This is a genomic window from Candidatus Chlorohelix sp. (assembly GCF_037138995.1).
In the GTDB taxonomy this organism is placed as follows: Bacteria; Chloroflexota; Chloroflexia; order Chloroheliales; family Chloroheliaceae; genus Chlorohelix.
The window spans coordinates 1-115343 of record NZ_JBAXHI010000006.1 but is presented as its reverse complement, the minus strand read 5'-3'; the positions used below and the strand labels follow the sequence as shown (position 1 = coordinate 115343).

The 115343-nt window shown below is 47.0% G+C and carries 84 protein-coding genes (1 of these 84 running past the window's edge); 57 read left to right on the top strand and 27 right to left on the bottom strand.

Annotation, left to right across the window (positions count from 1 at the left end; translation table 11 throughout):
* Positions 1–427, top strand: the 3' end of a protein-coding gene (gene carB / locus WCK19_RS04745) for a carbamoyl-phosphate synthase large subunit (RefSeq protein ID WP_342396216.1). The gene continues 2834 nt to the left of window position 1, outside the view; the window shows 427 of its 3261 coding nt (coding positions 2835–3261); its start codon lies off the left edge, out of view; its stop codon occupies positions 425–427.
* A 224-nt stretch (positions 428–651) separates the two neighbouring features.
* Positions 652–2082: a hypothetical protein gene (locus tag WCK19_RS04740; RefSeq protein WP_342396215.1), complete on the top strand. Its 1431-nt coding sequence runs from the start codon at positions 652–654 to the stop codon at positions 2080–2082.
* A 1-nt stretch (position 2083) separates the two neighbouring features.
* Here WCK19_RS04740 and WCK19_RS04735 read toward each other — a convergent pair whose 3' ends face one another.
* Together WCK19_RS04735 and ppc are read right to left on the bottom strand one after the other, a co-directional pair.
* Positions 2084–2590 carry a DUF1648 domain-containing protein gene (locus WCK19_RS04735; protein ID WP_342396214.1) on the bottom strand — a complete coding sequence of 169 codons (507 nt, stop codon included), beginning with the start codon at positions 2588–2590 and terminating at the stop codon, positions 2084–2086.
* A gap of 71 nt (positions 2591–2661) precedes the next feature.
* Positions 2662–5577 carry a phosphoenolpyruvate carboxylase gene (gene ppc / locus WCK19_RS04730; RefSeq protein WP_342396213.1) on the bottom strand — a complete coding sequence of 972 codons (2916 nt, stop codon included), beginning with the start codon at positions 5575–5577 and terminating at the stop codon, positions 2662–2664.
* A 318-nt stretch (positions 5578–5895) separates the two neighbouring features.
* Between ppc and WCK19_RS04725 the strand changes: the two genes are divergently transcribed.
* The 3 genes from WCK19_RS04725 (at position 5896) to WCK19_RS04715 (ending at position 9338) form a co-directional block, all read left to right on the top strand.
* Positions 5896–6666: a hypothetical protein gene (locus tag WCK19_RS04725; RefSeq protein WP_342396212.1), complete on the top strand. Its 771-nt coding sequence runs from the start codon at positions 5896–5898 to the stop codon at positions 6664–6666.
* A gap of 96 nt (positions 6667–6762) precedes the next feature.
* The gene (locus WCK19_RS04720) at positions 6763–7122 is read left to right on the top strand and encodes a hypothetical protein (protein WP_342396211.1); all 360 of its coding nucleotides are present in this window, start codon (positions 6763–6765) and stop codon (positions 7120–7122) included.
* 149 nt (positions 7123–7271) lie between these two features.
* Positions 7272–9338, top strand: a complete 2067-nt coding sequence (locus tag WCK19_RS04715) for a hypothetical protein (protein ID WP_342396210.1) — start codon at positions 7272–7274, stop codon at positions 9336–9338.
* A gap of 99 nt (positions 9339–9437) precedes the next feature.
* On the opposite strand, the gene WCK19_RS04710 is transcribed toward WCK19_RS04715, so the two are convergent.
* Entirely contained in the window at positions 9438–10397 is a 960-nt protein-coding gene (locus WCK19_RS04710; RefSeq protein WP_342396209.1) for a universal stress protein, read from the bottom strand.
* A gap of 238 nt (positions 10398–10635) precedes the next feature.
* On the opposite strand from WCK19_RS04710, the gene WCK19_RS04705 reads away from it, so the two are divergent.
* The 3 genes from WCK19_RS04705 (at position 10636) to WCK19_RS04695 (ending at position 16086) form a co-directional block, all read left to right on the top strand.
* Entirely contained in the window at positions 10636–13047 is a 2412-nt protein-coding gene (locus tag WCK19_RS04705; protein ID WP_342396208.1) for a phospholipid carrier-dependent glycosyltransferase, read from the top strand.
* A gap of 157 nt (positions 13048–13204) precedes the next feature.
* Positions 13205–15592, top strand: coding sequence for a cysteine--tRNA ligase (cysS, locus tag WCK19_RS04700; RefSeq protein ID WP_342396207.1), 2388 nt, complete (start codon positions 13205–13207; stop codon positions 15590–15592).
* Between the two features lie 38 nt (positions 15593–15630).
* Positions 15631–16086, top strand: coding sequence for a Fur family transcriptional regulator (locus WCK19_RS04695; protein ID WP_342396206.1), 456 nt, complete (start codon positions 15631–15633; stop codon positions 16084–16086).
* On the opposite strand, the gene WCK19_RS04690 is transcribed toward WCK19_RS04695, so the two are convergent.
* The 5 genes from WCK19_RS04690 to WCK19_RS04670 all read right to left on the bottom strand — a co-directional run bounded on the left by WCK19_RS04690 (position 16083) and on the right by WCK19_RS04670 (position 20137).
* A complete protein-coding gene (locus WCK19_RS04690) occupies positions 16083–16769 on the bottom strand; it encodes a Type 1 glutamine amidotransferase-like domain-containing protein (protein WP_342396205.1) in 687 nt (228 codons plus the stop codon). The genes WCK19_RS04695 and WCK19_RS04690 overlap by 4 nt on opposite strands.
* Before the next feature lie 27 nt (positions 16770–16796).
* On the bottom strand, positions 16797–17594 hold the full coding sequence (locus WCK19_RS04685) for an ABC transporter ATP-binding protein (protein WP_342396204.1): 798 nt from the start codon (positions 17592–17594) through the stop codon (positions 16797–16799).
* 16 nt (positions 17595–17610) lie between these two features.
* Entirely contained in the window at positions 17611–18480 is an 870-nt protein-coding gene (gene cbiQ, locus WCK19_RS04680) for a cobalt ECF transporter T component CbiQ (RefSeq protein WP_342396203.1), read from the bottom strand.
* Entirely contained in the window at positions 18477–19781 is a 1305-nt protein-coding gene (gene cbiM / locus WCK19_RS04675; RefSeq protein WP_342396202.1) for a cobalt transporter CbiM, read from the bottom strand. The genes cbiQ and cbiM overlap by 4 nt, the downstream gene beginning before the upstream one ends.
* Before the next feature lie 164 nt (positions 19782–19945).
* A complete protein-coding gene (locus WCK19_RS04670; RefSeq protein WP_342396201.1) occupies positions 19946–20137 on the bottom strand; it encodes a hypothetical protein in 192 nt (63 codons plus the stop codon).
* Between the two features lie 178 nt (positions 20138–20315).
* Between WCK19_RS04670 and WCK19_RS04665 the strand changes: the two genes are divergently transcribed.
* Positions 20316–20789 carry a thioesterase family protein gene (locus tag WCK19_RS04665; protein WP_342396200.1) on the top strand — a complete coding sequence of 158 codons (474 nt, stop codon included), beginning with the start codon at positions 20316–20318 and terminating at the stop codon, positions 20787–20789.
* A gap of 100 nt (positions 20790–20889) precedes the next feature.
* The gene (locus WCK19_RS04660) at positions 20890–22308 is read left to right on the top strand and encodes an ATP-binding protein (RefSeq protein WP_342396199.1); all 1419 of its coding nucleotides are present in this window, start codon (positions 20890–20892) and stop codon (positions 22306–22308) included.
* On the opposite strand, the gene WCK19_RS04655 is transcribed toward WCK19_RS04660, so the two are convergent.
* From WCK19_RS04655 to WCK19_RS04635, 5 genes are all read right to left on the bottom strand, one after another.
* On the bottom strand, positions 22305–23912 hold the full coding sequence (locus WCK19_RS04655) for an alpha/beta fold hydrolase (protein ID WP_342396198.1): 1608 nt from the start codon (positions 23910–23912) through the stop codon (positions 22305–22307). The genes WCK19_RS04660 and WCK19_RS04655 overlap by 4 nt on opposite strands.
* 427 nt (positions 23913–24339) lie before the next feature.
* Entirely contained in the window at positions 24340–25248 is a 909-nt protein-coding gene (locus WCK19_RS04650) for a helix-turn-helix domain-containing protein (protein WP_342396197.1), read from the bottom strand.
* Between the two features lie 462 nt (positions 25249–25710).
* Positions 25711–27282 carry a helix-turn-helix transcriptional regulator gene (locus WCK19_RS04645; RefSeq protein ID WP_342396196.1) on the bottom strand — a complete coding sequence of 524 codons (1572 nt, stop codon included), beginning with the start codon at positions 27280–27282 and terminating at the stop codon, positions 25711–25713.
* A gap of 11 nt (positions 27283–27293) precedes the next feature.
* Positions 27294–28262, bottom strand: coding sequence for a ParB/RepB/Spo0J family partition protein (locus WCK19_RS04640; RefSeq protein ID WP_342396195.1), 969 nt, complete (start codon positions 28260–28262; stop codon positions 27294–27296).
* A gap of 5 nt (positions 28263–28267) precedes the next feature.
* A complete protein-coding gene (locus WCK19_RS04635) occupies positions 28268–29101 on the bottom strand; it encodes a ParA family protein (RefSeq protein WP_342396194.1) in 834 nt (277 codons plus the stop codon).
* Positions 29102–29500: 399 nt separating this feature from the next.
* On the opposite strand from WCK19_RS04635, the gene WCK19_RS04630 reads away from it, so the two are divergent.
* The 5 genes from WCK19_RS04630 (at position 29501) to WCK19_RS04610 (ending at position 41665) form a co-directional block, all read left to right on the top strand.
* The gene (locus WCK19_RS04630; RefSeq protein WP_342396193.1) at positions 29501–30526 is read left to right on the top strand and encodes a peptidoglycan recognition family protein; all 1026 of its coding nucleotides are present in this window, start codon (positions 29501–29503) and stop codon (positions 30524–30526) included.
* A gap of 313 nt (positions 30527–30839) precedes the next feature.
* On the top strand, positions 30840–31145 hold the full coding sequence (locus WCK19_RS04625) for a hypothetical protein (RefSeq protein ID WP_342396192.1): 306 nt from the start codon (positions 30840–30842) through the stop codon (positions 31143–31145).
* Between the two features lie 10 nt (positions 31146–31155).
* On the top strand, positions 31156–37632 hold the full coding sequence (locus tag WCK19_RS04620; RefSeq protein ID WP_342396191.1) for a tetratricopeptide repeat protein: 6477 nt from the start codon (positions 31156–31158) through the stop codon (positions 37630–37632).
* Between the two features lie 199 nt (positions 37633–37831).
* Positions 37832–38560, top strand: coding sequence for a hypothetical protein (locus tag WCK19_RS04615; RefSeq protein WP_342396190.1), 729 nt, complete (start codon positions 37832–37834; stop codon positions 38558–38560).
* Positions 38561–38578: 18 nt separating this feature from the next.
* Positions 38579–41665 (top strand): C25 family cysteine peptidase, encoded by a 3087-nt coding sequence (locus tag WCK19_RS04610; protein ID WP_342396189.1) that lies wholly within the window; start codon positions 38579–38581, stop codon positions 41663–41665.
* Positions 41666–41688: 23 nt separating this feature from the next.
* Here the strand turns inward: WCK19_RS04610 and WCK19_RS04605 are convergent, their stop codons facing one another.
* The 3 genes from WCK19_RS04605 to WCK19_RS04595 all read right to left on the bottom strand — a co-directional run bounded on the left by WCK19_RS04605 (position 41689) and on the right by WCK19_RS04595 (position 45663).
* On the bottom strand, positions 41689–42105 hold the full coding sequence (locus WCK19_RS04605) for a hypothetical protein (protein WP_342396188.1): 417 nt from the start codon (positions 42103–42105) through the stop codon (positions 41689–41691).
* A gap of 3 nt (positions 42106–42108) precedes the next feature.
* Positions 42109–44754 (bottom strand): ATP-dependent chaperone ClpB, encoded by a 2646-nt coding sequence (clpB, locus tag WCK19_RS04600; RefSeq protein WP_342396187.1) that lies wholly within the window; start codon positions 44752–44754, stop codon positions 42109–42111.
* A gap of 231 nt (positions 44755–44985) precedes the next feature.
* A complete protein-coding gene (locus WCK19_RS04595; protein WP_342396186.1) occupies positions 44986–45663 on the bottom strand; it encodes a hypothetical protein in 678 nt (225 codons plus the stop codon).
* A gap of 199 nt (positions 45664–45862) precedes the next feature.
* Between WCK19_RS04595 and WCK19_RS04590 the strand changes: the two genes are divergently transcribed.
* From WCK19_RS04590 to WCK19_RS04515, 16 genes are all read left to right on the top strand, one after another.
* Positions 45863–46774, top strand: coding sequence for an NAD(P)-dependent oxidoreductase (locus WCK19_RS04590; RefSeq protein ID WP_342396185.1), 912 nt, complete (start codon positions 45863–45865; stop codon positions 46772–46774).
* Between the two features lie 3 nt (positions 46775–46777).
* Positions 46778–47722, top strand: a complete 945-nt coding sequence (gene lipA / locus WCK19_RS04585; RefSeq protein ID WP_342396184.1) for a lipoyl synthase — start codon at positions 46778–46780, stop codon at positions 47720–47722.
* A gap of 9 nt (positions 47723–47731) precedes the next feature.
* Complete coding sequence (locus WCK19_RS04580; protein ID WP_342396183.1) at positions 47732–48286, top strand: hypothetical protein; 555 nt, start codon at positions 47732–47734, stop codon at positions 48284–48286.
* On the top strand, positions 48283–48858 hold the full coding sequence (locus tag WCK19_RS04575; protein ID WP_342396182.1) for a hypothetical protein: 576 nt from the start codon (positions 48283–48285) through the stop codon (positions 48856–48858). Before WCK19_RS04580 ends, WCK19_RS04575 begins: the two co-directional genes overlap by 4 nt.
* A 626-nt stretch (positions 48859–49484) precedes the next feature.
* Positions 49485–51329, top strand: a complete 1845-nt coding sequence (locus WCK19_RS04570) for an FAD-dependent oxidoreductase (protein WP_342396181.1) — start codon at positions 49485–49487, stop codon at positions 51327–51329.
* A 79-nt stretch (positions 51330–51408) separates the two neighbouring features.
* A complete protein-coding gene (locus tag WCK19_RS04565; protein WP_342396180.1) occupies positions 51409–52161 on the top strand; it encodes a cytochrome b N-terminal domain-containing protein in 753 nt (250 codons plus the stop codon).
* A gap of 292 nt (positions 52162–52453) precedes the next feature.
* The gene (locus WCK19_RS04560; RefSeq protein ID WP_342396179.1) at positions 52454–53155 is read left to right on the top strand and encodes a response regulator transcription factor; all 702 of its coding nucleotides are present in this window, start codon (positions 52454–52456) and stop codon (positions 53153–53155) included.
* A gap of 480 nt (positions 53156–53635) precedes the next feature.
* Positions 53636–53962: a zinc-ribbon domain containing protein gene (locus WCK19_RS04555; protein WP_342396178.1), complete on the top strand. Its 327-nt coding sequence runs from the start codon at positions 53636–53638 to the stop codon at positions 53960–53962.
* 163 nt (positions 53963–54125) lie between these two features.
* Positions 54126–55085, top strand: coding sequence for a ribose-phosphate pyrophosphokinase (locus WCK19_RS04550; protein ID WP_342396177.1), 960 nt, complete (start codon positions 54126–54128; stop codon positions 55083–55085).
* Between the two features lie 12 nt (positions 55086–55097).
* Entirely contained in the window at positions 55098–56297 is a 1200-nt protein-coding gene (locus WCK19_RS04545) for a PLP-dependent aspartate aminotransferase family protein (RefSeq protein ID WP_342396176.1), read from the top strand.
* A gap of 36 nt (positions 56298–56333) precedes the next feature.
* Positions 56334–57194 carry an MBL fold metallo-hydrolase gene (locus tag WCK19_RS04540; RefSeq protein WP_342396175.1) on the top strand — a complete coding sequence of 287 codons (861 nt, stop codon included), beginning with the start codon at positions 56334–56336 and terminating at the stop codon, positions 57192–57194.
* A gap of 5 nt (positions 57195–57199) precedes the next feature.
* Positions 57200–57715 (top strand): GNAT family N-acetyltransferase, encoded by a 516-nt coding sequence (locus tag WCK19_RS04535; protein ID WP_342396174.1) that lies wholly within the window; start codon positions 57200–57202, stop codon positions 57713–57715.
* 82 nt (positions 57716–57797) lie between these two features.
* On the top strand, positions 57798–58496 hold the full coding sequence (locus tag WCK19_RS04530; protein ID WP_342396173.1) for a hypothetical protein: 699 nt from the start codon (positions 57798–57800) through the stop codon (positions 58494–58496).
* Between the two features lie 40 nt (positions 58497–58536).
* On the top strand, positions 58537–60087 hold the full coding sequence (locus tag WCK19_RS04525; protein ID WP_342396172.1) for an SPFH domain-containing protein: 1551 nt from the start codon (positions 58537–58539) through the stop codon (positions 60085–60087).
* 612 nt (positions 60088–60699) lie between these two features.
* Positions 60700–62385 carry an SUMF1/EgtB/PvdO family nonheme iron enzyme gene (locus WCK19_RS04520; RefSeq protein WP_342396171.1) on the top strand — a complete coding sequence of 562 codons (1686 nt, stop codon included), beginning with the start codon at positions 60700–60702 and terminating at the stop codon, positions 62383–62385.
* 184 nt (positions 62386–62569) lie between these two features.
* On the top strand, positions 62570–63103 hold the full coding sequence (locus WCK19_RS04515) for an NUDIX hydrolase (RefSeq protein WP_342396170.1): 534 nt from the start codon (positions 62570–62572) through the stop codon (positions 63101–63103).
* A gap of 55 nt (positions 63104–63158) precedes the next feature.
* On the opposite strand, the gene WCK19_RS04510 is transcribed toward WCK19_RS04515, so the two are convergent.
* Positions 63159–64337: a metallophosphoesterase gene (locus WCK19_RS04510; RefSeq protein ID WP_342396169.1), complete on the bottom strand. Its 1179-nt coding sequence runs from the start codon at positions 64335–64337 to the stop codon at positions 63159–63161.
* 466 nt (positions 64338–64803) lie between these two features.
* On the opposite strand from WCK19_RS04510, the gene WCK19_RS04505 reads away from it, so the two are divergent.
* From WCK19_RS04505 to WCK19_RS04495, 3 genes are all read left to right on the top strand, one after another.
* On the top strand, positions 64804–66294 hold the full coding sequence (locus WCK19_RS04505) for an FTR1 family protein (protein ID WP_342396168.1): 1491 nt from the start codon (positions 64804–64806) through the stop codon (positions 66292–66294).
* 218 nt (positions 66295–66512) lie between these two features.
* Positions 66513–67271: a hypothetical protein gene (locus WCK19_RS04500; RefSeq protein ID WP_342396167.1), complete on the top strand. Its 759-nt coding sequence runs from the start codon at positions 66513–66515 to the stop codon at positions 67269–67271.
* A gap of 17 nt (positions 67272–67288) precedes the next feature.
* The gene (locus WCK19_RS04495; protein WP_342396166.1) at positions 67289–68452 is read left to right on the top strand and encodes a hypothetical protein; all 1164 of its coding nucleotides are present in this window, start codon (positions 67289–67291) and stop codon (positions 68450–68452) included.
* Between the two features lie 45 nt (positions 68453–68497).
* Here the strand turns inward: WCK19_RS04495 and thrB are convergent, their stop codons facing one another.
* Entirely contained in the window at positions 68498–69532 is a 1035-nt protein-coding gene (gene thrB / locus WCK19_RS04490; protein WP_342396165.1) for a homoserine kinase, read from the bottom strand.
* Positions 69533–69638: 106 nt separating this feature from the next.
* On the opposite strand from thrB, the gene WCK19_RS04485 reads away from it, so the two are divergent.
* From WCK19_RS04485 to WCK19_RS04440, 10 genes are all read left to right on the top strand, one after another.
* Positions 69639–70691 (top strand): NAD-dependent epimerase/dehydratase family protein, encoded by a 1053-nt coding sequence (locus WCK19_RS04485; protein WP_342396164.1) that lies wholly within the window; start codon positions 69639–69641, stop codon positions 70689–70691.
* Between the two features lie 23 nt (positions 70692–70714).
* Positions 70715–71839 carry a DegT/DnrJ/EryC1/StrS family aminotransferase gene (locus WCK19_RS04480; protein WP_342396163.1) on the top strand — a complete coding sequence of 375 codons (1125 nt, stop codon included), beginning with the start codon at positions 70715–70717 and terminating at the stop codon, positions 71837–71839.
* A gap of 237 nt (positions 71840–72076) precedes the next feature.
* Entirely contained in the window at positions 72077–73117 is a 1041-nt protein-coding gene (locus WCK19_RS04475) for a GNAT family N-acetyltransferase (protein ID WP_342396162.1), read from the top strand.
* A gap of 132 nt (positions 73118–73249) precedes the next feature.
* The gene (locus tag WCK19_RS04470; RefSeq protein WP_342396161.1) at positions 73250–74305 is read left to right on the top strand and encodes a GNAT family N-acetyltransferase; all 1056 of its coding nucleotides are present in this window, start codon (positions 73250–73252) and stop codon (positions 74303–74305) included.
* A gap of 73 nt (positions 74306–74378) precedes the next feature.
* Positions 74379–75074, top strand: a complete 696-nt coding sequence (locus tag WCK19_RS04465; RefSeq protein WP_342396160.1) for a GNAT family N-acetyltransferase — start codon at positions 74379–74381, stop codon at positions 75072–75074.
* Positions 75075–75133: 59 nt separating this feature from the next.
* Positions 75134–76231 (top strand): GNAT family N-acetyltransferase, encoded by a 1098-nt coding sequence (locus WCK19_RS04460; protein ID WP_342396159.1) that lies wholly within the window; start codon positions 75134–75136, stop codon positions 76229–76231.
* 45 nt (positions 76232–76276) lie between these two features.
* Complete coding sequence (glmS, locus tag WCK19_RS04455; protein WP_342396158.1) at positions 76277–78145, top strand: glutamine--fructose-6-phosphate transaminase (isomerizing); 1869 nt, start codon at positions 76277–76279, stop codon at positions 78143–78145.
* Positions 78146–78374: 229 nt separating this feature from the next.
* On the top strand, positions 78375–79604 hold the full coding sequence (locus WCK19_RS04450; protein ID WP_342396265.1) for a TIGR04053 family radical SAM/SPASM domain-containing protein: 1230 nt from the start codon (positions 78375–78377) through the stop codon (positions 79602–79604).
* Between the two features lie 312 nt (positions 79605–79916).
* Entirely contained in the window at positions 79917–81293 is a 1377-nt protein-coding gene (gene hemG, locus WCK19_RS04445) for a protoporphyrinogen oxidase (protein WP_342396157.1), read from the top strand.
* A gap of 94 nt (positions 81294–81387) precedes the next feature.
* On the top strand, positions 81388–83217 hold the full coding sequence (locus tag WCK19_RS04440; RefSeq protein WP_342396156.1) for a peptide ABC transporter substrate-binding protein: 1830 nt from the start codon (positions 81388–81390) through the stop codon (positions 83215–83217).
* 163 nt (positions 83218–83380) lie between these two features.
* On the opposite strand, the gene WCK19_RS04435 is transcribed toward WCK19_RS04440, so the two are convergent.
* The 3 genes from WCK19_RS04435 to glgB all read right to left on the bottom strand — a co-directional run bounded on the left by WCK19_RS04435 (position 83381) and on the right by glgB (position 87064).
* Complete coding sequence (locus WCK19_RS04435; protein WP_342396155.1) at positions 83381–83857, bottom strand: cupin domain-containing protein; 477 nt, start codon at positions 83855–83857, stop codon at positions 83381–83383.
* Entirely contained in the window at positions 83847–85022 is a 1176-nt protein-coding gene (locus WCK19_RS04430; protein ID WP_342396154.1) for a RuBisCO large subunit C-terminal-like domain-containing protein, read from the bottom strand. The genes WCK19_RS04435 and WCK19_RS04430 overlap by 11 nt, the downstream gene beginning before the upstream one ends.
* A gap of 92 nt (positions 85023–85114) precedes the next feature.
* On the bottom strand, positions 85115–87064 hold the full coding sequence (gene glgB / locus WCK19_RS04425) for a 1,4-alpha-glucan branching protein GlgB (protein ID WP_342396153.1): 1950 nt from the start codon (positions 87062–87064) through the stop codon (positions 85115–85117).
* A 444-nt stretch (positions 87065–87508) separates the two neighbouring features.
* Between glgB and WCK19_RS04420 the strand changes: the two genes are divergently transcribed.
* From WCK19_RS04420 to WCK19_RS04395, 6 genes are all read left to right on the top strand, one after another.
* The gene (locus WCK19_RS04420) at positions 87509–88039 is read left to right on the top strand and encodes a hypothetical protein (RefSeq protein WP_342396152.1); all 531 of its coding nucleotides are present in this window, start codon (positions 87509–87511) and stop codon (positions 88037–88039) included.
* A gap of 228 nt (positions 88040–88267) precedes the next feature.
* On the top strand, positions 88268–89257 hold the full coding sequence (locus WCK19_RS04415) for a lysylphosphatidylglycerol synthase transmembrane domain-containing protein (RefSeq protein ID WP_342396151.1): 990 nt from the start codon (positions 88268–88270) through the stop codon (positions 89255–89257).
* A gap of 361 nt (positions 89258–89618) precedes the next feature.
* A complete protein-coding gene (locus WCK19_RS04410) occupies positions 89619–90140 on the top strand; it encodes a PadR family transcriptional regulator (protein WP_342396150.1) in 522 nt (173 codons plus the stop codon).
* Positions 90141–90233: 93 nt separating this feature from the next.
* Positions 90234–91469, top strand: coding sequence for a glutamine-hydrolyzing carbamoyl-phosphate synthase small subunit (carA, locus tag WCK19_RS04405; RefSeq protein WP_342396149.1), 1236 nt, complete (start codon positions 90234–90236; stop codon positions 91467–91469).
* Positions 91470–91535: 66 nt separating this feature from the next.
* Positions 91536–92282 (top strand): hypothetical protein, encoded by a 747-nt coding sequence (locus WCK19_RS04400; protein WP_342396148.1) that lies wholly within the window; start codon positions 91536–91538, stop codon positions 92280–92282.
* A gap of 183 nt (positions 92283–92465) precedes the next feature.
* Positions 92466–96512 carry a magnesium chelatase subunit H gene (locus WCK19_RS04395; RefSeq protein ID WP_342396264.1) on the top strand — a complete coding sequence of 1349 codons (4047 nt, stop codon included), beginning with the start codon at positions 92466–92468 and terminating at the stop codon, positions 96510–96512.
* Between the two features lie 158 nt (positions 96513–96670).
* Here WCK19_RS04395 and cysK read toward each other — a convergent pair whose 3' ends face one another.
* The 4 genes from cysK to WCK19_RS04375 all read right to left on the bottom strand — a co-directional run bounded on the left by cysK (position 96671) and on the right by WCK19_RS04375 (position 103479).
* Positions 96671–97666 carry a cysteine synthase A gene (gene cysK / locus WCK19_RS04390; RefSeq protein ID WP_342396147.1) on the bottom strand — a complete coding sequence of 332 codons (996 nt, stop codon included), beginning with the start codon at positions 97664–97666 and terminating at the stop codon, positions 96671–96673.
* A 164-nt stretch (positions 97667–97830) separates the two neighbouring features.
* Positions 97831–98643, bottom strand: a complete 813-nt coding sequence (locus tag WCK19_RS04385) for a PIG-L family deacetylase (RefSeq protein WP_342396146.1) — start codon at positions 98641–98643, stop codon at positions 97831–97833.
* A 214-nt stretch (positions 98644–98857) separates the two neighbouring features.
* On the bottom strand, positions 98858–101371 hold the full coding sequence (locus WCK19_RS04380; protein WP_342396145.1) for a DNA topoisomerase (ATP-hydrolyzing) subunit A: 2514 nt from the start codon (positions 101369–101371) through the stop codon (positions 98858–98860).
* A gap of 2 nt (positions 101372–101373) precedes the next feature.
* Positions 101374–103479, bottom strand: coding sequence for a type IIA DNA topoisomerase subunit B (locus WCK19_RS04375; RefSeq protein ID WP_342396144.1), 2106 nt, complete (start codon positions 103477–103479; stop codon positions 101374–101376).
* Positions 103480–103831: 352 nt separating this feature from the next.
* Between WCK19_RS04375 and WCK19_RS04370 the strand changes: the two genes are divergently transcribed.
* The 4 genes from WCK19_RS04370 to WCK19_RS04355 are packed head-to-tail and all read left to right on the top strand — an operon-like array spanning position 103832 to position 108459.
* Positions 103832–104779, top strand: a complete 948-nt coding sequence (locus WCK19_RS04370; protein ID WP_342396143.1) for a glycosyltransferase family 2 protein — start codon at positions 103832–103834, stop codon at positions 104777–104779.
* Positions 104772–105800, top strand: a complete 1029-nt coding sequence (locus WCK19_RS04365; RefSeq protein ID WP_342396142.1) for a lysylphosphatidylglycerol synthase transmembrane domain-containing protein — start codon at positions 104772–104774, stop codon at positions 105798–105800. The genes WCK19_RS04370 and WCK19_RS04365 overlap by 8 nt, the downstream gene beginning before the upstream one ends.
* On the top strand, positions 105790–106779 hold the full coding sequence (locus WCK19_RS04360) for a D-2-hydroxyacid dehydrogenase (protein WP_342396141.1): 990 nt from the start codon (positions 105790–105792) through the stop codon (positions 106777–106779). The genes WCK19_RS04365 and WCK19_RS04360 overlap by 11 nt, the downstream gene beginning before the upstream one ends.
* A 39-nt stretch (positions 106780–106818) precedes the next feature.
* Positions 106819–108459 (top strand): aspartate:alanine exchanger family transporter, encoded by a 1641-nt coding sequence (locus WCK19_RS04355; RefSeq protein WP_342396140.1) that lies wholly within the window; start codon positions 106819–106821, stop codon positions 108457–108459.
* A 1-nt stretch (position 108460) separates the two neighbouring features.
* Here WCK19_RS04355 and WCK19_RS04350 read toward each other — a convergent pair whose 3' ends face one another.
* Complete coding sequence (locus WCK19_RS04350; protein WP_342396139.1) at positions 108461–108628, bottom strand: hypothetical protein; 168 nt, start codon at positions 108626–108628, stop codon at positions 108461–108463.
* 60 nt (positions 108629–108688) lie between these two features.
* Positions 108689–112192 carry a protein phosphatase 2C domain-containing protein gene (locus tag WCK19_RS04345; RefSeq protein ID WP_342396138.1) on the bottom strand — a complete coding sequence of 1168 codons (3504 nt, stop codon included), beginning with the start codon at positions 112190–112192 and terminating at the stop codon, positions 108689–108691.
* A 276-nt stretch (positions 112193–112468) separates the two neighbouring features.
* On the opposite strand from WCK19_RS04345, the gene WCK19_RS04340 reads away from it, so the two are divergent.
* From WCK19_RS04340 to WCK19_RS04330, 3 genes are read left to right on the top strand one after another with little or no spacing between them, the layout of a single operon-like run.
* Positions 112469–112933, top strand: a complete 465-nt coding sequence (locus WCK19_RS04340; RefSeq protein WP_342396137.1) for a hypothetical protein — start codon at positions 112469–112471, stop codon at positions 112931–112933.
* Between the two features lie 43 nt (positions 112934–112976).
* The gene (locus WCK19_RS04335) at positions 112977–113483 is read left to right on the top strand and encodes an NTF2-like N-terminal transpeptidase domain-containing protein (protein WP_342396136.1); all 507 of its coding nucleotides are present in this window, start codon (positions 112977–112979) and stop codon (positions 113481–113483) included.
* A 13-nt stretch (positions 113484–113496) separates the two neighbouring features.
* On the top strand, positions 113497–115218 hold the full coding sequence (locus WCK19_RS04330) for a DUF5671 domain-containing protein (protein WP_342396135.1): 1722 nt from the start codon (positions 113497–113499) through the stop codon (positions 115216–115218).
* Positions 115219–115343: the final 125 nt, after the last annotated feature.

The window sequence follows — 115343 nt, the reverse complement described above, 5'->3', positions numbered from 1 at the left end:
GCCCAAACCGGGCGCAGCAATATTATTCAGTATCGCAGACCGCGACAAAACTGAAGCCATCGAACTTATTCGCGATTTAGCCGAGATTGGTTATCACATCTACGCTACCGCCGGAACCGCTGCAATGCTCGAAAATGCCGATTTAACCGTGGATGTAATCGCCAGCAAACTCGGCACAGGGCATCCCGATACGGTTGAACTTATCAAAGGCGGGCAAGTAAAAGCGGTGGTCAACACTATTAGCGGGCGGAGACGACCATTGCTGGATGGCTTTGAAATTAGGCGAGCCGCAGTTGAAAATGGTATTCCCTGCTATACCTCGCTGGATACTTTCCGCGCTGCCGTTGCTGCGGTCGCTGCCGCACACAACGAGGGTGCAGACTATAATATCAAACCGCTCTCTTGGTATCGCCAGAAAGAGCATTGAGCAGATTCGCTCAAAATAAAACATGACGAGGCAATTCAATCAAAGATTTCGGGTGAAACATTAAAATGAGCCTAGATTAGAACAAGGGGCTTAAGCCCCTTCCTGAAATCACCCCTAATCGAAGCTAAAAAGTGTCCTATTGCAAACTTATGTATAGTGGGCTAAAATGCGATAGGATGCTTATAATCAACCAGATTGTAGTTTTGTAAAGTTATGACCGCCTAATGCCCGACAATTTGAGCGGCAGAGACACCATAGAAAATGATAAAACCTCGCCCGAACAGTCTGAGGAGTTTTTGTATTTCTACGACAGTTCCGCCGATAGCGGAGACCCACCGCCAGAAGCGCGTAAATCTCGCTCGAAAATCCGCGAAGCAATTCGCTCTGTTTACGGAACTCACCCTTTACCGACTCCAGAACCGGAACCTGAATATACGCCACCCCCTGAACCAATTCTGACACCTGACCGAAATGAATTGGCGCGTCTCATCCATGCACAAGTGGATGCAATGGTAGAGGAAGCGCGGGAACTGGCACATAATAGCCAGAAAGAACAGGCGCTTAGAATCCTAAGCCATGCTGTTCGCATTGACCCTGAGCATTCGATGGCATGGACATGGTTTGGCGGGTTGCTAATAGACCGCAACCCCGAACGCGCTTTATACTGTCTGGAACGCGCCTACACCCTTGACCCGGATAACATCCGCGCTGAGAAAGGGCTGGAATACATTCGCGAGATTATGTACCCGCCCGAACCTGAGCTTGAACCAGAATTACAAGAACAACCTGAATATACACCTGTACCCGAAGAAATGGCGTTGGTCAAGGTTGAGGAAGAACAGGCGTTGTTAGTAGAACAACCCGACCCTTCCAACATCAAAATCGGGATGAGCGAGGCATTGGAAATCTGGCGTGAAAAATACCCAGATTTACATGCAGATGACCTCCCAGTTGGAGGCGCACGGGTCACTAAACCACGTTGGAGACGTTCCCGCAAGAAAAAAACGCCTCAACTTCATTACCGATTAAAACTATCTATCGGATTGCTGCTAGGTTTAATGGCTTTCTCAATACTCAGCATGTGGATTTTAGTAGCGCGTCCCAATTTTGAAGCGCAGCCTAAACCCATTCCTACTCTTGCACCTATACCTACTCTTACGCCAATTCCCACTCTCGCACCCACCGCCACGCCACTTCCCAACGCAGAAGAAACCTATGCCTTGCGATTGCGTGGTCAATTGGAACGCTATAATTCATTCCTCGAAAGGTCAAAAGAACTTTATCGCCAATTTGACTCAGGTAAATTGCGTTGGGAAGAGCTTAAAAAGGGCTATCACGATTTACAAGGAGAAATAAAGGAGCAGAAAAAGCGAGTTGATGAACTTGCCGGACCGACTACACCACAGCTTTTAACAGTGTACAAGAACTTGCAAGAAATCTCGCTAGTCTCTATAACCGCCATAAATTATACAGTTAGCGGTACCGACAATATCTCTGATGAAGACCTGAACGAAGGTACGCGACAGCTAAAACGGGTAAACGGTTTGCTGGTAAGTTTGGCACAACAACTCGATACAGTTGCGCCATTGCCCACACCAGCCGTTACACCTACCCCCGATATAACACTCACATCAAACCCAACACCCGCTAACTAAATTACCCGCGCACTTTTGCCATCCTGATTATATAGATTAGCAAAGTGCCAAACACCATCACCAGAAAAATCGGCAAGAACCATACACCTAACCCGGACGAACGCCCGAAAGATACTTCCAATCCTTGCCAATGGATATAAAAAAATATGGCGGCAATTTCTACCCTTAGCAGTAAAAGCATTTGCCGTGCCAACCGATACTGACCAGCAGCGTTTTGCGGTGTAATATTCCATGGATAATTGAAATAATGCGGAATGCGGCTTACCAGCATCAAACTCAAGTAGAGTATAGTTAGGATAATCGGCACTATTAAGAAAGTGCCTTTTTCTCCATAACCGTCAGGCTGCCCCACTGCATTAAAATGAGTCGGCACACGCTCAGGCAAACTTCCCCAAGAGTTGATAGTCAAGCCAATTGTCAACCCAACCAACCCAAGCCCTGCTACTTCCAGAATTTTTTCGCCGGAATTGTAGTTCAATCGCAAAACCGGACGTTTACTGGTTGCCATCTTCTCATCTTCCTTGTCTTATCAAGGGCAATATCAATCTTTTAAAGTTACGTGCCATACCGGGCAAAGTTTCAACCGGTGGTCTGTACCCCCGCCGCTATCCCATTAATACTGTGCAAAATTATATCAAGTATCTTTTCAAATTCTTCGCGATCCTGATCAATGGCAAAATTATCTAGCGATTTCTGCCGAAGCCTTTTCAGCAAAGCCACCTGCACAAAACTAATCGGGTCAATATAGGGATTGCGCAACCTGATGCTGCGTTGCAAGACCGGGATATTATCCAGTAGGGTTGTCTGCCCTGTTATGAGCATCACCGCATCGCAAGTTCGCTTATACTCGGTTTCGATTAATTCCCAAATTTCCTCACGCACCTTCTCATCCGTCACCAGCGTAGAATAGAGCCGGGCAATTTCTAGGTCAGCAGCGCCCAAACTGCGTTCCGAATTCAACAGAATGGTCTGGAAAAAGGGCCAACCATTGTACATTTCCTGCAACAAAGCTAACCGGTGTTCGTCCGGTGTATCACTACCATCAGGATATAAATAGTTATGTAAAGCTGAACCCACGCCATACCATCCCGGCAAATAATGGCGATTCTGTGTCCAACTAAAAACCCAAGGGATTGCTCGCAAATCCTGGATGCGTCCGGTAGCACGCCGACTGACAGGACGTGAAGCAATATTCAAACGCCCGATTTCGTTTATAGGAGAGGCTTCAAAAAAGTAGCGGGCAAAATTTGGATTTTCAAAAACCAAACCGCGATACGCTTTGAAAGCCGTTTCAGACATCGCTTCAAGAGACGCAAACCACTCCTCTTCTGCGCCCGTTCGTAATGCGCGGGTTTGCGGACTGAGAGTAGCTTTGAAAACCGCATTGGTAACTTGCTCAAGATGGCGATGTGCAATTTCAGGATTGGAATACCGCGCAAAGATTACTTCGCCCTGCTCAGTCATCTTGAGTTTGCCGCCCAAGCTATGCCTTGGTTGCGCCATAATCGCCCGGTTTGCCGGACCTCCACCGCGTCCGATTGCGCCACCACGCCCGTGGAACAACCTCAGATCTATGCCCTCCTCTTGGCATACCTTCGCCAATTGTCGTTGAGCTTTATACAACTCCCAGTTAGCAGTAAAGAAACCGCCGTCCTTGTTACTGTCGCTGTAACCAATCATAATTTCTTGCAAGTAATTGTAACCAGCGAGAGAGCTACGATAAAGTGATGTTTTGAAAAGCTGCTGCATAATATCCGGGGCGCGGCGCAAATCCTCGATGCTTTCAAAAAGCGGCACAATATGCAAATCGCAGTCAATAGTGGCGGAAGTAGGGTCGAGACGCGCCAATCCTCCCTCCTTTGCCAGCAGCAACAAAGTTAAAACATCGCTAGGTTGGTTAGTAAAACTGATTACGTAGTTTTCGCAAACCTCGCGGTTAACTTCAAGCTGCATCCGGCGCATTACCCGCAAAGTTTCCAACACTTCCTGAGTATCCGGGCTATAATCGGCATCAGAGATAACCAACGGGCGAGGGTCTCCTAATTCCCGCTCCAACAAGCCATATTTTTCGTCTTCAGACAAATCAGCATAATGGTCACAAACACCCGCCAACCGTAGAATCTCAGCTAACGCAGTAGTATGGCGTAAACTATGCTGCCGAACTTCCAGACCGGCAAGATGGAAGCCAAAAACCTGCACCTGCGTAATCAAATCAGCCAACGCGCCGTCCGCGATACGACCACCCCGATTCTCACGAAGACTCTCATCCAGTAAGGCAAGGTCGGTCAGAAACTCGACTGGAGAGAAGTAGCGGTAATCATGTTGTCGAGTAATTGCTAGACCTGTTCCCGCCTGAGAGGGTGGAATGCCAGCTTTTATAGCCTCCAACTCAGTATCATAGGCAGCCTGATTGAGTTCTATAGTGCGCTCTAGGCGTGCCAGCATAAAATTGATTTTTTGGCGATAAACCTCAAAAATACTTTGTTTCTCGAATTTTATAGCTAGGTCGGGCATCAGGCGGCGATCACACACCAACGAATCGAGTAACGCCTGATTAACCTTAATAAGGCGTAGGCTAGGCGACAATTCTTCAGCAAGACGCTCTAAGCTGCCACGATATAGTTTGAGAATCGTTTTTTTCTGCCAGCGGGAAGTCATCGCAGTGATTGTAGCAGTAATATGCGGGTTACCGTCACGGTCTGCCCCAGTCCAATTATTAAAGCGTAGGAAAGTGGGAATTATAAAAGACTCATTCGGGTAATAGCGTAGCAGAGCTTTCTCAAGGTCGCGATACAGGCGCGGAACCATAGGATAAAGCGTACTCTCGAAATAGTAGAGAGTATTGGCAACTTCATGGAGCGGAGTAGGGCGAGAAGCACGAATTTCGTCAGTTTGCCACATCGAGGTTACAACCCGACGTAATTCTTCCTCAAGAGGCTCCCTCTCAGCGTGGGGAGTTTCGTTAGAGGCAAGACTAGCTACAAGACGATTAATATTGCGAAGGTGGTAGAGGTTGGCGCGACGCCTACTTTCTGTAGGATGGGCAGTAAAAACTGGCTCAACAAGCATGCGACTCAACAAGCGGCGAATCGATTGCGCTCCCACACCCTCCAGCTTTAACTCTTTCAGTGCCATTGCTATACTCTCGCTAGGCGGTTCAGGGTAATCAGAACGCTCACGCTGTGTTAGAGCAATCAAACGCGCCCGTTCTTCTGCCAGATTTAACAAGTGGAAATAAAGCGTAAATGAGCGCACCAGCGCAAAAGCCATAGCAGGGTTGAGATTTTCCATCTTCTCCATGATACGGTTTTGTTTCTCCTCGCTCCAATGAGAGCGCAATTCAATGCTGTACTTGCGTACTTCTTCGACTTCTTCTAGAAGCGTATCGCCTACCTGTTCGCGCAAAACATCACCCAGAATCGAGGCAAGGCTACTTACCAGCGCTCTCAGCCTTTCATCTAGGCTCTGAATATCTCGTTCTCTCTCACCACTCATAAAACTGCTCCCCAAAAAAAAATAAAAAAAGACGCGACATCTCGCGTCCTCGCTGAGAAAAATAATTTTACTGATTTTACCGCATAAATTGGGCTTTGGTAAAGAAACAGAGTAAGTTGTTCTAACCCTTTATTGCGCTCGATTACAAAATCTATAACTTTAGGTTTATACTTCCCAAGGTTTTACATCAGGATTTTACCAGCCAGTAAGGCTACCATGCCCACCGCGCCAGAACCTTCCACAATATAGCATTGCTAATATAAGTTTGTAATATTGTAGCACATGCTATAATAAAACAGTTAAAAGGAGGTAACGGGCATGGCAGAAAAACCTAACCAATCGGATAGCAAGCCATTTAGCCCCACCGATGGGCAGAGCGAGTCGGTGGAAGCAAAAATACTGCCCCTATACACCAGTACCGGAGAACGCGGTGAGACGGTACTTGCCTGCGCTATGTGCAAAACTCCTACGCCTGTAGAAGAATTAACCGTTACCTCTAAAAGTCGGTGGAGTTACGACACATCACTAGTAGTATGCCCTGATTGCCTAGAGCGGATGCAGATAGAGGTTAATAAACAAACCTCCGGCGGAGACTTGATTATGGCATCAGTTTGGGGCTTGATTGCCTTTATTATAACTACCGCCGCGCTTGGTACGCTTATCTGGTTAAACCGCTCCGAAACATTTGAGGCAGTCTGGGGTTACATCGGGGCATATTTACTGGTTATACCCGGCTTTGTAATCGGTAAAGCTATCTATTTCGGTTCAGACCGTCACGACAGCACGGCACAGCTTTGGATAGCTATGGGTTACACTGCCTTAAGCCTGTTGATAACCAACTATATCAATCAAATCAGCTTTGTAAACCTCGCGCTGGATATTGCTCGACCTGATGGACATGCGCTGGCATATATAGACCCGTTACCCTATTTCACCAATTATATTATTCAACCGTTGTTTGATTTGTTAGTCAATGAACCGCTGGTACTTCTTTTCGTTCTGACCGGTACAACGCTAGGTCTTACAGTTGCATATCTTAGCAGTGGCGGACCTCGCCTTTATACTCGACCTTTCAAAAGTGAGCGGTAGCTTACTTGAATAGAAAGTTTACACACCTGAACACATATGCCTATACTCGTTAAATAATAGTCTTTAGTGGCAAAACCATCATTTTGGAGGGGGAAAATGGAACTTACTGAGGAACAAATAACGACTGGATTAGGTATAGCAGCGGTAGGTCTCGGTGGTATGTTCGCGCTATTGCCCGGCTTTATGAACAAAATGGCGGGTCTTAATCTTTCTGAGAGCATGGAAAGCCGCTTGATTATCAGGTTGCTGGGTATGCGCGATATTTCGATGGGTGCAGGCATATTGCTGAATCGTGCCAAACCAGAAGCATCGCAGCAATGGAGGCAAATTCTAGCGTTCAATGCACTTACCGATGTAGCTCTATTTGGATTATCCTTCCCACGTTCCAAATCTAAGCTCAAAACCCTTATGGCAGTTACAACCTCTGGGGTGGTGGCTTTCTTCTCACTACGTTAAACCCGCAGAAAATCCAATTCATTAGAAACTCCGGCGTGTTTCCTAGTATGCGCCGGATTTGTTCAGCTACACAGCAACATTAGGCTAATTGCTTCGTTAAATCTATATAGGGCAGGAAATGTGGATAGCAGAAAGCGAGAAAACTTAATATGTTGAGCAGAACAAAATCAAAAACGGTAGTTCCAGCCATTATTTTAATAATTCCCCTAATACTAGAAAGCTTGTTTCTAACGAGCTTCACAGCGCAAGCAGCAGACTACAACGCAGTTGCCCCTTTTGTAAAGCTTGGAAACGGTCACGATTCGGTAGCAGTGACGGATGCCAATGGCGCAATTCATATAATCTGGATAAATCTAAATTCAAAACTGGAAGAGGTGGTATATGCCAACGGCAAAGTACAAACCGCCAAAGCAACGCCGCTAGATTATGAATTTGTGCAACAGATAAACGGACGGCTTGCTGCTACTACGGGCAATAATCGGCTGCATCTTTTTTATACTCAGTTGCAAACTCTTTGTTATGCCAGTCGTTCATTGAGCAACTTTGACTGGACTCAACCCGATTGCACTTTTGTACCCGGTACAACTCCACTAAGTAGCCCGAATATAGCAGCGTTGCCCGATGGCAGATTGGCATTTGCTTGGCAAGCGGGCGGACAAATGAAAATCGCGGTGCGTGGGCTGGATAATCGCATAACCTACCTTCCCGATCCGGGAGATGAAAGATACGGGCGTTTCAGACCGTATCTGCTGGCTACCGGAATCCAGAATTTAACCATCATATGGGAACAAGGGCATGAACCGGGACCCGGTGGTAGCTACCGCAGCGAATTGCTAGGGAGTGAGTGGCTAGGCAATAACTGGAGTACACCTATCAGTATATCCGGCTATACCAACGACACCTTTAATCCGTGGACTGTGGGCGGGCTAACAGCGATAGTAACAGCCGATGGAACTTTGCATCTGGCTTATGTATTGTTTGCGCCCGACCCGCAGTATATTGGCATACCCTACCGCCTTTATTACAAACAGGGAAAATTGAACAGCTTGAGCGCAGCAGAAATGGTAGCCGGAAATGTTAGTTCACCGTCGCTGGCAGTAAGCGACAACCGGATTGAACTGGTATGGAATAGCGGAATTGGCACAAGAATATTTAATTTCAGAATTGAAAATCAGGAGATTTTGTGGAGTAGGCGCGGAGATAACGGCTGGAGTTCTCCAGTTAATATCTCTTATACGGCGGGTAGTTCTTATAATCCCCTTTTATTCATTGCGCCGGATGGAGAAAGCAGAGCGCTTTGGTCAGAATGCAATGGAAATCTATGCTATGGGGAAACACTACTGGCGCAAACTGTATCTAAGGGAAAGGCTTGGGGGCATCGCGCCGAAACAGACAGTGCCGCGCTTTACGACTACACACGCCGAGCGGATGGTCCTTTAATGGATGGCTTAACCAATCGGTCATGGTTATGGGGACCTAAAAATTGGTTCACCACCTCCGAAGAGTATATCGAAGCACCCGAAGGTAAGCGCATGGTAAGTTATTACGACAAGGCGCGTATTGAGGTAAACGACCCAAACAAATTATCATCAGACCTCTATTACTTTACAGGCGGATTGCTGGTAACCGAAATGGTTTCGGGAAGAATACAGTACGGGGATGGCTTTTTTCTAGGTAGCTATCCCAATACCGTACAGGTGGCAGGCGATTATTATAACAATGCGGATGCCCCTACTTATGAATCTTTCAAAAAACTAATTTATGTGCCGGAAAGCGGACAGTCTGAAAAACATCCCAACCTTACCGCGAGAATTATCCACGATTGCCTCAACAACGACGGCATGGTAGTCAGATGTTCTAGCCCTTCAGCCGCATACGCTGCATATATTACTGAAACCGGGCGTAACATTGCCGCGCCTTTCTGGAACTACCTGAATCAGAGCGGAATTGTTTACCGGAATGGTCAGGCGGTACAGGAAAAGTTATTTGATTGGGTTGCCGCGATGGGATTTCCCATAAGCGAACCGCTATGGGTTAAAACTAAAGTAAGTGGGGTTGAGCAATTAGTATTGGTACAGCTTTTTCAACGTCGCACTTTAACCTACACCCCTTCTAATCCGGCTGCATTTCAGGTTGAAATGGGCAATGTGGGACAACATTATTATTACTGGCGTTACGGTGGTCAGAATATACCTTGGCTGAATAACAAAAGCTGAGTAATTTCATTAAGTTAAGTCAATACCACAAAAAAGACTCTCGCCTCTAAATAAAGACGAGGGTCTTTTTGAGTCATTCAAAGACATGTGTGCTTTATGTTATACCGGAGTTGCCGCTTCCTCTGTAGATTTGAGGTTATGCGAATGCGCTGCAACATGTACCAACATCACCGGCACATCGCAATGCTGGAATACTTCATCGGCAACACTGCCAAGCAAAAACATATATATATCACCGTGACCTTGAGTAGCAATGACCAGTAACTTTGCCTCTACTGCCCGCACATAATTGGTAATTTCTTCAGAAGGGTCGCCTACCACCAGCGCAGTATCACATTGCGTCAGTCTAGCTCTTAGCGGTTCGGCGATTTTTTCCAAATAATTTGTGGCTTTGAGGCGATAATACTCAAAGGCATTAGAATCTAGGTAATCCTGACCCTTATCCTCATTCTCGGTGAACCATTCCTCCATTTCATCTGTCGGAACAAAAGGCTTTAGCACCCGCAATAGCAACAGAGGACAACCATATTGTTGGGCTAACTCTACAGCCGGCTCAAGCGAGGACTCAGCGTTAGGAGTACCATCCAGCGTTACTACAATAGGCGTTATCGAAGGATTTCCCGCAAACTCTTCTTGTAGGCGAGAATGGCGGATAATCACCGGCACAGGGGCTTTTCTTATCACCTCTGCTGCAACACTATCCATGATTAAACGCGACAGACCGCTGCGCCCATGAGAAGCCATCACAATCAAGTCGCATTTCTCGGTATGGGATAGCAGGGTTATTTCTTCAGCGGGTTCACCTGAAACCATTTTCGACTTCACCAACTCCGAATCAAATCCGAAATCGTTAACCAGACGTTGCTTAATAAGCTCAAGGTATTCACGAGTTTCGGTTTCAAAGGCTGAGTCGTGAGTATCTCTTTCCAACAACCCCCGTTCCAACACTCTAAATAACAACAATTGGGCATTTAGTCTGGAAGCAAGAGTAGCGGCAAACGGGATTACATCTTCCGAAAGCGGTGAGCCATCCAACGGAACCAAGATTTTCTTGAACATTTCATCCACCTCCCGGTTTAACGGTGCAAGAGAAAATCAAAAAATTGGTACGTCACTGCACCTTCTTTCCTTTTAAATATTAATACGTAGAAGTTAATACGAAGGTTGCAGAGAGTGAAAAATCGGCTAATATAACCGTTGTTATAGGAAATAAGGTGCAAAAGAAGTTTACAGAAGCCCAAAGCGGGTATATAATCCCCTTGCTTTTAACGAAGATTAGTTAGGGATAAAAGAATTGGTGCTTGAAGAAAAAAAGAGTCTGAGACAGAAAAATGCTTTACGTCTGCGCCCATCCGCGATATTACGTGGTATTGGCATAGTGCTGATAAGTTTTGCCACATTAGGCTGGCTTAGTATTTTCCCCTTTGTACAACTTATTAAGGGAAGTCTGAACGGCAAACTCTTAATTCCTGCCGAAGATAGGATTCTCTCCGGGTTTAGCAACTTCCTCATCAGCAATCCTCAATCCCTTTGGTTCAGCTTTATAATCGGAATAATTCTACTGTTCATACTTACTCCCTACCAAATAGCCGAATCTAACGATAAGCAAGATTCGACATTACGGATTGCCGGGTTGGAATTCCGGTTGCCACAGTGGCTCTATTTTAGCTGGCGGTTGGTAGGGATAGCCGCGCTGGTGGCTATTCTGGCGGTAGCAGCAGTTTACCGAATCGGTGACGCTCGTGATATTGGGGCAACCGACCTAGTACGCACCGATTATGACGAAGGGGTACATGCCGAAACCGCTTTGTTGTTGGCACACGGCAAGCAACTTTATCATGATTTCTTCTTTGGACATCCCGTTGGGGGGGCGCTGCTATGGTCTTTGCCGCTACGCCTAGAAGGGGCAGAATGGGGCAGCCTATATGACTTCCTGCGGGTGCGTCTTTTTACTTCGCTGGTTTCGTTGCTCACTATCGCACTAGTATATCTAACGGGGCGGCGAATTGGCGGCAAGTGGGCAGGACCCGTTGCCGGGGCGATAGCAGCCTTAGCCTTGGCAATTGACGGAGGCGCAATACGGGCAGAGCAACAGATATTGCTCGAACCTCTGGTAAATTTCTTCAGCGTACTAGCGCTTTGTTTGTTTGTCCATTTTGATTTCAACCGAAACGGACGCTCGCGACTCTACGCCTTTGGCGCACCCGCGTTGGTTGGGTTCGTTGCCGGACTGGCTTTCTCGGTTAAAGTCCCCGCGTTAACGCTCATAGTAGCGTTAGGTCTGACGCTGGTCATTTGGCGGCGCTGGCAAGCGTTGGGCTTCTACGCATTGGGTGGAGTAGTAGCTTTTTTGCTGGTAAACGGCTATTATCTACTTACTAGCGGAAGCGATTTTATCAAGCAAGTATATCTATGGCAACTGCTACGACCTGCCAATGATATAGCCGTTACAAGTGGGTTTACCTCCCTCACTACTACCAGCGCAATAGATTATATGTATGGGCGACCTTACCTTGCTTTTACGTTGTTAGGAGCATGTTTGGGATTAGTTGCCATCGTGATTCGCTGGGTATCGGGGAAAGGCGGACAAGGCTGGATTCCAGTGGTATTACTGGCAATTTTTACAACTTATCTTTACACCGGGAAAGCCTTCTTCTTTCCTCACTATTACGATCAAATGGCACTACCATTGGCATTGCTGGCAGGGGGTATCATCAATTTTTGGCGGGTTGAATGGTGGCGAAGTAGGCTTAGCGCACTAATGAGCGGAGCTATTGGTCTTGCGTTGCTGGTTGTATTAGCGCCATCGCTGTTACAGTCAAACGCAGAGCCAAGCAAACCGGAATGGAATTTGCAAAGAGCGGTGGCAGACAACTTTCAGAAGTTGCAATTGCCTAACGGAGCGGTTATGGCACTGGATACCCGCTACAATTTCATTTTGGGGAAACCTTTACAATTAGACGGTTACAACCGATATGCGGTTGATGGCGTGGGATATGTCGAACATATAGGGCTAGGATTGGATAAATTGAGCTTGGGCGAGGCTCTCCGAAAAACTTTTTTCGAGTCTAAACAATCCCGTAGCGAACTTCAGAAAATACGAGGTAGCGATGAGGCACAGGAAAATTGGTATAAAAATGCCGCCAACTCTGATTTTATCGTGCTTGGTGATTTTGCCAAAAGTCTGATAACTCCCGATACCCTCAGCCGAATAGGTAGTATCTTCATTAACCGAGTTCATAGTAACGAGATTGACGTTCTTAACAGCATCCGTTTTATTGGTTACCAATCCGGCGCGCTCTTTGGGGATAAAATCAGGTTATTGGGCTTTGATACTGTGGCTGAAATCAAACTAAAAGCGGGTGAAAACAAAATCCCGTTAACGGTTTTCTGGCGAGGTGAAACGCCGATTAGTGAAAATTATACCGTTTTTATTCATCTACTCGACCAAAATGGGCAGAAAGTAGCCCAACGCGATACCGAACCGCGTTACGGCGCAACCCACACTTCTAACTGGAAACCCGGCGAAATTCTGGATGACGACCAGAGTGTGCCAATTTCCGCAGATTTGCCACCCGGCAAGTATCGAATCAAAATCGGGCTATATCGTCCTTCCGATTTCAAAGGATTAGAGGTTACGGAAGTACCAACCACCGAGAGAATCGAGGAAGGTAACCTGATTCTGCTAGATGTGACCATCAGCAAGTAAAAACTGTGCAGCAATAGCCTAAACCAGCCTAATATTCGGCAAGGGGATAAGCTTCGTGATTAATTGACAAAGCTCGACCTGACGCATATCATACCTGTTGTTGAATAGTTGTTCAATTACCCGATTTGACGGTGCGGAGGTCATTTTCCGGCAAACCATGAAACTTTATAATACACTTACCCGACAAAAAGAAGATTTAGTTCCGCTTGAAGCTGGACATTTCAAAATATATAGTTGTGGTCCCACAGTTTATCGGTTTATTCATATCGGCAACCTGCGTACCTTTACGATGGCGGACTGGCTGAAACGCGCCCTCATAATGGAGAGCTATAAAGTTACCCATGTAAAGAATATTACCGATGTAGGGCATATGCGTGTCGAAATGCTAGATCGGGGTGAGGATAAGCTGATTGCACAAGCACGCAAGGAAGGCAAATCCAGCGCCCAGATTGCCGCTTTTTACACCGAAGCGTTTATGCAGGATGAACGCAAGCTGAATATCATCCCCGCCGATATTTTCCCCCGCGCCACCCAACATGTGCCGGAAATGCTTGAAATTGTGCAAGGTCTGGTAAACCGCGGCTATGCCTATGAAGTGGACGGGAATGTCTTTTTTGACATCAAGAGTTATCATTCCTACGGCAAACTGAGCGGTAACTTGTTGGAAGGATTGCTAGAAGGCGCAAAGGATTTAACCGATAAGTTGCGCCGCAACCCAGAGGATTTCCCGCTCTGGAAGAAAGCCGAACCGGGTCGTGAGATGGCATGGGATAGCCCATGGGGGCAAGGCTTCCCCGGTTGGCATATCGAATGTAGCGCAATGGCAATGCGTTACTTGGGAAAACGCTTCGACATCCATACTGGAGGAGTGGATAATATCTTCCCACATCATGAGGACGAGTTGGCGCAAAGCGAGGCTTTCACTGGAGCTACCTTCGTGAATTATTGGGCGCATTCGCAACACCTACTCGCAGACGGGCAGAAAATGGCTAAATCCACCGGCAACTCTTACACCCTGTCTGAAATTGAGGCGCGTGGTTTTGAACCGTTGGCGTTGCGCTACTTTTTCACCACCGCGCATTACCGCGCCCGCATTAACTTTACTTTTTCCGCCTTGCGAGCCGCCCAAACCTCTTTAAATCGCTTGCGTGGGCTTGCCGTTCGCCTTGCGGAACAAGCAGAGGGGTTAAGCAACCACGAAGCGGGAAACAATTGGAACGAGGCTTTCCGCGCCACATTAAGAAACGACCTGAATATGCCACGCGCTATGGCGGTGGTATGGCAAATGTTGCGCGATTCGAGTCTTAGTTCTGCCAACCGCTTAGGGCTGTTACTGGAATGGGACAAAACGCTGGGCTTTGGGCTGGCACAATATTTAAAGAGCGGTATTTGGAAAGAGCAATTTAATAGGGCGTTAAGCCTGTCCAATCTTGAACCCACATTAGCGAATCTAGTAAAAGAGCGCGAAACTTTGCGGCAAGCGCATGATTATAAACGCGCCGACTCCATTCGTAATCACCTCAAAGAAGCGGGCTACACTTTAGGGGATATTCCGAAGGGAACTTTGGTTTTTCCTCGTCGCGCCGAAGAGGACTTTAAAACTATCAGCCGCGCTGGTGATGCGCCGGATTATGGCAATCAGCTTGACCTGTACGAGTTCTCAATTAACCTGATTTCGCATAACAGCCGGGCAGACCTTGAGCGTTGCATCAATAGTATTGTAAACCACAGCTATGGGCGCAACCTCGAATTGGTGATTCTCGATAATGGCTCTACCGATGACACCCTTGAATATCTCCGTAAACTCGCGGCAGATACGAAAAGCATCCATGAGTGCGACCTAGCAGTACAAGTTATTTTTGCCGACCACAATCTCGGCTTTGCCACCGGGCGCAATGCTACATTTAAAGCCAGTCGTGGACATTTCATATTGATGCTGGATACCTCAATCGAACTTAATGGGGATATTTGGACTGAGCTTGAGAAAACGCTTTCTATTGATGAGGTGGGCGCAGTGGGACCATTCGGTCTGGTAACTTGCGATTTGCGCGAATTTATGGAAGAAGAAGGCGAAGTGGACGCGATTGAAGGCTATTTGTTGGCATTCCGCCGTGAATGTCTGCCAGAAATCGGCTTGATTGATGGAAAGTTTCGTTTTTACCGAATGATGGACGTTTACATGAGTTTCTTTTTCAAGGCAGCAGGCTATCGCGTGGTAACAACGCCACAAGTTAAAGCCAGAGTCATTAAACACCCTCATCTGGAATGGTATAGCCTGACCGCCGAAGAACAGCAAACCCGCAGCAAGAAAAATTATGATTTGTTCCGGGCGCGTTGGCATCACGGCGAAAGTTTATTGGTACACAATTTCAAGGTTGGGAGTCGCTGGTTTGGGCATGACCACGCCGGGCATGTGGGGGGAGAGCATTATCATACCTCCGAAGAATTACCGCCGCCGGGCGTGCCTCATCATCACCGCCATCAGCATTGGGCTGAACACGACCACGACCACCCGCATTATCACAACGCGATGAACCCGGTTTGATTTACCCTGTCGCACCGCGAGAAAGGATTTCTGTTCAAATGTCACGGCATTTTCCCGATTTAACCGAACTTGCCACTTTTTTTGAAAAACGCGGCTTGCGATGGACGGTTCAGCGACAGCTTATATTAGATACGGTGCAGCGCCATTCCGGGCATCTCTCGGTGGAAGAAATTTACGCAGAGGTTGCCAGAGCTTTTCCCTCGGTCAACCGCTCTACCGTTTACCGTACTCTCGAATTACTCAGCGAAATAGGGATAATAGTGGAAATACATGGGCGGGACAACCTGCGCCGTTACGAAATTGTTTCGGCAAGTCCACATTATCACGCCCTATGTGAAAGTTGCGGAAGCGAAATAGAGTTAGAGAACGGCATGGTTAAGAAACTTATACATCAAGTTTGGGAACAATATAAAGTCAAACTAAATATCGGGCATTTCGTAGGGATGGGAATTTGCCCACATTGCCAAGAATTAGTTGGTTTGCCAACAGCCTAAAGTGAGAAATTGCTACCAGCTAAATAAACCGTACTTTTCTCGCCCTGCTGAACCGTAACCGTACCGCCGCCATACACTTGCCAGCGATTCGGTGCTTCTGAAAGCATACCCGTGACTTCATCAATACCGAGCAAAGTAGTCTGAGGAATTAGTTGAGCAAGGCTTTGAGTCCACTCGCGCCGAAAATTGTTGTAATGTGGCAGCACGCAACAGCCCTTCACCAGCCCAAGCCCATTTACAACCTGCTTTTTGGAATAGTCATACCAATACTCGCATAGCGTCATCGCTCCGGCGCTACTGCCCGCTATTACCGCGCCCTTTCGATAAGCCTCAACACAGGCTTGCCAGCACAAGCTATCCATTAGCGTGTCATTCAGATAGCCCGTGAAGCCGCCTAGTAGGTAAATCAGACGCGCTTGAGCCAGTTGTTGCGCCAGCGCAGGGTCATTAGCAGAGCTTTTATCTATAACCGGGAGGCTTTCGACCTGCTTTGCGCCAAGTTTGCGAAACCAATTAACGCCGTTTTGTCCGGCACGCCGATGATTATTATCAGGGGCAGCAGCAGCAGGAATAATCGCTACCGTAGCATCGAATCCACCCGCCAATGCAAGGGCGCGTTTGTCCGGCTCTGCCATTTTGCCGCCGAATTCTGCGCCCCCTTCTAACAATATATAACCGCTCATATAAGATTCCCTATGTAGCGAAATTGCTCAGGATTTAACCGAATAGTTAATTGCGCCGAACTCGTGAAGTTGCGGATGTATCAGATTGGCTTTAATCAGCAAATCTCTATCCCCTAGAATTTGCTCTGGAGTACCATCCGCCAAAATGCGCCGCTCTTCCCCTATAACCACTACCCGGTTAGAGATAATCGGCACAATCTCAAGCTCGTGCGTGGTAGTAATTATAGTCTTGCCGGATTGACCCAACCGGGTTATCAAATTTACCAACACCCACTTGGTGCGAGGGTCAAGCGAGGCAGTCGGCTCATCCAATAAAATAATGTCGGGTTGCAAGGATAGCACCGAAGCAATCGCCGCTCTTTTTTTCTCCCCACCGGAGAGTTCAAAAGGAGCGCGTTTCGCTAGATGATTAATCTCCATTTGCTCCATTGCTTGTTCGCAACGACTACGCACTTCGTCTTTAGACAAACCTAACTGGAGCGGACCAAAAGCCACATCATCAAAAACTGTCGCGCTGAATAGCTGGATGTCAGGGTCTTGAAAAACCAAGCCCACCTCACGATGAAATTTGAATGATTCTTCACCCGCCGCTACCGCCGCCACATCCTGCCCAAGCACCCGCATAGTACCTCTGGAAGGAGCGACAATTCCATCAAGCATTTTTAGCAGGGTAGATTTGCCGCTACCGTTCGCGCCTAGCAAAACTACCTGCTCGCCCCGATGTATATCAAGGTCAATTCCGCTTAACGCTTCTTGCCGCCCATTATATAGATAACGCACGTCACGCAAATGGAATACAGGCTCTAAATCTTTATTTATATACATTTTCAGCTTTCCGTAATTATTTAACAAGTTGTCCTAACGTCAGAGCAACTGCTGCAATTATAACGGTAACAGCCAAAGCAAGCCAATCCCCGCCCTTCATCCGGTAGGAATTATAGGAACGCACCTGTCCACTAAAGCCTCGCGCCAGCATCGCCGTATAAACCTCGTTGCTCATTTTGAAAGAACGGTGCATCAAGCCTCCCATCGAGGCTGTAATCCAACCACGCTGTTCTCCACCGCTGGTACGCCCTACCGTGCGACTCTTACGCGCTTCAAACAGCCCAGTAGCCGAACGCAAGAAAAGGAAGATATAGCGATAGGTCATAGATAGAAGCAAGATAAATATTGACGGCGCTTTAAGGGCTTGCAAGCTTTTCAGCACATCCGCCCAAGGCGTAACCAGCACCAGCAACACCGCTAGAGAAACACTTACCCCCACCCGCGCCACAAAAATAACCGCGCTGATTAGCCCCGGTATCGAGAAAACCAAAAAACGGTCGCCCGGAATAAAGAACAGCGAGGGTATTACCACGATTCCGGCGAATAGCGGAATACCAACCCAGACTCTCTTTACAAAAAAATCGAAGGGAACTTGACTAGCGCGAGCCGCCACCAAAGTAACGGTGTAGAGCAAAGCTAAAGCCAGAATTGAGCCAGTGATACTAGAAGCCAATACCAACGCCAAAAACATTATCAGCTTGGCGCGGGGGTCAACTTTCTGCAACCAGCCATCCTTGCGAGCGTGTTCCTCGGTAAACACCGCACGTTGGATAGACTCGGCGATACCCGCCACGGTTTTCTCAAGCCAACTCGGTTTTTCCTTTTTGGCAGGGGCTTTGACAACCGGATGACTCAAAACACTTCTTTCTTCAGTAGTTGCTGTCATCGGTTTGGAGCCTCTCCGGGTTTATTTATAACCCCTATGGTTTCTTCAACCGTACCGCGTTTCTTGAGAAGCATCGCCAGCCCGAACATCAAGCCACCCAACAACAAGATTCCCACTATTCCGGCGATTTCGTAACCGATAGCCTGTTGCCATAGCTGCGAGTTTTCTCCATCAAAAGGCGGGAAGGGCAGCTTGTAATCTGCCAGCGGGGCTTTGAAAAAATCAGAGAAGTCTTTAAGACCCTGCGGCACATAGCCAAAGGCTTTATCCACATCTTCGACGCTACCTTCGCCATAGGCAAAACCGGGCGCAATCAAGCCGATTGGAGCCAAAACTGCAAGGGCAGTAAAGTATGCGCCTACCTTCTTCATACTGCGCGGTAATACAAACCATGCCAGCGGCACCAACACCGCACAGATAATTCCTACTATTAATAGCATCACCGCTACGTCCGCCCAATTGACCTGCGACCAATCGGTGCCGAAGAGCTTGCCGAAATCCCAGTTTCCGGCAATTAACCCGGCAAACACTATAATCGCCAGCCCAACTACTCCGCCGATTACTGCAACGGGCAAGAAAGGTTGTTTGCCTGTTGTACCATCGCTTATGTCTGCGCCGGCTATGATTTTTCGCAAAGAGGTAAGATATACCGGATAATTTTTCTGGAGATATGCCACGCCCAACGCTGTTACCAGCCCTTCTACAATCGAAGCCGCAAAAATATGCGCTATCAGCATGGTTGGTATCGCTGCTTCAAGCCCGTAAGGACTGTACAGGGGGCGACCATTTTCAGTGAACAATAGCGGCTGAATTCCTAGCTCAATTCCTACCGCCAAACCGGATAAGGTAATGCCAATGTATGCGCCTATACCCGCCGCCCATACCCGCCGAACCGACAAAACAGGTGAGCGTCCAGCAAGCAAGCGATAGCTGAAGTATCCGGCGAAAGGAAGCAGCACTCCCATATTCAAACAATTGATGAAAATCGCCAGAATGCCGCCATCTCCAAAGAAAAGTGCCTGCAATATCAGTGCCATGCTGATTCCCAACGCAGCCGCCCATGGGCCTAACACTACAGCAATTAATGTGCCGCCTACTGCATGCGCCGTAGTACCACCCGGCACCGGTATATTAAACATCATTATCGTAAAGGCAAAAGCCGAAAATATCGCCAGCAAAGGCACAGTTCGCTGATTTAGTACATTGCGAACTTTCTGAACTGCAATCCCCCACACCGGAACAGTAACTACCGCTGCGCCCAGCGAAACAACCGGACTCAGATAGCCATCTGGTATGTGCATTTATTGTATCTCCTCGTTTTTAATAATATTCGTTACGGCAAACGTTTGCATTTAGTAATAGTTGTAACAGATTATAGCAACTTTTTCAATAGAACTGTTTGTATAATATCTGTTTAATCTAGATTTGGGGGGAAGAATTAGAGGATAATTAATTTACAAAGCTGCTACTCATCAGAACGATGTTTTGTTACCAACCATGCTAGGTACACCGCACCCGCTACAAACAGCAAGCCATACAACAAGATTACCATTGGACCATCTGTCTGAAAGTCGAGAAAAATGACTAGTGCCACCCCTGCCAGAATCACTATTTCTACCAGCCGGGCAAATTTTTTTTTCGGTTCAGGTTCTTTCATAGGTTTGCATTTTAACAGACCATGAGTGTTATAGCGACTCAAATACTTTGTGGGATATAATATTTATATTATGTAAACTTGGGTTTTTGCTATTCAGGTTGAGCGCACGACCAAAAAATGCTATCCTTCCGCCTTGTAGCAATTTAATTTAATTTAGCTTAGCAGCAGGGGTGTAAGTGTGAGCGATATTTTCAAAATCCAGCATGACGGGATTGAAGGCTATAACTTCGTGATTTTCATTCCGGTGCAATTTGGTAATGTTGATGGGATGGGGCATCTCAACAATGTTTCTTATTTCACCTTTCTTGAAACGGCGCGTATTGAATACTTTATACATGTGATGGAAATTAAAGAGCAATCGCCTGCACTTCAGGATATGCCCTTTATCCTTGCAGCGCAAAGCATCAACTACCGCTTACCGGCTTTCTATCGGGAAATGCTGATGGTGGGCTTACGCACCAGTTGGGTACGGCGCAGCAGTTTCGGGTTTGATTTCCAAATGGTTGATGTTGCCTCTAAACGATTGGTGGCGGAAGGCAACGGCACGCACGTAACTTTTGATTACCGAGCAAACCGCACTATTCCAGTCCCAGATGAATGGGTCGCACGCTTTGAAGCCTACGAAGGACGCAGTTTACGACAGCCGCAATGAGGGTTATATCCTTCAGTTTTTCAAGCATGAGCGATATATTTGCTTCGTGATGGATATATTTCCCTCACGAGCGATAATTGAGCGATAAAAGAAGACTATTTTGGAGCGCGAATTTCTCAGTGAATTGATAAGGCGCGGTGAGAGCCAAACCACCGAGTTCAAAATCGCGGCGCCTCGCCTCCCCGAACTGGCAGAGCGTATTTGCGGTTTGGCAAACGGGCAGGGTGGTTACTTAGTCATCGGGGTGGAAGATGGTACATGGCGGGTGGAAGGGGTTAAAAACCCGGCGCAAGCAATAGATTTACTGCTCAAAGCCGCTCGTAGTTGCAAGCCAATCCTTAAGTTTGAGCCTGCCACCCCGGAAGTAGTGGAACTAGAAGGCAAGGCATTAATAGTTGCCACTATCTCCCCATATCGTGGACAGCTTTTTCAAGCAGGGGGGATTTTCTGGATTAGGCGCGGCACCTACACCATCCCGCTCGACTTGCATGAAATAGGCGAATATCTAGGCAGTGCAGGGGCGCTGGATTGGGAAACGCGCCCCGCCGACCTTGCCAGCCTTGATGACCTTGATTTGGAACTGGTACAGAGCTTTCTAAGTCAGCGAGTCGGAAGACGCACCCGCGAGAGCCGAATTATCGATATTGAGAGCTTCTTGCTCAAAAGTCGCTGCGTGGCACTTGTGGAAGGCGCTTTGCGCCCTACCCATGCGGGTTTATTGCTGTTCGGCAAAGAACCTCAAGAGTTTTTACCACAAACAGAGGTAGTTTGCGTGCTGTATCCTGATACGCTAGGACTGGAACGCTACCAAGACCGTCAGAACCTTAAGGGGGCGCTTGCTCATCAAATTGATCAGGCAGAGCAATTCTTCCTACGCAACACCCGCCAAGCCGCTATAATAGAAGGATTCCACCGCAAAGACCGTTTTGAATATCCTATGGAAGCCCTACGCGAAGCGGTGGTGAATGCAGTAGTACATCGTGATTATTCGCTCAAAAGCGAGAAAGTGCGCGTCTTTTATTATCCCGACCACATTGAGATACATAGCCCCGGCTTGCTAATGCCCGGCATAACATTGGAAGATTTGCAGCAGGGGCGCGAACGCTCCAAACCACGCAACCCACTGTTGGCAAACCTGCTTTCCGAATTTCCGGGCGGCTATATGGAATATCTTGGTACGGGCATCAGCTTTATGATTAACAGCATGCGCCAGCAAGGTAGCCCCGCCCCAGAGTTCAAGCTACAAAACGAGTTTATTGTAACCTTTCGTAAAGCCATTGCCGCAACACCGAAAGAAACAGAAGCGCATACTATACCAAAAGAAAATCTAACGCTAGAAGAAAGGCTGAAAAAAGCACTGGAATACGTTCACGCTCATGGTTCAATCACCAATAGAGAATACCGCAAACTCACAGGCGTATCCGAGGCAACTGCCCTGCGCGATTTTGAAATATTGGTAGCACAAGGCAGCTTGAAAATAGAGGGTAGTAAAAAAGGCAGACGTTATACCCTGAATTAATCCTCCAGTGGGAATAATGAGCTTACCAGCCATGCCAGTACCAGCGCATCATACGCCCCGGTGGTTACAAAGTCGCGGTTCTGGCGATACTGCCATAGGGCGTAACCATCCATCAGTAGGTAGGCAATTGACATAGGCATTGCCAAAATCGCCAGAAAATTCTGCTCATCCTTCAAACGTGCCGCCACCATCATAGAAGCGGTCAGACTGAACTTGGTAAGGTTACTTGAAGCATAGCCGGAGAAACCGGGCATACGCCGAAAAGTCGCTTCACTGGCAAGGAAGTATGGCAAGGCGCACGCCGTCAGTACCGACATGGTGCGAGCGCGTTTCCCGTTCAGTGCAAAGCTGAACCATGAGCGGCGACTAAAGCGACCAAGAGTAGCATAGCTATAAGCCCACAATGCCAGCGGTAGCCCCACCCAATTGAGCAATTTAGTGCGTGCAGAACCGTTTACTCCGGCGCTAATATCGGACAGGTTCAGTTTGCCACGCCGTACCACTGCTAACCCCGTCCAACTAAGCAACCCACTCAGTACAAAGAAAGATGCAAGATAGTCGCCCAGTACCAGCGATACCAGATGAGGCTTTTTGAGCTTGTGCAGCAGCAGCACACTGGCAAAAGGAGCTACGCCAAGCACACCCATTGCCGCAAGGTTGTTTTTGAAAGTCAGTTGAGGAGATTTAGCGGGTGCCGCTTTCAAGCCCCACATGCGCGTCAGCAAAGCCGAAAAAGGCAGATAAGAAGCGATAGAGGCTACCAAACCTGCGCTCGTCCAGCGCAATCTACTCACCATCGCTTTATTATCGCCGGATGGCAGCCCGAAAGTATGCCCTAGCCATTCCCTAATTTCCTGAGCAGTTTGGGGCGCAAGCATAATGGAAATATGGTCGAGACGAGGTAAAACTTTGTGGACGCGGGCAGTACCATTTTCAAATGCGCCAAATAGAGTCGATTGCGGTTCCGGCAAACCAGTTGCCGCATCGTAAAGTTGCTTTGCGCTGGAAAGACAGATTGGAATATCACGTTCGCCTACCAACATCAACATGTTTTTGGGATTCTCAGGAGTAGCCGGTTGCCGACCCGCTACCGACACAGGAATCGCTACCGCTAGTTCGGGCTTAGTTACTGCAAAATTCAGAATTGCGCCACTACCCATCGAGTGTCCCAACACCCCTACCGGAGCTTGAGGAAACTTTTCGCGCACATAGCGATATAGTCGCTCTAATTGTGCCACATTGCCCCCCACTACATTGGAGAAATCTTGAACCGGAGTAGCGAAAGAGGCATTACTAGCACCGTGTCCCGGCAAATCGGGCATAAAAACCCGCAAACCCATACGAGCAATTTCCGAACCGATGAGTTGCATATACTCTTTATTGGAAATGACCCCATGCACCGCCAGCAGAATGGGAGAATCGAGCTGAGCCGTTTTTGATTCGAGAACAAGCGCCGGAACAGGCGTTTCACTCGCGCTGCCCGGTATTGAAAGATAGCGACGTTTCAAGCCCTTCTCACTACGCCGAATACCCTCATACGCTGCTGCCAGCGTTACCACTGAACCACCAAGCGTTACTGTCCATCGCTTCCATCCTTTATCCATCTTTGCATTTGCCTTTTCATTGTGGATTATTGCTCGTTACAAATCCGATTAAAATAATTGTAACAAGGAAGATTCAGGCTGTAGGTGACAAAAGTTACTTCATGAAAAAAATAAAGGCTACTGCTGCTCATCAGTAGCCTTCTGATTTATTAGGAGGAGTTTAAGAGAAGATTTAACTTGTAAGCTTATTACTTACATTATCATTCTAAGGCTCTTGCTGATAATCAGGTATGCAGTTCATCACAAAAGAAATGTGATTCACATCACACTTTCGCTAAATTGTTCATCTATAATGCTGCTACCTTCGCTCCAGCATACAATTCATTTGCTCGTTGTAATTCTCCACGTCAAATCATTACAGTACCCTGAACCAGCCAAGCCTAACCGCTTGATAGAACAAGGTTATTTGCCGCCATCCCAGTTTTAATCAAAGACTCGCCTGACTATCCGAAGGTGCAAGTTCTTTAGCGCAATTGGCAACTAGATACCAATATTTACCGCCGGGGGCGTATTTACTAAAATCAGCAGGCTTTTCAGGTTTTGTATTACTGTAAGGTAAGCCAGAACTGTTATTTCTGTTTGCTGAAAAACGTTGGTTCGCGCCAGAATTATAACAGTTCAGTTCGACCAAACGTGTAATATAAGCTGGAATATTTTCAACTCTCTCATTTCCACGCACCGTTTGAATCAGTTCTTCAATTTCTTTTGCGCTACGCTTGTTTTGCAATGCTATCTTGGCAAGTTTTTTAGCGCTGTGAATAGTAATTCCACATTGAAACAATAGCGAACAAATCTCTCGTTGAACTTGATTCTCCGAATCGGAGCTAATTTCTGATAAGCTTTCGACTTTTGTTTCGGTAACTTTTAACGCAACAACGGTTGTTGTTGTATTTAATTCATGTGAATTAGATTCATGTATATTGGATGCAGAATCTTGCAGACTATCATGTGTTTTTTTCTGCATAGCCCCTTCGCAAGATTTAACATAGGTTTGGGCAGTTTTAGACTTAGCCGCACGTCTTTGCAAGCGGTAGATATTGGTCTGACCTTCCTTAGCACGGCTCTCAACGCTGATAAGGGCGGCAGTTTCAAGTTCTTTAATCAGGTCAATAACACGGCGTGGTTGTAAACCCATTTCTTCGGCTAGGCGGCGATGGCTCGCCCAGCAGCTAACGGATTGGCGGGCAAAACTGAGCATTACCATATACAGCTTTAGCGCAGCAGGGCTGATGTCGGCTTTCAATACATCAAGCGGTACTTGTACGAATTGTTCAGATTCGGGCAGTGAATATGAAAACTGCTCACTATGGGTACTTGAAAATTGGGTAGAAGGCATAGTAAAATCTCCTTAGAATATAAGGTTAGAACATACGCACCTAGAGCAAGACGAGTTAGCCGCTCAATATCTCTCAGGAATGCGCAAACATATTGAATTATTTAATCGAGTTATGTGACAGCATAGCCCGATTTTTTTTAACCAATTAGTCGGCTATTTTTAAGTGCCGAATATTTTTTACTCCTGCGATACTTACTTAATAAGTACTCAATGCCAGAATAGTAATGTGTGAATAACGAAACTATGCAACGAAACTATAAAGTGATAGACGTGCTATCCCTAGTTTTGAGTCGCATGATACAACATATCTTTTTTTATTACTGGGAAATTATTGAGAGAAATAGGAGTAAAATGGGAATATTTATAACGGATTTGAACTTAAATACTATAATGCATGTGATAGATAACCCCGACTCAAGTCATAAAAATATGAATCACTGTGAAGGATAACCCCGACTCAAGTCATAATTTCTGGTCATAATTCTTACCGGAGAGCCATTCTTCCAGCCGTTTTCTGAAAGCGTTAGATAACTCTACTTGATTTGTCTCAAGCTTTGACAGGTAGCTTTGCGTAACACCAAGCTCCCGCGCGGCTTGTGCTTGCGATAATTTTCTATCCTTACGAGTTTTTCTTACTATTTCTGCCATCCCCCCGCCATCGTTAAATGCCTGATCGAGACCCGCGTTTTCATCCCCATGCCGTTTCAAGAAGCGATAAGTATCCCGGATAGCTTGCGGTGGTATTATTAATATAGTAGCTTCTTGCCATATTTCTGCCCAGCCACGTTGCTCGACTATCTGTTCTTCCCACTTTTCGTATTCCCACCCGGCTATTACTCCGTCTTCCTTAAGCGTTTCCAACGCCTTTTCCAGCCGTTCTCTGGTTTTAGCAGGATACCGGATATTTAATTCTTCACCTACGGCTTCTAAAAGCGCTTGCACTTGGTAAGGTTTATTATAGTCGCCCAACCGCGCCCGAACTCGCCATTGCCAGCTAAAATAGCGGGCGAGTCTCTTTTCCCACTTTTGGCGATATGGGTCATATTGTACTGCTTTGGCAGAAAGCAACGCGGTTTGGCGACCGGGACCGAACAAAAAGCGGGCGAACAAAATACCAGGTCTAAATGCAAAGCGTTGCACATCCATATGACCATCGAGTCGCGTTTGTCCCATACGATCGGTAATCACAAAGGCGCGGCTCTGTACTGCCTGTTTGGAACTCCGGTTCATTTTTTTCTTTTTGCCGGTTTCCTCATTTACTTCAACTTCACCCATATTCAGCCACAGGTTTTGAATATGAGCAAGGGCTTTAAGCATATCGGTGCGCTGCTCCGGTTCATAACCACCGCGCCTGCCTCCTCCCCCCCGTTTTGGTTTTAATCCTCGCATTTGCAGAAAATCATCTACACTTGCGACTGCATAATTATCTGCCGAGTTAGCTTGCTGTAGCCAGACATGGCTTAACATATCCAGAGTATCGGCATCAAGGTCACTCAATTCTTCGCGTTGCTTCCACATCAAAGCAGACCATTTTTCAACTTCTTCTGGTGGCATCAAAGGTTGCTCATCCAGCATGGCGGGTTTTAACTGCGCCTGTCCTTTAGCTTCGCCTTCTTGCAAAACGGCGGTGGGCCAAGGAGTATTATCAAGTTGCATGAAGGTATTTTTTGCCAGCGCATCCCGGATTGCTTCGTAAGGCGAAATGCCCGGTACAGTTATATTATTACGGGCTAGTTTTTCTGCCAGCAATGCTATATCTTTTTCCAGTCCGGGAACATCGCGAGTAAGATTCGCCAGAATTGGCAAGATTGCTTCAATTAATTCAGCCGCGCTTTCTTGGTCAGAAGAGTAGTGAATTAATTGTTCGATCTGTTTAACGCCACCCGAACCTTGTACCACTTCCAGCACAAATGGAACTAAACCCGCCATTCTTTTTGGCAAATCTGGTTCTTCTTTTCTGAGTCGCTCAAAACGAGTCAGAAGTGTTTCAAATGACTCGCTTATGTCTTCCTTCTCACGTTTGGTTTTGGGCATAAGGGGAAATCCTAATCACCGCTATCCTGAATTTGTTTCACGGTGAACATAATATCTTTGGCTGCATCCACAATTCGCCTACGTTCAAAATCGTTTAAGCGTGGCATCGCAATTTGCCAGCGAGCTAAGGTTGCCAATATCAGGTTAAGATCGCGACCTATCTTGCGGCTGTTTAATTCCCGCTCGCTTGGTTTGGGAGGGTGTTGTACGTCCAGACGTACAGGCTTTTCATTCGTATCCTCAGAAGTCCCACTGTCTTCATCAAATCCGGTGCGTACTGCTTGGACGATAGTACGGATTTCTTCTTTACTCAGCTTACCCATTAGCAGCGCTTCAATCAACAAACGCCTTTCTTCAGGGTCGTTTAACTGTGCAATGCGCCGGGCAGCGGTTACGGCATCCGGTTTTTGCTCTACCAGTTTTTGTACATCTTCAGGCGCTTCCAATAAACGCAATCGTCCGGCTACATAATCTTTGTTCTTGCCGATTCGGTTTGCAAGTTCGCGAATAGTTAGGCTACCAAAGTTCATAAATGAGCGAAAGGCACGCGCCTCTTCCATTGGGTTTAAGTCTTGCCTTTGGATATTTTCAGCCAACCCGATTTCCATCATTTCGGGGTCGCTATAGTTGGCTACGTCACATGGCACTTCTTTTAGATTAGCCAACCGTGCCGCTCGAAGCCGTCGCTCACCGTAGGTAAGCTGGAAATATCCTTCTTTTAATGGATGGGGGCGTACTCTGAGACGAGTGGTAAAACCTTGCGCTTTTATGGTTTCCGCCAGTTCATCAATTCCGTCGAAGTTGCGACGTGCCTGAAATGGGCTGGCTTCGATTCGTTCTACCGGAACATTTTGACTGAACACGGGGCGGCTGGCTATACCGGGACTGATAACGCCTACTACTAGCTCGAAATCTTCGTCCGAAGCGGAACTGGGTGAAGTTTCACGGTTTCGCAAAAAGCTTTTGGGCTTGCTTGCCATCTGGCTTATACCTCGCTTTGTCCGCTGTCGTCAATCAGTGCTTCCTCGACCGCATCTGGACCATACACTAATTCCCGCGCCACATTGCGGTAGGCAATTGCACCTTTATCACGGGGTTTGTAACTTAGGATAGAGCGGCGCAACGCTTGCGATTCCGCAAACTGAACTGAACGCTCAATAATAGTTTTAAACACCGGAACCTGCTTTCCGAATTCTTCGCGGGTGAAATCTATAACTTCGCGATGTAATTTTGAGCGGGTGGTTTTGGTTAGAAGAATACCGGCTACCCTCAGTTCTGGGTTAAGCTCGGAGCGGCGTATAATATCAATTTGTTTGAGCATCATAGCTACTGCTTCAGCGGAAAGAGGTTCCGACTCGTGCGGAATAATTACTTCTTGAGCCGCCACTAGAGCATTTTTGACCAATACTCCCAAAGAGGGGAGGGTATCAATCATAATAAAATCATAGCTTTCACGAACCGGACGCAGTAATTTTTGAAGAATGAAAACCCCTTGCGAATTAATTAAAAGTTCGTCTGCAATACCGGCTAATCGAATATTGCTTGGCACAATATCCAACCCAGCAGGTGATTTTATTATTGTATTAACCAGTACGGAATCGTAGGTTGCCAGATAATGCTTTATAGCGGTATCAAGACCATTTTTTATATTGCTGGCTTCCACACCCGCGCTGAGTGTTAGATTTCCTTGAGGGTCACAATCCACCAGCAACACTTTGTAGCCCATCTCAGTCAAAGCCGCGCCAAGATTCAAGGTAGTGGTGGTTTTGCCGGTTCCGCCTTTTGGGGCAGCAACCGCTATAACACGCGCAGAACCCATTTTATCTCCAGAAAACACACTTATTTTAAAAATTTAGCTCAAAATACCACCTAATCATAACACATTTTCGCATATATGAGAACATCAAATCTACTGATTTATATTGTACGTCTGGACGTACAAGTTAAAAAAAGACATATCCCCTAAAATATTAGTTTTAATATTTGCAGGGTTTACAGATTATAATTAGTATGGTTAAATTGGTTTGAGAATACTATAGCTTGAACCTCTGAATTTTTTGGGTCTATTTCTCCGGGTCATTACTGAAATTAGGGTTGACTATGTATGTGCTATCAGGCATTTTATTTGCACAATGAAATTATTTTACCCTAACGGAAATATAAAATAAGGATAAAAAGTGCAAATAAATTTTGGTGATATTCTCAGGAGGAGAAATAAATGGTCGCTTATTTGATTGATTACAAAGTTGAGTGGAGAGGTTGTTCCAATTTCTGGAGTGGTCGTGATGGCAATAAACTTGTAGCTATTGTTGACCATATTATGCAAGGTACAATGGAATCAACCGACAGTTGGTTTAAAAATCGGCGCAGTGATGCCAGTAGTCACTTCGGGGTAGCTCTGGACGGGCGCATCTGGCAATGGGTAAAAGAAGAAGATGCTGCATGGGGCAATGGTATTCCCGGAAGCCCGGATACATCAATACCTTGGATTGCCGATTGTACCACGAAAAATATTAACTATAATAATGTTACCATCTCGATTGAACATGAGGGCTTCAGCGGCAAAGCCATGCCGGATGCTCAGTATTATGCCTCGCTCTGGTTGCACCGTTACCTATGCAGTAAATACAATATACAGTCCACTCGCCAATATATTATTGGTCATTACCAAATAGATAAAATCAATCGAGCGGGTTGCCCCGGTAACACTTTCCCATGGAATAAGCTAATGAATGATTTGGCAGGCTCGATACCTCTAGTCTCAACACCAGTGGTTATTACTCCCGTTAATACGCCTCCAGCCACTCCTGCCGACACCACTCCGGTAATAACGCCTCCAACCACTCCTACTGATACCCCTCCAGTGACACCGCCTCCAACCATTCCTACTGATACCCCTTCGGTAATAGCGCCTCCAACCACTCCTACCGATACCCCCCCAGTAACACCGCCTCCAACCACTCCACCTGCTGGGGTTGATTATAGCCGCTGGATAGAAGGCGTGACGGGTGTGGTTTATGAAAAAAGCGGTCCGCATACGGTACTGTACAACAACACCTATATAAGGCTACGCCCCTCGATTTCTTCTTATGACGGCACATTGTTGCGTACTCTTTCGCGTGGCGCTACGCTGAATTTTGTTGCTTATACCGACCTAGGACCGGTCTATCAAAATAGCTCGCGCTGGTATCTGATTTCTGATAATAATGGCGGTGGTTGGGTAAACTCCCGAATGGTGAGTTAATTCAGGTAAAATAGGTCGAAATATATATTGACAAGCGTGATAGAGTCGGATTATACTCTCGGTTAAGCATCTGCTATCGGTCTTGTATTATCGTTTCCAAATCGGGTCCTCTTTTCGCAGTACCGGGTCCTCTCTTAAACGGGTCTTCATTGTTTTATTAAATAAATTTCGGGTCAGGCTCTTTCCATTTCTTTTTAACCATCGAAGGTTTGTTGGTTGGTTTAGTGCATTTTGCGCTTTTCTCTACCACATGTTTTATACCTCACATGGTTATATTTTAATTGAGTCTGTCCGATTCAGGGTGGGGTTTGCTATGCAAGCGGTAAAGATAGTAATGGGCTGCTTAATTTTCATGTTGGGAGTAATTGCATCCCTATGTGGACTTTACATAATCTTAAGGAAAGAATATCAAGAAGCTGTTCGTACCCTTTCCTCACAAAGCCCCAAACTGGCGATTAAATCGCCGATGGAAGAATTGGTCAAGCCACTTGCCGATACATCGGTGCAACTAATGGAAACACTCAATAAGCTTATCCAAACTGCGGTTGGGGTAGGTGCATTTTTGTGTTTACTTGGTTCCGGTCTGTGCATACTGGGTTACTGGATGATTTCAAATTAGGTGTAACAATATGGCATCTCCGGATAATAAAGAGCAAAAGAGCGAAATGGATATAGCCGGTTGGCTGGAAAGCTATTACCGGGCGGTTGAAGGAACTGGCGCGAGTGGCAATCAACAAACTGGCGCGAGCTACGAACTATTTGCCTTCAATCTGAACCCAGAAGAGAGTGGCGATTTCGTTGCCCAGTTTGATCGCTTGCTGGCTTCGGTTGTCGCTAAACCCGGCTTGTCGTTGGAAGAAATTGCCCGGAATAATCGCCGCGTAGTTTTGCTTGGTCGTCCCGGTAGCGGTAAATCTACTATGCTTCGCGATTTCTGGGTAAAACAGGTACAGCTTGCGAGGGCTACTTCACCCAACCCTGCTCCGCTTCTCCCAATTTATTTGGAGTTGGAAAAAGGCGCTAAACAACAAGATGTTTTCCAGAACTCCTTGCAGTCTGCTTTGGCGCGTGCCGGTTCTGCCGGTGTTCCGGCAAACCTGTTCAAGCAAACTACCCCCTTATTGTTGATTGATAGCCTCGACTTATTGGAACCGGCAGTTGCTCCAGCTTTTATGTATGCGCTTAACCGCTGGTGTCGCGATGAAGCCCCCGATGCAAGAGTAATTATTACTTGCCGCTATCTCAGTTTTGCTTTATACCACCCTTGGTTTCGCGAAGAACAGCAATGGAACTTTTTCGGCGTTATTGGGTTAGCGCTGGAACAAGTTCGCAAAGTGTTGGTTCCACGCCTGAGTGACACGGATGCAAAAACCCTTGAGCAATCCGGGCTGATGTCGCTATTCACCAATCCGGCGTTGTTGCGTTCCACTCTTGAATCGATTCCGGCTTTCGCAAATTTAAGGACGTTGCTTCAATCACTCCTGAACACAATTTTTGACGGGAAAAGCGAATGGGCTTCCGGTTTGTTGCGCTGGCTTGGTTTTGCCGATGGTCATAGCAAAGAGATAGAACCGGAATGGCTGGATAGAATGCTGAACCTCGGCATTTTCGAGAAACACCCGGTTGCTGGTTGGACTCGTTTACTTGAACCATCCCTTAAAATTGCGTTGGGCGCATGGTATAGCCTTGCTGCTAGCCCCGAAACTTTGCCCGCTACCCTTGAAAGAGTTTTGTCTGGACTCGACAAAAACGAAGCCGCAAAGTTGACCCGTTTGCTTTACAGTCTTACCAAAGCCGATGAACGGCATCATTTGTTCAATGCCATTTTGGGACATAAGCCCGATTCTGAACGCCTCAATATGGCGCTCAACGCGGGTCAATCAGACCCAGACATATTGGAGCGTTTTGGCGAGTATCTTTCCCGTAAAAGCACCGAAGCTCCCGAATTATTGCGCTCTTTTGCTACCATAAACGAAGCTAACTCTTCTCCTCAACGTTTGCGTATTGCCGAAAAAGTGCTTGAATTACTGCTTCAAGACGGGCATGCCGATGATACCTTGCACCTGAATCTTGCCCGTGTTAAGGAACAATTGGGCAAAGGTGAGGAAGCGCTGGATACCTTTATGAAGCTGTCTCGCCACGGTAGCGTACCTGCGCTTGAAGGCGAATTAGGCGCGGTGCGATTGTTATCCAAAGGCGGTTGTACCGAGCAGGCTACCAGTCGCCTAGAGGAAATGCGGCGTAATCTTCAGGAATATCAGGCTGAAATTGACCATCAAACTGCCTTGATTTATCGAGATCAGGGCAATCATGAAGAAGCGTTAGTTTATGCCAAACGCGCCGGATTTAAGGGAAATCGCCCGCAACGCGCCGCTGTTTACCGTCACAATATGGCGCAAATCTTGGCGAAACTTGGCAAAAATGAGCGAGCAGAGCAAGAACTCACTGAGCTTATAACAGAATACCCCGATTTTGCAGAAGCTTATTACGATTTAGGCAAGCTTCAACTGGAACGTGGCGATACTACCAGCGCCCTCAACCACTTCAAACGCGCAGTCGAGTTGAACGGCACTTCCTCGCGTTATCTCTATGAGATGGGTCGGGCATGGTTGGCGGAAGGTCGTTATGAAGAAGCCTTTCAATATTTGCAAGCAGCCGTAGATAAAGAGGATGTTGCGCCGGAATATTTCACCTTGCTAGGTTTGGCTGCATTGAAATTGGGAAAAGCGGCTGAAGCGCGTGAAGCTTGTAGTAAAGGATTGAGCGAGCTTAAATCCGAGATGGGACGGCTTAATCCAGAAACCCTAATCTATTTGGCGGCGGCTGAATACAATCTTGGTAACTATACCGAAGCCTCGTCTGCTTTATTCCGGGCTATCGAGCTTGAACCATCTAACCCCTTGTTGCACCTGATTTCTGGAGTTGTGATGGAAGCGGGTGGCTACGTGCTACCTGCGGCAGAAAGTTATCGCAAAAGCATTAACTTAGCTTTAACTGATGAACATGCACCTGTGGCATATGAGGCAATTCTGCATCTGTCACGCCGTTTACGTCAGGAAGGACAGCATCTTGAGGCTCAGGAAGTGCTGGCAGATGTAAAATCTAGTACGCCTGAAATCTTGCATGAAAAAGGGATGTTGGCATTAGAGCAAAAACGCTACCGTGATGCTGCCGATTACTTTGGGCAAGGGATAGCGCAATTGGATAAAGCTGCTTCGCCTTTATCACTGCTCACCCTATTTTTCCAGCCTCAAGAGCTTGTTTTTGAATTACCTTTCCGGCAAGCACTTGCTTTGCGTGAACAGGGGCAACATTCGCAGGCACAGAAGATGCTACGCGCTTTGCTGTCGGAGAAAGAGAAGAATAATAGTGCGGATTTACCGCAACGCCGCGCTGCAATTCACCACCAGCTTGGTAAGAGTATGCTGGAACAACAGAATTTGAGGGAAGCTTTGCCCTTCTTGAGGGTAGCAGCGGCGGACGTTCCGAATAATGCCGAATATCGTCTCTCGTTGGCGAAGGGCTGGCTTATCGGCGGCGATTTTGAACGCGCTCAGAATGAGTTGAACGCTGCCCACGACCTTGAGCCTGATATGCCCGAAATTTACGCCGAGATGGCAGAATTGCAATTGGCGAGTCGGAAGCTCGATACACCTGCGTTATTAACTACGCTGAATCTGTACCAGAAGGCATTGAAGTACGCGCCTAACAATTCTGCTTATTTGGCGCGTGCTGCCTTGCTTGCTTATCGCCTTGAATATCGCAACCAATCCGCCGAGATGGTACAACGCTTACTGAAATTTGCGTCGGAAATGGCGCAAGCGCATTTGTTGGCAGCGTGTCTGGCAGAGCGTTCAGGCGAGATTGAAAAGGCGCGATCTGAGGCAGCTTTAGCGGTTAAAGCTCCTGAAAATCCCGGCTATTATCTGGTGGCGGCTCGACTTGCCCGTAAAGCCCGTGCTTTTGACCAGATGGAACGCTATTTTGAACCCCTCAACGAACGCAATCAGTTGCCTCTAGCTTTACAGGCGGCACTTCGTTATGAAGAAGGGGAACGCGCAATGGCTGAAAATCGCCAACTGGAAGCGGCGGGCTTTTTCCGGCTTGCCATTGAACTGCGCCAACATGCTGAAGCGGAAGATGCTCCTAGTCGTTTGGAAGATATTTATTATGACGATGAGGGGAATTTTGAAGATGAAAGCGTTGCGCTCGAAGCTGCTTATCGTATGGATTACGCCCGCGCTCTACTAGAGTTAGGCAAACTAGAACAGGCGCATACCGAACTGGACACGATTATCAGCCTCAATCCTGATAGCGCAAAAGCACATTCGGCATTGGGTGAGGTACAAGAGTTACTGAATCTAAGCCACGATTCGCTGCTGAGCTTTAAACACGCCGCCGACCTTCGCCCGACTCCTTCAAATCTCTATCGCTTAGGACAAGCCTACCTTAAAGGCGAGGGCGAGTCGCAAAGGGCAATTGAGTATCTCGAACGTGCAGCAAGTCATGAAATGGCGAATCGGAGCGACTATCATGCCTCCCTCGGTTATGCTTACCGTCAGGCGGCACGCTTTGGGGAGGCTCGCGCTGCTTATACTCGCGCTCTGCAACTCGACTCCCAGAATCCCGAATTGCATATGGCAGTGGCGGATACCTTCCTCGGAGAAGGAGATCGCTTGGCGGCAGTACAACCCTTGCAAGAAGCGGTTCTCAGCGCACCTGATAATCCGGCTTATCGCTTTGAACTGGCTGCTCTATTTGAAGAATTGGGCTGGCTACAAGAAGCCTCAGCCGAATACAAGCAAGCTACTGAACTAAGCCCTGCGGAAGCTAAAGCGTGGTTGAAAAGTGGTGAGGTGCTGATTCGTACCGGTAAGATTGATGCTGCTCGTAATGCGTTGGAAAAGGCAGTAGCGTTGGAAGGTCACGATCCGGCGGCACAGCATGCTTTGGGCAAATTGTATCTAGACTCGTTTGGATCGATTAGGAAACTTCCCAATATGCTGCCGCCCGATTTAGCTGGGATGTTTGGAACTATGCCCGGTGCGGATACGAGCGAACCGAAAAATGGCACGTCTGCTCAGGAAAATAATGCGCCCGACCCGGCTTCTTTGCAAAAGGCACGCACTCATTTGAGCCAAGCAGCCGCGCTCAGTCCCCAAACTGAAGAATATTTGATGGGAATGGCTCAAGCCGAGTTCCTGACCGAGAATTACGAAACTGCCGAAATTGCCTGTCAAAATGTGTTGAGAATAAACCCTAATAATTACGAAGCATCTCTTTTACTGGCGGAATCGAGTTTGCGGTTAGGTCGTTCCAACCTTGCTTGGGGTGCCGCACAGCAAGCCATCAAACTTTACAAGCACCGCGAGGATGCTTGGTTGCTGGCAGCCCGCGCCGCTTCTATGGGCGAACGTGAGGAACGTTCTATTGATTGCTTGCAGTTATATCTCAAGCTAAACAAAGGACAGATAATTGGACCTCTTGCTTACATTTTGATGGCGCGTTCATATCTTGCCTTGAATCAGGCAGAGACTGCGCTTGAACAAATGGAACATGCTCAGGCGCGTATGAAAGCGATGTTTAGCTCTCCCGGCTACGCTTTTATGGTGTTAATGGCGCGAATTATGCGGCAATTGGAGCAAGGCACCGAAGCTCTAGATTATTACCGTTATGCGTTACAACTTAACCCGCAAGACCCTGCCCTTCATAATGAAATGGGTGAGGCTTACCTTGAACAGCAAAAATTTGAGGACAGCGTCAACGCTTGCCGAAAAGCTTTGCAGATTGAGCCGAATAACTCAGCTTATCACTATAATGCCGGAATAGCTGCCTTAAGAATTGCCACAACACCGGGTCAATACTCGCGAAGACCTGAGGCTTACCGCCAACAAGCGATTGACTTCCTGAACAAAGCTATCCAGCTTAACCCTGAGATGGCAAATTACTGGTACGATTTGGCACAGGCGTATTCTACCATAACCGATTATAGCCAGATGAAAAAGGCGCTTGAGCAAGCGATTTCCCGTTCTGCTGCCTTCGAGAGTGCGGATGCGCCCCAAGCAAAATATATGCGTTTTTACGCTTTTACTTGCCTGAAACTAGGCGAGAATGAAGAAGCGCGTCAGACCTTGCAGAAATTACGGGAAGCTTTGCCGGATGACCACCAATCCGTGAACGATTTGGGAGAGATTTCCTTACTCTCTGGGCGTTACAGTGAAGCGTATAATTTCTTCAGAAGCGCCGAACATCTGTCAAACGACCATCCGCGCTATCTCGCCAATATGTCGCGTGCCTTGCTAAAAATGAACCGTTTGCATGAAGCGCGTGAATTGATTGAGGATGCTCTGAAGTTTGGAGCAGACGACCATTATGTGTTGCATCAACACGGGGCAGTATTGTTGGAAAACGGCATGGCAGAATTAGCGCTTGATAAATTACAGGCTGCTGCCGAAAAAGAGCCTTCCAACCCTGAGTTTCGCTATTATCTGGGAAGGGCATATCTGGAACTGAACTTGCTACCTCAAGCTGCCAATGAATATATGGATGCGCTGCAACTTGCGCCGAATCAACACCGCTGGCACGCTGAACTGGGCGAAATCTATTTGCAAGAACGGGCTTACTTGCACGCGCTGGAGAGTTTCCGGGTAGCGGTAAACCTTGATCCTTTGAATATAGATTATCGTTACAACATGGCGATTGCGCTTGCTGCCAATGGTGAATTGCAGCAGGCTATTCATCTGGCGCGTGAAGTGCTTGACCAAAAGGGCGCTCAAGTGGGGGCTGAATGGCACTACTTGATTGGGCGGTTGCTCTGCGAGTTGGGACGTTATGATGATGCACAGGGCTATTTCGAGTATGCCCACCAGTTACAACCGGAAAACCCGCATTATAAAGTAGATTTCGCCCGTATCCAACGCTTGCGGGGCGCTCCTATAGAAGATATACGTACTTTGCTGGAGGAAGCGGTTGAAGCCATCCCCGGTGACCCGCATTCTTTGCAAGAATTCGCTTATCTCCAAGAGATGGAGGATGACCTAGAAGGGGCAATCCAAACTATGGAGCGGGGTCTTTCTGACGTTTTAGATACAGTTCGAACATCCTAATTTGACGCGAAGGTGTTTTGTTTACTGCACCTTCGTTGTTTCTCCTAAGCTTTACCGGGTTCTTGGGACATTTGGGGGTAGACTCACAATCTGTTCGGCTAGAGAAGATTTATGTATCTGAGGTTTACGCACTTAAACCTCATTCCTTTCTACCATGCCACATGTCTGGCGCAGGAAAAACGGAGGAGTTTACAGAATTATGGCATTTGATTTATCTAATCTGGCGAAATATTTTGCTACAAATAGCAGTGTAGATCGCAATACAAACTGGCAGGCTAATGACGCATCTCAAACCGGACAATATAGCCGGGATTTTCTGTTGGGATACTTGCACCATTATTGCCGTTTGCACAATAGCCTTAAGCGACAGGGTACTATTCCGATTCTGGAAGCTTTACTGGAAATTGAACCTGAAAATGGTGAAATCTACTATCTAATGGCGCGTCAATACGAGCTTATAGAGAAAATCCCGGAAGCCTTGGAGTGCTTTGAACAGGCGGCGGCTTTGCGCCCAGATAAGCCGACCTATATGCTGGCGGCAGTGCGTGCGGCTTGTTACCTTGGTGAGCGCAGCAAAGCGTTGACGTTGGTTGGAACCGTTATTTCTGCTTACAACTTGCCGGAAGCCTATTACGAGCAAGGCTTGATTTATGAGACAGCATATGAAAATTGGGATTGGGCGCTACGTAGTTATGAGATGTGTACCAGACTTGAACCTGAAAACCTGTTTTACCTTTGCGCCGAAGCTCGCATGAACCGCTTTTTGAAACGCTACACTATGGCTAAACGAGCAGCTTCCAAGGCGCTGCGAATCGATCCTAAATGTGCCGAAGCGCACGAGGAGTTGCAGCAAATCCCTTTTTTCGACCAATTCATTGATATATTCCGCAACGAAAAGATCGAGAAAGAACCTATACCAACCGAGTAAACGGGATACAGGTACAAAATGACAGCGACTCAAAGTTCTGCGCTCAAGCTCGAAGTCAACTTATTTGACGGGATTACACTGGTCAGCCTTCTGTTACGCATGGGACATAGTTCGGAGGCTGCCAGCCTTGCCCGTCAGTTGATGGTGCATTTTCCACAGGCGTTACCGTTGCATGTAGCGGTGGGGCGGGCGCTTTCTATAGAACCACTTCCGGGGGAGAACGCCCGCCGCGCCGCTTTTCATCTTAGGCGCGTGTTGGATGCTGACCCGGATAACTGGCGTATGCGACTTGAAACAGCTTTGCTCTATCTACGCAGCGGTACTGCTAATCACCCGCGTGCCGGTGAAGAATTATGGCTGGCGGTTCAATCTGCGCCGGATAACTTGTGGCTGCGTCGCTGGTTAGAGAAACTGCCGGAGCATCCTGCTTTTGTTCCGGCGCGTCGCTGGTTAAAGGCAGTTGAGCGCAACGCCGAACCTGAGCCGGGCGACATTTTTGAAGATGATGCGGGCGGGTTGGCGCGTTTATATTTGCGCCGTCGCATGCCTTGGATGGCTATCCAATATTTTGAAAAGGCGCTAAGCCGGTTTGCTCACAACCAATCTGCTCCATTGAGCCTTAAAACCGGACTACTTCTGGCTTTTTGCCAAAACGATGAAGAGAAACGAGCCAGCGCACTTGCCAGCGAATTATTGCTGGAACAACCCCAATTAATTCTCCCTCGCTTGTTCCTGACCTCTTTTCTTGGGCGCAGTTCACTGAACAAGAATCCTGAAAACTTGAATCGAATACTTGAGCCGGTTTGGAAAGCTGACCCTTTTCTGGAACGTGCCACCGAAATGCTGGATGGGGCAGGCTTTACTATGCCCGAAGGGTTGTGGGTTCCGCGTGGGGCGATGGAACAGGGCAGTGCAATTCCGGTAAGAATCTCATTGGAAACCCTTGACCCAATTTGGCTGGAAGACTTGTTGAGAACCGCACGTCATCAGGAAGATGCACGCCGTGAGGTAGGTTTTAATCTACGACAAGCGGATGAAGCACCGGTTATCGGTTTGAACGCGCTGAGTGCCGCGGCAGCGCCAAAAGGCGATTCCGGTTCGGACATCAGAGAAATTGCGGCGAAATTGGCTGAGGTGGAGAGCTTGCTATATGGGAAACCAAAACCGCCTGAGCCGATAGTGGCAGTCCCAAAGGGTGGCGCAACTACTAAAAAGCGCGAACGGTCAGCGAAAGCAACCGATTTTAACCTTGCGCTTCCGCGTGACCATAAGACGGGAATACTGGAACAGACTACCGTTTTGCTCGTCAGTAGCGAACGTAATTTGCTTTCCAAATACGGCGCAAACGGTTACGCCCAAATTAAAACCATGTTGCAAGAACTGGTACAGGTTATGCGTCGGCGCGGTTTCGATAGCCGCTTGCTCATAGTGGATAGCGGTAACTCTTTGCGTGAGAACGGTTTCGATTTCCTAGACCCGGTACGCGCTCACGACCCTGAACTAGTTTGCAGCCTTATTAACGCCGCTTTGCCGGGTGAAGCCCAATCTTCTACCATCAATGTGGTTTTCATCATTGGCGGTCCTGATATAATTCCTTTCTGGAAACTTTCCAATCCGAGCTTTGATTCTGATAGAGAAGTTTTCAGCGATAACCCCTATGGTTCGCAAGACAGCACTTATCTTTTGCCCGAACGCATTGTGGGTCGTTTACCGGATGACGGCAGGGGTGATATTTCATTTTTCTTGCGCCGTTTGCGTGAGGTTGTAGCCCGCCAACGTGCCGATTTGGTTTCTCCAAAAATTGCGCCTTCCTTGCCGTTGCGCGTGATGGATAGCATTATACCTGCGCGGGCGCGTGCCGGTTTGCAGTCCATTGAAAACGGGTTGCAATTTGAGCAAAAATGGTTCAAATCGGCTTCTGGTGAGAAATTTCTGGACAAGAACGCCGCTGCTCGTTGGTCACCTTTCTTCTACAGCGCGGAAGCTTGGAAACGTAGCACCGATACTTTACGAAGCTTTATCAACTCGGATTATCCCGTTACGCTTTCCCCACCTACCAACGCTAGTTCGCTAAACCCCAATCTATTGCGCTCTGCTCGTCTTTTGCACTTTAATCTGCATGGGTTTCGTGACAATCCGAACTGGTACGGGCAAGCGCAGGGTGGTCGAATTATGCCCTCTATCTCTTCGTTGCCTCTGGCTTACACCCCCGCCCTATCCTCCGAAATCGAAGCTGCCGGGGCAGTGGTGTTCTCAGTGGCTTGCTACAGTGGCAACCTAATTAACAAGGGTGTGAATGATAGCATCGCGCTTTCTTTTCTGGAAAGAGGGGCGGCAGCAGTGGTCAGTTCCACCGTTATCAGCTATGGCTCGGCAGGTCCCGAACTTTCATGCGCCAGCCATCTTGCTTATTATTTTTGGAAAGGAATTTTGCGGCAGGGCTATTCTTTCGGGCAAGCGCTTCAATCCGCTAAAACCGAGTACACCCGCGCTCGCCTTGCGGCAGGGCATAACTTGACCGGAGATGATGCCAAAACCCTGCTCGAATTTGTAATGCTAGGTGACCCAACTATCGGGTTACGCGCTACCGGTCCCAATTTCGTTTCAAATATGCACGACCCGCCTTGGGGTGAGCATAGCCCGATTCATCCAAAGGGCTGGTTTTTAGGCAATCGCGAAGAAGATTTGAAGCTCAAGGATATGGCTCGCGGTTGGTGGGATAAGTTGGTGCGACCCCGCACGAATTATCAGCCGATACAATATAACCGCTTACCTCCCGACCTTTTGCAAAAAATCGAACGGGTGCTGGAATGGCTTTTGCCTGAACCGATTTCTAACGAAGCTGAATTAATTCAGGCGCTAGTGGATATGAGCGGCGATTACCGCCGTCCCGGTTCAAACACTTTTAGAGTGCAAAGCAAGGGAGGAGATGGCGCGGCAGATTCCGGTACGCCCGATTTTATCGGTGATAGCGGGCAAGTGTTACTATCCGGGCAGCGTTCGCTCAATACCGAAGATGGCTATCGTTACCGTCAGACCTTTCATCTTGCCACCGATTTTGAAGGAGAGCAGATGAGCCTGAACCTTTCACGAGGCAGGGGTTAAGAACCGCCTGCCTCAAAACTACTTTATAGAAAATATAGACGGGGCGTTGCATATAGCATAGCAATACCCAGCGGCAATCCGATTAGGGTAATGCACATTGTTATTGCTATTGCCAGCCAAGTTGTCCCAAGCCAACAACCTATAAATAGGAAGTAAAGTAGGCGAATCGCTAAAGAGGGGTGCGGATTGTAACGCTGATAATAATAGCTATACTCGTGTCTGATTCGCTGGGTTGGATACATAGGTCGGTGATAATCAGCCGCTCTCTGATAGTAAACTTGCGGCGGTATCGGGTAAGCAACCTGTGCCGAAGCATAGGCTGGATGATTTACCCCCGCAGGGTTGGAATAATAGCCCTCCGGCATCGGCGTAGGTGCGCTTTCACGCCTAACATGTGGCTCTTCAGGATTGGGCCACTTGCTAAAATCATTTGAATTCATAGCTTATGCCTCCTTGTTTTTGCTGGCAAAACGCAAAATGCGTTCGGCAATTGGAACGCCGTTTTTTTCGTCCGCCAATACCAGCACAGTATCTCCATCCTTGAAACGCCCACCTAGTAATTCTATCGCCAATGGGTCTAACACCAATTGTTGAATAGCGCGGCGCAAAGGACGCGCCCCGAACGCAGGGTCATAACCCACTTCAACCAGAATTTCACGCGCTTCCGGCGAGATTTCCAGATTGATTTTGCGGCTTGCCAATCTTTTTAGCAGCATTTTCAGCTGAATATCTATAATAATGTTAATTTGTTCTCTTCCAAGCGGTTTGAAGACAATAATTTCATCAATCCGGTTCAGGAATTCAGGTCGGAAATGTCCACGCAACGCAATCATAACCGCTTCGCGCATCTCTTTGGAGTTAGCTGGGATGCCGTTTTGCGTCATTTCCATAATGCTGTCACTACCGAGGTTCGAGGTCAAGATGATTACCGTATTCTTGAAATTCACGGTGCGCCCTTGACTATCGGTAAGCCGCCCGTCTTCCAGAATTTGCAGCAACATGTTAAATACGTCCGGGTGCGCCTTTTCTACCTCATCAAACAGTACCACAGTATAGGGCTTGCGGCGTACTGCCTCGGTGAGTTGCCCGCCTTCTTCATAGCCCACATAACCTGGAGGCGCACCCACCAAACGGGCGACTGCCGCCTTTTCCATGTATTCGCTCATATCAAGGCGCACCATCGAATGTTGGTCGTCAAACATGAACTCTGCTAAGGCGCGTGCCAATTCCGTTTTGCCCACCCCGGTAGGTCCGAGAAACATAAAAGAGCCAAGCGGACGGTTGGGGTCTTGCAACCCGGCGCGAGCGCGGCGAATGGCATCCGCTACCGCTTTCAAAGCCTCTTCCTGCCCTACTACGCGCTGTCGCAACCGTTCTTCCATATTTAGCAGTTTGGTAATTTCGCCTTCTATCATACGGCTGACCGGGATGCCTGTGCGCCTTGAAACAATCTCGGCGATTTCTTGCTCGTCCACATTTTCGCTTAACAAGCCGTTGCCCTGTTGCACCTCATTCAGTTTGGCTTCCTGCTCTTTGAGTTGCCATTCGAGCGTGCTGAGTTTGCCGAATTTAAGCTCACTGGCTTTGGCGTAATCGGTTTCGCGTTGTGCCTCTTCTACTTCGCGCCGAGTTTGTTCTATTTGTTCGCTCAATTCTCGAATCTTGTCAATCGCCTGTTTCTCGTTTTCCCATTGCAGGGTTAGTTGGTGGTCTTTCTCGCGTAGGTTCGCTACTCTTTGCTCAACCTCTGTTAATTGCTCCGCGCTTTCGGTATCGAGTTCTTTTTTTAAAGCCTCGCGTTCCATCTCAAGTTGGGTAATATCCCTGCGCACTGAGTCCAGTTCAACTGGCAGACTATCAATTTCGGTACGCATACGGGCAGCGGCTTCATCAATCAGGTCAATAGCTTTATCAGGTAAAAACTTGTCGGTAATATAACGCTGGCTTAATTCTACTGCCGCCACCAGAGCCGAATCGGTAAATTTTATGCCGTGATGCACCTCATACTTGTCCCGCAAGCCTCGCAAAATACTGACGCTGTCTTGAACGCTCGGCTCGTTTATCTGGATAGGCTGGAAGCGGCGTTCTAGCGCGGGGTCTTTCTCGATATTCTTGCGATACTCATCCAGTGTAGTTGCCCCAATCAAGTGCAGTTCACCCCTGCTCAACGCCGGTTTTATCATCTGGCTGGCATCCATCCCGCCATCTCCACTACCGCCCGCGCCCATAATCATGTGAAGCTCATCTACAAAAAGGATGATTTTACCCTCGGCTTCCTCAACCTCTTTCAGCACTGCTCGCATGCGCTCCTCGAACTCGCCTCGATAACGCGCTCCCGCTACCAAAGAGCCTAAATCCAGCGAAATCAGCTTTTTATCCTTGAGTGTGGTTGGCACATCGCCCCGCACGATACGCTGCGCCAGCCCTTCCACGATGGCGGTTTTACCCACACCGGGTTCACCTACTACCACCGGGTTATTTTTGCTGCGGCGACTCAAAACCTCAATTATCTGTCGCATTTCCTCATCGCGCCCGATAACCGGGTCAAGTTTGCCGTTTTTAGCCCGCTCGGTCAAGTCACGTCCATATCGCTCTAGGGTTTGATAAGATGCTTCCGGGTTTTTATCCACAATGCGCTCAACTTTAGGTCCTCGAATGCTGCTCAGAATGCCAAAAATAGCGTCACGGTTCACCCCTTCCTCGCGCAAAATACGCCCCGCCTCATGATTAATCAGGGGCGAAGCCAACGCCATCGCTAGATGTTCTGCGCTAACATAGGCATCCTTCATGCGCGAGGCTTCATCCTTAGCCTGAGTCAGCACACGCTTGGTGGCAAGCGAAATAACCGGATTAAGCTTTTCAATAAAAACTTTGGGCAATCGCATCATCGCCCCTTCCAGCCTTACCTTGATACGCGCCGGATTTGCATTGAGCTTACTGATGATGCGGGTGGTGATACCATCGGATTGTTCCAGCAATGCCAGCAACAAATGTTCCGGTTCAAGTTGGCTATTGTTGCGTTGTTCGGCGAGGGTGTGCGCTGCCGCCATTGCTTCTTGCCCTTTTTCGGTCAATTCTTCGAGTTTCATTCCGGCTCTTTCTTGTTTTTGTAATTAGATTGATTGTGTAAATTCTGACACTACCACGCGCGTATTTGTTTCTGATTTTGAATATATTCCTGTTATAAACTACGCAACAATAGCCACAAGGTCTCAAAATAAAGCTCTCATTATTAATTATGATAGTATATTGCATTACGTACAATAAAAAGCCCCTTCCCAATATCGGGAAGAGGCTGCGACTATTGTGATAATGCGCCGCTAGGAGGGCGGGTCAATGGTAATCGCATAAATTTTGAAGTCCTCCCACTTGTTCTGGGTTCCTTCTGGTATCACAAAAACCTTGAACGCGCTCGATTTCCCATCCTTGAATTTCATCTTACCTTGCAATTCGATACTGGATTGACCACTTGAGAAGGTTTCACTGATATAAAAATCTAGCGAAAGACTGTCATATTTTTTAACTGTGCTATTATCTGCAAATTTTGCTAACTCATCACTTGATACAACAGAGGCAGAGATGGTGGACATTTTGCTTATATCGTTGGAAGCCGCAGCACGCATATACTGGTCAATACGTCCCTCTATTTGACCTTTGGCGAAAATTAGCGGACCAATCGTAGCAGAGAGAAGAACCCCCACACAAGCGACAATGGCTATCACCGGAATAAGGATTATTAGCAGACAGCCCCACCAAGGCAACCCGCCTTTTTTCTTTTGAGGAGGCGCTGGATAATAGCCCGGCGGCGGTGCGCCATACCCGTATTGTGGTTGACCCTGCGGTGGCATTCCATATGGCGGTGGTGCGCCATACTGAGGCGGCACACCGTATGGTTGCTGACCTTGCGGCGGAATCCCATAAGGCGGTTGTCCTTGAGGTGGGACACCATATGGTGGTTGGTCGGGTGGAGTACCCCCAAAGGGCGGTTGATTTGACATAATAATAATTCCTTCTTTCTTCACAAGCAAGCTAATTGAACGTCTTAATTCAGCATATTATGAAAATGGAACATTGGCAAGATATTAATCCGAAATTGCGACCGGAATATAATAGTTGTATAATTTTTCGACAATCAACATAATCTTAACGGTTAGATCCGTAAACAGGCGCCTTTATTACAGGTGAAAGAAGTCGGTTATGCAAAAAACGATACTGGTAACCGGTGGAGAAGGCTTTATCGGCAGAGCAGTTTGCCGTACTTTGCTGTCTTCCGGTCTTGTTGTTGTTTCGCTCGACCTTGTCTCTCATCCTGACCGCACTGAAGGCGTAAAGTTTTACCAAGGTAATATTAGCGATAAGGCAAGCTTGCTTACTCTTTTTCAGGAAAACAAGTTCAATTGCATTATACATCTGGCTTCCCTTCTTAATTCAGCCTCTCGCAATAACCCGGTAAATGCTACAAAGGTTAATATCATGGGTAGCCTGCACCTAATGGAATTGGCGCGGGATTATCAGGTGGCGCGTTTTATTTACGGCAGTTCTATCAGTATTTACGGTTCTTGCCAACCTTCTGAGGCGGTTTCAGAGACCCATCCCACATTACCCGAAGATGTGTATGGCGCGTGCAAATATTATGTAGAAACGTTGGGTAGAAGCTTCAACCAACAGTATGGCTTTAACTTTGTAGCTTTGCGAATCGCAACGGCACTGGGGGCAGGTTCGATTGTCACTTCGTCACCATGGCGTGCAGAGCTTTTCGGGAAGGTTGGCGCAAACACGCCTTTTGATATACATATTCCGTATGGTGCTGGTGAAAGATTTCCCTTTGTCTATGTTGAGGAGGTGGCAGCAATGCTGGAAAGGCTGGTTAATGCCGAGCAAATTCGGCACGAGGTTTACAATACTCCGGCAGAGACATGGGAACTTGGCACGCTCAAACTTTTTCTTGAACAGCTAAACCCCAATCTAACAATAACGTTGGGTGATACAGTAGTAACTGGATTCCCCGCTATGATAAGCGGTGAGGTTTTACGGCAAGAATTTGCTTATACACCTGTGCCTTTAAAAGAACGCTGGTTAAAACAATTAGAAGTTTTGCAAGGGAAGTAATATATGCCCAGACGTACAATAGAAATTATTCCATTGGTAAAAGGCGATGAAGTTTACCAGAAAGCGACCCCGCACCCGGTAGCTTTGCCGCGTGAACGTCGTCCGGAATGGCTTAAGAAGAAATTGCCGAGTGACCCTAACTATTTCGCCTTGAAACGCCTGATGCGTGAAAAAGGCTTGCATACCGTTTGTGAGGAGGCGAATTGTCCCAATATTACCGAGTGCTGGACTAACCGCACTGCCACTTTTCTCATGTTAGGCAATATTTGCACCCGCGCTTGCGGTTTTTGTGATGTGATTAGCGGTAAGCCCTTGCCGCTTGATGAAAATGAACCGCGCGAAGTGGTTGAGGCAGTGAAAGCGCTGGAACTAAAGCATGTGGTAATTACCAGCGTTAACCGCGATGACCTGCCGGACGGTGGGGCGCATATATACGCTGAGGTTACACGGTTGATTCATCAGGAGTTGCCCGGTTGCCGGGTGGAATTGCTAATCCCTGATTTTGTGGGAAATTGGGATGCGCTCAAAATGGTGTTGGACGCTCAGCCCGAAATCCTTAATCACAACACCGAAACAGTGCCGCGCTTTTATCGCCATGTGCGCCACAAAGCCCGCTACCCTCGCACCCTTGAATTGCTCAGACGCGCCAAAGATTTAGGGCAATCCTATAATGTAATTACCAAAACCGGGGTGATGGTAGGCTTGGGCGAGACAAAAGAAGAACTGATGGAAGTTATGCGCGATTTGCGCGAGGTGGATTGTGATGTGCTGACGTTGGGGCAATATATGCGTCCTTCGCCAAAGCATCTGTCGGTCGAGCGTTATTATACCCCAACCGAATTTGAGGAACTCAAAGAAGTGGCGTTGTCACTAGGATTTAAATATGTAGAAAGTGGTCCACTGGTACGTAGTAGTTATCACGCGCACCAACAAGCGCCGAATGCTTAGGACGAAACTTTGTTGCTGGTAAAGCCTGCGCCACCCCCCGAAGCTAAAGTGGTGAAGCCTTTTCGCTGGTGGTTCTTGCTATATCTAGCGGTACAGAACGCGCTGGTTATGGTCGCTCTGGACTGGCTATTTGCATGGCTGTTGCATGGTAGATTTCCTACGCCGAGTACATTTATACCGGCGGGAATTATAGCTGCGCTAACCGTGGTGGGCTATATTACCGCTACCAACCCGGCGTTGCGCCCTAAACTGCCCCTATGCCCGGAAATGGAATTAGCCCTTGAGTTGGATAGCCTCACCCTGTGCTACTATAATTACCCACACGAAACGGTACAATGGCGAGATGTGGCGCTGTTGGAATGGCAGGAGGGCAACTTTCCACCTGTGGCAGTTATGCAACTTTACCCCGATAGCGCGTTATATAAAGCGCGTGCTGCCGCTGACCGTCCGCTCTTTGTAGTGCTGGCATTAACCGGATTTGAAATTCCCGCCCATGTGCTTTATAAGCAGCTAGAGCAATACTGGTGTACTATCAAGCAAGGCAGGAGTAATTTACAGAAGTGATTATAAAACCGGATAATCGTTATACCCGCCGTTTCGCGCTGATGGCGCGTGTAATCCCCGCTGCCATTTTTGTTCTACTGGGTGGTGGGCTTTTGTTTTATACCGCGCTCGGCTTTTTTTCGGATTCGGGTAGTAAGGGTTGGGTAGGCGGTTTGGTGAGCTTTGTCCTTACCGGGTTGTTATGCTTCCTGATGAGCATCATGATGTCACGGCGCGGCTTTGACCGTTTGCTGGAGCGCATGTCCACGCGCCTCTCGCCCGAATCCATCTTTTTTGACAATCGCTATTTTGGCAGCGTCCAATTGAACTGGAGTGATATAACAGACGTTAGGTTGTGTGAGCAAAAAGGTAATGAGGGGATATTTTTCAAATTGGAAATCGGTAGCATTACTGTGCAAGATTTTGCTGATTTGCTATTGCGGGGCAAGGATTTAGAGCGGGCGCAAGGCTACCAATGGCGCATGACTCCCGACCTGTATGATCGCCCTACCGCAGAAATGTACGTCCTGATAACTCGTTACTGGCGTGAACCCTCTGCCCGCCTTGAATTAGCTGAGGAAGTCACCCGTTGAGTCAATAATCGGCTAATAAACACTACCAAAAATAGTACTATTATCTAAATCCATTTCCGGAAATATGCTGCTATAGTATATAAATGGTGTAAAATTATCTAAAGTATTATATCTACACTGGATTCAGGCTGATTTACTGGTAAATCGGATAGGGATACTGTGGAATCAGAGGTTCTGGTATAATTTTATGGCAAGCTCATTGGTGTCTTGCATTTTATTGAAAGAATAGCTATAGCTCAAGTTTTGTTCAAGTATTGAAATAGAAATATAGAAGCGGAAGCCGAATTGGATGGCAAGAAACCTAGTTTATAGCTTACTGATGGGATAATGTTATGTGATAAAAATCAGCGGTAGCTTTGACGAACTCAAACCGGAGTGCTATAATCATTTAAGGTTAAAGCATAGTAAATACGTGGTAAATAAAGGTAAACTCAAGCCACGAACCTCCGCTGCATTGAACTCGCTGCTGCTTCCAATATTATTCTAATCTTCAATATCTATTATTTGAGCTTTACCAGTTCTTACAAACTTCAAAACAGGAAGTGAAATATTAGGGTAGTCGGTGAAATACTAGAGTTAGTCGTAATGTATATTCAAAAGGCAACCGGAGGCATTGACGAAAAAGAATGATGAATGATAAATTTCAGAAAAACGCAGATAATCGCTTTGCAGAAGCGTTTGATGATGCATCCTCGACTGAATTGCCCGATACCGATTGGTTCCGTACTAATATACCGTGCCAATATACCTGTCCTGCCCATACCGATGTGAGCAACTACATTGGCTTGGTGGCGCAAGGGCGTTTTGATGAAGCTTATTTGCTGAATCGGCGTGATAATGTATTTCCGGGTATTCTGGGTCGCATCTGCGCTCGTCCTTGCGAAAGCACTTGCCGGCGAGGCTTGATTGATAAAACTATCCGTATCTGTTATTTGAAACGCAGTTCCAGCGATTTCCGCAGCGATAAATTTATACCCAAGCGTCCCCCTATTACCCGCCGTGGAAGGATAGCGATTGTTGGGGCGGGGGCTGCCGGGCTTGCTTGTGCGCGTGATTTGCGTATTATGGGCTATCACACCGTAGTATTCGACATGTTCCCCGAACCGGGCGGTATGCTGGTAGGCGGTATTCCGATTTGGCGGTTGCCTCGCGATGTGGTACAAAATGAAATAGATGAATATATGGATGCGCTCGGCGTGGAGATTCATCTCAACACGCGGGTTGGCAAAGATGTACAGGTAGCCGACCTATTGAAGAATTTTGACGCGGTATTTCTCGCGCCCGGTTGCCAACTACCTACCAAACTTGGTATTCCCGGCGAAAATTTGAAAGGGTTTGAATACGGTCTGTCGTGGCTGGAAAAAATCAACTTCCACCATCCCGAACATGCCACAATGGGCAAGCGTGTGGTCGTAATCGGCGCCGGTTTTACCGCTTCTGACTGCGCTCGCTCTGCGCTGCGTATGGGGTCGGAAAGAGTGTATATTGCCTATCGCCGTACCCAGTTGGAAGCCCCGATGGACGAAACCGAACTGGAAGAAATGGAATATGAGAATATTGATTTCTTGTGGCTGTCAAGCCCGGTTGAGGTGCTGGGGGATGAGAACGGCAAAGTTACCGGTATCAAGATGATTCGCAACAAATTGGGCGAGCCGGATGCCAAAGGTCGCCGTTCGCCTCGTCCGGTGCCGAATAGCGAATTTATAATTCCCTGCGATGTAGTGCTTGCAGCAACTGGTCAGAAGAGCGATGTAAATTTCTTCCCACAAGAACTAGGTGTGAGGATTCTCAAGAACGGTAGCGTTTGGCGCGACCCGGATACGTGGATGACTACTGTTCATCGCCTATTCGCCGGAGGCGATTATACCGAAGGCGCACGCAATATTATTTCGGCGGTAGCGGACGGTCACAAAGTGGCTAACGCGATTCATGAATTTCTTACTAGGGAGAGACCGCCTCGCCGCCGAAGCAGTCATGAAGCGCTGGAAATTTGGCGCCGCTCTCTTGATTATGAAAAACTTGATCGCCAGACCATGCCGACTCTTTCGCTGGAAAATCGTTGGGGTCAAAACATGCGTCAGAATCTTCAAATAGAAGTTGAACTGGGCTTTACCCGTGAAATGGCGATGAAGGAAGCCACTCGCTGCCTGCAATGCGCCTATAACATTCTGATAGATGCTGACCTTTGTATTTTATGCGCCGCATGTGTTGATGTTTGCCCTGAGAAAATCATTCGTCTGGTTCCGCTTAGCGACCTGATGGGAGTTGAAGGGGCAGACCATTATCAGGTTGACCCTGCGCTGTCGGAAGCCCAGACCCTCATTCTCGATGAGAATGAATGTATTCGCTGTGGTTTGTGCGTGGTACGTTGTCCTACTCAAGCGATTAAAATGGCACGCTTCGTTTACAGCGATCCGAAAAACCACTGGTACGTCAGTGAGAAGGGCTTGAGTGCGCCAATTCCCAAATAGCTTGGTTTGCGGGAGATGGTTTAGTTCGGTCATCTCCCGTCTTTCACTTGCATTTTCTCACAAGAGTAGAAATCGGAGAATGGCTAACAATAAAGATTCCCAGAAATTTGTTCGGAATTTCCTCAAAGGCACAGAGGAGTTTGGTTCCAGATTCTGGAAAAGCATTTTCAGACATATCTGGCTCGAACGCGCTCGAACGCGCTCGTTGGAGACTATGAGCAACGTATTACTTCATTTGCACCCAACTGCAATCCGCCGCGCTTCCCTAAAAATGACCTATACCTTCTGTCTTGGCGGCTTGAGCTTTTTCTTTTTTCTGACTCTAATCGTTTCTGGCGTGCTTTTGATGTTCTACTATGTGCCTTCGGTTACGCAAGCCTACCAGAATATAAAAGACCTCGAAACGGTAGTTTTTGCAGGGCAATTCCTCCGTGCTATACACCGTTGGTCGGTGTACGCAATGGTCATAACCGTCTTTTTGCATATGTGCCGGGTGCTTTACACTCGCGCCTACCGCCCCCCTCGTGAATTTAACTGGATTGTAGGGCTAATGTTACTGTTAGTAACCTTACTGCTCAATTTTAGCGGCTACCTGTTACCGTGGGATCAACTATCTTTCTGGGCGGTTACGGTCGGTACAAACACCACAAAAGTCACCCCATTTCTTGGTCCTGAAGCCCAATTCCTGCTCATTGGCGGGTATGAAATCGGTCAAAATGCGTTGCTAAGCTTCTACACACTCCATGTAATTACTTTACCGCTGGTCGCAGCCGGGTTGATGTCATTACACTTCTGGCGTGTTCGCAAAGATGGTTTTAGTGGCGGATTGTAGTGTAATCTACCCGGGCGCAAACCGCGAATGGCTGGCAAATAAAACGAGAGCAGGAAAAAGCTCAAGAACATATTAGTAAATATTCCTGCAAAATTAGCAACCGTTAGCGGTGATAGCCTAAGACTGGAATAGGTGGTTACAAACCTATTGTTAAAATGCCAACCGCTATACCCAGAATGGGGTACAATTAAACTTGTGGCATTGGAGGAATCGCAAAATATAGTAGTGTGTGCCAGTTACAGAAATGCGTGACTAAAGCTATCTTGAAAAATTAAGACTAGAAAAACATGCTATGGTAAAAATTTTGATAGCCGATGATGAGCCGGACGTGGTAGAAGTTATCACCGTTGGGCTTAGGATGAACTCACCTGATTGGGAAATAATTAGCGCAGAAGATGGGCAAATGGCAGTTGAATTATTTCGCAAAGAGAACCCCGATCTGGTAATTCTTGATATTAATATGCCACGCTTGAGCGGTTTGGAGACTTGCCATATCATCCGCCGCGAGCATGCCGATGTGCCGATTATCTTTCTGACGGTCAGGGATGATGAAATCGAGAAGGTGCGCGGGTTGGAAGCAGGCGCAGATGATTATATTATCAAGCCCTTTAGTTCGCTTGAACTGGTGGCGCGTATCCGGGCGCAATTGAGACGCACTATGAGTTCCAAAGCCACCGCTATTAAAAATATGGTGGAATATCAAGGACTGAAGATTGATTTTGTAACTAAAAATGTAACCCTTGATAACCATCCGGTGCGGCTTACTTCGATTGAGTACAATTTGTTGTATTTGCTCGCCAACAATCCCGGTAGGGTGGTTTCCCATGATTACTTATTAACCAAAATATGGGGACCGCAGTATCAGGATGCTTTGGACTACCTTAAAGTTCATATCCGGCACTTACGCGAAAAATTGGGGGATGATGCCCAGAATCCGCGCTTTATCTTTACCGAGCGAAGCAAGGGCTATCGCTTTACTGCACTGCCAGAATAAACCTCTAAGCGTCTAAAGGAAGAATCCCACAAGGTCTTTTGAAAGGACATTTATTTGGTGAATAAATTTTAACTATGTGTTAAAAAAGTATTGCATTTGTAAAAAAATTTTGCTAGTATTTACCTTGTACTCATTATTAGAACTCGCACACAAAATAACCAGTTATAGTTTGGAGCTTCAATTACCTGAGAATCAGGCGACTTTGAAATTGCTTGATTAGCCTGCAATGGATTCTAGTTGGCAATGATGGTTTTCGACTGTCCGCCCAAGACCGGATGTTCCAGCTTTCATGGCTAAGTTTAGTCCAATACATACTAATCGGCAACTCCTATTATCAATTGGAACGAGTGTTAGCCGCTAAGATGAGTAAGTTCTTTGATGATAAATGTTATCAAATACATTTATCTAGGCTAGACAAAATTTTACAATCGCAATCTCCAGTTTCAGGGATTTCACGGCTACTTCTTAAGGAGGCCCAAGGTGAGTTTTGAGGATAAGACCCTACAGTGTCGCGAGTGCGGTGCTTCGTTTACATGGACTGCCGGTGAGCAAGAGTTCTACGCTCAAAAAGGATTAGTGAATATACCTAGCCGTTGTACTGACTGTCGCAAGGCACGCCGGTCAACTGGTAACTTCGCTTCATCCCATTCGTCCGAGCGTTCCGAGCGAGTCCGCCATCCGGTAACATGCGCCTCCTGTGGTAAGCAAACCACTGTGCCATTTGTACCTAAGTATGATCGCCCGGTTTTTTGTAGTGATTGCTTCGACCGCAGCCGTCCTTCAGCAGGTGCAGGAGCTTCACGCTAGGTACTGAACAATAGAACAGAAAAATAGAATAATTTCCCCTTCCATTAGTATAGTTAGCGGAAGGGGTTTTTGGTTTCTGACTACCTGAGCTATTCCGGTTTTGTGATATACTTATCTAAGCGTGCAGGTTAAAAGCTTAGTGAATTGGAAGGGGTTCTAAAGGGTGGGTTCTCTTTATAATGAGGTAGGCGTGTTTTCCGGGAATGCTAACCCGGCGCTCGCGAAAGCAGTTTGCGAGTATATAAATATCCCTCAAGGACGTGCTCAGGTTTTTGAATTTTCCAACGAGAACATTTTTTGCAAAATTGAAGAGAGCGTGCGTGGTAACGATATTTACTTAATACAACCGTTATCTACTCCGGTGAATCGCTCTGTCATGGAGCTTTTAATCATGATAGATGCCTTCAAACGCGCTTCCGCCGGGCGTATTACGGCGGTTGTGCCTTACTACGCTTATGGTCGCACCGACAAAAAAGACCAACCCCGTGTGCCAATTACGGCGAGGTTGCTTGCCGATATGATAACGGTGGCAGGCGCACATCGCCTCATGACCGTAGATTTGCATTCCGGTCAGATTGAAGGCTTTTTTAATATTCCGGTTGATAACCTGACCGCGATTTACCTTCTGGCAGACTATTTCAGGGATAAAGGATTAGACAACCCTGTGGTAGTTTCGCCCGATTTAGGTAGCGCCAAACGCGCTAGAAACTTTGCCCAATTGATTAATGCTCCTTTGGCAATTGTGGAAAAACGTCGGATGGGCAACGATGACCGTTCTTCGGTGTTGAATCTAATCGGTTCGGTGGAAGGTAAACAAGCTATTCTGATTGACGATGAAATTGATACTGCCGGATCAATTACTCAGGCTGCCGATACCGTGAAGAAAGCCGGCGCAACCGCTGTTTATGCCGGGTGTGTGCATGCGGTGCTGAGTGGTCCTGCCATACAGCGGCTAAAGGATAGCTGTATTGAAGAACTGGTTTTAACCGATACTATCCCGCTTCAGGAGAACAAGCAATTAGATAAAATAAAGGTTCTATCAATTGCCCGGTTGCTAGGAGAAGGCATAATGCGCGTCCACGCAGGAGCCTCGGTAGGGGCGATGTTTCCTAAGTTGCAGTGAAAGGAATTTTAGATGTTGCAACCGAAACGCGCACGGCGTTCACAGCAAACACTGGCGGCGCATGCGGGTGAGCTAGAAATCACTCAGGCTGGTCGCCCTTTGGCGATGCCGCTCTACCAAACAACGGTGTGGGGCTTTGATAACGTAGAAGATGCCAACTCCATTTACCACGACCCAAGCAAAGGCTGGGTGTATTATCGCTCTTCGGGACCAAATCAATCTGCTTTTGAAAAGGCTTTCGCGCAAATGGAAGGCGCGGAAGCCTCTCGCGCCACCGGGAGCGGGATGGCTGCCATTTTCACTGCATTAATTACCGCTGCACAAGTGGGCGACCATATTATTGCGGAAAAATCTATCTATGGCGTTACGGTGTCGCTGTTTTTAAAGCAATTGTCTCGCTTTGGCATAGAAGTAACCTTTGAAGACCTGTCGGATGAGCAAGCGGTTAAAGCCGCGCTCAAACCCAATACCAAAGCTATTTTCTTTGAAACTCTGGGTAATCCGTTGGTGGGCGTTGCCGATTTGGGGGCGCTGGCAAAGCTGGCACGCGAGAATAAGTTGGTATCAATTGTTGATAGCACTTTTACCCCACCCTATCTGGTGCGTCCTCTCGAATATGGGGTGGATGTAGTTGTACACGCCACTACCAAATACGCTAACGGTCATAGCGATGCAATGGGCGGCATTTTGAGCGGTAATAAGGATTTTATCAAAAGGGCTATCGAAAGCGCTCAGCTTATCGGGCTTACCATGAGTCCGTTTGATGCGTGGATGAACGTGCGTAGCCTCAAGACCCTACCCCTACGAATGGAAGCGCATTGCCGTAATGCCCTTATAATCGCGCAATGGCTGGAAGCGCAACCACAGGTTAGCCGCGTGCATTATCCCGGTCTGGAAAGCCACATCCGCCATGAATTGGCGCAACGCCAGATGCCCAAAGGCTTTGGCGGTATGCTTGCGTTTGAAATCAAGGAGGGCGGCGCAGATGCGGTGCAGCGTTTCATTAAAGCGTTGGAGCATATTCCCTATGTTCCCAGTCTCGCCGATGTAATTACAACGGTTAACTATCCGGCTATGACCAGCCACCGCCATCTGTCATCCGAACAACGCAATGATGTAGGCGTTACTGATAGGTTAGTACGTATCTCGGTGGGCATCGAAGACCCGGCAGACATAATAGCCGACCTTGAACAGGCGTTGAGCGCTCTCTAGTTCGGTTTTATTGAGTAGTTTTGTAGAAAGAAAATTATGCGGGTAAAGTCGCTTTCTAGCGGTAGCAGCGGGAATTGTTATCTGGTTCAGGCGGGTGGTCACAGCCTTCTCATAGATTGCGGCTTATCGGCTACTGCCCTTCAAAAATTTCTGGCGTTAGAAGGGGTAAATATTGCTGAATTAAGTGGCATCTTTCTAACCCATGACCACCATGACCACCTCAGTGGGGCGGGGCAAGTTTCGCGCCGTTGGGGTATTCCCATTTTCGCCAATAAAAAGACCCTTGACGAAGCAGCGGTGCGCTGGGCAAAAATAGAAAAGCTATCCCAGCAACGTGCCACTGCCACACCTCCAGAAAGCCGTAATTACAACACCCGCTTGTTTCCTACCGGGAAAGCTACCACCATTGGCTCGATTGAAATAAACAGCTTTCCCGTTTCGCACGATGCCGCCGAAACGGTTTGTTATACTTTCAAGGCTGACGGCGTGCAGGCTGTAATCCTTACCGATTTGGGCTGTGCTAATCCCCAAATTTACGAACCGTTGTTGCAAAGTCGCTTGATAATTCTTGAGGCGAACCACGAAGAAGAAAAACTTTGGGCTGGCAAATACCCCTATACTTTGAAAAAAAGGGTTACAGGCGATAAGGGGCATCTATCCAATCGCCAGTCCGGTGAAATATTGCGCTATTGCCTCGAAAACACCGGATTAGAGCCTACCGTGTGGTTGGCGCATTTGTCGTCTGAAAACAACAGTCCGCAAGAAGCTACCGCCACCATCACAAAAATGCTAGAAGAAGCGGGCATTGCGCGTTTTCCGCTCAATATTGCGCTGCGTGACAAGCCGAGTCTCGTTTACGAAACAGAACAATACTATTATCAAGCCAGTATGTTCTAAACATTATGGATAAAATCGAGAATATTGATATAGCCACTGCTTTAAAGGTTCTACCGGAACTAATCGAACTGTTACGGGATTCGGTTGATAGCGGGGCTTCGATTGGTTTCTGGAGTCCGTTGCAATATGAAACCGCTTTCGGGTATTGGCAAGATATAATTAAAGAGCTAGAGAAGGGCTACCGCAGTTTGTTGGTGGGCTATTCGCATGGAAAAGTGGTAGCCAGCGCACAGCTATCATTCATTTCCAAGCAAAACGGCTCGCATCGCGTCGAATTGCAAAAGCTAATGGTTCATACCAAATATCGCGGTTTGGGCTATGGACGTGACATACTAACGGCTTCTGAGGCGGAGGCAAAGACGCGGGAATGTCGCTTACTATTTCTCGATACGAGAAAGGGCGATGCCGCTGAGCAGCTTTACATAAAACAAGGCTACACTTGCGCCGGAGTAATTCCCCAATACATTGTTGAAGCAGATGGCACTTTTACCGACACCGTGATTTATTACAAACTCCTTTAAAATCGCAACTTTCCAACCGCCGGTATCGTATTCAATATTAGTAATTATGAGTAATTGATTAATTCGGCAGGAGATGGCAAACATGGAATGGCTAAGCGGTTTATTTCTGGGCTGTTTCATTTTCGGATTGGTATTTACCGTTGCTTCGTTCTTGCTAGGCGGCTTCAGCCACTTTGGCGTTCATGCTACACAAGCGGGGCATGATGCCGGGGCAGCCCATTTTCACGCCGGACACCATGCAGCCCCTCCCCATGCTACTGGGCATAATGATAACAACAACGCTGGCGGGTTTGGCTGGTTTAGTTTTAACGCGCTGGTAGCTTTTCTCACATGCTTTGGCGCAGGCGGCTTTATCCTGAGCGAAGCTGGCGTGCCGAAAATTTTCACAGTACCGGGCGCATTAGCCACCGGGCTGGTAGCTTATTTTCTGGTTTACCTCTTTATTGTTAAATTGCTGATTCCAGCGCAAACTCCGGTTATGCGCGAGGAAGATTATGACCTCTCCGGCACAGTCGGCAAAGTTACCGGAACAATCTTCAAGGGCGGTTTGGGTGAAGTAACCTACACCAAATTCGGCACTACTCGCGCTATTCCCGCACGTAGCGTTAAAGACAAAGATTTCCCCCATAATTTGCAGGTAGTAATTCTCAGCGCCAAAGATGGAGTTGCTCTGGTAGATAATCTTGAGGAATTGCTGGCGGGAGATGAGCAGAAAAAATGGGAAGAATCAGGCATCTCGTTAGATACTCCCGCACCTGAGCAGGAAAACAGCAAAGCGTAAATTAAAATTGTTGGGATTCGATTGCTGAAAGGCAGGAAATATGGAATTACCAGTTATAGTCGGTTCGGCGGCAGGCGTGGTAGTGCTGCTGCTGCTAGTTCTCGCCGTTTCACTCTACCGGAAAGTTGCTCCCAATGAAGCCCTAATCGTATTCGGCGGCGGCGGCACACAGGTAACGGTAGGGGGAGGGCGCGTGGTATGGCCCTTTATTCAGGAATCAAAAAAACTATCGCTTGAATTGATGAGCTTTGATGTTGCGCCCCAACAGGAATACTATACCCGTCAGGGTGTAGCAGTAATGGTTGAAGCGGTAGCGCAAATCAAGGTTCAAAATGATCCGGTCAGTATCCGTACCGCCTCCGAGCAATTTCTCACCAAATCTCCGGGAGAACGCGAGGGTTTAATCCGGTTGGTGATGGAAGGACATTTGCGCGGGATTATCGGGCAACTGATGGTCGAGCAGATTGTAAAAGAGCCTGAAATGGTAGCGGAACGCATGCGTGCTAATAGCACCGATGACCTTCATAAAATGGGGCTTGAGGTTATTTCGTTTACCATTCGTGAAGTGCGCGACAAAAACGAGTATATTGCCAATATGGGCAAGCCCGATATTGCGCGTATCAAGCGCGATGCGGATGTGGCAACTGCCGAAGCTGAACGCGATACTGCCATTAAACGAGCGCAGACCTTGCGAGAAGCCAGCATTGCCCGTGCGGAAGCTGACCAAGATCGGGTAATTGCCGAAACCGCCTCGCAAACCAAACAGGCGGAAGCCACCCGCGACCTTGAACTAAAACGCGCTGAGTATATGGGTTCGGTGCAACAGCAAAAAGCCAGCGCGGATAAAGCCTACGATATTCAGTCCGCCATAATGGAACAACAGGTTATGCAGGCAAAGGTAAGGGTTGAACTTGTTCGCAAGGAAGAGGAAACCAAAGTACAGGAAGCCGAAATTGCCCGGCGCGAAATGGAGTTGAACGCCACTATCTTGAAGCAAGCTGATGCCGAGCGAAGAAAAATTGAAACTATGGCGGAGGCAGAACGCAATCGCAAGGTTCTGGAAGCCACCGGACAGGCAGAAGCAGTACGTTTGCAAGGTCAGGCTGATGCCGATGTAGTGGTGTTGCGTGGTAAAGGTCAGGCGGAAGCGATTCGGCAACAAGGTTTGGCAGAGTCCATCGTTATCAAGGCGAAGGGCGAGTCCGAAGCCGGAGCGATGAATCTCAAAGCTGCTGCGTATCATGAGTACAATCAGGCGGCAATTCTCGATAAATTGTTGAGCGGTATCCCTGAACTGGCGCGGGCAATGAGCGAACCGCTTTCTAAGGTGGACAAGATAACGATTGTCAGCACCGGAGAGGGCAACGGACGCGGCGGTATGGGCGCAAACCAGATAACAGGCGACGTTACTAAGATGATGGCGCAAGTGCCGGCTTTGTTTGAATCACTTACCGGGATGAAGATTTCAGACTTAATGGAACAGATTCCGGCTATCAAGCAAGCACTTAACGGCAATGGCAATTCAAACGGTTCCGCGCATTTGGAGGCGTTTGCACAGGAAATTAAGCCGGATGAGCAAAACGCCAATTAACGCTATTGTGCCTAAGTAATCTAAAATAAAGGAGTGTGTGATTGTCGATAGGTCATTCACCCCGTTTTTATTCAAGAAGAAAAACAGGCAAGGGGTTTAAACTCCTTGCCGCCATTCTTCCCTATTAAAATCCCCCTTTGTTGGTACAAAACCACATTCGGTTTGCAGGGCTTTTGCAAAGTCAGTATTTATATTTTCAACGGTTCTTCAAACCACCAAGAAAATCGTTTTTGTAGGGGCGACGCTGGAGTCGCCTTTCGTCCGTTGCCTCAACCCCATGAGATTTGTGCCTCCCAAGCATCGCGATGCGCCCCTACAAAATCACCTCGCACCCTTGCCCAAACCCCTTTGAGAACCGTTTTATAGAGGACAATTCCTTTCTTGCAACAGCCCTAATTCGGTTTGCAGTACATTTCCTTTGCCAAAAGCAATTTGTTATAATAGCTATGTTTATTAAACTTACACTATTAGCCGCAAACAAGCCACGCTCATTATACGCGAGGGGATGCCTGTACCAATGCGCTTTAACCAACGCCGTACCAACGCCGCTATGCTGGAGAAGCCTACCTCCACCGCGTATTTCCGCGACCGGGCAGAAGGGAGTCCGGCGCAATGAGTGAGCGCGAGAATTTGCAAAACTTGCTGGTTTTGACCAAACGCCGTTTGGCAATTTTGGAAGAGCAAAGGGCTGTATTCGGTGATACCAACGTACCGCCACAGGTCGTAATCCAGATTCAGGATGCTGAAAAGGAAATTGCCGACCTCGAACAGAAGCTCCGGCAGATTGCGCCCAACACCCCACCCAATAATAGAAAATTGCTGATGCAGTTTGAACAGGCGGTATTTAACCGCGATTGGGAGACCGCCATTTTGCTCGGTGAGGAAATCATGGGCAATTCTTCCACCAATCCGCAGTTTGAAAAAAGCCTTGCTGCCGCCTACTACAATCGCTTCCACGCCCATTTTGAGAAAAGCGAACTGGAAAGAGCCTTTACCGACCTGACCAGCGCGATTCACCTGAACCCCCATGAGCCTGAGTATTTCTATTGGCGGGGGGTTGTCCACCACAATCATACTAACTATGACTCGGCTATTGCCGACCTGGCCACCGCTATAAAACTCGCGCCCGAATATCCGCACCCTTACTATTGGCGCGGCGATAGCTACCTTAAACGCAACAAGCGGCAGCAGGGCATGGCTGATATAAAAGCTGCGCTGGAAAAATACAATGCCGCCTTACAGGATAGCGCCGATGACCACGAGCTATTATATGGGCGCGGGTTGACGCTGCTGGCGTTAGAGCAGTGGCTGGCGGCTAAAGCCGATTTTGAAGCGGCGTTATGCTATGCGGTTGAGCCGTTTATTTTTATGGCAAAGGATAAGCTGGCAAAACTGGAACCGCTACTTCTGAAGCAAGAGCAGGAACGCCTGTTGCTCGAACTGGAGAACCTCAGTACCGACCACCCACGCCGTATGAAAATCGGTGACCGTTTGAGCGAAATCGGCGACCCGCGTTCCGGCGTAGGAGTAGCCGCTAATGGCGTACCCGATATAACGTGGCTACCGGTACATCCGGGCGGCAAGCTGAAAATTGGGGAACAGACCTTTGAAATTCAGCCCTTTTATATTGCTAAATATCAGGTGACTTACGCCCAATATGACGTTTTTGTGCAAGCGGCAGATGGCTATAACAACCCGGAGTGGTGGCAGGGCTTCCCGCCGAGACGCCAGCCGCAAGGACTAGATGAGCGATACCGCAAGAACTCGAACAACCCACGTGATAACATCTCGTGGTATCAGAGCGTGGCGTTCGGGCGGTGGCTGAACAAGCGAATGCGGGGCTGGCAATTGCCCAATCCGGGCGGTGGGAGCAAGCCATTAGTGGTGGGCGAAAACGCGCAGGTGCGTTTGCCAACGGAGTGGGAATGGCAATGGGCAGCACAAGGCGGCAGCCAACAACGCGAATACCCGTGGGGCGCGTGGAAAGAGGGGTACGCCAACACCAGAGAAGCGGGTTTGCAGCGAACCACGGCGGTAGGGATGTACCCGCAAGGGACGGCGGCATGCGGGGCGCTGGACATGATCGGCAACCTGTGGGAGTGGTGCCAGAACAAGTACAAAGAGCCGGAAGAAGTGGCGGTGGACGATAGCGGTGATTGGAGAATGCTGCGGGGCGGGTCTTACGACTACGGTCTAGTTGTTGCGTCCTGCGTGTACCGCTTCAACATCGACCCTGACGGCGGTGCCAACCCTATCGGTTTTCGGGTGGTGGTGTGTTCCGCTAACGCGCCCCTCTGAACTCTGAATCCTCTGAACTCTGAGCCTCTGGCGCTCTTTCCTCTAAATTAACCCAAAAATCTTGGGAGAGGGAACGGTCAAAAGGGTAAGGAGTAAAGAGAATTCCGTACGCGCGTAGCGCCGCCCGAAAATTTGGGGTTGTGGCTGATTTTGTTTTTTCCTCGCACCCTGCTAAAATATTCACATGAGCGAAATACAACAAGAATGGCAATATTATCGAGTGTCGCAGGGCGTTCTGGCGCATCGGGGCAATGTGTTACTGGTTGCCAACGATTACGGCTACCCGGAGTTACTGTGGTCTCTGCCGGGCGGTAGGCTAGAACCGGGCGAACAGCATAAAGAGGCGTTGCAGCGCGAATTTCTGGAAGAAACGGGCTTGCAGGTGACGGTGGGCGAACTGCTCTACGCGGTTGATTCTCGCTCCGAGATAGCGCATAAGCAATTTGTCACGCTGGTATTCGAGGTACACCTACTCGCGCCGGAGGTTGAGCCTGAATTAATAGCTGAGGTGAACGGTCCCGTAAAAGAGGTGCGCTTTGTGCCTTTCGCGCAAGCGCCGGAATACATCCCGCGTCCTAGCATGGGCGAAGGGCTTCTGAATTACCTGCGCTACGGCAAAGAAATGTCACGCTATTTTATCTACCCAGAATACCTCACCACCGAATGGCAACCTCTACGCTGGTATCCTAGTACGCCGGAGCGTCCCGCTGTTCCGTAAACAGGGCGAGAAGGAAAGCGAAGCGGCTTCGTGAAAGTGGCGCGAACCTCAGAAATCAAGCAGGGACAAGCGTAAGTGCCGATATTTCGGGACGGGCAAATAGCCGGATACGCGGCGTATTTATTCCCTCAAAGCCCAAGCCCCGCGTCACATAAAGCATAGTATTGACGGGATTAGCCAGCTTGTACAAGCCTGCCGCATATTCCGTACCGTAGCGACTGGCGGTAAAAATTGCCCCTACAAAGGGTAGCGCGATTTGCCCGCCATGTGTATGCCCTGCCAGATACAAATTTATATTAGCAAGGCTCTTTTCTTTGGCAAGGTCGGGCGTATGGTAGAGCAAGATTTTGTAAGCGTTCGGGTTTAACTCTGCGCTTAACTCAACCAGCATTTGCCCGTCATCCCGGTAACGGCTTGGAATACCTAGAATTTCGATTTTGTTGCTGTCAATTTCCAGTCGCGCAATTTCATTGTTGAGGAAATGGACGGGCGTATCCTGCAAAGCCACGCGCGTTTCCTCAATATCATCCACCGAACCGCCCACCGCATACACCCCGTAACGTGCCTGAAGATTCATGAAAAAGCGGTGCATATCGGTGTAGGTTTCAGGCTGATAATGGTCAACGTTTATAAAATCCCCGCTAACGAGCAAAAGGTCAGGCTCAAGCTTGCGAATAGCGGCAATCGTCTCATCCTCGCGCCGCCCCCATCGCTCCATATGCAAATCGCTGATTAACACGATTTTCAAGGGGGGCGAACCGGGCGCAAAACTGGCAGCGGTCAGGGTAGTATAGGTGGTATCCAGCCAGAACGGCTCGATGTATGCGCCGTATCCCAGCAGCAGCAGCAACGCTAAATGTCCGGCGTAATAGGCGCGGGTCAAAAACTTCCAATTTTGGTGCAAGCGATTTATTTTTATTAGCAGCGAGAACAAAAACAAGGTAAAGCCCAATAGTAATAGATAGATTACTCCGAAAACTATAATGACAGGTTGGGCTGCTCCATAACTCGTTCCGGTGGGGTTCTGCAGCGAAATTAGCAGCGTGAACCCGAAATATGCGCCAAGCGTTGCCATTACCAAATGCCTGATGAAGCGCTTGCTCTCTTTGTGCAGACGATGAAGTCGGATAACTCCCAACAGCCCAAACCCAATGGAGGGCAGGATAAACGGCAATAAAAGTTTAAGTTGTATTAAAGGGTTACTGCTAAATATTTTGAAAACGAAATTGAGCAAAAACAAACCTCCCAGAGAAAAGATGAAACCTATTAACCATAAGGTTTCAAATTATTGGTGCTATTATATGTAATAAACGTTACATATTACCTTACTATTCGTATCCATAGTTAGAATCCAGCCATCTGTGGCAGGGCTGTTGCATAGTCAGTATTTATATTTTCAACACTCCAGCCAAACCATCAAGAAGATTAACCCGTAGTGGCGACGCTGGAGTCGCCCTTCCTCCGTTGCCTCAACCCCATAAGATTTATGCCAAACAAAAAGGGCGTGTCGAGCCACACCCCTACAAAATCACCACGCGCCCTTACCCAAACCCCTTTGAGAACCGTTTTATAAAGGACAATTTCTTTCTTGCAACAGCCCTGAGCGACGTTTTATTAGCCTTGACAGTATAAAAATATTAGTATATACTAACCTTGATAAAACCTACTATTAACCAATACAAGTGTGGGAGCTAGACAAGGTGAAAACTTCAAGGATTCGGCTGTTGGGACTACTATTATTGCCACTTCTTCTTTTAAGCTTTCTTGCAGTTCCGGCTCGTGCTTCTAGCCCGGAAGATGAGCTTCAGCAGCTTAATGCTCACGTAGAAACCGCGCTTTCATTGGCTAAGTCAGGTGATTTAGCGGCAGCGCAAGAAACCTATAAGCTTTTTGAAAGCTCTTGGAGCGCGGTTGAAGATGGGGTAAAGGAAAAATCTAGACAAACTTATTTAGATATTGAAAACAAAATGCGCGATATTACCGAAGCTTTTGCCTCACAAAAAGCTGATAAAGTGGCTGAAACGCTGGACAATCTCTATGATATTAACCTAGCATTTATTCAAAGTAGCTCACAAGATATTAGCGGTACTCCAGTTGATAGCAAACCAACAGTAAGCGCCGTATTGAGCAAACTGGATGATGCACGCGCTTATGTCATTAGTGGTAACTATGCCTCTGCGTTGAATGATGTAAAAGAGTTTCAGGTAGCATGGTTGAATGTTGAGGGGCAAATAAAGACTCGCTCGGTAAATGCCTATATCGGCACTGAAAACGATATGAGCCTAGCTTTCAATTTGCTTTCCCAAAATTCACCTCAAGCTAAAGAGGTTCTGGATCGAATGTATTCGCGTCTTGAGCCGTTTAACAATGCCGGGAACTATGGAATATTCGATGCTGTAGCAATAATTTTGCGTGAAGGTTTGGAAGCTCTGCTGGTTTTGGTTGCCTTACTGGCGTTTTTGCGAAAATCTGATAACAAAAGCGGACAGAAATGGGTGTGGAGTGGCGCTATAGGGGGGTTGGGAATCAGCGTTGTGCTGGCGGTACTGATTCAGTTAATCTTCACAAACGCTTTTAGCGGCGGCAATCGTGAAGTAATGGAGGGCTTTGTCGGTTTATTTGCCGCGTTAATGCTTGTCTATGTTAGCTATTGGTTGCATAGCAAATCTAACATAAAGGAATGGCAGCGCTATATCAGCGCAAAAACTAGCAATGCGCTGGCAAAGGGCAGTTTGTTCGGTTTGGCTTTGCTGGCATTTTTAGCAGTGTTTCGGGAAGGCGCTGAAACCGTATTATTTCTATTGGGTATGGCAGGTTCAATCAGCCTGTTCGACCTGTTAGCAGGTTTGGGCATTGGGTTGGCAATTCTGCTGGTAATCGGTATTTTAATAATAGTGGCAGGAGTACGAATACCCTTACGCCCTTTCTTTATGGTAGCTAGTATTTTGGTTTTCTATCTATGCTTCAAGTTTTTGGGAACAGGTATCCACTCTTTGCAAGTAGCCAATCTGCTATCGTCCAATACTAGTACAATTCTTCCGGCAAATGAATTTTTTGGGATTTTCCCAACATGGGAAACTACACTCCCGCAATTGCTATTGTTCAGCGCGGGAGTTGCGGTCTGGTTTATAGGCATACGCCAATCCCGTTTGCATCCACACAAATCTGTTACGGCACAAGCTTCTGAATAAATTTTCGACTTGTTATATATTAGCCCCTTATATTTGGTAAGGGGCTTTTTTTATTATGGCAGGCTCTTTAATTTTGTTAAAAAATAAGGTAGAAACCCTATAGGAGTTCTGAAAAAAATGTGTTAAAATCTGGCTACCGCAACACTTGAGAACAGCAAAATTCCAACTTGCCCAAAATCAAAATATGAATTGGGTGACCTAACAAAAGGGTAAGACATATGAACTTCACGGTTATGCTTCCTTTGCTCGCCAGCATAGTTAGTTTCATTTTTGCGTTGATGGTATTCGACCAGTTTATTTTGCGACACAAGACCTACCAAGTCATTTGGACTATTGGCTTATTGTTGTTTTGCCTTGCTGCCTTTTCCCAATTTCTAGGAACTTCCAACGGTTGGATAGAAAATGCCAACTACTACCGGCTGTGGTATTTGGCAGGTGCGATGGGTACAAGTTCATTTCTTGGTATGGGTACAATCTTCCTGATTGCTTCTCGTAAAGTTGCGCTTCCCGTATTGGGTATTCTGATTTTATGCTTCATTACCGCGCTGGTGTTGGTATTTACCGCACAGGTTGATTTATCGCAACTTCCGGCTAATGCAACCGAAGAGGTTACAGGTAAAGCCTTCCCTACTTATGTCAGAGTAATGACCCCCTTCTTTAATATTTTTGGGGCAGGGTTTCTCTTATTTGGCGCAATCCAAAGTACGTTTGTTTTCTGGCGCAAACGCATTAGATTTTACAGGGTGTTGAGTAATATTTTTATTGCGCTAGGGGCTTTTGCTGCTAGTAGCGCCGGTTTCATAACCCGCTTTAATTTGAGCGGATCTGATGCCTTTTCACTGGCAACCTTGTTGGGCGTGACTTTTATCTTTATAGGCTTTCTTATCAGCATTGAGGTTTTCGAGGAAGTACGCATTCCTTTCACCCGTATTTTGCTCAAACGCCGTAACAACGTACTGAGCGGCTCAAAACAGTAAAAGGCAGCGTAAATTAAATGGATTCAGCTTACGAAGAATTTTGTCTAAACACGCTACGTGATTTAGTCTCTATCCCGACTGCCTCTTTTTTTGAGCATAATATTCTGGCTTATATCGAAGCGTTTCTAAAGCAATACAATATTCCCTATACGATTGATCGTTGGGGTAATATTTTGGCGCATTATTCTAAAGGCGTGAATATTCGCCCACTTGCACTGATGGCGCATACTGACCATCCGGCATTTGAAATAACTGCTAAAGGCGCAATTGAAGGCTTCCCAAACGCAAACCTAACTGCGCTTTTGTTAGGTGGGGTTAACCCGCTTTGTTTTGAAGGAGAGCCACAGGTCAGAATTTATAGCCTTGATTCCTCCAAGCCTTTTATTGCTGGAAAAATCGTTGGATACAAAGCTGAATCTCTACCTCCTCGCATGGTTGAATTGTATCTTCAAAGTGAGATTGAACTACCGGAAGGCTATAAATTCGGGATTTGGGATTTACTTGATTTTCAAATTAGCGATGATTTTATTTATGCGCGGGTTATAGATGATTTGGCGGGTTGTGCTGCTGCTCTTTTAGCTTTACATAAAGTTGCAACTGACGAAGTTGAAGCCAATTTGTACGGCGTTTTCACACGCGCCGAAGAAGTCGGCTTGGTTGGCGCAGATATGGTTTTTCAATCCGGCGCATTGCCGTTAGATACGCTGGTGGTTTCGATTGAAGCCAGTAAGGCTTTACCCGGCGCAATTCAAGGGGAAGGTCCTGTAATCAGAGCAGGGGATCGCTTTTCTACCTTTGATTCGGAAGCTGAGTTTGTTTTGAATCGGGCTGCTCTTAAAATGGGCTGCGATTTAGTGGCACGCTCTTCTCAGCCTGTAAAAATCCAGCGTCAACTAATGACGGGAGGAAGATGCGAAGCCAGTTCTGCTATTTTGAACGGCTATAAGGCAACCGGATTAGCTTTTCCGCTTGGCAATTATCACAATGTTTCCGATGACTCACCCGGCAAACCTTATCTTGCTACCGAAAATATACATCTTCAGGATTATTTGACCGGAGTAAAATTATTGCAACAAGCTGCAGCGCTTATGGTGGATTTGCCGGCTATTCGCGCTAAATATATTGCCAAAGAAAAGCCGGATTTCACACTTGCAGCCCGTCTTGAAGAATTATCACAGTAGTATGCATTGGCACAACCTTATACGTAAGATTGTGCCACCCTTTACCTATAGCTCGTAACCGATTAGCGGACCTCCCAGCCCGATTTCTAACTGTTCGGTACGACCGCTCAAACCCAATTCTCGTGCCGTTTTCAGGAAAGCCTCATGGATTTGGGGAACTCTTTCGCGAGGAGTAAAGGCTAATACCGCCGACCCTGCGCCACTCAACGCTGCGCCATATGCGCCCGCTCTTTGTGCGCCATCAATCAAGGCAGGAAGCTGCGGGAAAATTTGACCTCGATAAGGCTGATGCAATCGGTCATTCATTGCCTCTGCCAGCCATTCCAATTTACCGCTCGGAGCAGTGAAAGCGGCTATAAATAAGGCTGCTCGGCTTGAGTTATGGGCTGCGTCTTGCATGGAAACGCTTGGCGGTAAAACGGCACGCGCTTCTTTGGTACTCATTTCAAAGGATGGTATAAATACTACTGTTGTCAGATTTGTCGGAGTTGGTAGGGATACTACCAAGGGGTTACGCCAAGCCGGACCACCATCTATGTTTTTAAATTCTGCGGGGGCGGTATCTTCATGCTCGTTGTCATCGGCAGTAGCAGCGAAATAGGGCGCCGCAGCGGCGGGCGCAGAAACCGCCAGAGTTAGACCGCCAAGCAACGCGGCTGATACGTTATCGGGATGTCCCTCTATTTCTGTAGCAAGCCTAACCAGTTGGTTGGTGGAGGGGTAATTGATGCCGCCATAGGCGCGGCGGCAAAGCGCATCTGCGCCAACCAACCCACCCACGATTGCGGCAGCGCTACTTCCCAGACCTCTGCCCAAAGGAATCCGGTTTTCAATTTCCAGCTTGAAACTAGGTACTTTATAACCGGTATAACGCTCATAAACCCTAATTGCATCATAAACCAGCTTGCAACGTTCTTTTAATAATTTATCGGCTCCTTCGCCTTTTACAACCAGTATCTCACCTTCATGTGTTCCACTTTCAAAGATAAAATCGGTATATAATGCTAATGCCAAACCAAAGGCATCAAATCCACAACCAAGGTTTGCAGATGAGGCTGGAACTTTTACTCTGATACGCAATCTTTTTTCTCCCTTTACCTTGCCCGGCTATTTCTAAATATTATACTGAATTATGATAAAGCCGCGCTTGCAGACTGTCAACAAGGGATGTAAAAGATGGTATATAATGGTTTACACTAGATACCGGGTTTCTAACGAAAGGAACTTTAATTTGCCAGATTTTAATCGGAATAATTATCTGGAGGCATACAGAGGCAGCAAAGTTCTCATTACGGGGGGGGCAGGCTTTCTCGGCTCAAACATGGCACATCGCCTTGTACAAATCGGAGCGCATGTAACCGTCGTTGACTCTATGATTCCAACTTACGGCGGAAACCTATTTAATCTGGAAGATATTATCAATAAGATTCATTTTAATATTTCGGATGTCCGTGACCAAAATTCGATGTCTTATCTGGTAAGTGCTATTGACTATATTTTTAATTTGGCTGGTCAAATCAGCCATCTTGATAGTATGTTAGACCCCTTTACCGATTTAGAAATAAATTGCCGCAGCCAATTAGCTCTATTGGAAACTTGCCGCAAGGTAAATCCTACCGTTAAGATAGTTTATGCCGGAACTCGGCAGATTTATGGCAATCCAGATTATTTGCCTGTAGATGAGAACCATTTGGTACGTCCTGTGGATGTAAATGGGATTAATAAAGCAGCAGGTGAACGTTATCATTTGTTGTACCAAAGTGTTTATGGGATGCGGACTACCTCTCTGCGCCTGACCAACTGCTATGGTCCCCGCCAGTGGATGAAGGATAATCGCCTGACCAGTCAGGGTTGGTTGCTTAGGTTGATAATGGAAAATAAGGAAACTCAGTTATTCGGAGACGGGCAGCAACTACGAGACTTGAATTATGTGGATGATGTGGTTGATGCTTTCTTAAGGGCTGGCGCGATAGAAGCAAGTAACGGTCATTTTTTTAATTTGGGCGGAGAACCTTACTCTTTGTTGCAACAAGTAGAAACTATGATTGAGTTGGCAAAACGGGGTAGTTATCGGCTAGTACCTTGGCCACCTGAGAAAAAAGCCATCTCGATTGGAGATTATTATGGCGACTACAGTAAAATAAAGGCAATGCTCGGTTGGGAACCTAGAACCGACTTGCGTACTGGATTGAAGCAAACTATTGAATTTTATGATAAATACAAGGAATATTATTTTTAATAATACTCAAAGGAGTTATTACGTTGGCTGCTTTTGTAGGTAACATTCCAATATTTGAAACAAAAAGCCAGTATAACCTTTTGCGGAAGGAAATAGATACTGCTATCGAGCGGGTTTTAGAGCGCAGTTTTTTTGTTTTGGGCGAAGAAGTTAGCGCATTTGAAAAAGAATTTGCTGAATACCTTAGGGTAAAGCACGTATTCGGTGTCGCAAACGGGACAGATGCAATTCAGCTTGCCTTGATGGCTTGTGGCATTGGAAGCGGGGATGAGGTAATTACCACGCCTCATACCGCTCTGTTTACTTTATTGGCAATATCCGCTACTGGCGCAAAGCCAGTGTTGGTTGATATTGACCCTGATACAGGCTTGATAAATCCCGAATTAATCGAAGCTGCAATAACTCATTGTACAAAAGCCATCGTACCGGTTCATTTGTACGGGCAGTCCGCTGACCTTGACCCGATTCTAAATCTTGCAAAAAATTATAGCCTTTTTGTCATTGAAGATAGTTGCCAAGCACACGGCACAACATATAAAGGCAAATATACCGGTACAATTGGGCATGTTGGAACTTATAGCTTTTATCCTTCTAAGAATCTTGGCTGTTATGGCGATGGCGGAGCAGTTGCTACCAATGACCCGGAAATAGCCGATAGGTTGGCACGCTTACGCAATGGAGGACAGCGCGAACGCTATAACCATGAACTTATGGGTTTGAATAGTCGTTTGGATGAAATACAAGCCGCGATTTTGAGGGTGAAATTGCCCTATTTGAACGCCTGCAATGCGGCAAGACGCGAAAGAGCAACTCTCTATAACCGCCTTCTGGAAGGCTTGCCTTTACAAACCCCTCTTGAAAAAGATTATGGCTCCCATATCTATCATTTGTATGTATTAAAATTGTCATCTATTTCTGTAAGAAATACACTTCAAATTTATCTGAAGGAACTTGGAATTGGCACAGGCATACACTATCCAATTCCGGCACACCTGCAACTAGCCTATGAGTGGTTGAATTTGGGTAAAGGCAGTCTGCCACAGGTTGAAGATACAGCTGACCGAATTATTAGCATACCAATTTATCCCGAATTGTCTATTGAACAGGTAGAGTATATAGCTGCTGCCATCAAAAATTTCTCCTTCTAAGCTATTTATAAAGAATCTGATTAGGCTGTAAAATAGCTTTTTGATTCTGCCATAAACTAGATTACCACATATTAATTTTCAATTAAAACTCAAAAAAATGCTTGGATATTGCCTTATATTTAATCAGTAGTTATTATAATTGTGCATGGTTTTTAATAATAATATGTCCAAATACTTATCCTACCTACTCCTTCATTTTCAAAGAACATAAGTGTCGGACTTGGAGACACAGCTAAAATGAGTGGTCTTAGAATTGTCAACATCGCCAAACCTACTCCCGAACAGTGGGAAAGATTTGAAAACAATTGCGATTATGCTACTTTCTATCAAACACATGTATGGAATAAGGTTCTTTGCTCAAACCCCAATCCGTATTCTGATAATCAAATACCGGAAGATGCCTCTCAACTAATTCGCTTCAGCGATGGGGTAGAAATGCTGCTGCCATTAGTTAAGTATAAAAAGCTCAAAGGAATTTTTTATAGGCATTCATTTTCACCAGATAATAAATACGGTAGTTTTCTGAGTGACCGCGATATAACAGCCGAGTATGAGCAGGTATTGTTCCAATATCTTTCCCGTTATAATCTCTCATGGCGGCAGAGTCCCTTTCGTCCGGTGTCGTTGTACCCCGGTTTCGCGCGTGAAGACGATAATACTTGGGTAATAGATATGCGTGGCGGTATTGAAGCTGTCAGGAAAATGTGGCAAACGTCTCATAAAGTTTTTCTCAGAAATGCGCGTCAAGCTCCAAACAAAGGTGTGACAGTAAGCAAGGCTTCTACATTGGAGGAATGGCGTGAGTTCTATCAAATATATCTAGAATCTTCCAAACGCTGGGATGATCCTGTAATATATTCTTGGTCTGTATTCGAAGGGTTTTACAAGCAGGCTTCAGTTAAAGCTCAGTTATGGGCGGCATGGGTTGATGGGAAAATGATTGCCGGGCAAATCGATTTATGTCATAACCATACTGTTATTTTATGGGTTAAGGGTGGTTTGCACGAATATTTTCATCTCAAGGCTCCTAACTATCTTGATTTCCAACAGATAGAATACTACGCTCAAGAAGGCTATTGGTGGTTTGACATGGGTCGCGCAATAGCCCCCAGTATTATAGAGTATAAGTCTCGAACAGGGTGCGAGAAAATGGAAGGTAGCATATTAATCCATAAGACTCCTACTTTTAAAGTATATGAGCGATTACGGTGGGAAACAACCAGTAGGTTACAATCCTTGAAGGTGCGTTTGCAGAAGGTCAGTTCAGTTGCTCAATGAAAGCTATTCTTAATATTTGGATGAAATCTACAATTTTAGCCTAGTATTAGTGTAGTTAATGCTTACAAGCAATTTGTAAGATACTTAAATAATTATTGCGTTGTCAATCCATTATCAAAGAAGGTTTTATAAATGTTGTTTTTACCCGGCATGCTACAAAAAACAATTGCCACTAATGAAGAGTGGGATAGCTTAGCTTCGGAATGTGATAATGCCACTTTTTTCCACACGAGGGAATGGGCTGAATTATGGGAAACCTATACAGGCGGTAAACTCAAAGCAGAGGCAGAAATATTAACCCTTACAGATGCTACTAGGGTGCTTATTCCTTTCTCGGTCGGTAAATCCTTCAAACAACCATTTTTCCAATATCTTACCTATCCTATCTGGACTTACCTTTCTTCATTTATAGGTACTTATGGTGGGTGGATAAGTACCCGACCTTTAACGCCAGAGCAACACAAAACCGTTTGGGATCGCGTTTCCACATATAATACAATGCTTTGCCAGAACCCTTTTGATACCAGTTTGGCAGAAGCAAATTTGGACTGGAATTATCCGGGGTTTACACAGGCGATTGACCTTGAACCGGGCTTCGACAGCTATTTGAAAAATGTAGGTAAGGAATTCAGGCGCTTGCTCCGGGTAGCGCGTGAGGCTGGTATTACAGTAGAAAGATCCAATGCGCCTGAAGATTGGGAAGCTTGCTACCAGATATATACAGCTTCCACTACCCAATGGGGTAACAAATTGCTTGGCAAAGAATATAAGCGAGAATTATTTGATTTGTTGAGTAAACTAGACCCAGAAAAAATGCAGCTATGGGTGGCACGTTATGAGGGCAAAGTTATTTATGCTACCGTGTGTTTTTACTATAAACAAATTGTTCATTGTTGGTTGGGAGTAGGCTTAAAAGAATATTACCGACTAAATCAGGTTAAACTGGCTGATACAGCAATTCTTGAGGACGCTTGTAAGCGTGGTTATCGTTGGTATGACCTTGGACCAAGTGGTGGGCTTGAGGGTGTGGTTAATTATAAATCCAGCTTAAAACCCACCAAAATCCCCGCTAATTTTTATATTCATAATAGTAACATCAGAAAAGCTTCAAACGTTTTAATTCACAAGGCACGTGAATTAAAGCAAGCAATAAATTGGGGCAATGCGCTTAAAAGAAGCAAAATTTAATACACAAGCTTTCTATTTCTGCTGTCAGTGTAGTGTCAAATTACTATGGGATTATTTCCAAAAACGTAATATTATGATTAGTCAGAATCCTTTTGATGAAACGTTGGATGAGGCAAATTTACCTTGGAGTTATGAAGATTTCACCCAAGCTATTGACTTGAGCAGAGACTATGATGAATTAAAACGAAGTTGGGCGCGGGGACATGTCAGCGCAATCAACAAAGCTTCTCGCGCCGGATTGGTTCTTGTGGAGGCTACCACTGAGGAAGAGTGGAAAGAATACTTTGAAATCTATACCCAGTCTCTGGAACGTTGGGAAACTCCTTTAAGTCGTTATGATTACCGACTCTTTGAAATGCTTTATGAATTACACTCCACTAAAATTAAGCTGTGGTTGGTCAAATATAACGGTCAAATTCTTTCCGGGTCTATTTGTTTCTACCAAAGCCAAACCGTTATGTATTGGCATGGCGCATTTCGTATGGAATTTCAGGAATTTAGGGCTGCACCATTTATGCATGCTGAAATAGTCCGCTACAGTAAAAATGAAGGGTATCGGTGGTATGATTTCAATCCCAGCGGAAATCTTGAAGGAGTTATTACCTTTAAAGAAAGGTTTGGGACTATAAAGTTAAGAACTAATAAACTTGTTAACAATGGAACATTCAAGAAAACTTTGTTATCAGTAAAGGATACTATCACTCACTTGTCTAGCAATAAGAAAAAGAAAGTAGAAGAAGAATTGCCCGTAGCTCCTCTCGGAGTATAACCCGGTTGTTCTCAATTGTAAGTTCTAGCTTAGTTCTAGCGAGGAATTAATTAAAACAAATGGATATTAAAATAAGCAGAATAGAAGAAGCTACATCCGAACAATGGGATACTGTAGTTAACCAATGTGACTATGCTACCTTTTTTCATAGCAGAGGATGGGCTGAAATATGGGAAGAATATCGAAACGGAAAATTGCGTTCGGTTGCTAAATATATAACCTTTAATGATGGGGTTGAAGTTCTTTTCCCTATTATGGTGCAAAAGATTAGCCGTGGTCTATTAAAACAATATATGTCTGGGCCAGAGTGGCAATACGGCGGTTGGTTGAGCTTGCATACTCTGAACGAAAAGCACCATAATGCGCTCCTTGCCTATTCCTATAAACTAAGCTTAATTTTTCGGCAGAATCCTTTTGATAAGAGCTTCCCTACCGATAAAGTTCCTTGGAATGATATAGATTACACGCAAGTTCTGGATTTGCGACAGGGGTTTGACTCAATTAGAAACAACTGGCTTACTGAGCATCGTTCTGCGGTAAGAAATGCTGAACGTGCTGTAAAAGCTGGTGTAACTTTAGAAGAAGGTATCACTGAAGCGGATTGGCAAGCATATTACAGAATTTATGAATTAGCTGTCGTTCGTTGGGGTGATAATCTAAAAGGGGAAAAATTCGATTGGCGTTTATATGATTTAATTCTGAAACGGCGCACCAAAAACGTAAAACTATGGATAGTTAAGCTTGATAATAAAATAATTGGTGGCGCAATACGGTTTTATCAAAATAAACATGTGATGTCATGGAACAAAGCCATTTTGCGGGATTATGCCAAAAGTTATGCGTCTAATTTGTTGGACTATGAATTAATCAAGCATAGTTGCGAGAGCGGCTATTGGTGGTATGATTTAGATACCAGCGCGGGTCTAGAAGGAGTAATCGCTTACAAGACCAGCCTAGGTACAACTCAGCTTAGCGCAAATGTGTTAGTTAATGAATCTGCAATGAAGCGGCTATCAAATCCTTTCAGAACTGCTTTGCTTTCAATGAGTCAAAAACTTTCTAAACCTTTTCACAAATCGGAAGATTTAACACGGGATTTAGATGCTGGATATTCTGGAAAAATTGAGGAGCAAAATCGGTTAGAAGTACCCCGATAAGCATGATTTATCCGAATATCTATAGCTTGTAAGGAGAAGTTATAAGTGTGTGGAATTATCGGATACGTAGGTTCTAAGCAAGCGTTGCCCGTTATTATTGAAGGGTTGCAACGTTTGGAATATCGTGGTTATGACTCTGCCGGTATCGCTTTAATCAGTCCGGCGGGTAATATAGAAGTTAGAAGAGCCGTTGGCAAGCTACAAAACTTGGTTAATCAACTTCAGGAGGAGCCAAAACCTCTTAAAGGTTCGGTTGGAATGGGGCATACTCGCTGGGCAACCCATGGAAAGCCCACAGAGTTAAATGCTCACCCCCATAGTGGTCCCCAAAGTAGAGTCGTGGTTGTTCATAATGGAATTGTCGAAAACTATGTGCAACTAAAGCAAGAATTAGTGCAATCTGGCTATGCTTTTAATTACTCCAGTGAAACCGATACTGAGGTTATTGCTCATCTACTAGAGAAAAATATGCTGCGCGAAGGTGACACTTTGGAGCAGGCTATGATAAAAACCCTGAACCACTTGAAGGGAACAGCGGCGATTGTAGCAATTAGCCTCGATGACCCAGAAAAAATAGTGGCAGCGCGTTTAAGTAATGCCGGAGCGGTGGTTATCGGCTATGGTGCTGAAGTGGAACACGAAATGTTTATTGCCAGCGATATACCCGCTATTTTACCCCATACAAGACGTATAACCTTCCTAGAGAGCAATGAAGTTGCGGTACTCAACACCGCAGGAGTAACATTCTTTAACTCAAAGGGTGAAGTTATATCGAAAGAAATAGTTACCGTTACTATAGATGCAATAAGCGCTGCCAAAGGTGGCTACAAGCATTTTATGCAGAAAGAAATCTACGACCAACCACAAGCGCTCAGTGACACTTTGTTAGGCAGGGTAGATGTTGAGAACGGTAATGTAAAGCTCGAAGATTTTAAGTTCAGCAAGTCGGACATTGCCGCGATTGAAAAGGTAACTTTGATAGGCTGCGGCACAAGTTGGCATGCTGGATTAATAGCGAAATTTTGGATTGAGAGTCTTGCTGGTTTGCCTTGCGATGTGGATTATGGCAGTGAATTTCGTTACCGTGACCCAATATTAACTCCTAATCATCTGCTGGTGGCAATTACGCAATCTGGCGAAACGGTTGACACCCTTGCGGGAATAGAAGAAGCAAAACTCAAAAAGGCTAAGGTTGTTTCGGTAGTTAACGTAGTAGGTAGCCAAGCAGCGAGGGTAGCGGATGGCGTAATTTATATGCACGCCGGTCCTGAGATTGGAGTCGCCAGCACCAAAGCTTTTATCACTTCACTGGCTGATTTATTTTTGTTGGCAGTATATTTGGGTAGAGAACGCGGAAAACTTACTGCCGAAAGAGCGCAAGGTTTGCTCCAATCGCTGGTTGAGATTCCGAATTTGGTGGCTACTACTCTCCTTGAAAACCCCATTTATGACCAAATTTCCCGCAAGTTTTATAGCGCCAAAGATTTTCTATATCTTGGTAGGGGTATAAATTATCCGGTTGCTCTGGAAGGTGCCCTCAAACTTAAAGAGTTAAGTTATATTCATGCTGAAGGTTATCCTGCCGGAGAATTAAAACACGGACCGATTGCGCTTATAGACGAAGGGTTGCCGGTAGTAGCGATTGTGGTAAAAGATGGGCTGTATGACAAGGTAGTTTCGGCAGTTGAGCAGGTTAAAGCCCGTGATGGCTTTGTGCTGGCTATTGCAAGTGAAGGAGATGAATTGATAGCAAATAAGGCAGATAAGGTTATTTATATACCTACTACCGACCCGCTTTTGATGCCATTGATCACAACTATACCGGTGCAACTGCTTAGCTACCATTTGGCTGAAATTCGAGGTTGTGATGTTGATCAGCCACGTAACCTTGCCAAATCTGTAACCGTAGAATAAGAGCCTATAATAAAAAGCCTGTACGCCGCTATGTGTAAAATATAGCGGTTTTTTTATTGTCTCGAAAAGTAGTTTAGACTCTGAATTTTTTACCTGAGATTTACCAGTTTTTACTTACCTGTTGACATAGATATGTTAAAAAAAGTGTAACACGTTTTTACTTACCACTTACTTGGCTGTCGTGTTTAATACCACAAAATTATTATAATATGTGAGAGGGGTTTTCGTGATGCATCCAATACGCCAACCTGCCAATTTAATACGTCAACCTGCCTATGATTTAAAAGAGCGACCCTTCATGGTTATCTGGGAAACAACTCAAGCCTGCGATTTAGCTTGTAAACATTGCCGTGCCGAAGCCCGCCCAGACCATAATGATCCTCTTGCTCTTACTTTTGAAGATGGATGCCGCTTAATTGATCAAATTGAGAGCTTCGGCACGCCACGCCCCCTGGTTGTATTTACAGGCGGCGACCCCTTTAAACGTGAGGACATTTTTGAACTGACCAAATATGCCACTGCCAAGGGTCTTCCGGTTGGTGTATCACCTTCCGGCACACCGTTGTTAAACATTGACAACCTTGTTAAGTTAAAAGAATCCGGCGCGAGAGCAATTTCCCTCAGCCTTGATGGTTCGACTGCCGAGATTCATGATGAATTCCGCCAAGTTCAAGGCTCTTATGACTGGGTTATCAATGGCTGGAAAAACGCCCGCAAGATTGGCTTAAAATTGCAGGTCAATTCTACTGTGACTCGCTATAACCTTGATGATTTGCCGGCTTTGTTCGCCTTGGTACGGGAGTTAGGCGCGATGACTTGGAGCCTTTTCTTCCTTGTACCGATGGGTCGCGCAATCTCAGAAGACGAAATCTCTCCTGAAGATTACGAAGCGGTGATGAACTTCCTCTATGATGCCTCCAAGTATATCAGCGCGAAAACTACCGAAGGTCATCAGTACAAACGTGTAGTGCTACAGCGTGCTGCGCTTGAAGCGCGTGGTTTAGCGCCGGAAGATTATTTGCCGCTCAATGACACCTACCGCAAGCTAAAAGCTGGCTTAGCGGAAGTGACCAAGAACACCCCGCAGCCCGATCCGGGGGACCATATCCGCCGCACTCCTATGCACATCAACTCAGGTGATGGGTTCGTGTTCATTAACCTGCGAGGGGATGTATATCCAAGCGGTTATCTACCGGTTGTCGGTGGGAATGTACGTGAGAAATCTCTGGTAGAAATTTACCGTGAGAGTCCTCTTTTCCAATCGCTGCGCGATAAAGGTCAGTTAAAAGGTCGCTGTGGCGAATGCGAATTCAAGTTTGTTTGTGGCGGCTCCCGCTCCCGCTCCTATGCTATGACCGGTGATGTGCTTTCGGAAGAACCATTCTGTGTGTACGAACCGGGCAGCTTCCCCTTTGCAGATGAGATTAAAGAACTAGAATTGGCAGTAGCCAAAGGCTAATTCTATATCTGGCAGGTAGTGGCGAATTTGACTCCTCTCTCTGAGAAGGGAGAGGAGTTGACCCACACTGGTAAAATCTGAGTAAAAAGGTTTAATCTTGTTTACTTTAGCCAGAAATAAATTTCGCTGTAGTCTGTACTACCTACTACTTTACCACCTACAAGTATCATATTGTTAACATATAGAGCCATTCTTGCTGCATTAAATCTCAGCTATTAATATATTTTGGTAATAGAATCAGGCTGCGCTATTCAGCGCATTTAGGTTTGTAGTGCCATTTTTCTGGTAGTTAAGCAAAGGGGGATAGGGCGAGTGAATCGTGTCGTGATAATCGGTGGTGGTATTACAGGGTTGGCTGCTGCTTGGGAATTACAGCAACAGGGTATTGATTATGTGTTGCTCGAAGCATCCAATAAGCTTGGCGGCAAAATAGCAACCGAACGGGTGGATGGTTTTATCATCGAAGGCGGCGCGGACTCATTCGTTACCTATAAGCCGGCAGGGGTGCAATTGTGTCTGGAAATGGGTTTGGGCGATAAGATTATCGGCACGAATCCTACCACCAAAAGCACCTACATTGTCAGAGATGGCAAACTACACGATATTCCGCGCGGGTTACGCCTGATTGTGCCACTCGATGAGCAAGGCTTGCGAGAATCTGATGTCATTTCCGAAGATGCAAAAGTGCGAATGCTGAATGAGGTAAACGTACCGCCTCGAAAGGAGGAAGGGGATGAAACGCTTGCCTCTTTTGTAAATCGCCGATTTGGTGAAGAGGCGCTTGTGGTTTTCGCCGACCCTATGCTTGGCGGTATTTACACCGGCAACCCTGCTACTATGAGTATGGAGGCAACTTTCCCGAATTACCTTCAAATGGAGAAAAAATACGGTAGCCTGATTGCAGGTCATCGAAATGCGCCTCCCCCGCCCCCTGCTAAACCCGGCGTGCCTAAAAGCATATTTGTTTCAATGCGTAACGGTATGGGGGAATTGATTGAAGAAATCAAGGCGAAGCTAACCGGAGAAATTCGCACCGGGCAAAGAGTAACGCGGATTGATGCAGAAGGTACTGTATATACTGACAGTGGTGAAGCTTATAAAGCCAGTGCGGTTGTAGCTACTATACCCTCAATATACTTGCGGGAAATGCTGGATGACTCTGCTCCTCAATTAGCGCAAGAGTTACACCGAATCAGAACTGTAAGCAGCGCCACTATTTCAATGGGCTTTAAAGAAGCTGAATTAGCGCGACCATTGGATAGCTACGGCTTTGTAGTAGCAGGGGATGACCCTACGCCACTACGCGCCAGCACTTGGAGTAGTACCAAATTTGCCGGACGCGCCCCAGAAGGCTATGCCCTTTTAAGGGTATTTGTGGGTGGGCATCGCAGCCCTGAATTGGTCACACGCTCTGATGAAGAGTTGATTACTCTGGCGCTTACCGAATTGAAGAAACTTTTGGGAATTGAAGCTATTCCGGTTATTTCTAGAGTATTCCGTTGGATAAATGCTAACCCTCAATATGAAGTTGGTCACTTGGATAAAGTTGCCAGCATCAAGGCTACTTGCCCACCTTGGTTGGTTCTAGCAGGGGCTGATTTCGAGGGCGGCGGGATACCTGATTGTATTAGAACCGGGCGCGAGAGCGCAAAACAGGCGCTTGCCTCTAGGCTGGTATCAAATCTCTAGCCTTTAATTACGTTGAAATTTAATTCTTCCGCTTTATTGGTAGGGGGATTTAAATAGAAATTTGAAACCAAAGCGCTGTACCCTTGGAGGAGACATGATGAAAGATAAGCGCGTAGCGCTACTTATGTTAAGCGTGCTACTGCTGACCACGTTACTTTATGCTTGCGGTGATAGTACCGCTACCGTTACAACAAACACAACGGCAGCGGGTACTACTGTTGCGAAGACGATTGCTGCTGCGACTACCAGTGGTAATACTGCAACAACTACGGCTGTCACAGCTACCACTGCGGCTGCTACCACAGTTGCCAATGCCAAACCGACAGTGTTTCACTGGGCAAAAACGGGCGAGCCTCTGACCCTTGACCCTGCCTATGTTACTCTCACCGATGCAATTGGTAGCCAACTTGCTGATAATCTTTTTGAAGGGTTGCTCGAACTCAACCCTCAAATGAAAGTCATACCGGCTTCTGCTGAAGCTCTTCCGACTGTTTCGGCGGACGGCAAGGTATATACCTTCAAATTGAGAAAAGACCTGAAATTTAGCAATGGCGACCCGCTTAATGCTACAGATTTTATCTATAGCTGGAACAGAGTTGCCCGGAGTGGCTTAACCGCTACTGCTGGTAGCGCTTTCAGCTTGGTAGATGGTTTTGACACGGTTTGGAACCAGAAAGATGAAGCTACCAGAACTGCTCTGACGGTTTCAGGCTTTAAAGCGGTAGATGATTACACCATCGAAATAACTTTGAAGAAGCCCGGCACTTACTTCCTGACTCAAAGCACTTTACCGGGCTTTTATCCGGTCAATCGCAAGGTCATTGAGGCAAACCCTGCCAAAATCGGTGAGCCTAACAAGTCCTTTATGAGCGCCGAAACCGTTGTAAGCAATGGACCGTTCTTGCTTAAGGATTGGAAGCGCGATACGACCATTCGGTTAGAGCCAAATCCGTTTTACAGCGGCAACCCGAAACCTAGTGTAAGCGCGGTTACTATTGATGTTATCAAGGATGCTACCACCTCCAAGCTCAAGTATGATAACGGTGAATTGGATGAAGTGGGTGTGCCTTTGGCGGACATGCAAACCGCTCCTAAAGACCCTAAATACAAGGATGCCTATGTGCAGGTGCCGTTGGCACGTACCACTTGGCTGGCTTTCAATTTGTCAGGGGATAACGTTTTCAGCCGCAACCTCAAATTGCGTCAGGCTTTTGCCTACTCGCTGGATTTGACCCTGATTACGCAAGGCGCTCTTAGCGGTAGCGCGTTCTCTGCCACCAGTTTGCTGCCTAAAGGTTTTCCGGGTTATCACGAAATGAATAATTTCGCCTATAATCTGGATAAAGCCAAGCAACTGTTTAAAGATGCCGGTTATGATACGCCTGAGAAGATTAAAACTCTAGAGCAAGAAATTAATAACTGGGGTAACGGTGGACTGAGTGGCGGTCTGGTAAATAGCGGTGACCGCAACGCTAATAAGGTGATGATGGAGAATATCCAACAGCAGTTAAAAACCGCTTTTGGGGTGGAACTGAAAGTGAACCTTGTAGCTACCTTGAAGGAATTTGTTCAGCGTCGCGATCAAAATCATGAGTTCCTACTTTACCGTGGCAACTGGGAGGCAAACTATCCTGACCCGCAAACCTTCTACGAGTCGGCTTTCTTTAGCACTTCTAGCGGCAACTCTAGTGGTTACAAGAATCCGCAATACGATGAGCTAGTTACAAAGGCTAATAGCGCTAGTGATAGCAGCCAGCGTTACGAACTTTATTATCAAGCGGAACAGGTACTTCAGAGTGATGTAGCCTATATACCAATGTATAACGCCGTTGAGCCGCGCTTAATTAGACCCACAATTCAAAATTGGGGCTATAACGCGCAAGGTCCGATGAAGCTTAAATACATGCAGATAAAACCATCATGATTTAAGGCATCTACCTTCCTATTTTCAATGTCCTTCTCACTTATGAGAAGGACTTTTTTTTTCTCAGGACTTCCCCTTGAAACTGTAAAAAAGAACCTAGATTTGAAACAAGGGGCTTAAGCCCCTTGTCTGAAAACATCACTGAAAGGAATCGTTTGAGGGGTTATACCCGAATAAATTCGGCTATTTGTGGGTCACTACGCAATTCTTCCAGATTTTCGGCATTGGGCAGTTGTGGCTTGTCACGCTCTTTGTTGACTAGGCAGAGAAAGCCGAGAGGCTCATTGTTGGTGGCGCGGAATTGGTGCCAAGTATATGAGGGGATTTGCAAAACATCAAAACAATTAAGCTCAACTATTTGATTACCTAGTAGCGCGTTGCCGCTACCGCGAATAATCATTACCACATGAATATGTTCGTGGCGTTCGAGGGTTGAGTTCCCTTCTGAATCAATTTCAAAATAGCGCCACTGTACCGGAAGCAGCGGGTCGCCTTCAAATAGAACCTGACGGGTGATATTCTTGAAATGAGAGTCTTCTTCCTTATATTTAAGAATCGGAACAGACTCCCATTTAAATCCATCTTGCCAATGTTTTACCTGATTCATAGCTTGATTCATTACCTCAAATCTAGTGGGCAACTGCTCTGCGTTCCTCACCAAAATGTTGCCGGATACCCTCCATAAATAGTGAGGCACTTTTTTCCAAATCTCTGGAATGTTGCATTAACGCTCCACCAATTAGCATCACCGTATCCTGCCCAAACGATTGCGCCATTGCTTCGATACGGTCGAGCCTCATTCCACCGCCGGGACATGGAAAAGACGGTTTGATATGACCCAACGTACCGCGCAAAGCGGTTGCTAAGTCTTGGCATTCTTCTTCTGTAACCGCGAACCTACCGCCAGAATTTATGAAAATTGAAATGTCTGCTCCGATAAGCCGAAAGATTGTGCCGAGCAAAACAGCCGGGGTCATTCCATGTGCGGGGTCATGAAAGTGTGTGCCGGTAAAACTGGGGTGAGTCATTATTGCCAGTTTGTACTTACGCGCCAAAGCTCTGACAGTATCCACGCCTACTAACAAGGGCGCAACTAGAATCCCTTTTATATCAAGGCTTTTTGCCAGCGCAACTTGCTGTTCAATTTCATCAAACCCGCCCGAAATCATGGGGAAGAAAAGAGTATTGCCCCCGGTCTTGGCATTTGCTTCTGTAACAGCTTCTTGAAAGCGTGGCACGCGCTCAACGAAGCGATGGTATGCCATATCTGCCATGCCGTGATCTTCCTTGATTATATCCAAACCACCGCTGGCATACTCGCCTGCCATTTTGGCAAGTTGGGTTGTGGAAAGTCCTAGCGGTTTAAGCGCGGTACAAGCAAGAGGGCGTTTGTATGTGCCGGTCAGGTTACGTATCCCCTCAATGCCATAGGCGGGACCACCAAAAACATCGAGTAAAGCTGGGGTTAGGTCAAGTTTGATAATCTTGATGCCTTTTTTAAGCGAAATGTTGCCGTAAATCACATTTAAAAACTGAGGTATTGAAAAAGCGGTGTTATCGCTGCGATAACTGATAACCACATCATACTGATTTTGAGTGTTCAGAATTGGCTCAATCGACTCAATCCAGCCAACAATGCCACGCTCATGAATTTCATCTGGGATGCAGTCGTGGGGGATTTCTACGCTCTGTTCGACCGTAATATCTCTGGCATGTTCTTCGATGCTGCGATTGTCATATACGGTTATTTGGTATGTAACTGAAAATCTCTCATCAGATTCTTTTCTTTTTAACGCTTCATTCATGAATTTCTTCCCGCTCAGTTGGAATTAAATTTATAATGGGAAATGTACAGATAGTGAGGGCAACTACCACCCTCACTATATCTGCTGCTGCCTTATGGTCTAGGACTTCGCAAAATGATTGTACTTAGTGGCGGCAAAGTAAGCCTTACTGAGTGATAATGCCCACCCCATGCCACATTTTCACTTGTTAATCCTCCGCCATTTCCCATGTTACTACCCCAGTAGTTTTCCGAATCACTATTCAAAATTTCTTGGTAATAACCGGGTTTTGGCACTCCAATACGATAGCCCTGTCGTGGCACTGGCGTAAGGTTGCAAGCAATGACTAACTCATCATTCGGGTCTTTAGCGCGGCGTAAGAAAGCAATGATGCTATTATCCACATCGCCCGATTCCAGCCACTGGAAGCCTTCCCAACTTGTATCAACCTCATATAGCGCGGGTTCGTTCCGATAAAGGCGTAACAAATCCTTCACAAAATTTGACAATCCGGCATGAGTATCATATTGAAGCAATTCCCATTGCAACGCTTCCCGTTCGTTCCATTCCTTCCATTGTCCAAATTCGCCCCCCATAAAGAGCAGTTTTTTACCGGGGTGGGTGAACATATACCCGTAAAAAGCGCGTAGGTTAGCAAATTTTTGCCACATGTCGCCGGGCATTTTATCCAGCAAAGAGCGTTTAAGGTGTACTACCTCATCATGCGACAGCGGCAGGATAAAATTTTCACTGAAGGCATACATCAATGAGAAAGTTAGGCTATTATGGTGATAACGGCGATATATGGTTTCGTTCTTCATATATTCGAGCATATCATGCATCCAGCCCATATTCCACTTCAGGTCAAAACCCAGCCCTCCCGCGTAGGTGGGCCAAGAAACCATAGGCCAATCGGTTGACTCTTCAGCACAGGTCAGGGTATTTGGAAACTCAAGGTGTACCCGTTCATTAAAACGTTTAATGAAGTCAATAGCTTCAAGGTTTTCTCGTCCGCCATAGCGGTTGGGTATCCATTCACCCGGATTGCGAGCGTAATCCAGATATAACATGGAAGCTACCGCATCCACTCTTAGCCCATCAATATGATATTTGCCTAACCAGAATAGGGCATTGGAAAGCAAGAAATTGCGAACTTCATTTCGCCCGTAGTTAAAAATAAGTGTACCCCATTCGGTATGTTCGCCCTGACGTGGGTCGGAATGTTCGTATAGATGTGTACCGTCAAAATAGCCTAAACCGATAGAATCTTTGGGAAAGTGTGCCGGAACCCAGTCAAGGATAACGCCAATGTTATGCTGGTGACATTTGTCCACCAGATACATAAAATCATGCGGGTTGCCAAAACGGCTGGTTACAGCATAATACCCGGTGGTCTGGTATCCCCATGAGCCGTCAAAAGGATGTTCGGTAATGGGCATAATTTCGATATGGGTAAAGCCCATTTCAACAACATATTCTACCAATTGCTCTGCCAGTTCGCGGTAGGTTAGGTAGCTTTCATCGTGACTAGCACTATTCCAACGCCGCCTCCACGAACCAAGCTGCAACTCATAGATGGATACAGGCTTGTAAATATTATTATGTTTAGCGCGTCCTTGATTAACCCATTCCTGATCTTGCCACTCATAGTTAGCAAGCTCAAATACTATCGAGGCAGTTTTAGGGCGCATTTCGCTGAAAAAGCCGTAAGGATCGCATTTCTGGACATAAAAGCCGTTGAAGCGAGACTGAATCCCATATTTATACTTTTCTCCTGCGCCAATTCCCGGAATGAAAAGTTCCCAAACCCCTTGTGGCTCATGCTTGTGCATATGGTGTTTAGTTCTATCCCAATTGTTGAAGTCTCCAATGACTGCTACCCAATCGGCATTAGGCGCCCATACTAGGAAATTGACCCCTTTTACCCCGTCACGCTCAATAATATGAGAGCCGAATTTCTCGTAACTTTTGAAGAAATTACCCTCACCAATAAGCTGCATATCAAAATCTGTCAGGATAGAACCAGAAAGGAGTTTTGCATCCTGTTCTTTAATTTCTGCCATCTAATTTTCTCCGGTTTGGGTTAATTTGGAATTTTTCGAGAATAATTCTCTTATTATAATGAGACTTCCTCAAGTTGTCACGTTTCAAGCGAGAATCAAAAAAGGACTTGCCAATCAGGGATTTGCGGCGCCTTATAGCAAAATTCTGAAACAGAGTTCGACCCGATAAAAGTACCAGACTGCTCCTATTACTAACGTCCTAATCCTATTGGTACCAATAGCTTACTCTTTCTCATATCCTTATTTCCATAATTCTATTATCATGCCTATATACGAAAATTCCGCATTAAGGTAGCGGTTCTTTAAATCGTAGCTTGGTTATTACAGTGTATCGAAAAACTAGCGGGCTTGGTCTATCCGTATTATTTTATTTTTTTTCTTCTTAACCTTTCTCCACTAGCCTTTCAGATACTATATTGCACAACAGAAAGGACTTATCATTTTATGAATAAGAAGAAAAGTACCATTATTCTAGGGCTTATAGCGGTACTGTCATTATTAGCTTTGCCCTTTGGCATTTGGACTGCCAACGCCAGTACAGTGGCTTTTGGCAACTGCACTTATACCCAAGGTTATTGGAAAACCCATCCCGAAAGCTGGCCCGTTAATTCTCTTACAATTGGCGGAGTTAACTATTCCAAAGACCAATTGATTAAGATTTTCAACACTCCTCCAAAGGGAGATGCCAGTTATATTTTGATGGATCAACTTATTGCAGCTAAGCTGAATTTAATCAGTGGCGCAAGTGATTCCGCTGTAGCATCAACGATTTCCAATTCGGATACTTGGCTGTCAGCTAATAAACTGGGTAGCAAGTCCAAGGATCAAGCCGCTATCAACATGGCAAATACCCTCGACCAATTTAATAACGGTTTAATTGGTCCCGGACACTGCGGTAGCGTCACTCCTCCGCCACCGCCACCAACTCCGCAGCAATGCTACGATTATAACGGTTCTATCGTTCCATGCCCTTAAACCAGAGTATCGGTAAATAGGGTTGTAAGACAAGCGCTACCAGGGATAATGACCCCTTGGTAGCAAAAACCCAAAGTATGGGGTTAAAAAGTTGGGAATCTCTTTCAGAAACGAAATTACCGAAGCTCCGAACTGTTAGAAGTCTGGTTTTGTAATTACTCACCCTCTAGCCCCCTCAAACCAGCAGGAATTGAGCCTACATTGTTATTAAGCGAGGAGCGACAACGGATGCTTTCCAGTCAAACTGAACAATTAATAACCCCAATACAGGCTCCTAAAATCGGCAAAATAAACCGAAAGCGTCTCTTTTTGCGATTGGGCGGCACTGCTCTGCTGGTGTTTTTTTTGTGGCGACTGAATCTTAACTTGGGGCAGGTCGCAGATGGGTTGCTGAAAGCCAATCTGTGGCTGGTAGCTATGTCAATCCTGTTAATTTTCCCGATAATCCTGCTTAAAACTTGGCGTTGGTGTCTATTACTAAAGAGCCTTAATATACCTCTGTCATTCGGACGCGCTTACCATCTTTATGCGTTGGGTCTTTCGGCTGGCAGTTTTACACCCGGTCAACTTGGAGATGCGATAAAAGCTTGGCGACTACGCGATAGGGGGCATTCGTTGGCGCAATCGCTGTTATCGGTGGTGTTGGACCGTCTTTTTGATATTATTGTTTTGCTGGCTTTAGCCGGCGGCAGCATTCTAATTCTGGGACCTGCTTTTATTGGGGAATGGCCCACCCTGTTGCTTTTGCTGACTGGTACAGGCATAGGTTTAGTTATACTCGGTTTTGCCTCATTACGGCAACGCCTATTATCTCTTCTTAAACACGTTCTGGGTAATAAAATCAAGGAAGGCTCGGAAGCTACGGTCTTTCCATTGTCAAAAACTACGGCTTCACATCTGCTGGTCTGTCTGTTAATAACCGTCCTGACAATGTTCACTGCAATTATGAGAACTTGGTTGCTGGCTTTTGCTATAGGAATGAACCTAAGCCCACTGGAAGTTATAGCCGCCAGCAGCCTCGCCACTTTTGCCGGGTTGATACCGCTTTCGGTTAGTGGGATTGGCGCACGTGACCTAACCCTAATTGGTATTCTAGCTCAGATGGGGTTTGCCCGTGAATCTGCGTTGGTGTTATCTACTCTGCTGCTGGCTCTTAACCTTGTAAACCTGTTGGTTGGAATGGCTATTTGGTTTTCGCGCCCTCGCCGTTTCAAATAAGGCGCTGCTAAAAGCCTAGCTTATTAGGACAAGTGTGGAGTCTCAGAATCAAATTTAAACCCAAACTTTGCTATTATAGATTCTACTACGCTCATCCATTGTCGAATTCCCCTGTTGCATGGTTCGAGCATGCGCCCAGCATGTGTTACCTAATAATATCATCATGTACAAGTGTATTATTTTACTTGTCATAATGTGGTATAATATTCAAGTGTAAATAATCATTAATGACTATTTGAGATGAATTATATTGGCGTATTGCACAATTAGTCAAGATTGACTATAATACTCATCACAAACAGTGACCTACGTGGAGAGGCAGTCATTGCTATCTTTCCTGCATAGTGTGGAGTAAATATTAATGGATGATCAGTCGCTACTGCTGCTGGGAATCTTGAAGGTGCAAAGCCAGCATGGTTACCAGATTAATGAATTTATTGAAAAAAATCTGAGCCGTGTTACCAATATGAAAAAGGCTACAGCCTATGCCACCCTTGAGCGCCTCGCAAAAGCTGGCTACGTTACCGTGACCTTTGAGCAGGAAGGAAACCGCCCACAGCGCAAAGTCTATTCAATCACCTCAATGGGTGAAGAATACTTTATAGAGCAACTACGCGAAAATTTAGCATTGGCGGAGCAAATGACTTTCACCGGTGATATTGGTCTAATGTTCCTTGATAATTTGCCGCGCCCCGAAGTTGCCCAACTCCTTAAGATGCGTTTAGCGGATGTAGAGAAGCAAATTGCTAGTTTTGAAAAAGCGCCCTTTCATGCCAACGGTCATGGCGTTAATCTAGCAGTTGCCCATGTTCTCACGCTGTTCAAGTCTGAGCAAAAATGGTTGCTTGCTACCATACCTGAACTTGAATCAGTTACACAATAAATTGTGTATCAGGGCTTTTTAGCGTATAATTCTGCCAAATTATTACTGATACAGTGCAAATGCACTCTTAGAGGTTTAAATTACGAGGAATAAATGTCGGTTGATTCCGGGGAAACGATGAAATTATTGGAAAACATACAAACCCCGGCGGGTGATGACAAGCTGTTAAGGCTTCCCGCATATTTTGATGAAAGACCCGAATTGAATAACCTCGCGCTACTGGCTCTTGAAGACGGTCGCATATTTAGAGGCTGGGGCTTTGGTTCAGCTGAGGTTGCCGAAGGTGAAGTCGTCTTTAACACCAGTATGACAGGCTATCAGGAAATTTGCACCGACCCAAGCTATCGTGGCGAAATAGTCTGCTTGACCTATCCTATAATCGGTAACTACGGCATAACCGATGCCGATGAGGAGTCTCGCGAAAACTGGCTTAGCGGCTTGATTGTGCGCGACTATACCCCCGAATGGAGTAACTGGCGTGGGCAGAATAGCTTACATAATTATCTCCAGAAACGCGGTATTCCGGGCATTTATGGAATTGATACCCGCGCTCTCACCCGTCACCTACGTACTAATGGGTTGATGCGAGGGGTTATTGTTCGTCCCAAACCGGAAGAAAGCGATGCTGAGATAGTTTTGAGAGCGCAAAATGCGCTGATGCCTGCCCAGAAAAATGTGGTTGGAGATGTAACTACCCCATCCATTTATCGCTATCCCGCGCGCTCTGTTGAAGGTTCGCTTGGCATAGAAACTATGCGAATCGCGGTGCTAGATTGCGGATTGAAGGAAAATATCCTGCGCTCACTGGCAAGGCGTGGCGTTAGCGCGACGGTTTTACCCTATACTGCCAACTTGAGCGATATTATGGCGCTTCAGCCTGACGCGGTTTTTAGCTCGCCCGGACCCGGCGACCCCGAACGCAACACCACAACCATCGAGGCATTGCAAGGTGTGCTTGCGCAACATCTTCCATTCTTTGGTATTTGTCTTGGACACCAATTACTTGGTCTGGCGATTGGTTGTACTACCAGTCGTTTGAAGTTTGGTCATCGGGGTGGCAATCACCCGGTTAAAGACCTTGCAAGCGGCAAAGTACATATAACCAGCCAGAATCATGGGTTTCAGGTTGATGCCGATTCGGTGCCGATTTCGCAAGGGTGGCATGTCAGTCAGCTTAACCTGCATGATGGTTCGGTAGAGGGACTAGCGCATGAAAGCCTCCCGGTCTTTAGCGTTCAGTACCACCCGGAAGGTTCACCCGGTCCGCAGGATAACCAGTACCTTTTCGATCGGTTTATTATGATGGTACAGGATAGCAAGAATAAGTAAGCGATATGGTATTGCTTATGCCTGCTCCTTTTAGATATTTACCGATATAATTTAGAAGCGGCACAAATGGGTCGTCATGATGATGATTACAGAATACCGCCTTTACCTCCCGAACCGCCACCACCCTTAAATATAGGTGGTGACCCTGATCGGTTCCCTTCGACTATTTCCGATTCCCATTATGATGACGATTATAACTACGAGATACCGCAGGAACAATCGGATATTGATGAACCGCAACTAGGTTGGTGGGCGCAACGTACCACCGCCGCCAAAGCTATTATTATTATGCTTCCGGCTCTACTAGTTGTATATATTGTGGTGTTGAGCTTTATATTTCTATACAGCACAACTTCAGCCCTTAATACTCCCTCGCCTACGCCACAAGGTGCGCCACTTCCTACCAATACACTGCCTGAGATTGTCGTTAAGCCTACCATACCCGGTTTATTACAAACTGTCACTACAGCAGGTCCAATACCTACTGCTACGCCGCGCCCTACTGCTAAACCTGAAGCTACACCTACACTACTGCCAACACCCGCGCTATCTTCGACAGTTGTTGCCACAGTAGCTTCTACTGCAACTGCCTCAAACGCAAATTCCGGTACGTCCGGTATAACAACCCCTACCTTAGCTCCTGCCAAGACTCCTATACTCGGCGTTACAGGCACTCCGGCAACAACTACAACTGTTGCCACAATTAGCTCCAGCCCTACGGTTACAATCACATCCGGTACACCCGGTACAACAAAAGCCGCCACCACTAAAGCTGTAACTACCACCGCTCCTGTTACAACTAAAACCCCATAATTGACTAATTGTGCTATATGCTTTATAATCCATTTCAAATAGTCAACAATGAATAATTACAAATGAATATTATATCAGTTTGATTATCGCCACACTCAAAAGTGCCAAGTCCTTCCAAAAATTTGTAGCCTAAATACTTGCTAGTTATAATCAGGTTCACTATAAGTGAATAAATAGGGAAAGATTTATAATTTTATCTCGCAAGAAATCGAGAGAAGGGAGCTAGACGTTATGAAGTTCCTTTTTATGCTGGCTGAAGACAGTATGCTGGCTGCTGTAGAGCAAGGCGCAGCGGCTGTTCAACGCAAACATGGCATAAAAATTGAAATGAAATTTTGGACTGCACGCATGCTGCGTGAAGGTTCCACCAACTGGAGTCAGTTTGAACAGGATTTGAAAGAATGCGATCTGTTCTTGGCGAGTATGATTAGCGCTGACACACAGCAGGTTTATACCCTCGAAAAATTGCTCAAAACTTATGCTCCAATGCGCCGTGATCGTGCGATTATCGTTCTGAACTCGATGCCAAACCTGATGGCTTTAACGCGCATGGGTGATTTTGAATTTACCAATTTCCTCCAGTTCATGAAAAATGGACCCGTTGGGAAAATTTCTGGCTTCGTAGGCGGTATTCGCAAACTGATGAAGCGCGATGATGGGAAAGAGGTTGAGCCGGACTTTGACCCTGATGAGGTGCGAGGCAGGCAAAAATTACGCCATCATAAACCTGCTAAAAAAGGTGTAGTCTCTGGTATGATGGGCGTTTTACGCCACCTACCTACTGTGCTGAAGCTAGTTCCCGGTCAAGCGCAAGACTTACGCGCTTATTTGGTTATTATGCTTTACTGGCTGAACAGTTCGCCGGAAAACTACGAAGAGTTCTTCAAATATGTGATAGATCGCTATATGCCTTCTTATACCGGTCCGAAACTGAAGGCAAAAGACCCGGCTATTTACCCGCAACTGGCTTTGTTTCATCCAGATGCGCCCGGCAAATATTTTCAGACTCGTGAAGAGTATGAAAAGTGGCTGACTAAAGCCCGTCCGCAATCGGTTGGTCGCCCTCGCGTGGGCTTACTGACTATGCAAGGTTCGTACATGTCTGGCAATTATAAGCACATATACGAACTGATACGCCAACTCGATGCTGAAGGGGTTGAGTCAATGCCCTGCTTTGTAGGAGGGTTGGATTATCGCCCCGCAGTAGAAACTTTCTATCTGGACGAGGATAAGAAAGGTAATATTACGCCCGCAATTGATTTACTTATCAATACAGTGGGCTTCTCAATGGTCGGTAGTATGGCAGGAGCAGACCCAGAGGCGGGCATAGCCGAGCTTAAACGCCTAAACCGACCTTACTGGTCAATTATGCCTTTGATGTACCAGAACGAGGCAGAATGGCGTAGCAGCCGCACCGGTCTTAGCCCCTTGCAGGTTGCTTTCATGATTGCAGTTCCTGAATTGGATGGCGCTACTGAACCGCGTGTTTATGCTGCAACCGGGCAACTCGCCAATGATAAAACAATTCAGGCATTACCTGCCGAAACTCGCCGAGTTGTGGCAAGGGCGGCGCGTTTTGTCAAACTACGAAACAAGCCAAACCGCGACAAGAAAATATCGGTGGTATTGTTCTGCTATCCGCCGAATAAAGGCGCAATTGGCACGGCGGCCTATCTGGGCGTTTTTGAAAGCCTCTATCGCATTATGAAGCGATTGAAAACCGAAGGCTACAATATTGAATTGCCGCAAGATGCTGATGATTTGCGAAAACAATTGACGGATGGCAACTCAGCGGTTTATGGCACAACCGCAAATGTGCATACTCATATGTCTGTTACTGACTATATGAAGCTATTCCCAGATTATGTAGAACTAGAACAATACTGGGGCAGCCCTCCCGGTCACATGCTCAACGATGCGGAAGGCTTCCAGATATTGGGCAAGCAATTTGGAAATCTGCTGGTAACGTTGCAGCCAACCTTTGGCTATGAAGATGACCCCTTGCGCCTGTTGATGGCGGAAAACGTGGGTACTAACCATGCTTTTGCCGCTTTTTATACTTGGCTGAATAAAGTTTATAAAGCCGATGCCGCTTTACACTTTGGAACTCACGGCGCGTTGGAATTTATGCCGGGTAAACAAGTTGGCTTGACCGCAAAATGTTGGCCCGATCGCTTAATCGGCGATATTCCGAATTTTTATCTATATTGCGTTAATAACCCATCGGAAGGAACAATCGCTAAACGGCGCAGTTATGCAACCCTCATCAGCTATCTATCGCCCCCGATGGAGAATGCCGGGTTATATCGCCAGCTTTCACAGCTAAAAGATACCATCAACCAGTATCGCAATAAGTTAAGTGAGGGTGGCGATTCCTCAATCCTCGAATCAATTATTGAGCAGGCGCAAGCCCTCGAATTGAGCGTAAAGGTTACACCTGAGCAAGGGATTGAGACGTATTTACTCGAATTATACGCCGCCTTGCTCGAAATCGAAGAACGCTTGATACCTACCGGCTTGCATTTGCTGGACGAGTTGCCGGATGAAGCTTTCTTAAACGATGTATTAAATTCGGTTGGAAGTTTCTCACGCGGTAAACCGGGCAGCGCTGAAGAGATACCTTCTATTACCGAAATGGTTGCAGAAGGTTACGGCTACAACCTTGATGATGTTCGCAAAAATGCTACCCGCGATTCTGACACTATGACAAAGTGGGAGCAAATAGAGCGGGCGCAGCGTGAGTCGGTTAATATTTTTGTGCAGAACTGGCTAAAAGGCAACAAAGAAGCAGCCCGCAATGACGCGGTGCAACACCTACGTGCTGTTGCAAAACTCGATCCAAAGCGCAGCATGCCCATGATGGAATATCTTTCCGAAGTGGCAGAAGCGATGTTTATCCAGAACGAGATAAACCAGATTGTACGCGCATTCAACGCCGAATATATCGAACCTAGCCCCGGCAGCAACATTGTGCAAAACCCAGCGGTTCTGCCTACCGGACGCAATATTCATGCGGTTGACCCTTCGCTAATCCCTTCGCCTCTAGCTCGCCGCAATGCCGAACGTAGCGTAAAAGCGATAGTTGAGAAGGCGCGTCAGGAGATGGATTTACCGGAAGGGCAGTATCCTGAAACAATCGCAATGGTATTGTGGGGTACTGACAATATCAAAACCGATGGTGAGGGTATCGCTCAATGCCTTGCTATGGTTGGGGCGCGTGCCATCAGCGATGGTCTGGGCAAGATGACCGATGTTAAATTGTTGCCACTTTCGGACTTGAATCGCCCTCGTCTTGATGTAGTGGTGACGGTTAGCGGTATCTTCCGCGATTTGCTGCCGTTGCATATGGGATTAATTGACCGCGCCATTCGTATGGCTGCTAAAGCAGACGAATCCGAAGAGCAAAACTTTATCAAGAAGCATGTGCGGGTCGAAATGGACAAAGGCGCAAGCTTTGATGAAGCCGTTACTCGCGTCTTTAGTAATGCTCCCGGACAATACGGCGCAAGCGTTAACTACATGATAGATAACAGCACATGGCAAAATGATAACGAGCTTAGCGATGCTTTCCTCAGTCGCAAGAGCTTTGCTTACGGTATCAAAACCGATGGCGAGAGCGCCCGTAAACTAATGGAAAATGCTCTAAGCAACGTTGAGTTGAGTTTCCAGAACGTGGACAGCGCGGAGGTTGGTATCACCGATGTTGATCATTACTATGAATATTTGGGTGGTATCAGCAAAACGGTTGAGAAATTGACCGGGCGCCGCGCTACCACACTGGTCGCCGATAGCCTTTCCGCTAGTAGCTCTAGCCTAGCACAGGGCAAGAGTATTAAGACCCTAGAAGAAGCGGTACGGCTCGAATCACGCACCAAGTTGCTCAATCCCAAATGGTACGAGGGTATGCTCAAGTACGGGTTTGAGGGGGTGCGCGAAATTGAGGTAAGGGTTAATAATACCTATGGCTGGAGTGCTACCAACGATGCGGTTGATAAGTGGGTTTACGATGGCGTTAACGAGACGTTTGTTCAAGATGAGGAAATGCGTGACAGGTTAGCCGAACTAAACCCTCATAGCCTTAAAGGTATTGTGGGACGGTTGCTTGAAGCAAATGGACGCGGTTTCTGGGAAGCAGACGCATCTATGATTGAGAAGTTAAAAGAAATCTTTGCCGGTCTTGAGGATGAGATTGAAGGAGTTGGCGAACCAAATTTGATGGCCCGCAAATGATTTTATTATGATGAGGTACAGGGGGAGGCTACGGCAAAAAAGGTTTCTGTCTCACTTTTGCTAAAGTCTTCTCCCTTTGTGAAAATAAAAAAGGTCAGGCTTATTTTCCATGTGTGTTAGGAAAATAAACTTGACCTCCAGATTTCAAGGGATTTAGGCTAAACCTGAAGCCCTTCCCGAATATCGGCAAATAAAAGCGTACTTAGGTAACGCTCTCCAGTGTCTGGGAAAATTACTACAATATTTTTGCCAGAGTTTTCTGGTCGTTTTGCTACCTGTATAGCCGCCCAAGCCGCTGCCCCACCGCTGATACCAATTAACAAACCTTCCTGCAAGGTGATGGCTCTCGCTGTGGCTATGGCATCATCATTCGACACCTGCACTATCTCATCTATTAGCCCCAATTCCAGCACATCCGGCACGAAACCCGCTCCGATGCCCTGAATTTTGTGAGGAGAGGGCTTGCCGCCGCTCAATACCGGGCTGGCAGAAGGCTCAACCGCAATCGCTTTCAGACTGGGTTTAGCTTCTTTAAGCGCTTGCGCTAACCCGGTGATGGTGCCGCCGGTGCCTACCCCACCGATTACAATGTCCACCTGACCGTCTGTATCATCCCAGATTTCTAGAGCGGTAGTGTTACGGTGAATTTCAGGGTTTGCCGGGTTTTTGAATTGTTGGGGAGTCCATGCGTTAGGAGTGCTTTCCAACAATTCGGCTGCTTTGCGAATTGCGCCGGGCATACCTTCTGCGCCGGGTGTGAGTACCAATTCCGCCCCATAAGCCTTGAGTAAAATGCGCCGCTCAATGCTCATTGTTTCAGGCATAGCCAAAATCAGTTTGTACCCTTTTACTGCTGCAACCCAAGCCAGCGCAATACCGGTGTTGCCGCTGGTAGGTTCTATGATAATGGTATCCTTAGTCAGCACACCACGGCGTTCTGCGTCTTCAATCATCGCCACGCCGATGCGGCACTTTACGCTGAAACCGGGATTAAAAGCCTCAAGTTTGGCGTAAACATTTGCAACCGCACCATCAGTCACCTTGTTTAAGCGCACAAGCGGTGTATTTCCCAACAGTTCGATAGCATTTTGGGCAATTTTGGGTTTGCGTTTGCGCCGTGCTACCAGATTATCAGTTGCCTCAGTTGTACTCATTCTCGGTCTCCTTCTTATAAACTTAATAAAAACTGGTTTATTTTGATGTTAATTCAATCTAAGCTACTAGGTCAGTAACCTGCTGCACCCCACCGGAGAAGATGAGAGAGAGGGCGACTCAAGGGGACACCCCTTGCGACCTTCGGCATCTTCCGAACTTGCAACTAAGCTACCGCCTCGATTTCCTCTAATCTATCGAGAACCTGCAAAAGGTCGTTGGCAGGTTGATAAGGCAGCCATTGTTTTCCTGCCACCCGCGCCAGCCGAAAGTATTCATACTCTCCTAACAATTGCAGGTCAGTTTGATTTAAACTCGCAAAACTGCCTGACTGGGTGCGATGGCAGGTTAGCGCTTCCCATTTACAGCGGTTGGTTTGGTGTATGTCTATTTTGAAAGGCAACTTTTCATCGGGAAGCCCTACCAATTTCAAGGGGATGTTTTCCAAACTTCCTTCCATACGGTTGCTCAAACTCTTGACTAGGCTTCTGCACAAACCCGCATAGAAAAGGGCAGCCCCAGTAGGGGCGGTTCGATTAAAAGCTAAGGTAGTAGCCTTACTGGTAGCGATATGGTCAGGATGCCCGGTCAAGCCGTCCGGTCCGAAGGTCAGGACAATTTCAGGCTGAAAGCTGTGGAGAAACGGTGCAATAACCCCCGCCAGTTTGGTAACGCCCAGTTCGGACAGCTTACCATCGGGTAAATCCTGTACCGATAGAAGCTCTACTCCCAACATTCGGCAAGCCTGTTCTAGTTCCAGACGGCGAATGGCTGCAATTGAACAGGATTCGGAAAGATGAGAAAGCGCATTTTTTCCCTGATTGCCCCCAGTAAGGCACAATACTTGCACTTTATGCCCATATCGAGCATAATGCGCCAAGGTTCCACCCATCAGAAAAGTCTCATCATCCGGGTGGGATAGCACTGCCAAAATCCTAGCTCTGCCCTGAAGTTTATCCTGTTTCTTTATTGCACCCATAAAACCAATGCCCTCAAAAAATTGATTAAATCAGAAGTTAATATGAGTATATATATCAACATACTCATCATTCTTTATCAAGAATAGCTTAGATAAGTAAGTTTGTCAAGAAGGTAAATATAGTTGTCAGGGCTTTTGCAAGAAACGTTTTTAGGGCAATAACCCGCTGGAGAGGATGAGTTCAAGGGGACACCACTTGCGCCCCCCTTACAACCTAAAACGCCATCGGTATAATTCTAGCCATTCCTACAAGTCCGGTCAGTTCCTCTAGCGGCTGACCTTTTCGCGCTCTAGGTAGCGTGGGTAAGGTGGAGGTTTTCAGGGTCAGGTTTCCACTCTCAGCGACTACCAGCAGGGTTACTTCCCCTCTGGCAAGCCAAGTGGCGACAATACTATCTCCTACCACCAGTCCGGTGGTCGCCACCCCGCCAGTAGCACGACCTTTTGCCGGGTATTCTGTCAAGGCTGTTTTCTTGATAACGTTCTGCTTGCTGAGTATCACCAGAAAGGCTTTCCCCTCATCTCCTCCCGACCAGTGATGGGCGTTTACTATGCGCGTTCCTTTGTTTAGAGCCATTGCTACCTGCCCCAACCCGATGCGACCTTGTGGGTTGAGCTTGTCATCCCCGAAGCGTAGGGTCTGCCCGGTGTTGGTAGTCAGGAGGTATTCGCCCTGCCCGTTACTAAACATGATGGATATAACCTCATCTCCCTCAGCTAGTTTCAAACTGCCTAAGCCCGCCCCGTTCACACTGCGGTATTCGCTCACGGGGGTTTTTTTGACTTTGCCAAGCGCCGAGAACTCTACCAGATACAAGGGGGCTGCTCCTTCGCCAAAGGCTGAACCGGGTACTGCCAAGAGTTGCACTACCCGTTCTCCTGCCTCCAGTTTCAGATGGCGTGCTATACTCTCACTTTTCCCGTTACGAGTGGTAAGCGTCAATTTCTCCACTGGTAGGCTGAAGATGCGCCCCTTGTTGGTGCCAGCCAAGACGAAAGCGTCCGGCGCAACTGCACACAAACTCGCCAAGCTCTCATCACTTTTGTGAGCTTTGCCCTTCGCCCCGAATTGGTCAGGGCTGGTGGCTTTGAGGGTGTCGTCAGTGTACAGGGCGAGGGTTAGCGGTTCCCTGACATTTGCTTGCGCTACTTCCTCCACTACGTCAGTACCAACCAGTTTAGCCCCGTCTATCACAGTGCGCCGCCCATCCCCGAACTTTTTCTCGGTTTCGCGTAACTCTTGCTTGAGTAGGCTGATGCACTTCGGGCGAGAGGACAGCAATTCTTCGTGCTGCTCTATTCTGGTAATTAATTCGGTTCTTTCAGCTTGATACCGCCCGGCATCGGGGCGTGTTACCTGTGACAAGCTCATATTGGCAATTACTTCAGCCTGTTCTTCGGTCAGATTGTATTTGTTTTGAAGGATGAGCTTAGCCTGCGCTTTGCCATCCGCTTCTTGGAAGATTCTGACGAGTTGCTGGGCATGGGTTGCGCCGACTATGAGGGCTTCCACGGTTGAAAGACGCACTCGGTATTGGTTCAGTTCAAAGGTGAGCCTTCTTTCCAATACATCTAGTTGGTGGTGTAACCAGTAACTCAAGAGTTCCACCATTCCCACTTGTTTGGGAATAGTGGCGGGGGCTTGCAGGTGGCTTTTGGGGGCGAATAGGAAGTAAAGTTGTGCGCTCACGGCTATCTGTAAGAGGGTGTGCCGGTACAGGCTTTCCAATACTACCGCCGGGTTTGCCTCTCGCTTCAGTTCCAGCACGATTCTAGTGCGTTCTTCGTTGGTTTCGTCCAGCGGGGGTTCGGCGACCAGTCCCTCGGTACCGGGTTTGCGTTCGTTGATAGAATCTATGATGGAGGCGATGACTTTATCGCGCCCAATGGGAGGTAAGCCGGTGATGACCAATGCTCTTTTGGTGGGGGTGAGTTGCTCTTGTACTACGTTGGCGCGGATGATGAAGCGTCCCCTCCCTGTTTCCAGATATTCCCGTACTCCGCCGCCTGACACCATTATTCTACCGCCTTCTGGGAAGTCAGGACCGGGTAGGTAGCTCATTAGCTGTTCGATAGAAAAGCTATTTCCTTCTAGCACTCCCGCATCCAACATGGCAATACTCACCCGCAGGCTTTCCCCTAAGTTGTGAGGCGGGACGGTGGTGGAGATGCCCACCGCTATTCCGTCAATTGAGTTGACGCAAGGAGGGATGTGACCGGGTAGGTACATAGGCTCGACCACTTTTGGGTCTTCTTTGTAGGTAGTTAGGAGCGGTACGGTTTCCTTTTTGATGTCTTCGGACAGAAGCGCTTCTGCCAGAGGGGTAAGCCGGGCTTCGGTGTAGCGGTAGGCTGCTGCCGGGCTTCCGTCACTTGCTCCCCAGTTGCCCTGTCCGTCTATCAAGGGGTAGCGCAAACTGAAGGGTTGCGCCATTCTGCTCATGGCATCGTACACTGAACTATCCCCGTGTGGGTGGCGGTCTCCCAATACTTTCCCCACGATTTCTGCGCTTTTGCGGTGAGGACCGGAAGCTAGGTAGCGTCCCTCAAAAAGGGTGTAAAGGATGCGGCGTTGGACGGGTTTTAGTCCATCACGGGCATCAGGCAATGCGCGGTCTTGCACAACGTACAAGCCGTACTGCCCGTAGTTTTGCCCGAACACTTCGTGAAATTCCACCGGTTTGACCGGACCGGTCTGATTAAAATCAAAGGCGGTTTGTTTTGCCACGGCTACGCCACTCCCTTCGCGTTCTTCGCTTTGCCTGCGGTTGTCGATTCAGTCGAGGTTTTGCCGATAGAAGGCATTGTCGGAGCCAGCCAACCGCCTCCAAACTGTTCCAGAAACTCTCTCCGAACTCCGGCATCTTTGCTCTCCATCAGTTGATGCACCAGCTTACTGGCTAAATCTGCCTCCTCGATTGTCACTCTGAGCAGGGTGCGCCGTGCCGGGTCAAGGGTGGTTTCTCTTAGTTCACGTGGGTTCATCTCCCCCAGTCCTTTGAACCGCTTAAACGCCAGCCCGATGGCATCCCGGTGCTGCCTAAGCCATTGGTCTTTGGCTGCATCGTCCAAAAGCCAGATGTCCTGCTTTTTGTAGGTGACTTTATAGAGAGGGGGTTGGGCGATATAGATATGCCCCTGTCGGATAAGTTCCGGCAACATTTCGTGGAAGAAAGTCAGTAGGAGGCATTGGATGTGTAATCCGTCCACATCGGCATCGCTCATTATTATTATTTTGTGGAAAGCCAACTTTGATAGGTCAAAACTGCTGCCAAAGCCTGTTCCTAGCACGTTCAGTAGGGTTAAGATTTCTTGATTGCTCACTATTGTGCTGAGTTTAGCCCCTGCTACGTTCAAAGGCTTGCCTCTCAGCTTTAGGATGGCTTGGATTTTAGCATCGCGCCCCTGTACCGCGCTGCCACCCGCGCTGTCTCCTTCCACTATCAGGATTTCGCTTTCCGCCGGGCTTTTACTGGCGCAACGCACAAACTTGTCTGAGATGGCTTTGTCTATGAGTAGTCCACCTTTGTCTCTGGCGGCAGCGCGGGCAAGTTCCTCATAATGTAGGGCTTCCTCGCGGGCTTTCTGCGAGGCTTCGATGCGTTTTAGCCAAGCGTTCCCCTGTTTTGGATTTGCGCTAAACCAATCCGATAGCCCCTGCCCTATTATGCTACGGGTTATGCCTTCCACCTCTGCCGAACTGAGCCTATCTTTGGTTTGGCTCTGGAACTGCGGTCTAGCCAGCTTTATGGCGATTGTTACGTACAAGCCCTGTTGGATTACTTCCGGCTTGAAGCTGACCGGTTGGCTTTTGGAGGGGGCTTTACCGTTCTTAGCTTTGCCCTTTGCTACCACTTTGCTTTTGGCTGCGTTTGCGCTATTGGTAATACCGTTGGCAGACTGTTCATTCACTACGCGGGTTAACGCTGCTTTGAAGCCGCTTTCGTGGGTACCGCCGTCACGGGTACGTATGGAATTGGCGTAGCTGTGAATGGTGGTTTGATAGCTTTCTGCGCTTATGAGGAGGGCAGCGTTCACCTGTACCCCGTCCCGCTCTCCCTCGATTAGGATGGGTTGGGGGAATAGGGCGCGAGCTTCTGCGCCTTCCAGTTCTTTGAGTAGGTCTATCACATAACCGCTCAGTCCATGCTGAGAATAGAATTCCTGAACCTTTGGGCTTTCTTCGCCCACTTGGTGTAGGGACAGGACTATCTTCAGTCCGGGGTTGAGGTAAGCAGCAGGTTTGATGCGGCTCACCAAAAGTTCTAAGTCATAGTGGGAACCGGCATCAAAGAGCTTGAGGTCTGCCTTCCAGCGAAAGCGAGTGCCTTGTTTGGCTTTATCGCATTTCTCTATTTTGTGCGGCTGGGGTTCTCCACGCTTGAAAGTTTGCCTAAAATGCTGCCCGTCCCGCCAAGAGTCTAGTTCTAGCACTTCGGCAAAGGCGTTGATGGCGGTGGTACCCACCCCGTGCAAACCGCCGCTACTAGCGTACGCGCTGGTTTGTTTAGAATTGTCAAACTTGCCCCCGGCGTGAATGGTCGAAACGATAATGGTGGCGGCGGGTAGCTTCTGTCCTTTGTGTTCTTTTAGCTCAAAGGGGATGCCTCGTCCTTCGTCCTCAACCGTTACCCAGCCGGTGTGCAGGTCTAGGCTTAGGGTGATGCAATTGCCATGACCGGCTACCGCTTCATCCACTGCGTTGGCAAAGGCTTCGTATATGAGATGGACTAGCCCGTGAGAACCGGTACTTCCGATATACATTCCGGGATTACGGCGTATCGCCTCTACCCCTTCAAGAACTTCTATGCTTTGGGCGTTATAGTTTTGTGACATTACGGTTTAATTTTCCTTATTTCCACAAGCGGAATAGAATTAATGTTTTTAGCACTATAGATAATATACCAGATTTGGCGAATTTTAGCCTTCTTTTCCAACCTGATACTAGGGCGTTGCAAGAAACGATTTTAGGGCAATAACCCGCCGGAGAGGATGAGTTCAAGGTTGGCACTCCTTAAGACCTCGTCAGGCGTTCCACTGCCTGCCTGTGACCCGTAGGGGTTACATCCCCTTTCCAACCTTGCACTAGTCCTGAACAGCCTTTACCTCAGTTTGACAGTTAGGTAAACTCTAAAGGATAATTAATCGGTTATAATACAGTAGCTGAAAGGATAAAGAGCGCAACCGCATGATTTCTGATGACAAATTGAGCATAGTTTTCCCTGCTTATAATGAGGAAGCCTCAATAGCGCGAGTGGTAAAACGAACCCGTGAAATAAAACCCCGCGCTGAAATTATTGTGGTGGATGATGGTTCTAATGACCGCACTGCCCTTGAGGCTGCTAGTGAAGGCGCAAAGGTTGTACGACACCCCTATAACAAAGGCAACGGAGCAGCGGTAAAGAGCGGAATTCGTACTGCCACGCGCGAGGCAGTTTTGTTGCTGGATGCGGACGGGCAGCATAGCCCCGAAGATATTGACCGTTTGTTGGAACATATGGGACAGTATGATTTAGTTATTGGCGCACGCGATTTTTCTGGACAGGCGGGTTTGCATCGCGGGTTTGCAAACTGGGCTTACAATAGCTTAGCTAGTTATTTGGTAGAAATGAAAATACCGGATTTAACCAGCGGATTTCGCTGTTTCAAACGCGAAAAGGTATTAGAGTTTATCCACCTCCTACCCAACGGCTACAGCTACCCTACCACTACCACCATGAGCTTTATCAAAAGCGGCTACAACGTTAAATTCGTGCCGATTAAGGTGCATAAACGCGCCAAAGGCAGCAAGAGCAAAATCCGCCTTTTTCGAGATGGCATCCGTTTCATTAATATTATCCTGAAAATCATCGCCCTGTTTAATCCGATAAAAGTTTTCTTGCCTATCGCGGCTATGTGGCTGCTACTCGGCTTTCTATACGGGGTGGGTAATGTGGCGTTACGTGGTAACATCCCAAACGGAGCAGCGTTGCTAATCAGTATGGGAGTAATATTCTTTCTAGTTGGGCTAATTTCAGAGCAAATTGCCGCGCTTCGGTTTGAACGAATCGGACAAGTGGATACCCAGTTACTTGAAATTCTCTCGCACGAAAAGCTAATGTCAGAACAAATAGGAATTGCGAGGGATAATGGGTGATAATGAACCGGGCTATTCATTACGCTCTGAAAAGACTGTGACAGGTCGCCCGTTCTACACTAATCCTCGTTTCTGGCGTTGGATTGTAAGAATAGGTGGCACTACGCTTCTTATATTCTTCCTGACTCGCCTGAACCTTGACCCGGTTAAAATCTGGGATGATTTACGCCAAGCTAACCTCTGGTTGGTTGTGCTATCAATTCTGCTGGTATTCCCCCTTATAGCTTTCAAGGCATGGCGTTGGAATCTTATCCTGAAAGACCTGACGATAAAGCTTAGTTTTAAAACAGCCTACCGCCTTTATTCCATTGGTTTGTCTGCCGGTAGTTTTACGCCGGGGCAAGCGGGAGATGCAATTAAGGCTTTTTACCTGCGCGATATGGGCTACCCTTTGGGGCGCGGTATGGTTTCAGTAGTGTTAGATCGGCTTTTTGATGTGGCAGTGCTGATTTTACTGGCGGCAAGCGGTTTGTTATTTCTGGGAGCGGATTTTGCGGGAGAACTGCCGGTATTAGTCTTACTGCTAGGCGGCACGCTGGCGGGTTTGATAGCATTATCACTCCCGGCAATGCGTACTCGTTTGCTGAATATAGCCCTGCGCCTGTTACTATCACGTAAGGCAAAGTCCAACCGCGAGTTGCAGCGCGAAGAAGCGGAAGCGGAAGAAAAACTACGCCCGGTGAATTTTGTACCCACTTTCGGGGCAACCTTGATAGCATCGGGAATGGCTCTGTTTAGAATTTGGGTGTTGGCGTTGGCGTTGGGTATGAACCTAAGCCCATTAGAGGTAGTGGCAGTTAGCAGCCTTGCCACAGTTGTAAGCCTTGTTCCGGTATCGGTAGCGGGCATCGGCGCGCGTGATATGGCGTTGATAGCAATCCTCGATAAACTAGGCTATCTACATGAAAAAGCTATAAGCCTTAGTAGTTTCATTTTATTGTTGAATCTGGTAAATCTTGTAGCAGGATATGTTATTTGGAAATTCCAGAGTGGCGAGGATAAAGAAAAAAATGCCGGGTAAGTTGCTTTGCCTGAACGGGTTACCGCCGGAGTTCCGCGATAAAATTAGCGCAATTGCTACCGATGGAGGTATGCAAATAACTTTTATTCCTGAAACTTTGAAAGGCGATGAGCGGGATATACTGATTCTGAATGAAATCAGGAAAGCAGAAGTTATTTTTGGGGGCTTTCTCAAGGAAGAGCAATTCCTAGTAGCGCGTATGCTACGCTGGATTCATGCCCCATTCGCCGGAGTTAACCGGATTCTGGAAATCCCGCAACTGGTGGAAAGCGAGGTAATACTCACCAATGCGGCGGGAATTATGGCGGGCGCGTTGGCGGATCAGGTGATGGGTTATATCATCCTACACGCTCGCCATCTATTGGAGCAGCGAGATTATCAAAAGCAGCACAAATGGGTGAGCAACTGGAACCAAAACCAACCGGCAGCGTTAGCCGGTAAAACGTTGGGGATTATAGGCTATGGCAAAATAGGACGCGAAATAGCGAAACGGGCGCGTGCCTTTGATATGCGCGTTATTGCAACTAAACGAATCCTTGATGCGCCATACCCGGAATTGGATAGATTATACCCTGATACCGAATTAAAGAAGCTGCTGGCGGAAAGTGACTATATTGTGGTAGCCGCACCGCTTACCCCCCAAACAAAGGGGTTAATAGGGTATGCAGAATTTGAATTGATGAAACGAACAGCCTATTTTATCAATATTGCAAGAGGCGCATTGGTCAAAGAAGCTGAAATGGTTGAGGCATTAAAAGACGCGCTCATTAGCGGCGCGGCGCTGGACGTATTTGAAACTGAACCCTTACCAAATGACTCTCCTATCTGGGAGTTACCTAACGTATTTATAACGCCTCATTCGTCCGGTAATTTTGACGGGTTTTTACCCGCTACGGCAGAATTTTTTTGCCAAAACCTGCACCGATGGCTCAATGGTGAGACTTTGCTAAATATTGTAAATAAAAGGCTTGGCTATTGACGTTTATATAGGTGACAACTAAATGGACATAGGCGCTATATGATTCAATTATTAATTGATAATCCTCTTCTGTTATTGGCATTGGTAGCAGCTATCGGCTACCCGCTGGGACAGATTAAGGTCGGTGGAAGTAGTTTAGGAGTGGCAGCGGTGCTGTTTGTAGGCATCGCTTTCGGAGCGCTTGACCCTAACGTGAAGTTGCCGGAAATTGTGTACCAGTTAGGGCTAATTTTATTCGTTTACTCGGTTGGTTTGTCCAGCGGTCCCGGCTTTTTTGCCTCTTTCCGGCGCAGCGGCTTCCGAGACAACCTGATGGTCGGCACAATATTGCTGTTTGCTGCCGTTATGGCTTTTGCTGCCAATAAAATATTCGAGATGAAAGCTACTATTACTGCGGGGCTTTACGCCGGCAGCCTTACCAATACTCCGGCTCTGGCAGGTGCGCTCGAATATATCAAGACCTCTGCGCCTAAAGACAGCGTGGAACAGATGCTGGCAGAACCGGTGGTCAGCTATTCCGTAGCCTATCCAATGGGTGTAATCGGCATGATTGTCGTAATCTATATACTTCAAAAGGTTTGGAAGATAGATTATGCCAAAGAAAGCCGCGCTCACAAGGAGTTCGGGAATAGCGGCGAGAAACTAATAAATCTCACAGTGCTGGTGCAAAACCCTGAAGTCAGCAACTATCTGGTGCAGACGTTGATACGCAAATTCAAATGGGAAGTGGTACTTGGCAGAATTAAACACGAAAATCGTCTCTCGCTTGTAGGCGGCAAAACACAGATTCAACCGGGTGATTTGGTAAGCATCATCGGAACAGAAGAAGATGTTAAGTTTGCGGCTGATTGGCTAGGAGTGACCAGCGAGGAACAAATTGATAAGGATCGCTCCGAACTGGATTTCCGCCGCATGTTTGTATCTAACCGTCAAATAGTGGGACGAACGATTCGCTCCTTGAATTTGCATGAAAAAGCTGGGGCTATCCTCACTCGTATTCGGCGGGGCGATGTGGAATTTCTGGCGCAAGGCGATACTGTGCTAGAGTTGGGCGATAGAGTCAGGGTCGTTGCGCCTCCTAAGAAAATGACGGAAGTCGGGAAATTGCTAGGTGACTCCTATCGCGCCCTCAGTGAAATTGACATCATGAGTTTTAGCTTGGGGTTAGCGTTGGGTTTGTTGGTTGGAGCAATCCCAATCCCAATACCGGGAGGAATTACTTTCAAGCTCGGCAACGCGGGTGGACCTCTAATAGTGGCGCTGGTACTTGGGAAAATACATAATACCGGGCGAATTGTGTGGGATTTACCCTACAGTGCCAACCTGTTGGTAAGGCAATTAGGGCTGGTGTTCTTTCTGGCAGCGATTGGTACTCGTGCCGGCTATCCTTTTGTGAGTACCTTTTCCAAAGGCGGCGGCATTTTAATTTTCCTGATTGGTATAGTCATTACTGTGACAGTGGCGTTGTTGGCGCTCTTTATCGGGCATAAAGTTTTCAAAATACCAATGGGTGTTATGCTTGGTATCGTAGCAGGTTTGCAAACCCAACCGGCAGTGCTAGGCTTTGCTTTGGAACAAACCAAAAACGATTTGCCAAATATCGGTTACTCGACTGTCTATCCGGTGGCTATTATTTCAAAAATCCTGTTCACGCAGATTCTATTAACTTTATTACTTTAGCTCAATCAGGGCTGTTATTGGGTAAGGGCGCATTCCGATGCGCCCTCGTTGGGTGGCGTTTTTTGTGGGTGATGTGGCAATAAAAGAAGGGCGGTTCGTCTGTCTGTGTCATGAAATGAGTACGAACCGCCACTACAAAAACGATTTTCTTAACGCTTAGGGCGGACATTGGAAATAACTTGCAACCGCCCTGTTAGCTCAATTGCAAGGGCGGGACTGGAAAAGGCAGTTAGCGATACCAATTCTTACAGCGTGCCATTTCGCTACCTAAAAGCCCAAGAGTAACAGCGCCATCGGTTGCGCCGCTTATTACTTCAAGTCGCGCAAACTCAAAATATTGGATTTTCTTCTTGGAGTTGCCTTCGTTTACTTCAAAAGCAGGGCTTAAAGGTTGCCCGATTGCGGGATTAGCTTTCAGATAATTGGCAAAGGAAGTATCCACTTTTGGAGCGCTTGCGCCAACATTAGTCGGGGGTTTTGGTACTGCTTCGCAATTCTGCACACCAAGCACATCACTGCCTAGCTTGCCTAATTTTACCAATTTATCATTGGTACTCTGTACCAACCAACCGCGTTCTAAGAACTGGACATGCCCTATTCCTTCCCAATCAAACTCTTCGCTGATGGGATAGCCAAAACGACCGACACCGCCAGAGCTATCGTAAAGTTTTAGAAACTCCCCGCGCAAGGTGTGGCGGGTAGCGGCAACAAAGCGACTTCCATCCGCAAGAGTTGTATCAACCGTACCGCCGGAAAGAGGGTAGAAATTCAAAGCTTCGGCAGGCAATGCGAAGTTCACATTCAAGCCCGCGCCGGATGTAATAGCTAGGTTGCTTTTGCTGAATAATAGCTGTATAGGCGTATCTAAAGGCAGGTCTTTACGGAAATTACTCGAAGCCGTATCACGGGGGGTTATAACCAGAGTGTATTTTATAGTTGGGTCAAGCTTTGAGAAGTCAGCCTGATTCAGTTGGAAGCCCACCAATGGGGTATAACTAAGTTCTCGCCAATTAGACCGCTGCTCATTCGCCGCAGCCAACCACATTTGGAGACTCTCCGGCTTTGCGCCTTCAAGAGTAACCATTACACGTGGTGAGCGTACAACTGTTGCATTAGCGGTAACGCCTTGAGCAGGCGTTGTTTGGGTTGAGGCAACTTGTGTGGAACTTTCTGTGGGTTTGCTCAAACGCGAGACTATGTTTATAGCAACAAATATTACCGCTACAAAAATGACAAGCCCTAATAGTGCAGGTAACCAGAGATTGCGGACAATTTCCATATAGGGATTTGGACCTAATGGTTCTGAAAGTGACGGAGAGGCTATCGGTTGTGGCGGTACGAATGAGCCTGACCGACGCGATTCACGCATAGCAGCAGATTGTAGCGGATCAGCCATGTTTTGAGCGCGAGGTTCACCGGACACCCCGACCAAACGTTCCGATTTTTGGGAACGCTCCTCACTTGAGGCTGCCGCTGCTGCAACATAACCGCTGGGCGGTACAGGCGGGAAGTAGGTATAACTCGCTTGCTCAGAAGAAGCAGAAGGATTTATTACCGGAACTTTTTGAGTTGCGCCTGTTATATTAGATTGGGTATATTGGGCTTCTATGGCGGAAACTAACGGTTTTTCAGGCTTAGGAGGTACCGAATCCGGCAAATCTACCGGGGGTGCGCCTCTAGCGCCATAGTTGATCTCTTTTCCCAACCTCTCTATTTCACTTAGGCGTTGCTGTGCCGCGCTCATGCCTAGTGATTGCGCCTTAATAAAATAAGGTTTTGCCTCCAAATATTGCTTTTGCTCCAGCAACCATTTCCCATAGTCATAGCAAACGCGGGGGAAAGTGGGCTGCCATGGGTTAGGTGAAAGTAGCTGACTGAGTTGATCTACTAAATAGATGTACTCGGCTCCCACCTCCCTACGTCCGTTATCCCAAGCTTTCTGAGCGCGACTGACCCGATCTTTAAGTCGTCCCATCCCTTCGTTTTCGGGCTTGCCGTCTGGGCCGTTTGGAATAACTAAATTTTCCAGCCCGTGGGGTATCGGCACAGAACTACTAAAGCGCAAACCAGATTGAGCGGATTGGCGTATTCGCTTATCTTCCAGTGACCTGAGTTTAGAATTTGCCAACGAAACTAGCCTTTTATCGCGGGGGCGCAACGGCACAATTAATTCGTACCATGCTATCGCGTCATCGTCTTCTGAGTTACGGGCTGCGTCATCGCCCAATTGCATATACACCGAAGACAAATCATCCTGTATCGAGCCGAAGTCTGGGTCACGCGCATAAAGATTCTGAGCAATTGATAATTTTTGACTTGTCGTAAAATCGGCGCGTTTAAGCTCAAGATACAGTTGATTTAATTCCTGAAGCTGACGTATGCGGTTATCCTGCGGTTGTAATTTTCCTGCAAAATCGGCATAGGTAAGGCTTAAATGATAGTTACTTTCGCTACTGGCACGCTTGCTTTCGTTTAAGCAATAATCAAAGATATAGTGGTCATAACGAGTTATACCTCTCGCCAACACTGATTGGTAAAATCGTTCTGCTTTTGCCGGTTCGCTGTTTTCAATCGCTGAACCGATATAGCGCGTCAGATAACTACTAAGAGTTTCGTACAAGCCATGGTGAGTGGGGTCAAGTAATTCCAGTTCAATTAGCTGGTTTAAGCCCTCTTCCCACTGTCCAAGCGCAAAAGATTGTTGTCCTTGCGCTAACATTGCCTCATATTGGGGGGCTTTTTCTTCCATCACAGGCAAATCTACTACTCCAATGGGCTTGTAGGGTTTGGCTTTTAATGGGATTGTGCTTAAGGTGGTGGGTTCTTCAGAAAATTCAGCCAAATCTTCAACCGAGTTGGTACGTTCAGAGAGGTCTAGCGCAGTTCGCTCCAAAAGCTTTGCCAAGCCGGGCATTACCACATGGTCGCCAATTCTATCAACCAAAGTCATAGAAACAGTTATATTATCGCGCCCACCAACATCAATAGCAGCCTGTACCAAATTGTGACATAGGGCATTCAGCTTTTCCTGCCCGTTACTGGTTTTTGCTTCAGGTAATCCGCTTGCCAGTATTTTCTCGATTTTGTTCTCACCTACCATGTCCCATAGACCATCGGTACAGGTCAAAATCAAGTCGCCATCCTGTAGAGTACGCGCAGTAAAATCTATCAGCAACGAGTCCTGCAAACCTAGCGCACGGGTGATACTATGCCGCCGTCCGTCCTTTTTTAATTCTTCATCGGTCAAATAGCCTTTACGCACAAGGTTTTCGCCGAATTCTTTAACCCAGCTATGGTCTATAGTAACGGATTCAAAATTAAGATTAGGGCGTACCAAATAGATTCTTGAGTCGCCAATGTGTGCGGTTATTAATTGGTCACCTATTATCAAGGCAGAAACGAGGGTAGTTGCCATTCCGGGACGGTCACGCGCCAGTTTAAAAACTTCAATATTAGCCTTAAGAAAAGCTTTCTCTAAGGCAAAGCCAGCCTCAAGTTGTCCGCTGCTATATAAGCGAGCAAACTCGGCAAGCAAATTTTCCACTGCCGTTTTACTGGCAAGCGCACCCTCCGCGCCCATACTCACGCCATCAGCCACTGCAACAAGGCAACAAGGCGGCAAGTTTTTATCTGGGTTAGCAGGTATAAAGGTATGACCATGGAAGTCTTGCTGGTCTTTTTTACGAAGCCCTATATGAGCTTCTTCTATTATCCTGAGCGTGAATTGTGCCAAAATTAAATTCCCAGAACAGAAAATAACATATAAGTTTGAGGCATTCTACTACATTTTGAAAGGTAATGCACCTTATCATCTATAAGGGCAGTTGCAAGAAAGAAATTGTCCTCTATAAAACGGTTCTCAAAGGGGTTCGGGTTCTGTGGGAGCGCCCTCCGTATCGCGCTTTCTCGTCATTCCCAACTCATTCTTATAAACTTCTAACATAATATTTGCGTTAAAGAATTATAATGAAATTAAGGGACTAAATAGCATTAAACAGGAGGTGTAACTATGCGTAAGTTTGGGATAGCCAGCCTGATTTTGCTGGTAATGGGAATCTTCTTGAATGTGGGATGGTTGCTAAGCCCTTCCTCAAAATATGAGTGGGGTTTAGGGTATATATATGGGTTGCTTTCTATTAGTGGTGCTATTATAGTTGGGCTTATTACGCTAAAATTGGTAGCGATTTCCTTAGAAATGCCCGGTTTAGCAGGCAGTATCGCACTGGGGGTAAGTGTACCGGGAATTTTCCTTTGGGGAGCGATTCTAATATTTCCGGTTCCAGTCCTAGATAGTTCAGGCAATGGTGCTATTCTTAGTTTGCTATATTTAGCATCTTCAATAGTCTTGTTTATCGGCGGTTGGCAAGTCCCTGACGAACATTCCGATAAACCCAAATCTAAAGCTGCTGCTACGAAATCCTTACACTATCCCCAATCGTACACGAAACTTTATTACAAGCAAAAACCGCGCTAGAAGTTGTAAGCTAGTAAAAAGCTATTTGTAGGAGTTAAATATAATGAGCGAACCTGTGACTATACCAAGCGAAAACCCCGGTACGCCCAAAGAGCGCGACCGCTTTTTGATAGCGATAGTGGGAGGAATCGGGTTATTGGCACTACTGGCGCTTGCCAGCCTTTTCCTGTTACGCCAACCGCCCCCGAATATTCTGGCGAATAGTCCCGGCGGAGTGGCGCAAAGCTATATCAAGTCGCTTAATGACCGGGAATACGACAAAGCCTATGATTTGCTTGATAACTATCTCCAAAAAAGAATTAGCCGTCAGACCTTCAAAAGCAATATTTACTATACTTCTGAGAATATTAGGGCAGCGCTTAAATCCGAAAATATCAACGACAACAGCGCATCTGTTACACTGGAAATAAACCATTACAGCCAATCCAATCCTCTCTTTGGCGGGGATATATGGCGCGAAGATACGACAATGAGCTTGAGCCTTGAAAACGGCGTGTGGCGTATTAGCTATTTGAACTATCCCTACGGGTTGCAATACTGGCTGAACTGAAAGGAGCTTGGCAATGTTGATAGCAAGGCGTTTGTATATTTATGCCACCAGTTTTATAAGCCTGATGATGCTGGTGAGCGGCTTGTCCAATCTGCTAAACCTTCTTTTCGGAAGTTGGCTGGAGGTGGAGCGTTATTATTACTACGATAACAGCGATTCTTACATTCGCGAGCAATACAGCCTGTGGGGAGCAATTGCGGTTGTGGGCGGGGTGGTGTGGCTCATCCACTGGATATTGGCGCAGCGCAACGCAAGGGCGCAAGACTATCACGGTATAGAGGAGCGGCAATCAACGTTGCGTAAGTTGATGCTTTACCTCACCCTGTTTGTTACGGCGTTGCAGGTGTTTATTGCAGCGGGCGTTTTCTTAGGCGAGTTATTTTCACAATTAGCCAATAACGGGAATCTGAAGTACAGCTTTGCGAATAATATGCCTATTTTGTTGGTCAGTACGCCAGTATGGCTCTATTTCTGGCTGGTGACTCGCGCCGATAACCGGATTGCGCCGGAGCATGGCGGTGGGGCAACCGTACGCGGCTTGTATTTTTTCCTGATGAATTACGGCGCGGCATCGGTTTTGGCTATCAGTGTGACACTATTGGGACAGGATTATTGGAAATATATTACGGGTAGCAATACTGACCCCTATTACCGCAATGTGAACTTTATGGGGCTTATTGCTTCTGTCCTTGGGTGGGTTATCGTGAGTTTGGCGGGTTGGCTGTGGCATTGGTGGCAGATGCAGCGGCTTAACGCCACTTCGGAGAAGGAGCAACATTCGCTTTTGCGGAAATTTTACCTCTATACTATGCTTCTCCAAACAATTATAGTGACGGTTACGGCGGTTGCCTTATTTATGTACAACCTGATGCGGTTGGCGTTAGGCAGCGAGGTAATGAAAAATTCCAGCGAGTCGCTGCTTACGCAAGTGGGTAACCCTGTGGTGGTGGCGTTAGTTTACGGCATGTTTTGGGGCTATCACGCGCTGGTTTTGCATCGAGATATGGCTTTATTGGCGAAAGAACCGCCGCTTCAAGCAAACCTTCGCCGCTTGTATTGGTATCTGCTGTCTTTAATTGGTTTAATAACGCTTTCGTTTGGTCTTGCGCGGCTAATCAGAATAATGCTAGACCTTGCGTTGGGCGGTTGGGATTCTTCACAGTTGAAAAACATAGGCTGGAGCGATGAAATAAGCCAGCTTATAACGCTAATTCTGGTGGGCGGTGCAGTGTGGCTTTATAGTTGGCTAAAACTGCAACGTCAGAGTTTGGCGCAGGAGCATGTGGAAGAACGCCGCGCGGCAGTGCGCCGAATATATCTCTATCTGACGCTTTTCATGAGCGTGGTAACTTTGCTGATTAGCGGCGCGTGGCTAATTTACCAGTTTTTCAGGGCTTTTGATAACTCTATTACAAGCAACTTTATCTCCGGCACATGTTGGGCGTTGGGTATTACTCTCACCGCTGCGTTATGGCTGGTGTATCATCTGCAAACGTTGCTTGGCGACCTGAAGGCGAAAGCGGCAGTTCAGGCGACAATAGGAGAGGTTCAAGCGGGGGCTGCGCTGGTGTTTATTTATGGCAGAGATGCCGCGCTTATCGCCGGAAAGATTGCCCAATTGCAACGGCAACTCCCTGCAGATTATACGGTAGAGAGTTTGCCTACCGCTAACCTGAACCTTACTTGGCTCAGGGCGAGCCTTGCCGGGCAGGTCGCTGCCCCGGAGAATCAGTAGAACCCCGAACGCTCCGTTCCCGTATGCGCTCTCGTTGGGTGGCATATTTCGTGGGGATTGGGCAATAAAAGAAGGGCGACTCAAGCGTCGCCCCATAGGCATCAAGCTAAGAAGCAACAAGGGAG

Bases quoted from the DNA above. Each gene is read 5' to 3' on its own strand.
- WCK19_RS04740 (WP_342396215.1), top strand. From the start codon at position 652: ATGCCCGACAATTTGAGCGGCAGAGACACCATAGAAAATGATAAAACC.
- WCK19_RS04735 (WP_342396214.1), bottom strand. From the start codon at position 2,590: ATGGCAACCAGTAAACGTCCGGTTTTGCGATTGAACTACAATTCCGGC.
- ppc (WP_342396213.1), bottom strand. From the start codon at position 5,577: ATGAGTGGTGAGAGAGAACGAGATATTCAGAGCCTAGATGAAAGGCTG.
- WCK19_RS04725 (WP_342396212.1), top strand. From the start codon at position 5,896: ATGGCAGAAAAACCTAACCAATCGGATAGCAAGCCATTTAGCCCCACC.
- WCK19_RS04720 (WP_342396211.1), top strand. From the start codon at position 6,763: ATGGAACTTACTGAGGAACAAATAACGACTGGATTAGGTATAGCAGCG.
- WCK19_RS04715 (WP_342396210.1), top strand. From the start codon at position 7,272: ATGTTGAGCAGAACAAAATCAAAAACGGTAGTTCCAGCCATTATTTTA.
- WCK19_RS04710 (WP_342396209.1), bottom strand. From the start codon at position 10,397: ATGTTCAAGAAAATCTTGGTTCCGTTGGATGGCTCACCGCTTTCGGAA.
- cysS (WP_342396207.1), top strand. From the start codon at position 13,205: ATGAAACTTTATAATACACTTACCCGACAAAAAGAAGATTTAGTTCCG.
- WCK19_RS04695 (WP_342396206.1), top strand. From the start codon at position 15,631: ATGTCACGGCATTTTCCCGATTTAACCGAACTTGCCACTTTTTTTGAA.
- WCK19_RS04690 (WP_342396205.1), bottom strand. From the start codon at position 16,769: ATGAGCGGTTATATATTGTTAGAAGGGGGCGCAGAATTCGGCGGCAAA.
- WCK19_RS04685 (WP_342396204.1), bottom strand. From the start codon at position 17,594: ATGTATATAAATAAAGATTTAGAGCCTGTATTCCATTTGCGTGACGTG.
- cbiQ (WP_342396203.1), bottom strand. From the start codon at position 18,480: ATGACAGCAACTACTGAAGAAAGAAGTGTTTTGAGTCATCCGGTTGTC.
- cbiM (WP_342396202.1), bottom strand. From the start codon at position 19,781: ATGCACATACCAGATGGCTATCTGAGTCCGGTTGTTTCGCTGGGCGCA.
- WCK19_RS04670 (WP_342396201.1), bottom strand. From the start codon at position 20,137: ATGAAAGAACCTGAACCGAAAAAAAAATTTGCCCGGCTGGTAGAAATA.
- WCK19_RS04655 (WP_342396198.1), bottom strand. From the start codon at position 23,912: ATGGATAAAGGATGGAAGCGATGGACAGTAACGCTTGGTGGTTCAGTG.
- WCK19_RS04650 (WP_342396197.1), bottom strand. From the start codon at position 25,248: ATGCCTTCTACCCAATTTTCAAGTACCCATAGTGAGCAGTTTTCATAT.
- WCK19_RS04645 (WP_342396196.1), bottom strand. From the start codon at position 27,282: ATGCCCAAAACCAAACGTGAGAAGGAAGACATAAGCGAGTCATTTGAA.
- WCK19_RS04640 (WP_342396195.1), bottom strand. From the start codon at position 28,262: ATGGCAAGCAAGCCCAAAAGCTTTTTGCGAAACCGTGAAACTTCACCC.
- WCK19_RS04635 (WP_342396194.1), bottom strand. From the start codon at position 29,101: ATGGGTTCTGCGCGTGTTATAGCGGTTGCTGCCCCAAAAGGCGGAACC.
- WCK19_RS04630 (WP_342396193.1), top strand. From the start codon at position 29,501: ATGGTCGCTTATTTGATTGATTACAAAGTTGAGTGGAGAGGTTGTTCC.
- WCK19_RS04625 (WP_342396192.1), top strand. From the start codon at position 30,840: ATGCAAGCGGTAAAGATAGTAATGGGCTGCTTAATTTTCATGTTGGGA.
- WCK19_RS04620 (WP_342396191.1), top strand. From the start codon at position 31,156: ATGGCATCTCCGGATAATAAAGAGCAAAAGAGCGAAATGGATATAGCC.
- WCK19_RS04615 (WP_342396190.1), top strand. From the start codon at position 37,832: ATGGCATTTGATTTATCTAATCTGGCGAAATATTTTGCTACAAATAGC.
- WCK19_RS04610 (WP_342396189.1), top strand. From the start codon at position 38,579: ATGACAGCGACTCAAAGTTCTGCGCTCAAGCTCGAAGTCAACTTATTT.
- WCK19_RS04605 (WP_342396188.1), bottom strand. From the start codon at position 42,105: ATGAATTCAAATGATTTTAGCAAGTGGCCCAATCCTGAAGAGCCACAT.
- clpB (WP_342396187.1), bottom strand. From the start codon at position 44,754: ATGAAACTCGAAGAATTGACCGAAAAAGGGCAAGAAGCAATGGCGGCA.
- WCK19_RS04595 (WP_342396186.1), bottom strand. From the start codon at position 45,663: ATGTCAAATCAACCGCCCTTTGGGGGTACTCCACCCGACCAACCACCA.
- WCK19_RS04590 (WP_342396185.1), top strand. From the start codon at position 45,863: ATGCAAAAAACGATACTGGTAACCGGTGGAGAAGGCTTTATCGGCAGA.
- lipA (WP_342396184.1), top strand. From the start codon at position 46,778: ATGCCCAGACGTACAATAGAAATTATTCCATTGGTAAAAGGCGATGAA.
- WCK19_RS04570 (WP_342396181.1), top strand. From the start codon at position 49,485: ATGATGAATGATAAATTTCAGAAAAACGCAGATAATCGCTTTGCAGAA.
- WCK19_RS04565 (WP_342396180.1), top strand. From the start codon at position 51,409: ATGGCTAACAATAAAGATTCCCAGAAATTTGTTCGGAATTTCCTCAAA.
- WCK19_RS04560 (WP_342396179.1), top strand. From the start codon at position 52,454: ATGGTAAAAATTTTGATAGCCGATGATGAGCCGGACGTGGTAGAAGTT.
- WCK19_RS04545 (WP_342396176.1), top strand. From the start codon at position 55,098: ATGTTGCAACCGAAACGCGCACGGCGTTCACAGCAAACACTGGCGGCG.
- WCK19_RS04540 (WP_342396175.1), top strand. From the start codon at position 56,334: ATGCGGGTAAAGTCGCTTTCTAGCGGTAGCAGCGGGAATTGTTATCTG.
- WCK19_RS04535 (WP_342396174.1), top strand. From the start codon at position 57,200: ATGGATAAAATCGAGAATATTGATATAGCCACTGCTTTAAAGGTTCTA.
- WCK19_RS04530 (WP_342396173.1), top strand. From the start codon at position 57,798: ATGGAATGGCTAAGCGGTTTATTTCTGGGCTGTTTCATTTTCGGATTG.
- WCK19_RS04525 (WP_342396172.1), top strand. From the start codon at position 58,537: ATGGAATTACCAGTTATAGTCGGTTCGGCGGCAGGCGTGGTAGTGCTG.
- WCK19_RS04520 (WP_342396171.1), top strand. From the start codon at position 60,700: ATGAGTGAGCGCGAGAATTTGCAAAACTTGCTGGTTTTGACCAAACGC.
- WCK19_RS04515 (WP_342396170.1), top strand. From the start codon at position 62,570: ATGAGCGAAATACAACAAGAATGGCAATATTATCGAGTGTCGCAGGGC.
- WCK19_RS04500 (WP_342396167.1), top strand. From the start codon at position 66,513: ATGAACTTCACGGTTATGCTTCCTTTGCTCGCCAGCATAGTTAGTTTC.
- WCK19_RS04495 (WP_342396166.1), top strand. From the start codon at position 67,289: ATGGATTCAGCTTACGAAGAATTTTGTCTAAACACGCTACGTGATTTA.
- WCK19_RS04485 (WP_342396164.1), top strand. From the start codon at position 69,639: ATGGTTTACACTAGATACCGGGTTTCTAACGAAAGGAACTTTAATTTG.
- WCK19_RS04475 (WP_342396162.1), top strand. From the start codon at position 72,077: ATGAGTGGTCTTAGAATTGTCAACATCGCCAAACCTACTCCCGAACAG.
- WCK19_RS04470 (WP_342396161.1), top strand. From the start codon at position 73,250: ATGTTGTTTTTACCCGGCATGCTACAAAAAACAATTGCCACTAATGAA.
- WCK19_RS04465 (WP_342396160.1), top strand. From the start codon at position 74,379: ATGATTAGTCAGAATCCTTTTGATGAAACGTTGGATGAGGCAAATTTA.
- WCK19_RS04460 (WP_342396159.1), top strand. From the start codon at position 75,134: ATGGATATTAAAATAAGCAGAATAGAAGAAGCTACATCCGAACAATGG.
- WCK19_RS04450 (WP_342396265.1), top strand. From the start codon at position 78,375: ATGCATCCAATACGCCAACCTGCCAATTTAATACGTCAACCTGCCTAT.
- WCK19_RS04440 (WP_342396156.1), top strand. From the start codon at position 81,388: ATGATGAAAGATAAGCGCGTAGCGCTACTTATGTTAAGCGTGCTACTG.
- WCK19_RS04430 (WP_342396154.1), bottom strand. From the start codon at position 85,022: ATGAATGAAGCGTTAAAAAGAAAAGAATCTGATGAGAGATTTTCAGTT.
- glgB (WP_342396153.1), bottom strand. From the start codon at position 87,064: ATGGCAGAAATTAAAGAACAGGATGCAAAACTCCTTTCTGGTTCTATC.
- WCK19_RS04420 (WP_342396152.1), top strand. From the start codon at position 87,509: ATGAATAAGAAGAAAAGTACCATTATTCTAGGGCTTATAGCGGTACTG.
- WCK19_RS04415 (WP_342396151.1), top strand. From the start codon at position 88,268: ATGCTTTCCAGTCAAACTGAACAATTAATAACCCCAATACAGGCTCCT.
- WCK19_RS04410 (WP_342396150.1), top strand. From the start codon at position 89,619: ATGGATGATCAGTCGCTACTGCTGCTGGGAATCTTGAAGGTGCAAAGC.
- carA (WP_342396149.1), top strand. From the start codon at position 90,234: ATGTCGGTTGATTCCGGGGAAACGATGAAATTATTGGAAAACATACAA.
- WCK19_RS04400 (WP_342396148.1), top strand. From the start codon at position 91,536: ATGGGTCGTCATGATGATGATTACAGAATACCGCCTTTACCTCCCGAA.
- cysK (WP_342396147.1), bottom strand. From the start codon at position 97,666: ATGAGTACAACTGAGGCAACTGATAATCTGGTAGCACGGCGCAAACGC.
- WCK19_RS04385 (WP_342396146.1), bottom strand. From the start codon at position 98,643: ATGGGTGCAATAAAGAAACAGGATAAACTTCAGGGCAGAGCTAGGATT.
- WCK19_RS04375 (WP_342396144.1), bottom strand. From the start codon at position 103,479: ATGTCACAAAACTATAACGCCCAAAGCATAGAAGTTCTTGAAGGGGTA.
- WCK19_RS04370 (WP_342396143.1), top strand. From the start codon at position 103,832: ATGATTTCTGATGACAAATTGAGCATAGTTTTCCCTGCTTATAATGAG.
- WCK19_RS04365 (WP_342396142.1), top strand. From the start codon at position 104,772: ATGGGTGATAATGAACCGGGCTATTCATTACGCTCTGAAAAGACTGTG.
- WCK19_RS04360 (WP_342396141.1), top strand. From the start codon at position 105,790: ATGCCGGGTAAGTTGCTTTGCCTGAACGGGTTACCGCCGGAGTTCCGC.
- WCK19_RS04355 (WP_342396140.1), top strand. From the start codon at position 106,819: ATGATTCAATTATTAATTGATAATCCTCTTCTGTTATTGGCATTGGTA.
- WCK19_RS04350 (WP_342396139.1), bottom strand. From the start codon at position 108,628: ATGTCCGCCCTAAGCGTTAAGAAAATCGTTTTTGTAGTGGCGGTTCGT.
- WCK19_RS04340 (WP_342396137.1), top strand. From the start codon at position 112,469: ATGCGTAAGTTTGGGATAGCCAGCCTGATTTTGCTGGTAATGGGAATC.
- WCK19_RS04335 (WP_342396136.1), top strand. From the start codon at position 112,977: ATGAGCGAACCTGTGACTATACCAAGCGAAAACCCCGGTACGCCCAAA.
- WCK19_RS04330 (WP_342396135.1), top strand. From the start codon at position 113,497: ATGTTGATAGCAAGGCGTTTGTATATTTATGCCACCAGTTTTATAAGC.